The organism is Serratia sp. BNK-17, assembly GCF_048684935.1.
Classification (GTDB): domain Bacteria; phylum Pseudomonadota; class Gammaproteobacteria; order Enterobacterales; family Enterobacteriaceae; genus Serratia; species Serratia nematodiphila.
Window position 1 is genome coordinate 4,477,107 of sequence record NZ_JBLQTR010000001.1, and the last position, 111,586, is coordinate 4,588,692.

General features: G+C 60.6%; 113 protein-coding genes and 1 pseudogene (2 of these 114 only partly in view). 61 read left to right on the forward strand and 53 right to left on the reverse strand.

What is annotated here, in order from left to right:
- Positions 1-407: the 5' portion of a hypothetical protein gene (locus ACMGF7_RS21290; RefSeq protein ID WP_420286629.1), read on the reverse strand. 217 nt of this gene lie to the left of the window's left edge; the window shows 407 of its 624 coding nt (coding positions 1-407); its start codon is at positions 405-407; the stop codon falls past the left edge of the window.
- Between the two features lie 442 nt (positions 408-849).
- Here ACMGF7_RS21290 and ACMGF7_RS21295 point away from each other — a divergent pair, with 442 nt between their 5' ends.
- Positions 850-1,536, forward strand: a complete 687-nt coding sequence (locus ACMGF7_RS21295) for a MarC family NAAT transporter (protein ID WP_004931428.1) — start codon at positions 850-852, stop codon at positions 1,534-1,536.
- A gap of 37 nt (positions 1,537-1,573) precedes the next feature.
- Here the strand turns inward: ACMGF7_RS21295 and ACMGF7_RS21300 are convergent, their stop codons facing one another.
- The 6 genes from ACMGF7_RS21300 to ACMGF7_RS21325 all read right to left on the reverse strand — a co-directional run bounded on the left by ACMGF7_RS21300 (position 1,574) and on the right by ACMGF7_RS21325 (position 9,230).
- Positions 1,574-2,707: an ABC transporter substrate-binding protein gene (locus ACMGF7_RS21300; RefSeq protein ID WP_164095028.1), complete on the reverse strand. Its 1,134-nt coding sequence runs from the start codon at positions 2,705-2,707 to the stop codon at positions 1,574-1,576.
- A gap of 150 nt (positions 2,708-2,857) precedes the next feature.
- Entirely contained in the window at positions 2,858-4,141 is a 1,284-nt protein-coding gene (locus ACMGF7_RS21305) for a serine transporter (RefSeq protein ID WP_004931430.1), read from the reverse strand.
- A gap of 256 nt (positions 4,142-4,397) precedes the next feature.
- On the reverse strand, positions 4,398-5,735 hold the full coding sequence (locus tag ACMGF7_RS21310) for a c-type cytochrome (protein WP_004931431.1): 1,338 nt from the start codon (positions 5,733-5,735) through the stop codon (positions 4,398-4,400).
- A gap of 12 nt (positions 5,736-5,747) precedes the next feature.
- Positions 5,748-7,529: a GMC family oxidoreductase gene (locus ACMGF7_RS21315; RefSeq protein WP_004931432.1), complete on the reverse strand. Its 1,782-nt coding sequence runs from the start codon at positions 7,527-7,529 to the stop codon at positions 5,748-5,750.
- A 2-nt stretch (positions 7,530-7,531) separates the two neighbouring features.
- A complete protein-coding gene (locus ACMGF7_RS21320) occupies positions 7,532-8,257 on the reverse strand; it encodes a gluconate 2-dehydrogenase subunit 3 family protein (RefSeq protein WP_164095027.1) in 726 nt (241 codons plus the stop codon).
- A 307-nt stretch (positions 8,258-8,564) separates the two neighbouring features.
- Entirely contained in the window at positions 8,565-9,230 is a 666-nt protein-coding gene (locus ACMGF7_RS21325) for a transglycosylase SLT domain-containing protein (protein WP_004931439.1), read from the reverse strand.
- A 109-nt stretch (positions 9,231-9,339) separates the two neighbouring features.
- On the opposite strand from ACMGF7_RS21325, the gene ghoS reads away from it, so the two are divergent.
- The 6 genes from ghoS (at position 9,340) to ACMGF7_RS21355 (ending at position 14,422) form a co-directional block, all read left to right on the forward strand.
- Positions 9,340-9,639, forward strand: coding sequence for a type V toxin-antitoxin system endoribonuclease antitoxin GhoS (gene ghoS / locus ACMGF7_RS21330; RefSeq protein ID WP_015377688.1), 300 nt, complete (start codon positions 9,340-9,342; stop codon positions 9,637-9,639).
- 131 nt (positions 9,640-9,770) lie between these two features.
- Positions 9,771-10,715 carry a metal ABC transporter substrate-binding protein gene (locus ACMGF7_RS21335; protein ID WP_031300483.1) on the forward strand — a complete coding sequence of 315 codons (945 nt, stop codon included), beginning with the start codon at positions 9,771-9,773 and terminating at the stop codon, positions 10,713-10,715.
- Complete coding sequence (locus tag ACMGF7_RS21340; RefSeq protein WP_004931446.1) at positions 10,712-11,602, forward strand: manganese/iron ABC transporter ATP-binding protein; 891 nt, start codon at positions 10,712-10,714, stop codon at positions 11,600-11,602. Before ACMGF7_RS21335 ends, ACMGF7_RS21340 begins: the two co-directional genes overlap by 4 nt.
- On the forward strand, positions 11,602-12,462 hold the full coding sequence (gene yfeC / locus ACMGF7_RS21345; RefSeq protein WP_015377686.1) for an iron/manganese ABC transporter permease subunit YfeC: 861 nt from the start codon (positions 11,602-11,604) through the stop codon (positions 12,460-12,462). The genes ACMGF7_RS21340 and yfeC overlap by 1 nt, the downstream gene beginning before the upstream one ends.
- Positions 12,462-13,316: a metal ABC transporter permease gene (locus ACMGF7_RS21350; protein ID WP_015377685.1), complete on the forward strand. Its 855-nt coding sequence runs from the start codon at positions 12,462-12,464 to the stop codon at positions 13,314-13,316. Before yfeC ends, ACMGF7_RS21350 begins: the two co-directional genes overlap by 1 nt.
- A 236-nt stretch (positions 13,317-13,552) precedes the next feature.
- Positions 13,553-14,422, forward strand: a complete 870-nt coding sequence (locus tag ACMGF7_RS21355) for a fructosamine kinase family protein (protein ID WP_004931452.1) — start codon at positions 13,553-13,555, stop codon at positions 14,420-14,422.
- 35 nt (positions 14,423-14,457) lie between these two features.
- On the opposite strand, the gene ACMGF7_RS21360 is transcribed toward ACMGF7_RS21355, so the two are convergent.
- The gene (locus ACMGF7_RS21360) at positions 14,458-15,018 is read right to left on the reverse strand and encodes a YniB family protein (RefSeq protein ID WP_004931453.1); all 561 of its coding nucleotides are present in this window, start codon (positions 15,016-15,018) and stop codon (positions 14,458-14,460) included.
- A gap of 185 nt (positions 15,019-15,203) precedes the next feature.
- On the opposite strand from ACMGF7_RS21360, the gene ACMGF7_RS21365 reads away from it, so the two are divergent.
- The 4 genes from ACMGF7_RS21365 to ACMGF7_RS21380 all read left to right on the forward strand — a co-directional run bounded on the left by ACMGF7_RS21365 (position 15,204) and on the right by ACMGF7_RS21380 (position 19,745).
- Positions 15,204-16,484, forward strand: coding sequence for an HdeD family acid-resistance protein (locus ACMGF7_RS21365; RefSeq protein WP_164095025.1), 1,281 nt, complete (start codon positions 15,204-15,206; stop codon positions 16,482-16,484).
- Between the two features lie 64 nt (positions 16,485-16,548).
- Entirely contained in the window at positions 16,549-17,214 is a 666-nt protein-coding gene (hxpB, locus tag ACMGF7_RS21370; protein WP_004931455.1) for a hexitol phosphatase HxpB, read from the forward strand.
- A 409-nt stretch (positions 17,215-17,623) separates the two neighbouring features.
- A complete protein-coding gene (locus ACMGF7_RS21375) occupies positions 17,624-18,172 on the forward strand; it encodes a metal-dependent hydrolase (RefSeq protein ID WP_004931456.1) in 549 nt (182 codons plus the stop codon).
- Between the two features lie 181 nt (positions 18,173-18,353).
- Complete coding sequence (locus ACMGF7_RS21380) at positions 18,354-19,745, forward strand: L-cystine transporter (RefSeq protein WP_004931458.1); 1,392 nt, start codon at positions 18,354-18,356, stop codon at positions 19,743-19,745.
- Between the two features lie 63 nt (positions 19,746-19,808).
- Here the strand turns inward: ACMGF7_RS21380 and phnX are convergent, their stop codons facing one another.
- Positions 19,809-20,618 carry a phosphonoacetaldehyde hydrolase gene (phnX, locus tag ACMGF7_RS21385; RefSeq protein ID WP_082997710.1) on the reverse strand — a complete coding sequence of 270 codons (810 nt, stop codon included), beginning with the start codon at positions 20,616-20,618 and terminating at the stop codon, positions 19,809-19,811.
- A gap of 9 nt (positions 20,619-20,627) precedes the next feature.
- Entirely contained in the window at positions 20,628-21,731 is a 1,104-nt protein-coding gene (phnW, locus tag ACMGF7_RS21390; RefSeq protein ID WP_015377681.1) for a 2-aminoethylphosphonate--pyruvate transaminase, read from the reverse strand.
- A 152-nt stretch (positions 21,732-21,883) separates the two neighbouring features.
- On the opposite strand from phnW, the gene phnR reads away from it, so the two are divergent.
- The 5 genes from phnR (at position 21,884) to ACMGF7_RS21415 (ending at position 26,595) form a co-directional block, all read left to right on the forward strand.
- Entirely contained in the window at positions 21,884-22,603 is a 720-nt protein-coding gene (phnR, locus tag ACMGF7_RS21395) for a phosphonate utilization transcriptional regulator PhnR (RefSeq protein ID WP_033633223.1), read from the forward strand.
- Positions 22,604-22,780: 177 nt separating this feature from the next.
- Complete coding sequence (locus ACMGF7_RS21400; RefSeq protein WP_197799883.1) at positions 22,781-23,791, forward strand: 2-aminoethylphosphonate ABC transporter substrate-binding protein; 1,011 nt, start codon at positions 22,781-22,783, stop codon at positions 23,789-23,791.
- A gap of 2 nt (positions 23,792-23,793) precedes the next feature.
- Complete coding sequence (gene phnT / locus ACMGF7_RS21405; RefSeq protein WP_394854528.1) at positions 23,794-24,924, forward strand: 2-aminoethylphosphonate ABC transport system ATP-binding subunit PhnT; 1,131 nt, start codon at positions 23,794-23,796, stop codon at positions 24,922-24,924.
- Position 24,925: 1 nt separating this feature from the next.
- Positions 24,926-25,789, forward strand: coding sequence for a 2-aminoethylphosphonate ABC transporter permease subunit (gene phnU, locus ACMGF7_RS21410; protein ID WP_164095023.1), 864 nt, complete (start codon positions 24,926-24,928; stop codon positions 25,787-25,789).
- Between the two features lie 2 nt (positions 25,790-25,791).
- Positions 25,792-26,595 carry an ABC transporter permease gene (locus ACMGF7_RS21415; RefSeq protein WP_103686761.1) on the forward strand — a complete coding sequence of 268 codons (804 nt, stop codon included), beginning with the start codon at positions 25,792-25,794 and terminating at the stop codon, positions 26,593-26,595.
- Positions 26,596-26,640: 45 nt separating this feature from the next.
- Here ACMGF7_RS21415 and kdgR read toward each other — a convergent pair whose 3' ends face one another.
- Positions 26,641-27,432, reverse strand: a complete 792-nt coding sequence (kdgR, locus tag ACMGF7_RS21420) for a DNA-binding transcriptional regulator KdgR (protein WP_049239997.1) — start codon at positions 27,430-27,432, stop codon at positions 26,641-26,643.
- Positions 27,433-27,662: 230 nt separating this feature from the next.
- On the opposite strand from kdgR, the gene ACMGF7_RS21425 reads away from it, so the two are divergent.
- Positions 27,663-29,057 (forward strand): MFS transporter, encoded by a 1,395-nt coding sequence (locus tag ACMGF7_RS21425; RefSeq protein WP_420286632.1) that lies wholly within the window; start codon positions 27,663-27,665, stop codon positions 29,055-29,057.
- Positions 29,058-29,105: 48 nt separating this feature from the next.
- Here the strand turns inward: ACMGF7_RS21425 and ACMGF7_RS21430 are convergent, their stop codons facing one another.
- Positions 29,106-29,813: a hypothetical protein gene (locus tag ACMGF7_RS21430; protein ID WP_197754776.1), complete on the reverse strand. Its 708-nt coding sequence runs from the start codon at positions 29,811-29,813 to the stop codon at positions 29,106-29,108.
- 274 nt (positions 29,814-30,087) lie between these two features.
- Entirely contained in the window at positions 30,088-30,972 is an 885-nt protein-coding gene (gene htpX / locus ACMGF7_RS21435; protein ID WP_004931482.1) for a protease HtpX, read from the reverse strand.
- Between the two features lie 370 nt (positions 30,973-31,342).
- Here htpX and ACMGF7_RS21440 point away from each other — a divergent pair, with 370 nt between their 5' ends.
- From ACMGF7_RS21440 to ACMGF7_RS21465, 6 genes are read left to right on the forward strand one after another with little or no spacing between them, the layout of a single operon-like run.
- Entirely contained in the window at positions 31,343-32,434 is a 1,092-nt protein-coding gene (locus ACMGF7_RS21440; protein ID WP_049239999.1) for an ABC transporter substrate-binding protein, read from the forward strand.
- A gap of 2 nt (positions 32,435-32,436) precedes the next feature.
- Positions 32,437-33,477 (forward strand): FecCD family ABC transporter permease, encoded by a 1,041-nt coding sequence (locus tag ACMGF7_RS21445; protein WP_053091189.1) that lies wholly within the window; start codon positions 32,437-32,439, stop codon positions 33,475-33,477.
- Positions 33,474-34,259, forward strand: coding sequence for an ABC transporter ATP-binding protein (locus ACMGF7_RS21450; RefSeq protein ID WP_049240001.1), 786 nt, complete (start codon positions 33,474-33,476; stop codon positions 34,257-34,259). The genes ACMGF7_RS21445 and ACMGF7_RS21450 overlap by 4 nt, the downstream gene beginning before the upstream one ends.
- Entirely contained in the window at positions 34,247-35,044 is a 798-nt protein-coding gene (locus tag ACMGF7_RS21455; RefSeq protein ID WP_197763775.1) for a nicotianamine synthase family protein, read from the forward strand. The genes ACMGF7_RS21450 and ACMGF7_RS21455 overlap by 13 nt, the downstream gene beginning before the upstream one ends.
- Positions 35,037-36,344, forward strand: coding sequence for an opine metallophore biosynthesis dehydrogenase (locus ACMGF7_RS21460; protein WP_049240003.1), 1,308 nt, complete (start codon positions 35,037-35,039; stop codon positions 36,342-36,344). Before ACMGF7_RS21455 ends, ACMGF7_RS21460 begins: the two co-directional genes overlap by 8 nt.
- Positions 36,341-37,186: a DMT family transporter gene (locus ACMGF7_RS21465; protein ID WP_049240004.1), complete on the forward strand. Its 846-nt coding sequence runs from the start codon at positions 36,341-36,343 to the stop codon at positions 37,184-37,186. Before ACMGF7_RS21460 ends, ACMGF7_RS21465 begins: the two co-directional genes overlap by 4 nt.
- A gap of 67 nt (positions 37,187-37,253) precedes the next feature.
- Here the strand turns inward: ACMGF7_RS21465 and prc are convergent, their stop codons facing one another.
- The 3 genes from prc to ACMGF7_RS21480 form a co-directional block, all read right to left on the reverse strand.
- Complete coding sequence (gene prc, locus ACMGF7_RS21470; protein WP_015377670.1) at positions 37,254-39,302, reverse strand: carboxy terminal-processing peptidase; 2,049 nt, start codon at positions 39,300-39,302, stop codon at positions 37,254-37,256.
- 19 nt (positions 39,303-39,321) lie between these two features.
- Positions 39,322-40,032: an RNA chaperone ProQ gene (gene proQ / locus ACMGF7_RS21475; protein WP_325994276.1), complete on the reverse strand. Its 711-nt coding sequence runs from the start codon at positions 40,030-40,032 to the stop codon at positions 39,322-39,324.
- A 96-nt stretch (positions 40,033-40,128) separates the two neighbouring features.
- Complete coding sequence (locus ACMGF7_RS21480) at positions 40,129-40,626, reverse strand: GAF domain-containing protein (RefSeq protein ID WP_049240006.1); 498 nt, start codon at positions 40,624-40,626, stop codon at positions 40,129-40,131.
- 255 nt (positions 40,627-40,881) lie between these two features.
- Between ACMGF7_RS21480 and yebS the strand changes: the two genes are divergently transcribed.
- From yebS to ACMGF7_RS21530, 10 genes are all read left to right on the forward strand, one after another.
- Positions 40,882-42,129 (forward strand): membrane integrity lipid transport subunit YebS, encoded by a 1,248-nt coding sequence (gene yebS / locus ACMGF7_RS21485; RefSeq protein ID WP_031300492.1) that lies wholly within the window; start codon positions 40,882-40,884, stop codon positions 42,127-42,129.
- The gene (locus ACMGF7_RS21490; protein WP_015377667.1) at positions 42,098-44,728 is read left to right on the forward strand and encodes a PqiB family protein; all 2,631 of its coding nucleotides are present in this window, start codon (positions 42,098-42,100) and stop codon (positions 44,726-44,728) included. Before yebS ends, ACMGF7_RS21490 begins: the two co-directional genes overlap by 32 nt.
- A 102-nt stretch (positions 44,729-44,830) precedes the next feature.
- Entirely contained in the window at positions 44,831-46,267 is a 1,437-nt protein-coding gene (gene rsmF, locus ACMGF7_RS21495; protein ID WP_049240007.1) for a 16S rRNA (cytosine(1407)-C(5))-methyltransferase RsmF, read from the forward strand.
- A gap of 274 nt (positions 46,268-46,541) precedes the next feature.
- Positions 46,542-47,081, forward strand: coding sequence for a spore coat U domain-containing protein (locus ACMGF7_RS21500; RefSeq protein WP_015377665.1), 540 nt, complete (start codon positions 46,542-46,544; stop codon positions 47,079-47,081).
- 2 nt (positions 47,082-47,083) lie between these two features.
- Positions 47,084-47,587, forward strand: a complete 504-nt coding sequence (locus ACMGF7_RS21505; protein ID WP_033633239.1) for a spore coat U domain-containing protein — start codon at positions 47,084-47,086, stop codon at positions 47,585-47,587.
- Entirely contained in the window at positions 47,587-48,141 is a 555-nt protein-coding gene (locus ACMGF7_RS21510; protein WP_049240008.1) for a spore coat U domain-containing protein, read from the forward strand. Before ACMGF7_RS21505 ends, ACMGF7_RS21510 begins: the two co-directional genes overlap by 1 nt.
- A gap of 24 nt (positions 48,142-48,165) precedes the next feature.
- Positions 48,166-48,930, forward strand: a complete 765-nt coding sequence (locus ACMGF7_RS21515) for a molecular chaperone (RefSeq protein WP_031300493.1) — start codon at positions 48,166-48,168, stop codon at positions 48,928-48,930.
- A 67-nt stretch (positions 48,931-48,997) separates the two neighbouring features.
- Positions 48,998-51,418, forward strand: a complete 2,421-nt coding sequence (locus ACMGF7_RS21520) for a fimbria/pilus outer membrane usher protein (protein WP_420286774.1) — start codon at positions 48,998-49,000, stop codon at positions 51,416-51,418.
- 19 nt (positions 51,419-51,437) lie between these two features.
- Positions 51,438-52,370: a spore coat U domain-containing protein gene (locus ACMGF7_RS21525; RefSeq protein WP_197799871.1), complete on the forward strand. Its 933-nt coding sequence runs from the start codon at positions 51,438-51,440 to the stop codon at positions 52,368-52,370.
- 135 nt (positions 52,371-52,505) lie between these two features.
- A complete protein-coding gene (locus ACMGF7_RS21530) occupies positions 52,506-52,745 on the forward strand; it encodes a DUF1480 family protein (protein WP_004931517.1) in 240 nt (79 codons plus the stop codon).
- Positions 52,746-52,800: 55 nt separating this feature from the next.
- Here ACMGF7_RS21530 and ACMGF7_RS21535 read toward each other — a convergent pair whose 3' ends face one another.
- A complete protein-coding gene (locus tag ACMGF7_RS21535; protein WP_164095066.1) occupies positions 52,801-53,400 on the reverse strand; it encodes a C39 family peptidase in 600 nt (199 codons plus the stop codon).
- A 4-nt stretch (positions 53,401-53,404) separates the two neighbouring features.
- On the reverse strand, positions 53,405-53,797 hold the full coding sequence (locus tag ACMGF7_RS21540; protein ID WP_044031382.1) for an ASCH domain-containing protein: 393 nt from the start codon (positions 53,795-53,797) through the stop codon (positions 53,405-53,407).
- 339 nt (positions 53,798-54,136) lie between these two features.
- Here ACMGF7_RS21540 and yniD point away from each other — a divergent pair, with 339 nt between their 5' ends.
- Complete coding sequence (gene yniD / locus ACMGF7_RS21545) at positions 54,137-54,229, forward strand: small membrane protein YniD (RefSeq protein ID WP_021505513.1); 93 nt, start codon at positions 54,137-54,139, stop codon at positions 54,227-54,229.
- Positions 54,230-54,265: 36 nt separating this feature from the next.
- Here the strand turns inward: yniD and ACMGF7_RS21550 are convergent, their stop codons facing one another.
- Entirely contained in the window at positions 54,266-54,418 is a 153-nt protein-coding gene (locus tag ACMGF7_RS21550) for a hypothetical protein (RefSeq protein WP_004931524.1), read from the reverse strand.
- 157 nt (positions 54,419-54,575) lie between these two features.
- Here ACMGF7_RS21550 and ACMGF7_RS21555 point away from each other — a divergent pair, with 157 nt between their 5' ends.
- Positions 54,576-54,785, forward strand: coding sequence for a hypothetical protein (locus tag ACMGF7_RS21555; protein WP_004931526.1), 210 nt, complete (start codon positions 54,576-54,578; stop codon positions 54,783-54,785).
- 147 nt (positions 54,786-54,932) lie between these two features.
- On the opposite strand, the gene ACMGF7_RS21560 is transcribed toward ACMGF7_RS21555, so the two are convergent.
- Positions 54,933-56,351, reverse strand: a complete 1,419-nt coding sequence (locus ACMGF7_RS21560) for a serralysin family metalloprotease (RefSeq protein ID WP_197763776.1) — start codon at positions 56,349-56,351, stop codon at positions 54,933-54,935.
- Between the two features lie 333 nt (positions 56,352-56,684).
- Positions 56,685-58,028 (reverse strand): 2-hydroxycarboxylate transporter family protein, encoded by a 1,344-nt coding sequence (locus ACMGF7_RS21565; RefSeq protein WP_015377657.1) that lies wholly within the window; start codon positions 58,026-58,028, stop codon positions 56,685-56,687.
- 432 nt (positions 58,029-58,460) lie between these two features.
- Here ACMGF7_RS21565 and pckA point away from each other — a divergent pair, with 432 nt between their 5' ends.
- The gene (gene pckA / locus ACMGF7_RS21570) at positions 58,461-60,080 is read left to right on the forward strand and encodes a phosphoenolpyruvate carboxykinase (ATP) (RefSeq protein ID WP_082997701.1); all 1,620 of its coding nucleotides are present in this window, start codon (positions 58,461-58,463) and stop codon (positions 60,078-60,080) included.
- Between the two features lie 55 nt (positions 60,081-60,135).
- Here the strand turns inward: pckA and ACMGF7_RS21575 are convergent, their stop codons facing one another.
- From ACMGF7_RS21575 to ACMGF7_RS21585, 3 genes are all read right to left on the reverse strand, one after another.
- Positions 60,136-61,158 (reverse strand): alcohol dehydrogenase catalytic domain-containing protein, encoded by a 1,023-nt coding sequence (locus ACMGF7_RS21575; RefSeq protein WP_152903389.1) that lies wholly within the window; start codon positions 61,156-61,158, stop codon positions 60,136-60,138.
- Between the two features lie 167 nt (positions 61,159-61,325).
- On the reverse strand, positions 61,326-62,237 hold the full coding sequence (locus ACMGF7_RS21580) for a LysR family transcriptional regulator (RefSeq protein WP_004941330.1): 912 nt from the start codon (positions 62,235-62,237) through the stop codon (positions 61,326-61,328).
- 60 nt (positions 62,238-62,297) lie between these two features.
- Positions 62,298-62,963, reverse strand: a complete 666-nt coding sequence (locus ACMGF7_RS21585) for a TetR/AcrR family transcriptional regulator (protein ID WP_273874741.1) — start codon at positions 62,961-62,963, stop codon at positions 62,298-62,300.
- Between the two features lie 93 nt (positions 62,964-63,056).
- On the opposite strand from ACMGF7_RS21585, the gene ACMGF7_RS21590 reads away from it, so the two are divergent.
- The 3 genes from ACMGF7_RS21590 to ACMGF7_RS21600 all read left to right on the forward strand — a co-directional run bounded on the left by ACMGF7_RS21590 (position 63,057) and on the right by ACMGF7_RS21600 (position 65,620).
- On the forward strand, positions 63,057-63,755 hold the full coding sequence (locus tag ACMGF7_RS21590) for a DAPG hydrolase family protein (protein ID WP_273874740.1): 699 nt from the start codon (positions 63,057-63,059) through the stop codon (positions 63,753-63,755).
- Between the two features lie 83 nt (positions 63,756-63,838).
- Entirely contained in the window at positions 63,839-64,225 is a 387-nt protein-coding gene (locus ACMGF7_RS21595; protein WP_049239804.1) for a GFA family protein, read from the forward strand.
- A gap of 90 nt (positions 64,226-64,315) precedes the next feature.
- Positions 64,316-65,620: an MFS transporter gene (locus tag ACMGF7_RS21600; protein ID WP_049186031.1), complete on the forward strand. Its 1,305-nt coding sequence runs from the start codon at positions 64,316-64,318 to the stop codon at positions 65,618-65,620.
- Positions 65,621-65,648: 28 nt separating this feature from the next.
- Here the strand turns inward: ACMGF7_RS21600 and ACMGF7_RS21605 are convergent, their stop codons facing one another.
- Positions 65,649-66,860 carry an MFS transporter gene (locus ACMGF7_RS21605; RefSeq protein ID WP_049239803.1) on the reverse strand — a complete coding sequence of 404 codons (1,212 nt, stop codon included), beginning with the start codon at positions 66,858-66,860 and terminating at the stop codon, positions 65,649-65,651.
- Between the two features lie 107 nt (positions 66,861-66,967).
- Here ACMGF7_RS21605 and ACMGF7_RS21610 point away from each other — a divergent pair, with 107 nt between their 5' ends.
- The 3 genes from ACMGF7_RS21610 to ACMGF7_RS21620 all read left to right on the forward strand — a co-directional run bounded on the left by ACMGF7_RS21610 (position 66,968) and on the right by ACMGF7_RS21620 (position 70,769).
- Positions 66,968-67,909, forward strand: coding sequence for a LysR family transcriptional regulator (locus tag ACMGF7_RS21610; protein WP_033645932.1), 942 nt, complete (start codon positions 66,968-66,970; stop codon positions 67,907-67,909).
- Between the two features lie 161 nt (positions 67,910-68,070).
- The gene (locus tag ACMGF7_RS21615) at positions 68,071-69,330 is read left to right on the forward strand and encodes an MFS transporter (protein ID WP_049239802.1); all 1,260 of its coding nucleotides are present in this window, start codon (positions 68,071-68,073) and stop codon (positions 69,328-69,330) included.
- Positions 69,327-70,769, forward strand: a complete 1,443-nt coding sequence (locus ACMGF7_RS21620) for a glycoside hydrolase family 32 protein (RefSeq protein ID WP_049239801.1) — start codon at positions 69,327-69,329, stop codon at positions 70,767-70,769. The genes ACMGF7_RS21615 and ACMGF7_RS21620 overlap by 4 nt, the downstream gene beginning before the upstream one ends.
- 41 nt (positions 70,770-70,810) lie before the next feature.
- On the opposite strand, the gene ACMGF7_RS21625 is transcribed toward ACMGF7_RS21620, so the two are convergent.
- From ACMGF7_RS21625 to ACMGF7_RS21635, 3 genes are all read right to left on the reverse strand, one after another.
- A complete protein-coding gene (locus ACMGF7_RS21625; protein WP_049239800.1) occupies positions 70,811-71,812 on the reverse strand; it encodes a LacI family DNA-binding transcriptional regulator in 1,002 nt (333 codons plus the stop codon).
- Between the two features lie 69 nt (positions 71,813-71,881).
- A complete protein-coding gene (locus ACMGF7_RS21630) occupies positions 71,882-72,445 on the reverse strand; it encodes a HutD family protein (RefSeq protein ID WP_049239799.1) in 564 nt (187 codons plus the stop codon).
- Complete coding sequence (locus ACMGF7_RS21635) at positions 72,445-73,815, reverse strand: formimidoylglutamate deiminase (protein ID WP_004941307.1); 1,371 nt, start codon at positions 73,813-73,815, stop codon at positions 72,445-72,447. Before ACMGF7_RS21635 ends, ACMGF7_RS21630 begins: the two co-directional genes overlap by 1 nt.
- Before the next feature lie 180 nt (positions 73,816-73,995).
- On the opposite strand from ACMGF7_RS21635, the gene hutC reads away from it, so the two are divergent.
- The 4 genes from hutC (at position 73,996) to ACMGF7_RS21655 (ending at position 78,705) form a co-directional block, all read left to right on the forward strand.
- Positions 73,996-74,751 carry a histidine utilization repressor gene (hutC, locus tag ACMGF7_RS21640; protein WP_015377644.1) on the forward strand — a complete coding sequence of 252 codons (756 nt, stop codon included), beginning with the start codon at positions 73,996-73,998 and terminating at the stop codon, positions 74,749-74,751.
- Between the two features lie 157 nt (positions 74,752-74,908).
- Entirely contained in the window at positions 74,909-76,132 is a 1,224-nt protein-coding gene (hutI, locus tag ACMGF7_RS21645) for an imidazolonepropionase (protein ID WP_048323079.1), read from the forward strand.
- Positions 76,129-76,932: an N-formylglutamate deformylase gene (gene hutG, locus ACMGF7_RS21650; protein ID WP_004941302.1), complete on the forward strand. Its 804-nt coding sequence runs from the start codon at positions 76,129-76,131 to the stop codon at positions 76,930-76,932. The genes hutI and hutG overlap by 4 nt, the downstream gene beginning before the upstream one ends.
- A 237-nt stretch (positions 76,933-77,169) precedes the next feature.
- Positions 77,170-78,705: a serine hydrolase domain-containing protein gene (locus ACMGF7_RS21655; RefSeq protein ID WP_197763783.1), complete on the forward strand. Its 1,536-nt coding sequence runs from the start codon at positions 77,170-77,172 to the stop codon at positions 78,703-78,705.
- A 3-nt stretch (positions 78,706-78,708) separates the two neighbouring features.
- On the opposite strand, the gene ACMGF7_RS21660 is transcribed toward ACMGF7_RS21655, so the two are convergent.
- Positions 78,709-79,239 (reverse strand): chorismate mutase, encoded by a 531-nt coding sequence (locus tag ACMGF7_RS21660; RefSeq protein ID WP_197763784.1) that lies wholly within the window; start codon positions 79,237-79,239, stop codon positions 78,709-78,711.
- Positions 79,240-79,353: 114 nt separating this feature from the next.
- Positions 79,354-79,875, reverse strand: coding sequence for an anti-virulence regulator CigR family protein (locus ACMGF7_RS21665; RefSeq protein ID WP_420286640.1), 522 nt, complete (start codon positions 79,873-79,875; stop codon positions 79,354-79,356).
- Between the two features lie 442 nt (positions 79,876-80,317).
- Between ACMGF7_RS21665 and ACMGF7_RS21670 the strand changes: the two genes are divergently transcribed.
- On the forward strand, positions 80,318-80,497 hold the full coding sequence (locus ACMGF7_RS21670) for a hypothetical protein (protein WP_031300509.1): 180 nt from the start codon (positions 80,318-80,320) through the stop codon (positions 80,495-80,497).
- A gap of 55 nt (positions 80,498-80,552) precedes the next feature.
- Here the strand turns inward: ACMGF7_RS21670 and ACMGF7_RS21675 are convergent, their stop codons facing one another.
- From ACMGF7_RS21675 to ACMGF7_RS21695, 5 genes are all read right to left on the reverse strand, one after another.
- Positions 80,553-81,434 carry a nucleoside-specific channel-forming protein Tsx gene (locus ACMGF7_RS21675; RefSeq protein ID WP_004941293.1) on the reverse strand — a complete coding sequence of 294 codons (882 nt, stop codon included), beginning with the start codon at positions 81,432-81,434 and terminating at the stop codon, positions 80,553-80,555.
- A 362-nt stretch (positions 81,435-81,796) separates the two neighbouring features.
- Entirely contained in the window at positions 81,797-82,069 is a 273-nt protein-coding gene (locus tag ACMGF7_RS21680) for a hypothetical protein (RefSeq protein ID WP_004941292.1), read from the reverse strand.
- A gap of 73 nt (positions 82,070-82,142) precedes the next feature.
- A complete protein-coding gene (gene yddG, locus ACMGF7_RS21685) occupies positions 82,143-83,036 on the reverse strand; it encodes an aromatic amino acid DMT transporter YddG (protein WP_021505526.1) in 894 nt (297 codons plus the stop codon).
- A gap of 91 nt (positions 83,037-83,127) precedes the next feature.
- Positions 83,128-84,498: an APC family permease gene (locus ACMGF7_RS21690; protein ID WP_004941289.1), complete on the reverse strand. Its 1,371-nt coding sequence runs from the start codon at positions 84,496-84,498 to the stop codon at positions 83,128-83,130.
- A gap of 308 nt (positions 84,499-84,806) precedes the next feature.
- The gene (locus ACMGF7_RS21695; RefSeq protein WP_015377637.1) at positions 84,807-86,225 is read right to left on the reverse strand and encodes a glutamine synthetase family protein; all 1,419 of its coding nucleotides are present in this window, start codon (positions 86,223-86,225) and stop codon (positions 84,807-84,809) included.
- A gap of 219 nt (positions 86,226-86,444) precedes the next feature.
- Between ACMGF7_RS21695 and puuD the strand changes: the two genes are divergently transcribed.
- From puuD to ACMGF7_RS21715, 4 genes are read left to right on the forward strand one after another with little or no spacing between them, the layout of a single operon-like run.
- A complete protein-coding gene (gene puuD, locus ACMGF7_RS21700) occupies positions 86,445-87,206 on the forward strand; it encodes a gamma-glutamyl-gamma-aminobutyrate hydrolase (protein WP_004941285.1) in 762 nt (253 codons plus the stop codon).
- Positions 87,203-87,760: an HTH-type transcriptional regulator PuuR gene (gene puuR / locus ACMGF7_RS21705; RefSeq protein WP_033638246.1), complete on the forward strand. Its 558-nt coding sequence runs from the start codon at positions 87,203-87,205 to the stop codon at positions 87,758-87,760. The genes puuD and puuR overlap by 4 nt, the downstream gene beginning before the upstream one ends.
- A 15-nt stretch (positions 87,761-87,775) precedes the next feature.
- Complete coding sequence (gene puuC, locus ACMGF7_RS21710; RefSeq protein ID WP_420286643.1) at positions 87,776-89,272, forward strand: aldehyde dehydrogenase PuuC; 1,497 nt, start codon at positions 87,776-87,778, stop codon at positions 89,270-89,272.
- An 11-nt stretch (positions 89,273-89,283) separates the two neighbouring features.
- Positions 89,284-90,564, forward strand: a complete 1,281-nt coding sequence (locus ACMGF7_RS21715; RefSeq protein WP_004941279.1) for an NAD(P)/FAD-dependent oxidoreductase — start codon at positions 89,284-89,286, stop codon at positions 90,562-90,564.
- A 43-nt stretch (positions 90,565-90,607) separates the two neighbouring features.
- On the opposite strand, the gene ACMGF7_RS21720 is transcribed toward ACMGF7_RS21715, so the two are convergent.
- Both ACMGF7_RS21720 and ACMGF7_RS21725 read right to left on the reverse strand, forming a co-directional pair.
- Positions 90,608-91,363, reverse strand: a complete 756-nt coding sequence (locus tag ACMGF7_RS21720) for an SDR family NAD(P)-dependent oxidoreductase (protein WP_004941275.1) — start codon at positions 91,361-91,363, stop codon at positions 90,608-90,610.
- 314 nt (positions 91,364-91,677) lie between these two features.
- The gene (locus ACMGF7_RS21725; protein WP_033633267.1) at positions 91,678-92,106 is read right to left on the reverse strand and encodes a universal stress protein; all 429 of its coding nucleotides are present in this window, start codon (positions 92,104-92,106) and stop codon (positions 91,678-91,680) included.
- Between the two features lie 279 nt (positions 92,107-92,385).
- Here ACMGF7_RS21725 and ACMGF7_RS21730 point away from each other — a divergent pair, with 279 nt between their 5' ends.
- Complete coding sequence (locus ACMGF7_RS21730; RefSeq protein WP_420286645.1) at positions 92,386-93,003, forward strand: LysE family translocator; 618 nt, start codon at positions 92,386-92,388, stop codon at positions 93,001-93,003.
- Here ACMGF7_RS21730 and ACMGF7_RS21735 read toward each other — a convergent pair.
- The 3 genes from ACMGF7_RS21735 to ACMGF7_RS21745 all read right to left on the reverse strand — a co-directional run bounded on the left by ACMGF7_RS21735 (position 92,993) and on the right by ACMGF7_RS21745 (position 95,148).
- Positions 92,993-93,637, reverse strand: a complete 645-nt coding sequence (locus ACMGF7_RS21735) for a Qnr family pentapeptide repeat protein (protein ID WP_015377630.1) — start codon at positions 93,635-93,637, stop codon at positions 92,993-92,995. The genes ACMGF7_RS21730 and ACMGF7_RS21735 overlap by 11 nt on opposite strands.
- Positions 93,638-93,663: 26 nt before the next feature.
- Positions 93,664-94,785 (reverse strand): SMP-30/gluconolactonase/LRE family protein, encoded by a 1,122-nt coding sequence (locus ACMGF7_RS21740; protein ID WP_197798809.1) that lies wholly within the window; start codon positions 94,783-94,785, stop codon positions 93,664-93,666.
- A 153-nt stretch (positions 94,786-94,938) separates the two neighbouring features.
- A complete protein-coding gene (locus ACMGF7_RS21745) occupies positions 94,939-95,148 on the reverse strand; it encodes a hypothetical protein (protein WP_004941260.1) in 210 nt (69 codons plus the stop codon).
- A gap of 141 nt (positions 95,149-95,289) precedes the next feature.
- Between ACMGF7_RS21745 and ACMGF7_RS21750 the strand changes: the two genes are divergently transcribed.
- Positions 95,290-95,640 (forward strand): GFA family protein, encoded by a 351-nt coding sequence (locus ACMGF7_RS21750; RefSeq protein ID WP_197799851.1) that lies wholly within the window; start codon positions 95,290-95,292, stop codon positions 95,638-95,640.
- A 13-nt stretch (positions 95,641-95,653) separates the two neighbouring features.
- Here the strand turns inward: ACMGF7_RS21750 and ACMGF7_RS21755 are convergent, their stop codons facing one another.
- The 5 genes from ACMGF7_RS21755 to ACMGF7_RS21775 form a co-directional block, all read right to left on the reverse strand.
- Complete coding sequence (locus tag ACMGF7_RS21755; RefSeq protein WP_021505534.1) at positions 95,654-96,826, reverse strand: Gfo/Idh/MocA family protein; 1,173 nt, start codon at positions 96,824-96,826, stop codon at positions 95,654-95,656.
- Between the two features lie 14 nt (positions 96,827-96,840).
- Complete coding sequence (locus ACMGF7_RS21760) at positions 96,841-97,764, reverse strand: TIM barrel protein (RefSeq protein WP_197799849.1); 924 nt, start codon at positions 97,762-97,764, stop codon at positions 96,841-96,843.
- A 186-nt stretch (positions 97,765-97,950) separates the two neighbouring features.
- Positions 97,951-98,982, reverse strand: a complete 1,032-nt coding sequence (locus ACMGF7_RS21765; RefSeq protein ID WP_015377625.1) for a LacI family DNA-binding transcriptional regulator — start codon at positions 98,980-98,982, stop codon at positions 97,951-97,953.
- Positions 98,983-99,054: 72 nt separating this feature from the next.
- Complete coding sequence (locus ACMGF7_RS21770; protein WP_004941246.1) at positions 99,055-99,471, reverse strand: DUF2000 domain-containing protein; 417 nt, start codon at positions 99,469-99,471, stop codon at positions 99,055-99,057.
- A gap of 98 nt (positions 99,472-99,569) precedes the next feature.
- Positions 99,570-100,028 carry a hypothetical protein gene (locus tag ACMGF7_RS21775; RefSeq protein ID WP_015377624.1) on the reverse strand — a complete coding sequence of 153 codons (459 nt, stop codon included), beginning with the start codon at positions 100,026-100,028 and terminating at the stop codon, positions 99,570-99,572.
- 228 nt (positions 100,029-100,256) lie between these two features.
- Here ACMGF7_RS21775 and ACMGF7_RS21780 point away from each other — a divergent pair, with 228 nt between their 5' ends.
- Positions 100,257-101,465: a CynX/NimT family MFS transporter gene (locus ACMGF7_RS21780; RefSeq protein WP_049240213.1), complete on the forward strand. Its 1,209-nt coding sequence runs from the start codon at positions 100,257-100,259 to the stop codon at positions 101,463-101,465.
- Here the strand turns inward: ACMGF7_RS21780 and ACMGF7_RS21785 are convergent.
- Positions 101,440-102,342 (reverse strand): LysR family transcriptional regulator, encoded by a 903-nt coding sequence (locus ACMGF7_RS21785; protein ID WP_049240214.1) that lies wholly within the window; start codon positions 102,340-102,342, stop codon positions 101,440-101,442. The genes ACMGF7_RS21780 and ACMGF7_RS21785 overlap by 26 nt on opposite strands.
- A gap of 122 nt (positions 102,343-102,464) precedes the next feature.
- Between ACMGF7_RS21785 and ACMGF7_RS21790 the strand changes: the two genes are divergently transcribed.
- Positions 102,465-103,205 carry an SDR family NAD(P)-dependent oxidoreductase gene (locus ACMGF7_RS21790; RefSeq protein ID WP_015377621.1) on the forward strand — a complete coding sequence of 247 codons (741 nt, stop codon included), beginning with the start codon at positions 102,465-102,467 and terminating at the stop codon, positions 103,203-103,205.
- Between the two features lie 17 nt (positions 103,206-103,222).
- Positions 103,223-103,432 carry a tautomerase family protein gene (locus ACMGF7_RS21795; protein WP_049240215.1) on the forward strand — a complete coding sequence of 70 codons (210 nt, stop codon included), beginning with the start codon at positions 103,223-103,225 and terminating at the stop codon, positions 103,430-103,432.
- A gap of 85 nt (positions 103,433-103,517) precedes the next feature.
- On the opposite strand, the gene ACMGF7_RS21800 is transcribed toward ACMGF7_RS21795, so the two are convergent.
- A complete protein-coding gene (locus ACMGF7_RS21800) occupies positions 103,518-103,655 on the reverse strand; it encodes a hypothetical protein (RefSeq protein WP_004941229.1) in 138 nt (45 codons plus the stop codon).
- Positions 103,656-103,949: 294 nt separating this feature from the next.
- Here ACMGF7_RS21800 and ACMGF7_RS21805 point away from each other — a divergent pair, with 294 nt between their 5' ends.
- Both ACMGF7_RS21805 and ACMGF7_RS21810 read left to right on the forward strand, forming a co-directional pair.
- A complete protein-coding gene (locus ACMGF7_RS21805) occupies positions 103,950-105,065 on the forward strand; it encodes an AI-2E family transporter (protein ID WP_033640590.1) in 1,116 nt (371 codons plus the stop codon).
- A gap of 92 nt (positions 105,066-105,157) precedes the next feature.
- On the forward strand, positions 105,158-105,370 hold the full coding sequence (locus ACMGF7_RS21810) for a hypothetical protein (RefSeq protein ID WP_015377618.1): 213 nt from the start codon (positions 105,158-105,160) through the stop codon (positions 105,368-105,370).
- Here the strand turns inward: ACMGF7_RS21810 and ACMGF7_RS21815 are convergent.
- Entirely contained in the window at positions 105,367-105,786 is a 420-nt protein-coding gene (locus ACMGF7_RS21815; RefSeq protein WP_015377617.1) for a GNAT family N-acetyltransferase, read from the reverse strand. The two genes, ACMGF7_RS21810 and ACMGF7_RS21815, sit on opposite strands and share 4 nt — an antisense overlap.
- A 146-nt stretch (positions 105,787-105,932) precedes the next feature.
- On the opposite strand from ACMGF7_RS21815, the gene ACMGF7_RS21820 reads away from it, so the two are divergent.
- Positions 105,933-106,223, forward strand: coding sequence for a hypothetical protein (locus ACMGF7_RS21820; protein ID WP_015377616.1), 291 nt, complete (start codon positions 105,933-105,935; stop codon positions 106,221-106,223).
- Between the two features lie 221 nt (positions 106,224-106,444).
- On the opposite strand, the gene ACMGF7_RS21825 is transcribed toward ACMGF7_RS21820, so the two are convergent.
- Both ACMGF7_RS21825 and ACMGF7_RS21830 read right to left on the reverse strand, forming a co-directional pair.
- Positions 106,445-106,843: a hypothetical protein gene (locus tag ACMGF7_RS21825; RefSeq protein ID WP_152903399.1), complete on the reverse strand. Its 399-nt coding sequence runs from the start codon at positions 106,841-106,843 to the stop codon at positions 106,445-106,447.
- 116 nt (positions 106,844-106,959) lie between these two features.
- Positions 106,960-107,298 carry a hypothetical protein gene (locus ACMGF7_RS21830; protein WP_049208761.1) on the reverse strand — a complete coding sequence of 113 codons (339 nt, stop codon included), beginning with the start codon at positions 107,296-107,298 and terminating at the stop codon, positions 106,960-106,962.
- A gap of 342 nt (positions 107,299-107,640) precedes the next feature.
- On the opposite strand from ACMGF7_RS21830, the gene uspF reads away from it, so the two are divergent.
- Positions 107,641-108,096, forward strand: a complete 456-nt coding sequence (gene uspF, locus ACMGF7_RS21835; protein WP_004941216.1) for a universal stress protein UspF — start codon at positions 107,641-107,643, stop codon at positions 108,094-108,096.
- A gap of 84 nt (positions 108,097-108,180) precedes the next feature.
- Here the strand turns inward: uspF and ACMGF7_RS21840 are convergent.
- Together ACMGF7_RS21840 and eamB are read right to left on the reverse strand one after the other, a co-directional pair.
- A pseudogene (locus ACMGF7_RS21840) lies at positions 108,181-108,348 on the reverse strand (isocitrate/isopropylmalate family dehydrogenase); the annotation flags it as partial.
- 393 nt (positions 108,349-108,741) lie between these two features.
- The gene (eamB, locus tag ACMGF7_RS21845; RefSeq protein ID WP_395277722.1) at positions 108,742-109,329 is read right to left on the reverse strand and encodes a cysteine/O-acetylserine transporter; all 588 of its coding nucleotides are present in this window, start codon (positions 109,327-109,329) and stop codon (positions 108,742-108,744) included.
- 111 nt (positions 109,330-109,440) lie between these two features.
- Between eamB and ACMGF7_RS21850 the strand changes: the two genes are divergently transcribed.
- Positions 109,441-110,319, forward strand: a complete 879-nt coding sequence (locus ACMGF7_RS21850) for a LysR family transcriptional regulator (protein ID WP_420286651.1) — start codon at positions 109,441-109,443, stop codon at positions 110,317-110,319.
- A gap of 127 nt (positions 110,320-110,446) precedes the next feature.
- On the opposite strand, the gene umuC is transcribed toward ACMGF7_RS21850, so the two are convergent.
- A protein-coding gene (gene umuC, locus ACMGF7_RS21855) for a translesion error-prone DNA polymerase V subunit UmuC (RefSeq protein ID WP_265260056.1) crosses the window boundary here: on the reverse strand, positions 110,447-111,586 show its 3' portion. The gene runs 129 nt beyond the window's last position; the window shows 1,140 of its 1,269 coding nt (coding positions 130-1,269); its start codon lies off the right edge, out of view; the stop codon is at positions 110,447-110,449.

Sequence of the window (111,586 nt, forward strand, 5' to 3'; positions counted from 1 at the left end):
CCGGGATGCGTCGCGAAATAGGCCAGGCCGCGCACCGTCGCCGCAATGTGCCTGGCGGCATGGCACAGACAGACCAAGGCGACCGCCAGCGCGAACCACACCCAGGCGCCGTGCCACAACGCATCGAAGGCGAAGTCCATCTCGCGGATCAGCATGCAGAGAAAGAAGCCGCCGACCAGCATCCAGGCGGAGCGGCGTTCCGCCTGCCGCCAGGCCGCGGCGAAAAAACCGCCGGCGATGGCGAGCAGCAACAGTTCCTGCGCCGCTTCGGTCAGCGAGGTTTCATGCACGAAGTTATGCAACCAGTGCACATCGATAAACACCAGGCCGACCAATGCCGCCATGAAGGCGGCGGAAAGCGCGAATGCGCTGATTTTCCCCAGTAAAAGTTTCAACTCGTCTTGCATAATCAATCTCATTATCGTTTTAAAGCGCGCCTATGGTAGGCAGCTGAGCCTGCGGGGTGTAGCAATTGGTGCTGAACGTCGGCCTTTACCGGCCAATTGCGGCGAAAAAGGCCATAAAACACAAAAATTGTGCATTTTTTCTGAGCGCCGCTCGTTTTTCAGCCTGCGCTCATCATGGGTGCGCGGTATTAACGACGTTATAGGGGCTGATGCATTTTGGTGCGCGTTCGGCGCCGCGGGCGATTGCGGTCAACGACGCCCCGTTGGGATGTGAGGATGAACCTGAGCTCGCCGGCGAGTGCAACGGCAATGATGAAACGCCGGCCGACGGTTAATTAACGTTACGAGCTATCCCCATTGCCGCCAGGCACGCGGCAGGCTAGGCTGTTTAGCTCGTAGGCCGCCGCTTGGCGGCCTGAACGTTGCACAGGGAGTCTACTTTATGACGGGTATTTTGCAGTTATTCCAGGCCATCGGACTGGGTTTGGTGCTGCTGTTGCCGCTGGCCAACCCGCTGACCACGGTGGCATTGCTGCTCGGTTTGTCCGGTAATATGACGCGCGAAGAGCGCAATCAGCAGTCGCTGATGGCCTCGGTTTATGTGTTCTGCATCATGACGGTGGCGTTTTACGCCGGGCAGGTGGTGATGAACACTTTCGGTATTTCGATCCCCGGCCTGCGCATCGCCGGCGGCCTGATCGTCGCCTTCATCGGTTTCCGCATGCTGTTCCCGCAACAAAGCGCCGATGAGGCGCCGGAGGTGGAGAGCAAGTCGCACGAGCTGCGCCACAAGACATCGGCCAACATCGCCTTCGTGCCGTTGGCCATGCCGAGCACCGCCGGGCCGGGCACCATCGCGATGATCATCAGCTCGGCGTCGAGCGTCAAAGCGAACACGCTGGGTTTTGAACCCTGGGTGCTGGCCGTGGCGCCGGTCGCCATCTTCCTGACGGTCGCGGTGATCCTGTGGGGCTGCCTGCTCAGCTCCGGCGCCATCATGCGACTGGTGGGGAAAAGCGGCATCGAGGCGATCTCGCGCCTGATGGGCTTCCTGCTGGTGTGCATGGGGGTACAGTTCATTATCAACGGCGTGCTGGAGATCATCTCCACCTATACGCCGGCCGCCTGATCACACAAAACGGGCGCGATCGTCGCGCCCGTTGCCGTTATTTCCCCATCGGCGCCTGCGCGCCCAAAATGCCCTTGCCTTCCGGCACTTCGGTAAAGCGGCTGAGGATCTCGCTGTAGGTGTTGGCCGGATCCAGATCCGGGAACTGCGCCGGGTAGATAAACTTCGCCAGATACTCCAGCCCGACGATGTTGTACGGATGGTTGTAGAAATTATGGTAGATGCCGTAGAACCGCCCCTCTTTCACCGCCGACACCTGCGCGAAGCCCGGGCGCTGTTTCATGCGGTTGAAAGCCTCATCCACCTGTTGCTGCGTCACGCCATAGCCGAACGGCACCGCGGCGTTGGTCTTGCTGGCCCACTGTGAGCCGGAAACGATGTAGGCGTCCGGTTTCATGGCGATCACTTTTTCCAGCGCCACGTCGCCGGTCGCGCCCGGCAACAGCGCAGAGCCGATGTTGCGCGCGCCGACCGCCTCGACCAGCGCCCCCCAGCCGACGTGCGCATGGGTGAAGCAGCAGGACTCCAGCCCATTCAGGCCAGCCTTGGCTTCGAAAAACACCCGCGGTTTGGGCTCCACCGCCTGCGTTTTGGCCAGAATGGCCTGATAATGCTGCTGATAATAATCGGTATATTGCTTGGCTTCGCTTTCGCGGTTGAGGGTTTCCCCCAGCAGCGTCACGCTTTTCGGCGTGTTCTCCACCGGCTTGAGCATGGTATCGATGAACAGCACCGGCACGTTCAGCGCCTTCAGCTTATCCAGCACGCCGGTTTGGCTCAGCGAAGGCTTGGAGCGCAGCTGGGCGATCATCAGATCGGGCCGCTTGGCGATCACGCTCTCCAGGTTCACTTCACCCTTATCGCTGAATCCCATATCGATGATGTTTTTCGCCCCCGGCCATTTGCTCTGCAAGATATCCCAGGTCGCCGCATCGCTTTTCTTCAGCAGGTTATTCCAGGCCACCAGCCGGCCGAACGGATTGGCGCGATCGAGCAGCGCCAGCGTGAGAATGTCGCGCCCGTCCTGCACCACGATGCGTTTCGGCTCTTGCTGGAGGGTGATCGTCTGGCCGGACGTGTCGGTCAGCGTCAGCGGATAAGTGGTGGCCATCGCCGGAGAGGCGAGCAAGGCGGCGCAAACCAGCGCCGGCAAAATGATTCGACGGTGCACGAAAAACTCCTTAGTCATGAATACATTCAGAAAATACTAATGAGAATGGCTTGCATTATCAAAGATAACGCCCGGCATGTCGGCGATTAATTGCAAAGGGATGTGTAAAGGAAGGGTAAGAGGCGCGCCGGAAGCGGCGCGCCCAGGGGATCACATCAGGCCGTAGATCAGCGCCGACAGCGCAATCAGGCCCATCACCAGCACGAATACGTTGCTCGCCGCGCGGTACTGGCGCATGGCCGGCACCGCACGCACGGCGTACATCGGCAGAATGAACAGGATGGCGGCAATCAGCGGGCCGCTGATGGTTTCGATGATGTGCAGCGCGCTGGGGTTCCACACCGTCGCCGCCCAGGTGAGCAGGAACAGCGCCACCGCCGAGATGCGGTGCGTCATGCGCGAGCTGAGCGGCTTGCCGACCGCGCGCGTGACGCCGTCGATCAGGCTGGTCGCCCCTTCCGTCACCCCCAGCGAAGTGCCGAGATAGGATTTGGCCATCGCCAGCATCGCCATCACCGGGCCAAGGTAGGCGATCAGCGGGTTGGAGAACTTGTTGGCCAGCGTAGTCAGCACCGTGATGTTCTGCTCTTTCGCCTGCAGCATGTCTTCATGAGACAGGCTCAGCACGCAGCTGAACACGAAGAACAGCACGGTAACACAGATCAGCACATAGCTATAGCGCATGATGCGCGCGCAGCGGCGTTCCGCCTTGTCGCCGTACAGGCTCTTCTGGGTCGAGGCGAAGGAAGAGATGATCGGCGCATGGCTGAAGGAGAACACCATCACCGGCACCGCCAGCCACAGCGAATGCCACAACCCCGGCGTGTCGAAGCGGGTGGCGGCCAGGCCGTGCACGAAGTTGGCGGTATTCCAACTCGGCATCAGATAGAGCGAAATGCCCATCAGGAACACCAGCAGTGGGAACACCAGCATGCCCATCGCCGCCACGATGCTGTCTTTGCCGCGCAGCAGCACCAGATTGAGCACCACCACCACCGCCAGGCTCAGCCAGATGCGCGGCAGCGGGGCCACGTGGAACTGATGGATCAGGAAGCTGTCCAGCGCGTTGGTGATCGAAATGCTGTACACCAGCACGATCGGGAAGAACGCCATCAGATACAGCATCATGATGATTTTGCCGGCCAGCACGCCGAAGTGTTCCACCACCACATCGTGAATGTTGCCGTCGCGGCTGGAGCCGGAAAGCACGAAGCGGCTGAGCGCGCGGTGCGGCAAATAGGTCAGCGGGAAAGCGAATAGCGCCATCAACAGCAACACCAGCGGGCCGTTCAGGCCGGCGTTGATCGGCAAGAACAACGTACCGGCGCCCACCGCAGTCGCATAGAGACCGAACATCCAAACGGTGTCGGTTTTGTTCCATTTGGCAGGCTGAGCGGCCGTCAGCGTGCCTGAATCGGGAGAAATCGTACTCATGAGACAGTCTACCTTAATCTGCGGCGACAACGATTGCGCCTAACGGGATATCCTTCTCCGCGAGTTTTTTAATAATAATCAGTGAATTAAAGCGATATTTCATACTTACGCCTGATGAAAGGACGGCAAAGGATAATGAAAAATCCGCTGCGGGTCTATGTTTTATCGGCTGAACGGACGATTTGCGAACACAATCTGCTGAAAAAGCAGGCGACAGCAGAAAAACTAAGGGCCCCTTGCGGAGCCCTTAAACGGTTTACTTTTTCGCGTCCGGATGGTCCGGCACCTCGGCGCTGCCCATCTCCTTCTCATCGCGGATCATCGAGCGGTCTTTACGCACGTCGGCCACGTCGGAGGCGCTCACCGGTTTGGCGCTGTTGCCCCAGCTGGAGCGGATGAAGTTCACCACGTCCGCCACCTGCTGATCGTTCAAACGCCAACCAAACGGCGGCATGGTGATGTTGGACACCGCGCCCTGCACCGCCGGCGTGGTGTTGCCGGTCAGCACGATGTGGATCAGCGAAGTCGCGTCCTCGGTCTGCACCACCGGATTGCCCTTCAGCGACGGGAAGGCGCGCTTGTAGCCCACGCCGTCGGTGCGGTGGCAGGCCGCGCAGTTATCGACATACAGCGCCGCGCCGGGCTTGCTGTCGTCGCCGCGCCACAGATCCTTGGCCACGCTGTCTTCGACCGGCGCCGCCTGCTGCTTGCCGTCTTTCGGCGGCAGCGATTTCAGGTAGCGCGCGATGGCGGTCAGATCGTCGTCGCTCAGGTATTGCAGGCTGTGCTCCACCACGTCGCTCATGCCGCCGAACACGATCGCCTTGTCGTTACGGCCGGTTTTCAGGAACTCGGTCAGCTCGGCTTCGCTCCAGCTGCCCAGGCCATCCTTGCGGTCGCCGCGCAGGCTGGAAGCCACCCACCCGTCGATCGGCGCGTTGCTGCCGGACAGGTAGTCGTCGCTTTCGCTGTTGCTCAACGCTTTTTCCTGCATGGTGATGCTGCGCGGGGTATGGCAAGCGCCGCAGTGGCCCAGGCCTTCCACCAGGTAGCGTCCGCGTTCAATCACCGGATCGGCCTTGGCGTCGGCAACGAAGTCCGCCGGCGACGGCGCAAACATGCCGCGCCAGATGCTCAGCGGCCAGCGCATCGACAGCGGCCACGGGATGTCGGAGTCCTTGTTGGCCTGCTCCACCGGCTGCACGCCGTGCATGAAATAGGCATACATGGCGCGCATGTCGTCCTCTTTCACCAGCGCGAACGACGGGTACGGCATCGCCGGGTACAGGGTGCTGCCGTTTTTGGCTACGCCCTTACGCACCGCGTTGTCGAAATCCTCGAAGCTGTAATCGCCGATGCCGGTTTTCTTGTCCGGCGTAATGTTGGTCGAGTAGATGGTGCCGATCGGCGTCTCCATCGCCAGGCCGCCGGCGAAGGTTTTGCCGTTCTTGCCATCGGTATGACAGGCCACGCAGTCACCGGCTCGCGCCAGGTACTCGCCACGCTTGATCAGCTCGCTGCTGACGGTGGCGTCCTGCGCCCAAACGGAGAAACTCACTGCACTGAGAACCAGTGCCGGTACAAATGCTTTCATCGTTCGCCGTCCTTATGCCTGCACCAATGGGCCTGGGTTTTTCAGATACTGCTCGCGAATGGCGCGGGCAGACCAGTAAGCCAGCGCCGCCACGGTGCCGGTCGGGTTGTAGCCCAGCCCTTGCGGGAAGGCCGATGCGCCGATCGAGAACACGTTGTGCACGTCCCAGCTCTGCAGATAGCGGTTGACCGCGCTGGTCTTCGGATCTTCCCCCATCACCGCACCGCCGTTCATGTGGGTAGTCTGGTAGCTGGTGGTGTCGAAGTGGCTGTTGGCGTTTTTCGGGCTGCCGGCGATCAGTTTCGGGTTCATCGCCTTGGCGATCGGCGCCATCTTGTCGTACATGAACTGCGCCATCTTGATGTCGTTTTCCTGCCAGTCGAACGTCATGCGCAGCAGCGGCTGGCCAAAGACGTTCTTGTAGTTGGGATCGAGATCCAGATAGTTATTGCGGTACGACTGGTGCGCGCCGTGGGCGTCCATCGAGACGTGATGGGTGTAGGCATCCGCCACCGCCGCTTTCCACTTGCTGCCCCAGGCCGGGGTGCCCGGCGGGGTCGGCAGGCCGGAGATCGGCTTGGTGCCCGCCTGGTTGACCCAGAATGGCGAACCGCCGACGAAGCCTTCTTTGGCGTGATCGAAGTTGTCGGCGTTGAAGTCGTCCACGCCCACGCCGTTGCCGCCGGCGCCGATGAACGGGTTGGTGAACACGTCTTTATCGAAGAACGCCTTGATGGTGGTCATGTTCTGGTAGGCGAAGTTGCGCCCGACCACCCCTTCGCCAGTTACCGGATCGTAAGGCTTGCCGATGCCGGACAGCAGCATCAGGTGCACGTTGTGGAACTGGAACGCGCCCAGGATCACCAGATCGGCCGGCTGTTCAATCTCGCGGCCCTGCGCATCGACGTAGTTCACGCCGGTGGCGCGGGATTTGTCGTCGGTCAGGTTGACCTTTAGCACGTTGGCGTTGGTGCGCAGCTCGAAGCGTTTCTCCATGCGCAGCGCCGGCAAGATGTTGACGTTCGGCGAGGCCTTGGAATACATGTAGCAGGCGTAGCCGCTGCAGAAACCGCAGAAGTTGCACGGGCCCATCTGCGCGCCGTACGGGTTGGTGTAAGAATCCGAGGTGTTGGCGGACGGCAGGTTGTAAGGGTGGTAACCCACCTCCAGCGCCGCTTTCTCGAACAGCTGAGCGGAGTAGGTATTTTTCTGCGCCGGCAGCGGGAAGTCGTCGGAGCGATCCGGCGCAAAGCGGTTGCCGCCCTTCTGCGCTACTTTCTGCCCCTTGATGGTCCAGGCGGTGCCGGAGGTGCCGAACACTTTCTCCGCCTTGTCGAAGAACGGCTCTAGCTCGTCGTAAGTCACGCCGAAGTCCTGGATGGTCATGTCCTTCGGAATGAAGTTTTTGCCATAACGCTCTTCATAATGGCTGCGCATGCGCAGTTCGATCGGATCGACGCGGAAATGCACGCCCGACCAGTGCAGGCCGGCGCCGCCGACGCCGGTGCCCGGCAGGAACGCCGCCAGCTGGCGGTAAGGCACCGCGGTCTGGCTGCTGTTATGGCGAATGGTGACGGTGCTTTTCGACAGATCCTGGAACAGCTTGCGCCGAATGTTATAGGTCAGCTCGTCGATCACCTGCGGGTAAGAACCGTCCGGATAGGTGTCGCGCATCGGGCCGCGCTCCAGCGCCACCACGTTGAGGCCGGCCTCGGTCAGCTCTTTGGCCATGATCGCGCCCACCCAGCCGAAGCCGACGATCACCGCGTCTACTTTTTTCATTACCGTTGCCATGGTTAGCCCCTCTCCCCACGAATCGAGACCGGCGGGAAGGGATAACGCTCCCCTCGCTCAACCCAGTCCATAAAATCGGCGCGCGCGCCCGGAAAATTAATCAGCTTCCAGCCAACCATGTCTTTGTTGCCGCCATGGATCGGATCGCTGAAGAAACCTTCACGGGTGTTTTGCAGTAGATAGGAGAAGAACAGTTTCGACGGCAGTTGCCGGAACTCCGCCTCGCCGGACTCGAACTTTTGCAGCATGGCGTCCTGCTGCGCGCCATCCAGTTCGGCGAAAGGCTTGCCGGCGGTTTTTTTGCTGTAGGCGTCGGCGTCTGCGATGCCGAGGTTGTAGATTTGCTTGGGCACCAGCGGCAGCTGATAGCCCATCTCCTTCGGCACATCGGGGTTGAACGGCCCCTGCATGTACCAGATGGAGCCGGTGGCGTACGGGGTATTCATCTGGCGATCGATAAACTCCGGCACGCCGGCTTCCAGCGCGCCGGGGCCGCGATCGTCGGCCGGGATCAGGCGCGCGACGGCGGCCTTGATGAAGGCCCACTCTTCCGGGGTGAAAAAGGTCGGTTGGTAATCGTTCTGCGTTGAGGTGTTCGAGGCTGCGACCGCCGGTGTCGGTGCCGTCAGCGCGCCAACGCCGCTGCCACCAATTACCGCCGCAGGAATTAAGGTCATCGATTTCAACAAGAAATCGCGCCGCGAATTGTTGGTTTTATGATTCGACATGTCACATTCCATCCAAAGATAGTCACAACTATTTAACCGCAACCTTGCGATCGATACGGGTTTTTAAAATAATTTGTTACTTATTTGTATATTTATTGAAGGTCAGAATGCGTACAAAAGCAAAAATGTTACCGGTAACTTATTGAATGAACGTAAAGATTTATCTGCTAACGTAAATTTAACTTTTTGTGCGGTTTTTCCGATAAGCGGTGAGGAAATAACGAAAAATGAGAGGTGGGTCGCGCGCTGGAACGGTGCCGAAAACAAAATCGGCCGCGTTCAGCGGCCGATTCGACAAAAGAGAGGATTACTGCGACATCGCCTGATAGGCGGTGGTCACCTTCCACAAATAGCGCGGCGCCTGCGGTGCCGGGTGCTTTTTCTGGATGTGCTGATAAAACTCATCCGGGCTCATCTGATTGATGCGATTGACCGCCACGCGCTTGTCCGAAGAGAAGGTGCGCAACATGGCGCCCGCCCCATTCACGTACGAAACGATGGTGGCGTAACGCAAAGTCTGTGGGTTGTTGATCCCGGCTAGCTGCTGGCTTTGAAGAATATTGATATAGGCCGTTCCCAGATCAATATTGACCGCCGGATCCTTCAGCTCACGCGAGCTGGGTTGCCCGCTTCGTCCCTTCATGCGATAGGCGTCGCGGCCGGCGGTAGAAGCCTTAAGCTGCATCAATCCCACTGCGTTCGAGGTGCTGACCACGTTCGGGTTAAACCCGGACTCCACCTGAATAATCGCTTTAATCAGCGTTTCGTCAACGCCATAGTTGCTGGCCGCCTGACGAATGTAATCGTTATAAGCAACCGGGGTGCCCGTGCGGTTTACCGGTGCCTGCGGAGGGGGTTTTAACCAACCGCCGCGCGTTGTGCCACTGCCTGAAATATTGCTTGCCGTTTGCGGGTCTTTGGCGCACCCCGACAAAAGTAAAATTGCCGTAAGGCAACCTATTTTTGTTTTCACAGAATCCCTCACTCCTTTCAATGAGTTGCGTAGCATATACAACTTGTAAGGACACCTGCAGTAATTTTTTGGGCTAATCTCAAGCTATCCATATACCAAGAGGTGATTTATGAGTCAATCTGCAACAAGCTGCTTTGTGGTGACTTTTCGCTATCAGGAAGAGGGATTAACCGACCTGGCGAAGCTGACCGGGCAATTGACGCGCGAGGGTTTTGTCACGTCGGTGACAGACGAAAATGGCGTTCACCACGAACTCGGCAGCAACAGTTTTGCGTTCATAACCGTGCTGGATCAAGAGGATGTGCTGCGCCTGGCGCAGGGGTTCGGGCAGTTGGCATTGGGAAAACAGCCGGAGGTGGCGATATGCAGCTGTGAGGACTACCTTCAGCGGTTACATACTGATACATAAAATGCTATAACTCCCCGGACGGTATTATTTTTTCAGTTGGAGAAATACCCCGCCGGCGGTGGGCAAGTGGCGCTTGACTTCGCTTCAATTGATATTGATAATCATTTTCATTTGAACCAGGAGACGTCATCATGCCATTGATAAGTTGCGCTTTTCGTCGCAGTCGCCCTTCCCGCTCTGCCGCATTGTTACGCCCTTTCATGCTCGCCTGCCTGCTGCTCGGCGCCGCCTTGGTCAGCCAAAACGCGCTGGCGGAAAAAAAGCTGCGCGTGGTGACCACCTTCACCATCATTCAGGATATCGCCCAGAACGTGGCCGGTGACGCCGCCGTGGTGGAATCCATCACCAAGCCGGGCGCCGAGATCCACGACTATCAACCGACTCCGCGCGACATCGTCAAGGCACAGCACGCCGACCTGATCCTGTGGAACGGCATGAACCTGGAGCGCTGGTTCCAGCGTTTCTTCGAAAACATCAAACAGGTGCCGGCGGCGGTAGTCACCGAAGGCATTACCCCGCTGCCGATCCGCGAAGGGCCCTATAACGGCAACCCGAACCCGCATGCCTGGATGTCGCCAAGCAACGCGCTGGTGTATATCGAGAATATCCGCAAGGCGCTGGTGGAGCACGATCCGGCCAATGCGGAAACCTATAACCGCAACGCCAAGGCCTACGCAGAGAAAATCGGCGCGCTGGACGCCCCGCTGCGCGAACGCCTGGCGCGCATTCCGGCCGCACAGCGCTGGCTGGTGACCAGTGAAGGTGCCTTCAGCTACCTGGCGCAGGACTATCAGTTGAAAGAGGTTTATCTGTGGCCGATCAACGCCGATGAGCAAGGCTCGCCGCAGCAGGTGCGCCGGGTGATCGACGCCGTGCGCGCCCACCATATTCCGGTGGTGTTCAGCGAGAGCACCATTTCCGACAAGCCGGCCAGGCAGGTGGCGAAAGAAACCGGCGCCAAATACGGCGGCGTGCTGTACGTGGACTCGCTGTCCACCCGCGATGGCCCGGTGCCGACCTACATCGACCTGCTTAACACCACCGTGCAAACCATCGCCAAAGGATTCGATCAATGACCCATGAACCGTTTGTCCGCCCTGAATTGAACGTGGACGACGTCACCGTAACCTACAACAACGGGCACACCGCCATTCACAACGCCAGCTTCACCCTGAGCGGCGGTTCGATCTGCGCATTGGTCGGCGTCAACGGCAGCGGCAAATCGACGCTGTTCAAAAGCATCATGGGCCTGGTCAGGCCCACCGCCGGCCAGGTGTCGCTGAGCGACAAGCCGGTGGCGGACGCGCTGAAAAAGAACCTGATCGCCTACGTGCCGCAGACCGAAGACGTCGACTGGAACTTCCCGGTGCTGGTGGAAGACGTGGTGATGATGGGCCGCTACGGCAAGATGAACTTCCTGCGCATTCCGTCACGTGAGGACAGGTTGCGGGTCGACAAGGCGCTGGAGCGCGTCGGCCTGAGCGAGCTGCGCGGCCGGCAGATCGGCGAGCTGTCCGGCGGCCAGAAGAAGCGCGTATTTCTGGCGCGCGCGCTGGCGCAACAGGGCACGGTGCTGCTGCTGGATGAGCCTTTCACCGGCGTGGATGTGAAAACCGAGAATGCGATTATCGAGCTGCTGCGCGCGCTGCGCGACGAGGGCCATCTCATTTTGGTCTCCACCCACAACCTCGGCAGCGTGCCGGAATTTTGCGATCGGGTGATCCTCATCAACCGCACGGTGCTGGCCGCCGGCCCGACCGAGACCACCTTCACCCAGAGCAACCTGGAGCAGGCGTTCGGCGGCGTGCTGCGCCATATCAACCTTTCCGGCCCGGATCTGCACGACGACAACGATCCGCGCACCGTCACGGTGTTGACCGACGATGAACGCCCGGCGGTGTTCTACGGCCACACCAAAAGCGATCCGCCGGCCAACAGCCAGGCCAGGGAGAAACAATCCTGATGCTGGACCTTCTGCTGCAACCTTTCAGTTACAACTACATGGTGAAGGCCATCTGGGTCAGCGCCATCGTCGGCGCCGCCTGCGCGTTCCTGTCCGCCTACCTGATGCTGAAAGGGTGGTCGCTGATGGGCGATGCGCTGTCGCACTCGGTGGTGCCCGGCGTGGCCGGCGCCTACGCCCTCGGCCTGCCCTACGCCGCCGGCGCCTTCTTCACCGGCATGCTGGCGGCGCTGGCGATGACGCTGGTGCGCCACATCACCCGGCTGCGCGAAGACGCCATCATCGGCTTTATCTTCTCCACCTTCTTCGCCGTCGGCCTGCTGATCGTGTCGCTCAACCCCACCTCGGTCAACGTACAGTCGATCATCTTCGGCAATATCCTCGGCATCGCCGACGAAGACGTGCTGCAGGTGGAAATCATCATCGGCGTTTCGCTGCTGATCCTGTGCCTGGTGTGGAAAGATCTGCTGGCGGTGTTCTTCGACGAAAGCCACGCGGTGTCGATCGGCCTGTCGCCGCTGAAGCTGAAGATCCTGTTCTTCACCCTGCTCAGCGCCTGCACCGTCGCCGCGCTGCAAACCGTCGGCGCCATTCTGGTGATCGCCATGGTGATCACCCCGGGCGCTACCGCCTACCTGCTGACCGACCGCTTCAGCCGGCTGGTGATTATCGCCATCATCATCGGCGCATTGACCAGCGGCATCGGCGCCTACCTGAGTTTCTTCCTCGACGGCGCCACCGGCGGGGTGATCGTCACCCTGCAAACGCTGGTATTCCTGGCGGCGTTCTTCTTCGCGCCGAAACACGGCCTGCTGGCATCCCGGCGCCGCGTGGCACATTCGCAAACAGGAGGCCGCTGATGGACACCCTGTATCAACTGCTCAGCGAACCCTTCGCCTACCCGTTCATGCAGCGGGCGATCGTCGCCGCCATCGTTACCGGCGTGGTGTGCGCCGTGCTCTCCTGCTATCTGGTGCTCAAGGGCTGGTCGCTGATGGGTGACGCCATCTCGCACGCCGTCTTGCCCGGCATCGTAGTGGCGTTCGTGGTCGGCATCCCGCTGGCGATCGGCGCCTTCCTCTCCGGCATCTTCTGCGCGGTAGCCACCGGCTATCTGAAAGAGAACAGCCGGGTGAAAGAGGACACGGTGATGGGCATCGTCTTTTCCGGCATGTTCGCCTTCGGCCTGGTGCTGTTCTCGCGCATCGATACCGACCAGCACCTGAGCCACATTCTGTTCGGCAACATGCTGGGCATTACCGACGGCGAACTGAAGCAAACCTTGCTGATCGCCGGCATCACCCTGGCGGTGGTGCTGCTCAAGCGCAAAGACTTCATGCTGTACTGCTTCGATCCGCACCATGCGCGGGTGATTGGCCTGCCGGTCAAGCTGCTGCACTACGGATTGCTGTGCCTGCTGGCGATGACCATCGTCGCCTCGCTGCAGGCCGTGGGGGTGATCCTGGTGATCGCCATGCTGATCGCCCCCGGCATCATCGCCTTTATGCTGTGCCGCCGCTTCGACCGCATGCTGATGGTGGCGACGGTGGTGTCGGTGTTCTCCTGCGTGCTCGGCACCCTGATCAGCTTCCACATCGACGGCGCCACCGGCCCCTGCATCGTCATCGTACAGGCCGCGCTGTTCGTGATCGCCTTGTTGTACAGCAAGCTGCGTCCGTTACAGGGTAACCAAAACGCCCCCATTGGCAGTTAAACGCCTCTCTGATGCGGCGGTGCTCTCCGCCGCATCTTATCCTCCCCTCGCTTATCCGTTGTCATCAAGTTGCAATCGGTATTGCGCTTAAATTAATCAATAGGGTATATACTTTGAGCTGGCGAGGCGCTGAAAAAATCGCCGCCTTTGACGCCGGCTGTGCGCCGCGTCGTGTTTTCACCACGGGAAAGACGCTAACCTAATGAATTATCAGGCAGCACAGAGGGGGACATACCATGTGGCAAGCCGTTAGCCGTCTGTTAAGTGAACATCTTGGCAGCGCAGAGATACGCGAAAGGATTGAACTGCCCGGGGGCGACATTCACCCGGCGTGGCGCGTGAGTTACGGTGACAACGAGGTGTTCGTGAAATGCGACGCCCGTGAACAACTGCCGATATTCACCGCCGAGGCCGATCAGCTGGCGTTGCTGGCGCGCAGCAAAAGCGTGCGGGTGCCGGAAGTGTACGGCGTCGGCAGCGATCGCGATTACAGCTTCCTGCTGCTGGAGTATCAGCAGCTGAAACCCCTCGATGCTCACGGCGCCTACTGCCTGGGGCAACAACTGGCGCATTTGCACCAGTGGAGCGAGCAACCGCAGTTCGGTCTCGACTTCGACAGCGATCTGACCACCACCCCGCAACCCAACGCCTGGCAACGCCGCTGGTCGGAATTCTTCGCCGAGCAGCGCATCGGCTGGCAGCTGCAGCTGGCGGCGGAAAAAGGCATGACCTTCGGCGACATCGACGACATCGTCGATCGGGTGTATCTGCGCTTGCAGCACCACCAACCGCAGCCTTCCCTGCTGCACGGCAACCTGTGGCCGGGCAACTGCGCGATGACCGCCCACGGGCCGATACTGTTCGATCCGGCCAGCTACTGGGGCGACCGAGAGTGCGATTTGGCGATGCTGCCGCTGTATCCGGAGCTGCCGCCGCAGATCTACGACGGCTATCAGAGCGTGTGGCCGCTGGGGGCCGGATTTATCGAGCGCCAGCCGCTGTATCAGCTGTACTACCTGCTCAACCGCAGCAACCTGTTCGGCGGCCAGCATTTGGTGGCTGCGCAACGTGCGGTGGAGGCGCTGTTGCAGCCGGAAGCGTCATAACGTTCCGGGGCGCCGCTCGGCGCCCCGTTCATGGTTCAGGCCGCGCCGGCCAACTGCCCCAACAGGCGGATCACGAACCAGGCGATCACTGCAATCACGATCGGCAGGATGTACAGCGGAAAGTACTGCAGGAAAATGGTGTGGTGCGGCAGCGTGATGCGTTCCTCCAGTTGCTGACGCGTGTGCCCTTCGCTGCCCTTGGCCTGCTCCAGGATCATCTGATCTTCCAGTCCTTCGCGAATGAACTTGACCTGACGCGACATGCGCGCGCCGGAAGCCTGCAATGCCAGCCCGACGAAGATCAATATATAGATGATGATGAACATCAAATTGGCGCCGCTGAACAGGCTTTTATCCACGTCCGGCACCGGCGAGTTGTACCAGAAAAGGTTCAGGAACGGCGTATTGAAACGCACCATGTCCACCATCACGTGGACAAAATCCAGCATCACTGCGTTGATGCCCTTGGTTTTTTCACTGTGCTGATAGATAAAGCCCAGCACGGAAATCAGCGTCGACAGCAACGCCGGGATAAAAACCACCCATCCGAGAATGCGTTTCAAAATGGCGATACGCCCGGCCTGTTGATACGTCATGTGTTCCCCTTGTTAGCGACGTAACCGAATCGGCTAAGTCTACCTGCAGTTGGCGAAACTCGCCCACCGTTTTCTTCATTCCCGCTGTGCTACAAGCTTAGCCGAATTCGCCGAAATCAACTGCTTAACGACATCCGGGCACTATCATTGAAGAGATAACGTTATCCGTTTAGCCAGAGGCCGCCATGATTCGACTGATTATCTTATTGCTGGGCGCGCAGGCGCTGCACGGCCAGCGCCGCCTGCTGGTGCTGTTCGGTTGGCTGTGGATAGCCGCAGGGGCGCTGATGCTGTTCGACATACTGCAGGATGGCCGGTCCGTGCTGGCGCTGGATGCGCTGGCGGTCATCCTGGCGCTGGAGGGGCTGGTGGCGATATCCGCCGCGCTGGTGATCGGCTCTTCGGCCAGCAGGCCGGTGCTGCTGAAAGGATTGGGTTTTGTCTTTATGGCCTTTTTAACGTTGGACGTGCCCGCAGACGATAACATCGTCGCCACCGTGGTGTTTGGCAGCGCGCTGCTGCTTGACGGCGCCGTGCGCATCGCCTCCTCCACGGTGATTCAGCACAGTCGATGGAAAGGCGTGGCGCTGGCGGGCGGCGGCGAGATCCTGCTTTCGTTGATGATCTTTGTCGGCTGGCCGGCGCCGCACCGGATGACGGTGCCCTTTTGCCTCGGCGTGATGATGGTGCTTTCCGGCTGGGCTTTATTGCGTATCGCCCGCAGACTGACAAACTTCTCTCTGAATCAGCACCCCGCGCGGCAGCCATCCTCCCCGGCGGATGAGACTGCGCCGCTCACGGTGTATGTCTGGACACCGATTGGCGCGGCTAAAGATCCGCGCCGGCGTTACATCGTCGACCGATACATCGCGGCGGTCGACGGCGGCGGCAATATCTCCACCGGTCACGCCGCCCTGGCGCTCGCGCCGGATGTGTATATCAGCCACTACCCACTCAACGACATCAGCCATTCCGTTCAGGATTTCCGTCAGTTGCTGCACGCCGGCGAACAGAACAACGTCGACGGACGTTTCCTGCCCGACCTGGCGGGCGAGATCGCCGCCTGGTGCCCACCGGACAAGAAAATTCAATTCTACCGCTATAACCCGGCGGCGCTGCGCGCATTCTGGCTGCGTTATCGGCAGGACGCCACCTACAATCTGACCCGGCGCAACTGCTCCACCACTGTCATCGGCGCGCTCGACAGCGCGTTGGAAGGCGTGCTGGGCGATAAACATCTGTGGCGCCGTTTTCTGCTGCTGGTGCTGGATCCCAACCTGTGGATGCTGGCGGTACTGCGCAGCCGCGGTGAAAGCATGACCTGGACGCCGGGGTTGGTGCTGGACTATGCGCGCATGTTGCAACAGGTTTCCGAGCGTCAACACCAGCGATGGTGGCTAAAATTGCGCGAGGTGTGGAATATCCTGCGTTTTGGCAAAAGCCACACGCGCAGGCAAAGGTTTTAGTCTCGTCACCGGCGATGATAAAGTGTCGGGCACATTCACCCGCGCCGGCAGGAGTTAACCGCTAATGGCTTATTCGCAACGCATTGAAACCGCAATTTTTGATATGGACGGCTTGTTGATCGACTCGGAACCGCTGTGGCTGCAGGCCGAGCTGGATATCTTCGGCGCGCTGGGCTTGGATCTGTCCGACCGTCACAAGCTGCCGGACACGCTGGGGCTGCGCATCGATCTGGTGGTGAAAATGTGGTACCAGGCGATGCCGTGGCAAGGGGTTACGCTTGAAGAGGTGTCGGCGCGGATTATCGAGCGCGCCATCGAGCTGGTGCACGAGACGCGCCCGCTGCTGCCTGGCGTCCGGCAGGCGCTGGAGCTGTGCCGCAGCCAGGGGCTGAACATCGGTCTCGCCTCCGCCTCGCCGCTGCACATGCAACGGCAGGTGCTGAAGATGTTCGATCTTGAAGGCTACTTCGATCAATTGGTTTCCGCCGAATACCTGCCGTACAGCAAACCGCATCCGGAGGTCTACCTGATCGCCGCCGAACGCCTGGGCAGCGATCCGTTGCGCTGCATCACGCTGGAAGACTCCTTTAATGGCATGATCGCCACCAAGGCCGCGCGCATGCGTTCCATCGTGATCCCGGCCGCCGAATACCGCCACGACCCGCGCTGGGCGCTGGCGGATCACCAGTTGGAGACCCTCGAACAGCTCACCCCTGCCCACTTTGCCTGATTCTGCGGCGCCGGGCACCGGCGCCCTGCGGCATAAAAGGGATCCGCACCGCAAAATAAACGAAACACCGTTTCATTTTATTGAATTGGCGTGACGTTCTCATTATGCTGCATGGCAGGGAAAGCGACGGCCCGCAGCGCGTTGTCACTGCCACGCAGCGCGCTTCAAGGCCGCCGCTTCCTCCCGCCGCACGCAGTAAAACCGCGCTCGTTGCTTTCCGTTTCACTCCCCCCATTGCCCGCTTTTTGTTCTCGCCCGTCAAAATCGATGATTTGTTACCCACTGCCGTAACAAGCCGTTGTAAAACAGGGGAAAATAAACAATTGGTTACAGGGTAACTGCTTCCACTACTGGGAATTTTCCCATATACTGGATAAATTAACAGTTTACCAGCCGGAATCGCAACAGCATGACCGCGGAAGGACACCTTATATTCTCTGTCGCTTGCGCGATCTTCGCCAAGAAGGCGGAAGTGACGCCAGAGCTGGCTACCGGCGACTGGTGGCACATCATACCCGCCGCGCTGCTGACCTCGCTGCTGCCGGACATCGATCACCCCAAGTCGGTGCTGGGCCAGCGCCTGCGCTGGATTGCCCTGCCCATCGCCCGCGCCTTCGGCCACCGTGGTTTCACCCACAGCCTGCTGGCGATCGCCGGCGGCATGGCGCTGTTCCAACTGGACGTACCGCGCAGCTGGCCGATCCCGGCCGATGCGCTGCACGCCATGATCATCGGCTACTTCAGCCATCTGTTGGCCGACATGCTCACCCCCGCCGGCGTGCCGCTGTTGTGGCCATGCCGCTGGCGTTTTCGCCTGCCGCTGCTCAACTCGCAAAAAGGCAACCAGCTGGAGCGGGTGCTGTGTCTGTGCCTGGTGGCGTTTGCCATCTGCTGGCAAGGTGATTTCACCCTGCCGGTGCAATCCTATGTCGAGCAAATCAGAAATATCAGACTCTGATCACAAAAAACCGCCTAACTCATCACCTTGAAGTATATAAAACGAACAAAAACACACAAAAAGCTATATCAAATTCCATTTGGATATAAGTAGGCCACTCAGCAAACTGTTACGATATTTACATCGCGACATACGTGATGCGTAGTCGTTTTTATAAGAAAGATTATTGGAGACATTGGGGATGAATCTTCCGCTCGTGATTAACGTGCTGGTGTTTGTCGCGCTCCTTTTGCTGCTGGCGCAAACCCGCCACAAGCAATGGAGCCTGGCGAAAAAAGTGCTGGTCGGCCTGGTGGTCGGCGTGGTGTTCGGTCTGGGCCTGCAGCTGGTGTACGGCTCCGATAACCCGGTACTGAAAGAATCCATCAGCTGGTTCAACATCGTCGGCAACGGCTATGTGCAACTGCTGCAAATGATCGTCATGCCGCTGGTGTTCGCCTCGATCCTGAGCGCGGTGGCCAAGCTGCATAACGCCTCTTCGCTGGGCAAAATCAGCGTCCTCACTATCGGCACGCTGCTGTTCACTACGCTGATCTCGGCGCTGGTGGGCGTGCTGGTCACCAACCTGTTCGGCCTGACCGCCGAAGGCCTGGTGCAGGGCGCGCAGGAAAGCGCGCGCCTGACGGCGATCCAGACCAACTACGTGGGTAAACTGGCCGATCTGACGGTGCCGCAGATGGTGCTGTCGTTCATCCCGAAAAACCCGTTCGCCGATCTGACCGGCGCCAGCCCGACCTCGATCATCAGCGTGGTGATTTTCGCCACCTTCCTCGGCGTGGCGGCGCTGCAGCTGCTGAAAGACGACAAGCCGAAAGGCGAGCGCGTGCTGGTGGCTATCGACACCCTGCAGGCCTGGGTGATGAAGCTGGTGCGTCTGGTCATGAAGCTGACGCCTTACGGCGTGCTGGCGCTGATGACCAAAGTGGTCGCCGGTTCCAACATTCACGATATCGTCAAGCTCGGCAGCTTCGTGGTGGCCTCGTACATCGGCCTGGCCATCATGTTTGTGGTTCACGCTGTCCTGCTGGCCTTCACCGGCGTTAACCCGATGAAGTTCTTCCGCAAGGTGTGGCCGGTGATCACCTTCGCGTTCACCAGCCGCTCCAGCGCCGCCAGCATTCCGCTGAACGTGGAAGCGCAGACCCGTCGCCTGGGCGTGCCGGAATCCATCGCCAGCTTCTCGGCATCGTTCGGCGCCACCATCGGCCAGAACGGCTGTGCGGGCCTCTACCCGGCGATGCTGGCGGTGATGGTGGCGCCGACCGTCGGCATCAACCCGCTGGATCCGGTGTGGATCGCCACCCTGGTCGGCATCGTCACCATCAGCTCCGCCGGCGTGGCGGGCGTGGGCGGTGGCGCCACCTTCGCTGCGCTGATCGTGCTGCCGGCGATGGGCCTGCCGGTGACGCTGGTCGCGCTGCTGATCTCGGTCGAACCGCTGATCGACATGGGCCGTACCGCGCTGAACGTCAACGGTTCCATGGCGGCGGGCACCATCACCAGCCAGCTGATGAAGCAAACCGACAAAGCCGTGATGGACAGCGAAGACGAAGTCGAATTGGCGCATCGCTAACGCCGTCTCAGAACGAAAAAACCGGGGATAATCCCCGGTTTTTTTATGCCCCGCGTTCGGTCGTTACGGCCGCTCGCCGTTGGCCAACCGGCGGTTGATGTCGGCGATCGCTGCCGGCAATTGCGCCAGCGTGTCTATCACATAGTGCGCGCCCGCCGCGTACAGCTTATCGGCGGCCGCCGCGCGGCGGCGCTCTATCTCGCCTGCCGTCATCCGGCGATACTCCTGCCAGGTGGCGCCAAACTCGTTGCCGGACAGCGCCAGCCCGACGCTCCACATCCCGGCGTTCAGCCCTTCGGCAATGCCCGGCACCGCGTCATCCACCTTCACGCAATGCGCCACCGCATCGATGCCCAGCGCGATCGCGTTCTGCAACGCCATCCACGGCCCCGGTCGCCCGCCGGCTGCAAGATCGTCGGTGGCGACCCAGTAATCCGGCGCGTAGCCGCGCTGCGCGGCGGCGGGCACCAGCACTTCCATCACCGCGCGCGGATAGCCGGAGCAGGAACCGATTTTAATGCCCTGCTCGCGCAAAGCGGCAATCACCTGCGGCACGCCCTCGATGGGATCGGCGAAGTCGATCACTTTAGCGATTTGCAGCGGCATAAACGCCTGATACAGCGCGTCAATGTCCTGATGGCTCATCGAGCGTCCCAGCTTCTGCCGCCAGCGCGCGTCGACCGCCGGCAGCTTGCCCAGCGCCTCGATGTGCTGCCATTTGCCCAGCCCCATCGGAATGCGCGCCTCCGCCAGGCTGATGTCGATATCGAAGGTTTGCTTGAAGGCCTCGACGAAAATCTGCGTTGGCGCAAAGGAGCCGAAGTCCACCGTGGTGCCCGCCCAGTCGAGGATCACTGCGTTGATCTGTTTCATGGTCAATCCTTATTGATTCCAGTACATCGCCTGCCCGACGGCCGCCAGCAAACGTTCGATATCTTGCGGATAGATTTCACCGATGTTGCCGATACGGAAGCAGTCGCTCTGCGACACTTTACCGGGATAAATCACGAAGCCTTGTTGCTTGAGACGCTGATAAAACTCGGCGAAGCGGTATGTATCAGCCTTTGGCGAATAGAACGCGGTGATGATCGGCGAGTGCAGCGCATCGTCCAGCAGGGTCTCAAAACCCAGCTCGCGCATACCCGCCACCAGCCGCCGCTGATTGGCCTGATAGCGGTGGTGGCGCGCGGCAATGCCGCCCTCTTGTTCCAGCTCTTTCAGCGCCTGCGCGAAGGCCAGCACGGTGTGGGTCGGCGACGTAAAGCGCCATTTGCCGGCCTGATCCTCCATACAGCGCCACTGAGCATACAGATCCAGCGACAGCGAGCGCGAACGCCCGGCGCATTTCTCCAGTTCGCTGCGGCGGGCGATGACGAAAGCGAAGCCCGGCACGCCCTGAATGCATTTGTTGGCGGAGCTGATCAGAAAATCGATGCCCAGCGCGTCCACATCCAACGGGATGCCGCCAAAGCTGCTCATGGCGTCGACGATAAAGGTCTTGCCATTGCGCGCCGCCAGACCGGCGACCTTCTGCAGCGGATTGAGCATGCCGGTGGTGGTTTCACAGTGCACCATGGCGATATGGCTGATGCGCGCATCGCTTTTCAGCACCGCCTCCATCGCCGCCACGTCCGGTTCGTTCACCTCGCCGCAGTCAAAGGCGTGGTGGTCGATATCCATCAGCCGCGCCATTTCGATCATCCGCGCCCCGTAGGCGCCGTTGTTGACGATCAGCAGCTTGTCGTGCGGGCCGATGACCGTGCCCAGCACGCCCTCGACCGCAAAGCTGCCGCTGCCTTGCAGCAGCACCGAGGTATAACCGGCAGACGGTGTCGCCAGCGCCACCAACCGTTGACGAATGCGCTGCACCACGCCGAGGTTGTAATCTTCATCCCAGGTGCAGCTGTCATACAGCATCGCCTCTTTCACCGTTTTCGACGTGGTCAACGGGCCGGGGGTCAACAGCAGGTAGTTACGGTCGGACATGTTATTCACCTATTGGTCTATACCAGATTGCGCTGATTGTGGCGGCAAATTCCTTCCCAGGTCAAACGGCAAAGCGCGGTGAAACAAAAAATTCATCTGGCTATGTATAATAAGCGGGCCGGAATGCCAGGCCGATGCCATAGCGAGATGAAATGAAAGAACATCAGGGCGATATGCCCCACTATCTGCAGATCAAGGATCAGCTTCAGGCGCGCATCACCCGCGGCGCGCTGCAGGCCGGCGACAAGCTGCCTTCGGAGCGCGAGCTGTGCGCCATCTTCTCCACCACCCGCGTCACCATCCGCGAGAGCCTGGCGCAGTTGGAAGCCACCGGCGCCATCTACCGCGCCGATCGTCGCGGCTGGTTCGTCACGCCGGAGCGGCTGTGGCTGGATCCGACGCAAAACACCAATTTCCACCGCCTTTGTCAGGAGCAAGGGCGCACGCCGCGCACCGCGCTGCTGTCCGGCGAAAAAACCACGGTGCCGCTCGACGTCATGCAGCCGCTGGCGCTCGAACCGTTCGATCAGGTGTATCTGCTGCGCCGCGTGCGCTATGCCGACGGCCGCGCCATCTGCTATTGCGAGAACCACTGCCTGCCGCAGCGGGTGCCGGAACTGCTCAGGCACGATCTCAACGGCAGCCTGACCGAGGTTTATCAACAGCATTACGATTTGATTTACAGCAACATGCACCTGTCGTTCTACCCGACCGCCCTGCCTTACCGCGCCGCCAACGCGCTCGGCGCCATGGTCGGCTTGCCCGCGTTGCTGCTGCGTCGACTGAATTACGATCAGCACGGCCGCATCCTCGATTTCGATATTGAATACTGGCGCCACGACAGCCTGCGCATCGAAGTCGATACGCTCTAACCTCGATTATCACGGGGCCGGCGCCCGCCGCCCCGCCTTCCTCACCCACGCTCGATCCCCCTTTTAAGGCAAATATATTTTGCCGCTTTCATTTGTTTGTCATATTTGCCGATTAGCTTGGCCGCATATCTGGTGTATACCAGTTTCGCATTAACCCGCAACAGTGAGGCTGAAGCTATGAAATTTTCTCGTCTGGTCGTGATGACCGCCATCGCACTCGGCGCCGCGCCGGCCTGGGCCGCCGATGCGGTGGTGACCGTCTACTCCGCCGATGGTCTGCACGACGGCGATCACAGCTGGTATCAAACCCAGTTCGACGCCTTCACCCAGGCGACCGGCGTCAAGGTGCAGTACGTCGAAGGCGGCTCCGGCGCCATCGTGGAGCGCCTGTCGAAGGAGCGCAGCAACGCGCAGGCCGACGTGCTGGTGACGCTGCCGCCGTTCATCCAGCGCGCCGCCGCGGAAAAACTGCTGCAGGATTTCACCCCGCAGGATGCGGCGCAGATCGCCGACGCCCAGCCGCAGTTCGTGCCACTGGTGAACAACTACCTGAGCTTCATCTATAACGCCAAACTGCTGCCGCAGGCGCCTGCCAGCTATCAACAGCTGCTGGACGCGCAGTTCCGCAATAAGCTGCAGTACTCCACGCCGGGCCAGGCGGGTGACGGCACCGCAGTGATGCTGCAGGCGTTTCACAGCTTCGGCAGCAAAGATGCCGGTTTCGACTACCTCGGCAAGCTGCAAAGCAACAACGTCGGCCCTTCGGCCTCCACCGGCAAGCTGACCGCGCTGGTCAATAAGGGGGAGCTGCTGGTAGCCAACGGCGATCTGCAGATGAACCTGGCGCAGATGCGCAGCAACCCGAACGTGAAGGTGTTCTGGCCGGCCGGGCCGGACGGCAAACGCAGCACGCTGGTGCTGCCTTACTACATCGGCCTGGTGCAAGGCGCGCCGCAAAGCGCCAACGGCAAAAAGCTGATCGATTTCCTGCTGAGCAAAGAAGCCCAGAGCAGCGTCAGCGCCATTTCCTACGGCATGCCGGTGCGTAAGGATGTCACCCCGACCGACGATAACTTCAGGCAGTCGCAGGCCGCGCTGCAGGGTGTAGAGATCTGGGCGCCGGACTGGAACCAGGTGGTGAGCAGCCTGTCCGCCTATATCTCCCGCTGGCACAAGGTGACAGAATGACGCTGACCATGCCTTCTACCCTCACTTCCCGCGCCGAGGCGCGGGATAGCAGCCTCGACATCGCCGGGCCGTCGGGCATTCAGCTCGACCGCGTCAGCGTGTCGTATCGCGGCACCGAGGTGCTGAAACCCCTGACGCTCACCATCGCCCCCGGCGAAGTGCTGGCGCTGATCGGCCCCTCCGGCTCGGGTAAAACCACCGTGCTGCGGGCGATCGCCGGCTTCGTGCAGCCCTCCGCCGGGCGTATTGCCATCGGTGACGTCGATGTCACCGACGTGCCGCCCTATGAGCGCGGCCTGGGCATGGTGGTACAGAACTACGCGCTGTTTCCGCATATGCGCGTCGAGGACAATGTGGCGTTCGGCCTGCGCGCCCAGGGCAAGCCGCGCGGCCTGACCGCCGAGCGCGTCGAAGAGGCGTTGGCCATCGTCGGCATGTCCGCCTACGCCAAGCGCTATCCCAACCAGCTTTCCGGCGGCCAGCAACAGCGGGTGGCGATCGCTCGCGCCATCGCGGTGCGCCCCAAAGTATTGCTGCTGGATGAGCCGCTGTCGGCGCTGGACGCGCAAATCCGCCACAGCATGGTGGAAGAGATCGCCCGCCTGCACCGCGAGCTGCCGGATCTGACCATCCTGTACGTCACCCACGATCAGGGCGAAGCGCTGACGCTGGCGGACAAGATCGGCATCATGCGCGACGGCCATCTCATCGCCCACGGCGAAACCCGCGCGCTGTACCACCATCCGACGAACCGCTTCGCCGCCGAGTTCCTCGGCCGCGCCAACCTGCTGCCGGCTACCGCCCTGGAAACTACCGCGCAGCAAGGCATGACCACCGTCAGCTGCGCCGGCAAAGTGATCGGCTGTTTCACTTACGGCGCACAACGCGGCTTCGACAAGCTGCTGTGCATCCGGCCACAGCACATTGCGCTCGATGCCGATGCCCAGCGCAGCAACTGCATCATCGGCACGCTGCATGATATTCATTGGCAGGGAGAGTTGACGCACCTGCAGTTCGACGCGGAAGGCCATCCGCTGCGCGTGGTCACCACTCATCGCAGCCGGATGCCGCAGATCGGCGAGCGCGTGCCGCTCTATTTCGCCCCCGACGATGCGGTACTGATCGAGGACTGACATGACCGACTCTACGCTTATTCGTCCGTCCTTTCGGCTGCGTTTGCCGCGCCGCCTGTGGATCCTGTTGCCGCTGCTGGTGCTGGCGACACTGTTTTTCTACCCGTTGGCGCTGATCGTCAAACAGGCGTTTACCGACGACCAGGGGCTGTTCAGCGCCGCCGCGCTGCAACAGGTGTTCGAATCCCGCCGCTTTGTCGGTGCCCTGCTCAACACGCTGCAGATCGCGCTGCTGGCGACGCTGGGCTGCCTGGTGCTCGGCACGCTGCTGTCGCTGCTGCTGGTATTCACGCCGTTCCCCGGCAGCCGGCTGATCGCCCGAGTGATCGATACCTTTATCGCCATGCCGACCTTTCTGATCACGCTGGCCTTCACCTTTATCTACGGCTCCGCCGGCCTGCTGAACGGCACGCTGATGGCGACCTTCGGCTTCACCCTGCCGCCGGTCGACTTTCTTTACTCCATCTGGGGCGTGATCCTGGCGGAAATCACCGTGTTTACGCCGCTGGTGATGCGCCCGCTGATGGCGGCGCTGTCGCAGATCGACCGCAGCCAGCTTGAGGCCGCCAGCATCCTCGGCGCCCGGCCGGGGCGCGTGGTGCGCCAGGTGATTTTACCGGCCGCACTGCCGGCCTTGCTGGCCGGCGGCAGCCTGTGTCTGTTGTTGACCACCAATGAGTTCGGCATCGTGCTGTTTATCGGCGCCAAGGGCGTCACCACGCTGCCGATGATGGTCTACTCCAAGGCGATTCTGGAGGCGGATTACGCCGTCGCCTGCACCATCGCCGTGGTGAATATCGCGCTGTCGCTCGGGCTGTTCTCCCTTTACCGCTATGCCGCGGCACGCGCCGGGCTGAGGAACTGACGATGTTGATTTGGTCTCGCACCGGCCGCACCCTGACCTGCACGCTGACGGTCACGCTGTTCGCCCTGTTCTTCTGCCTGCCGCTGGCGGTGATCCTGATGTCCAGCCTCAGTGAACAGTGGAACGGCGTGCTGCCGAGCGGCTTCACCCTCAGCCACTTTCGCCAGGCCTTCAGCGGCGCCTCCTGGGACGCGCTGGTCGCCAGTCTGGCTATCGGCTTCAGCGCCAGCCTGTTCGCGCTGCTGTGCGGCACCTGGGCGGCGCTGGCGCTGCGCCACCATCAGGGGCGCGGCCAGCGGCTGCTGGGCACGCTGTTTTTCATTCCCAGCGCGGTGCCTTCGGTCTCTATCGGTTTGGGGATGCTGGTGGCGTTCAGCCAGGGGCCGCTGCAGATGAACGGCACCTTCCTGATCGTGCCCGCCGCCCACTTCGTGCTGATTTCCGCCTTTACCTTCGGCAACGTGATGGCCGGGCTGACCCGGCTGCCTGGCGACTACGAGAACGTCGCCGCCAGCCTGGGCGCTTCGCCGCTGTTCCGCCTGCGTCACGTCACCCTACCGATGATCGCCCCCTACATGATCTCCGCCTTCGCACTCAGCCTGTCGCTGTCGATGGGGGAGCTGGGCGCGACCATGATGATCTACCCGCCGAGCTGGGCGACGCTGCCGGTCACGATCTTCAGCCTGACCGATCGCGGCAGCATCGCCAACGGCGCGACGCTGACCATGATCCTGGTGGCGGCCACGCTGTTGCTGATGCTGGTGCTGGAGCGGATTTCTCAGCGGCTGACGCCCGGCGCGAAATAACAACAAGGCGCTGCCATGGCAGCGCCTCGCTCATCGAAATGACGGTCAGAACGGGTAGTCGTGATAGCCCTGCTGCTCGGAGATGCGCCGGGCGGCGACGTGCAGCAACGCCACATACTCCTCCCGCGCCGCGTCGGAAAAGCGCAGCGTCGGGAAAGAGATGCTCAGCCCGGCGATCGCCACCCCGAACCTGTCGAATACCGGCACCGCGATGCAGCGGATCCCCGCCTCCTGCTCTTCGACATCTTCGCCGAATCCCTGCTCACGCACCCGATCCAGCACCGGCAACAGTTCGGCGGCGCTGGTCAGGGTATGCTCGGTGCTGCGGGTAAAGTCAATCTGCGACAAAATCTGCGCCACCTCATCCCGCCCGCGCCAGGCCAGCAGCACTTTCCCGATGGCGGTGCTGTGCAGCGGGTTGCGGCGGCCGATGCGCGAATACATGCGCAGGTTGTACATCGCGTCGATCTTGTGGATATAGACAATGCCGTCCTCGTCCAGGGCGCCGAGGTGGATGGTTTCGCGGGTGCGGTTTGACAGTTCGCGCATCTGCACGTCGGCGCTGCGGATCAGATCGACGTTCTGCAACGATTTGGCGCCCAGTTCGAACAGCTTGAGCGTCAGCGCATACTTTTCCGTCTCGCCTTCCTGCGATACGTAGCCCAGCGCTTTCATGGTTTGCAGAAAACGGTAGACGGTGCTTTTGGACATCATCACTCGCTGGGAAAGTTCGGTAATGCCAATCTCGCGCTCATCGCCAAGCGCCTGCAAAATGCCGAACACTTTCATCACGGATGAGACGGCATCCGGTTGCTTGTCTGAATCTGCGTTAGCCATGGTGAATGCCCTACTTAACGGTTTTGTTTCAGGAAATTTAAACAAGGGTTTCAGTATAATCGGAACAGATCGCGGCGCGCAACGCGGCTGAACGCTAAGCGATTGAAGCCAAATGGATAACCCCGGCCTGCTCACCGCTATTTACAATTAAGCGGGCAACGGGCATGCAATCGCAGGTGATTATGATTAGCATGATAATACTCCCCTGAATAAATACCGCTGAGACCAACATGCGTCCTTGTTCCGACGGCCTCCCCGTCCCGCAACGCTATGGGGCGATCCTCGCCATCGCCCTCGGCATTACCGTATCGGTGCTCGACGGCGCGATAGCCAACGTGGCGCTGCCCACCATCGCGCGCGATCTTAACGCCAGCCCGGCCAGCTCCATTTGGGTGGTCAACGCCTATCAGTTGGCGATCACCGTCTCTCTGCTGTCGCTGGCCTCGCTCGGCGATCTGGTCGGCTATCGCCGCATCTATCAGGCCGGGTTGCTGGTGTTCAGCATCACCTCGCTGTTTTGCGCCCTGTCCGACTCGCTGCTCACGCTGACCATCGCCCGCGTATTGCAAGGCTTTGGCGCCGCCGCCATTATGAGCGTCAACACCGCGCTGATCCGCATCATCTACCCGCAGCGTTTTCTCGGCCGCGGCATGGGCATCAACTCGCTGATCGTCGCCTGCTCCTCAGCGGCCGGGCCGACGGTGGCGGCCGCTATCCTGTCGGTCGCATCCTGGCAGTGGCTGTTCGCCATCAACCTGCCGATCGGCATCGTCGCGCTGCTGCTGGGGATGAAATTCCTGCCGGCTAACGGCCAAAAAAGCGATAATCGCCGTTTCGATCCCACCAGCGCCGTGCTGAACGCGCTGACCTTCGGCCTGCTGATCACCGCCATCAGCGGCTTCGCCCAGGGCCAGAGCCTGACGCTGATCTTCAGCGAGATTGCCGCGCTGCTGGCGATTGGCGCGGTGTTCGTGCGCCGCCAGCTGCGCCAGGAATTTCCGTTGCTGCCGGTCGACCTGCTGCGTATCCCGATCTTCGCCCTGTCGATGGGCACCTCAATCTGTTCGTTCGCTGCGCAAATGCTGGCGATGGTGTCGTTGCCGTTCTTCCTGCAAAGCGCGTTGGGCCGCGACGAGGTGGCGACCGGGCTGCTGCTGACGCCGTGGCCGCTGGCGATCGTGGTGATGGCGCCGATCGCCGGTCGGCTGGTGGAGCGCGTGCACGCCGGCCTGCTGGGCTGTATCGGGCTGGCGGTGTTCGCGCTCGGGCTGTTCTCGCTGGCGCTGCTGCCGGCGGCGCCGTCGAATGTGGACATCATCTGGCGCATGGTGCTGTGTGGCGCCGGTTTCGGCCTGTTCCAGTCGCCCAACAACCACACCATCATTTCCGCCGCGCCGCGCAACCGCAGCGGCGGCGCCAGCGGCATGCTGGGCACCGCTCGCCTGCTGGGACAAACCTCGGGGGCCGCGCTGGTGGCGCTGATGTTCAACCTGTTCCCTGCCTCCGGCACCCACGCTTCGCTGATCCTGGCCGGGGTGTTCGCCACCCTGGCAGCGGCGGTCAGCGGCCTGCGCATCACCCAGTCGACGACGCAGACGGTGCAGCCCAGCCGCGAGGTGAAATAGCGGGCATAGAAAGAGCCGGGCCACATCGAGCGCGACGCAGGCCTGGCGTCAGTCGCCGCTCCTCAAAGGGCTGCGGCCTTGTCGTAGACACGCTAAATAGGCGTCGTCATCCGGATACCAGCCAACAATGCGTTGGCCGTCGTTATCCACCCCCTCGAAGCCCTTCAGTAAGCCAGGGGCGAACATGCGCTTGATCAGATCTTCGGCCTGAGCGCTGTCGATGCGGCAATCGCAGCGCGTGTTTCCGTCAACCTGAACGAAGTTCTGCAACGAAGCGAGACACCGCGCATCGAGATCGCCATGGACATGGATAAACTCCCCCGTCTCTACCAGGGTGAGCGCGGTCAGATCCCCCCCCACCACGAACGCACCGTCGTTTCCTGAGCTGCAATAGGCATGGCGTATGCGGACATCATCACGCACGACCAGTCCGCCCCAGCAAATCAGCGTATCCGCCTGCAGCCGCCCCAGCACGACAATGCCGCCGTCCTCGCGCTGCGGCGATACCGCCAGGCATCCTTCCACGATCATATCGCCGTCCACGATCAGGTAATCGTAATCGTGGCTGTCGTGCTCGTCGGGGAAAAATGCCGGGAGGTGAAGATCGCCTGAATGCCAGCGAATAGCTGGCCGTTCAGCATCGTCATCATGCCGGTTGAACAGTTCCGCAACCGCATCGGCGATACCGCCTGTCAATTCCGCCAGGCGCGCCGGTAGCTCATCACCGTTGAGCAAGGGAAGGTGGTTGATTTTCATAGGGCCTCAGGGACAAATGTCATTGCGCCAAAGCATATAACATGCGCTTCCAAAGCCAAACAGCCGGTCGTCACTCAGCCAGGATGCGGCTTACCCTCGTCTCGCTCCGCGGCGGTAAACGCACAGAGAGGCCGACAGGCGTTATTCGAAGGCGGGCTTTATGGACTTCGGGGAGCTCTTGCGCCACGTTAACCCCCGTCGACGCTGAAAAAGCGGTTCAGGCATGCCATAAAAAAACCCCGGCAAGCCGGGGTTTTTCATTTCATTCAGCCGATTACTTCAGGTACTGGCCGGTACGCAGCGCTTCGATACGCTTGTCGAGCGGCGGGTGCGACATGAACAGCTCGCTGAACGACTTGGATTTACCGTTGATGCAGAACGCCATCATGCTGCCGGCTTCCTGCGGTTCATAGCTGGTTTTCAGACGCTGCAAGGCGGCGATCATCTTCTCGCGGCCCACCAGTTTGGCGGAGCCGGCGTCGGCGTAGAACTCGCGGTGACGCGAGAACCACATGGTGATGATGCTCGCCAGGATGCCGAACACCAGTTCCAGCACCATCGACACGGCGAAGTAAATCATCGGGTTGCCGTTGCCTTCCCCTTCGCCATCACCGTCGCGGTTGCCGAGGAAACCGGCGGCGACCTGCGCGATCAGGCGTGAAATGAAGATCACGAAGGTGTTCACGATGCCCTGAATCAGGGTCATGGTCACCATATCGCCGTTGGCGACGTGGCTGATTTCGTGCGCGATGACCGCTTCCGCTTCGTCACGGCTCATGCTCTGCAGCAGGCCGGTGCTGACGGCGACCAGCGAGGCGTCGCGGCGCGCGCCGGTGGCGAAGGCGTTGATGTCCGGCGCATGGTAGATAGCGACCTGCGGCATGGCGATGCCCGCCTGCTGCGACTGACGGCGCACCGTTTCCAGCAGCCAGTTTTCGGTTTCGTTACGCGGCTGTTCAATCACTTCTCCGCCGACGGAGCGCAGCGCCATCCACTTGGACATCAGCAACGACACGAAAGCGCCGCCGAAGCCGAACAGACCGGCCATGATCATCAGGCCCTGAACGCTACTGGATTGGATTCCTGTCAGGCTGAGCACCAGCCCGAAAACCAACATCACCGCCAGGTTGGTGAGCAGGAACAGAGCTATACGCATCATAAAATGTTTACTTCCTCATAAATGTTAACAAAACGCTGTCCAAGATACCCTAGATCGTATGGGCATTCGTCACAGTTTCAAGAGTCGCGCGTCATTAACCTACTAAAAATACGAAACTTTACAAAAACGGCGCGCGACCGGGATTTGGCAAATTGTAAACGATTGTTGCGCAAGGCGGAGGGATTTCTCACAAAAAATTCTTCGCCCGCGCAGGATCGCGGCGGGCGATTTTATCCACACCCTTTCTGGGTCAATATCCGCTGGGTGCGATCCGACGTGCCCGCAGCCGATTCATCGACGACGAAAGTTTGAATCTTACGATTAATTGTTACATTATAACATCACAATTAATCGTAAAGGGATGTCAATCATGTTATCGCGTATCGCCTGGATGCTGGCGACGTGGCTGCTTTTCTGCCACCTCGCACAAGCTGAAATTCACCTCACCGACGTTGAAGGACGTCGCGTCACCCTGACCGCCCCCGCACAGCGCGCCTATATCGGCTTTTACTACGAAGATTTTCTGGCAGTGAACGGCCCGGAGAGCTATCAACAGGTCGTCGCCTTCTCCAAAAGCGACTGGGCCTTGCGCACCAGCCAATGGGCGCGCTATCAGGCCGCGCTGCCGCGGCTCGCTCAATTGGTCGATGTCGGTTCGCTCTATAACCAGAGCTTCGATTTTGAACGCCTGCTGACCACGCGGCCGGACCTGCTGATCCTGGCGAAGTGGCAGCTCGACGGCTTCGCCAACTACCTGCCGGTGCTGCAACGGCTCAACATTCCTTACATCGTCGTCGACTTCAACCAGGGCGTCGAGGTCAAGCTCGCCAGCATTCGGTTGATGGGCCAGGCAATGGGCCACGCCGAGCGAGCGGAACGGCTGGCCGACGAATATCGCCAGAGCCTCGAAGATACCCGGCGGCGCATCCGCCAGGCGCAGCTGCCGCCGCCGATCACCTATATTGAACTGGGAGACAAGGGCCCCGGCGAATACAGCAGCAGCTATGGCGCCTCGATCTGGGGGCCGCTGCTGCAGTTGGCCGGCGCCGACAATATCGCCGCCGGCGTCGTCGGCAGCCCCTCTCCGTTGCGCGCCGACTATGTCCTGACCAAACGGCCCGACGTCATTTTTCTCGCCGGAGGCGACTGGGAAAATATGCCGAACGCCGTGCCGATGGGCTACGGCACACAGGCCGCCCCCATACAGGCGCGCCTGACGCAGTATGCCCGGCGGGCGGGATGGCCGCAGCTGCCGGCTATAAAAAACCAACGGCTTTATGCGCTTTATCATGGCGGCGCGCGCACGATTTACGACTTTATTTTTGTCCAGTATCTGGCGAAAGCCCTCTATCCCACCGCATTTGCCGACGTAGACCCCGCGCGCAACCTGGCCCGGTTCTACCGCCAATATCTGCCGATTGAGGCGGACGGCGTCTTCTTGCAACGCTGGCAAGGAGAGTAGTCGTGGCCCGCACAGGACGTGATTTTTTGCAACGGCGCAGGCTGCGCCGCGGGCTATTGACGCTGGCGCTGCTCGGCGCGCTGTTGGCGGCGGCCGCCATCGATCTGACCGTCGGCGCCGCGCATCTTGGCCTCGCGGATATCGTGCGAATGCTCTGGCCCGGTCCTGCGCCAGGCAACGAGCTGCATCAGGTGGTTTTCTGGTCGATTCGCTTGCCGATGACACTCACCGCCCTGGTGGTCGGCGCCAGCCTGGCGCTGGCCGGCCTGCTGATGCAGACCGTGCTGGCCAACCCCCTCGCCAGCCCCTATACGCTAGGGATCTCGGCTGCGGCGGGGTTCGGCGCGGCGCTGTCGATCATCACCGGCTTCAGCCTGGGCGGCGCGCTGGCGCTGGGCACGCCGTTGCTGGCTTCGCTGATGGCGTTGCTCGCCTGCGTGCCTATCTATCTGCTGGGACAACGCCGGGGCATGACGCCGCAAATATTGGTGTTGAGCGGCATCGTCGTGCTGTTTTTCTTTCAGTCGCTGCAATCGCTGCTGCTGTTTCTGGCCGCGCCGGAGGCCATGCAGCAAATCGTCTTTTGGCTGTTCGGCAGCCTGCTCAAAGCGAATATGCACGGGGTGGCGATCACCGGCGCCGTGTTGCTCTGCGCGCTGATCGTCAGCCTGCGGCAGGCCTGGCGCCTTACGGCGCTGTCCGCCGGCGAAGAGCAGGCACAGGGGCTGGGCATCAACGTCAGCGCGCTGCGCAAGCTGGCCTTTCTACTGGCGACTTTGCTGACGGCCGCCTCGGTCTCTTTTGTCGGCACCATCGGGTTCGTCGGGCTGATCGCCCCCCATTTCGCCCGTTTTCTGGTCGGGGAGGATCAGCGTTACCTGATCTGCATTTCCGCCCTCTGCGGCAGCCTGCTGCTGCTGTGCGCGTCGATCGTCGCCAAGCTGGTGATGCCGAACGGCGTGGTGCCCATCGGCATCGTCATCGCCCTGATCGGCGTGCCGGTGCTGTTTTACTTCGTCACCCGACAGGTTAAACGCCCATGACTCAACTGACCCTCACCGGCGTCGACGTCTCGCTGCATCGCCGCCCGCTATTGGCCGACGTATCCCTGAGCTGGCCGGAGGCAAAACTCGGCGGCATCATCGGCCCCAACGGCGCCGGCAAGTCCACGCTGCTGAAAGCGATTAATCGCATGTTGCCGTACAGCGGCGAGATTGCCTACCGCGAGCGCCCGCTCGATCCGAAAACCAGCCGCATCGCCTATGTACCGCAGCTTAATCGCTGCGATTCGGCACTGACCGCTTTTGACATGGTGCTGTTGGGCAAGGTACGGCAGTTGGGATGGCGCGTCAGCGCCGCCCAGGCCGATGCGGTCGAACAGGCGCTGGCGGAATGCGGCATTTCCGCGCTCGCCGATCGCCCCTTCAACCGTCTCAGCGGCGGCCAGCGACAGTTGGTGATGCTGGCTCAGGCGTTCGTCTCTCAACCGCAGCTCATTTTACTCGACGAACCCACCAGCGCGCTGGATATCCATCACCAGCTGCGCGTGCTCAATCAGATCGCCGACTACGGCCGGCGTCATCGCTGCATCACGCTGCTGGTGATCCACGATCTGGGGCTGGCGCTGCGTTATTGCCACTCACTTACGCTGCTCGAGCACGGACGCGTCGTTTGCCACGGCGAGACTCATCAGATGATGGGACACCCAATGATGTCTCGCGTATTTGGCGTCGGTATCGAAAACGGCGTCAGCCCGCAGGGCTACCCCTATCTGCTGCCGACACAGCTGTTACACGCACACGGAGAATCCCCATGTACACCCTGACCAAGGCGGACATGCTGGCGCAACTCGCCGGTTTGCAACAGGAAATTCACCAGCTACACCGCTCCGCCCGGCAAGATCGGCGTAATTTTTCCCTGCTGGAACGCCGCTTCAGCCGCCTGCAAGCCTTTAACGACGAACCACAGCTGCAGGCCTACCGTCGAAAACTGGAAAACGACCGTTTGATAACGGCGCAGATCGCCCAACTGCGGGCAACAGCCAATGCCGCATTGTGCGACTACGAGAAGCATCGCGTCTCTGCACTCTGTCGGCAACCGGCACAGACTAACGCCTACCTGAACAGTTTCGATCGCGCCCTGCAGTTGGAGATCGCCGCCGCCGGCATCCAACCGGGCGAGCGGGTGTTGCTGGTGGGCAGCGGCGCCTTGCCCACCACGGCGCTGGCGCTGGTCGCCAGGCTTGCCGCCACCGTCATTTGCTACGATTGCGATCCGGCGGCCCAGCGGTTTGCCCGCCGCCTCACGCGCCATCTGGGGCTGGTGCGGCAGATGCCCTGCATCGACAAGCTGCACGGCCTGACCCGCAATGACGTCGATCACATCATCATCGCCTCTCTGGTAGCCGACAAGCAGGGCTTGCTGAGGGAGCTGCGGCCTTTGCTGCCGCAACGCGGCAAATTGCTGGTGCGCTATGGCAATGGCCTCAAGTCTCTCTTTAACTGCCCTTACCATCACCAGGCCGCCGGTTCGCCGTGGCGCATCAGCGGTAAACCGCTCGCCACCCCGCTGTACGATCTGTTGATTCTGGAGCCTCTCAGCCATGAATAATGCCTTTTCCACCCTGATTCTGGGCGCCGGCCCGGCGGCTATCCAATTGGCGGCGGATATCAAGGCCGCGGCCAATGCGCGCATCGGCCTGTACAACCGCCCCAGCGAGAAAGGACAACGCCTGCGGCATCATTTGGCTCACGCGCCCAGCCTGTCTCTGACGGGCGCCGGTAAGGCGCAGCGCACCCAAGGCGATACGCAAGTGACGATCGACAGCTACTGCGATGACCTGTCACTGGTCGGCGGTGACTGGCACCGACTGATCCTTGCCGTCCCCGCCGATCAATATCATGACGTGCTGCGGCAGGTGCCATGGGCGGCGTTGCCCCAGCTGCGCTCACTGATCCTGCTCTCTCCTTCCATCGGTTCCGGCCTGATGGTGCAAAGCCTGCTGCAGGACGCCGGGCAATCCCACGTCGGGATCATCAGCCTGTCGAGCTACTACGCCGATACCAAATACCAGGATGCCGCGCAGCCTTACCGCGCTTACACCAAGGCATTCAAGCAGCGGATTTATCTGGCCGGCCAAAGCCCATCGTCAGACCGCGCCGAACTCGATTGGCTTTGCGCGGTGCTGGCGCGTCACGGCATCGATGCCCAGCGCTGCGACAGCCTGCTGGCCGCCGAACGCTTCAGCATCACCAACTATGTTCATCCCCCGCTGGCGCTGGCCGATACCACGCTACAGGCGATCTTTCAGCCGCAGGCGCCGATACAGTACCTGTATAAGACCTACCCCGAAGGCCCTATCTGCCCCGAGACGATCGCCGACATGCTGGCGCTCTCGCAGGATTACCGGCAGTTGCTCAACCGGCTCGGCGTCGAGGCCATCAACCTGCTGCGCTTTTTGAATGACGACAATTACCCGGTGCCGCCTCGTATGGTAAGCCGCCGCTGGATTGACCAATTCCCGCAGCTCGCGCCGGCGGAGCAACGCTACGCGCTGTTTGCGCGCTATACCGCGCTGCTGGTCGATCCCTATTCCGAACCGGACGCGCAGGGCCGCTACTATGATTTTTCCGCCGTCAGGGTCGCCCGCGTCTTCCAGGATGCGCAGGGGTTATGGCGACTGCCGCGCGTGCCGCAAGAGGACGTGCGCAAACTGCGCGTTATGGTCTTGCTGGCGCAGCGGCTGGGCGTCGAGATGCCCGCCGCCCAGTGCCTGTTGGCGCGCTTTCAGCAGGCGCTGCACAGCTTCGTCACCCGGATCGGCACCGAGCATTGTCATCATTCGTTGCTGGACGATACCTGCCGCGAGCAGGCGGATATCACCTACCGGCAGTGGCGGAGGCAAGCATGAATCAGGGTGCGCTGCTGGCCATTTTCGCCTCGCTGATTTTCAGCGTCATGAACGCGCTGGTCAAAACCATCGCCGACGTCATTCCCACCGGAGAGATCGTGTTCTTTCGCAGCAGCATCGGCTGCGTGCTGGTTCTGCTGCTGATGTATCGCCACCGCGTCGCCTTCAGCCGTGAAGACCGGCCGCTGCTGGTATTGCGCGGCACCATGGGCGGACTGTATCTGATCTGTTATTTTTACAGCATCGCCCACCTCACGCTGGCCGATGCCAGCATGCTGGCCTACCTGTCGCCGTTTTTCTCCATTTTGCTCTCCTTGCTGGTGCTGCGTGAGCGGGTCAACGCCAATACCGCGTTTTGGCTGGCGATGGTCATCATCGGCGCGGTGCTGCTGGTGCGGCCGTGGCACTTCTCGGCCTATACCCTGGCGTCGCTGGTCGGCGTGATGAGCGCGGTGTTCGCCTCGATCGCCTATCTGTCGGTCAACAAACTCAGCAAACGCCACCACAACTACGAGATCGTGTTCTACTTCCTGTTCATCGCAACGCTGATCTCGCTGCCGCTGATGTGGCAGTCATTCGTCTGGCCCAACGCATACCAGTTTGCCATTCTGCTCGCCATAGCGCTGGTGTCGTTGCTGGGACAGGTCGTCTTAACCCAGGCCTTCTCTTCCGATAACCTGATCGTGGTCTCGGTGGTGCGCTATATCGGCATCGTGTTCAATATCGCCTGGGGCTGGCTGTTCTGGCACGAAGTCCCGCTGCTGCTGTCGCTGGTCGGCTGTATGTTGGTGGTGGTTTCCTGCATCCGGCTCGGGCTGCGCCACCGCAAGAAAACCGTCTGAACCGCGCATACCGCAGCCATAAAAAAACGCACCCGAGGGTGCGTTTTTCATTCTGCCAACCGCCGCCTTATTTGGCCGGCGTCGGTTGCTGAGCGGGCTGATCCTTTTCCAGATGAGCCAGGTCCAGCGCGATATGCACGGTTTCATCCAGGTACGGATCCGGTTCCTGGTAATCCTTCGGCAGATCGTCGAGCGATTTCAGCGGCTTCTTGCCCGCGCGCTCCAGACGCTCGTTGATGCGTTTCAGACGGGTCGCATCGTCATCGTGGTTCTCTTTCTCCCGCACCGCCAGATTGAGGGACACGATGTTGCGTTTATCCTTCAGCGCCTTGTAATGCGCGATATCCTGCGCGATGTACTGGAACTCCGGATTCTGCGCGATGCGCTGCTGGTGATCTTTCAGCAGTTCCGGCTCGAACGGCGCCATATCGCCGGTCTTGCTGTAGGTCGCCGCATTGATGCTGTCCCACGGCATGGCGTTGTCTTCAAACGCTTCGCCGGTTTCCGCCGGATCGACGCCGGTCGGCATCAGAATATCCGGCGTCACGCCCTTGCGCTGGGTGCTGCCGCCGTTGACGCGGTAGAACTTCTGAATGGTGTACTGCACCGAACCGAGCGCCGGCCACTCAGGGCGCAGCATCTGGTCGTAGATGCGGTTCAACGAACGGTACTGCTGCACGGTGCCTTTACCGAAGGTCGGTTCGCCGACGATCAGCGCGCGGCCGTAATCCTGCATCGCCGCCGCGAAGATCTCGGAGGCGGAGGCGCTGAAGCGATCGACCAGCACCACCAGCGGGCCTTTGTAGTAGGTCACGCCGTCGGTGTCGGCGTCTTCACGCACTTTGCCGTTGTTGTCGCGCACCTGCACCACCGGGCCGCTCGGAATGAACAGGCCGGACAGCGACACCGCTTCAGTCAGCGCGCCGCCGCCGTTGGTGCGCAGATCGATGATCACGCTCTTGACGTTCTGCTTGGCCATCTTCTGCAGCTGCACTTTCACGTCATCGGTCAGGCCGACGTAGAAGCCAGGGATGTCGAACACCGCCACCTTCTCTTTGCCGACGGTCTTGATGGTCATTTTCACCGCGCGGTCTTCCAGGCGGATGCGCTCGCGGGTCAAGGTGACCACGCGGGTTTTGGTGCCCTTGCCGGCCGGCAGGATCTCCAGGCGCACCTTGCTGCCCTTCGGCCCTTTGATCAGCGACACCACGTCGTCCAGACGCCAGCCGATCACGTCCACCATCGGTTTGCCGGCCTGGCCGACGCCGACGATGCGATCGCCTACGGTGATCGCCTTGCTCTTCGCCGCCGGGCCGCCCGGCACCATCGAGTTGATCAGGGTGTAGTCATCATCCATCTGCAGCACCGCGCCGATGCCTTCCAGCGACAGGCTCATCTCGGTGTTGAACTGCTCGGTATTGCGCGGAGACAGATAGTTGGTATGCGGATCGATTTCATGCGCAAAGGCATTCATCGCCAGCTGGAAGACGTCTTCGCTGTTGCTTTGCGTCAGGCGCTTGATGGCGAACTGATAGCGTTTGGTCAGCGTGTCGTGGATTTCTTTGTCGGTCTTGCCGGTCAACTTGAGGTTCAGCTCGTCATAGGTGACTTTCGCATCCCACAGGCTATCCAGCTCGGCCTTGTCTTTCGGCCACGGCGCTTTGCTGCGGTCGAGATCGATAGTGCCGTTGCCGGTGAAGTTCATCGGCTTGTCCAGCAACGACAACGCATAGGTATAACGCTCGAAACGGCGTTTCTGCGCCAGATTGAACAGCGCGTAGAAGGTGTCCAGCTTGCCGGTTTTCAGCTCTTCGCCAACCTGATTGCGTTTGCCGGCGAACTGCGCCACGTCGGCAGCCAGCAATACGTTATGGTTGTAGTCCAGCATGTTCAGGTAGCGATCGAAGATCTTGCCTGAAAACTCCGCGTCAAGGGCGAACTGGCGGTAATGAGAGCGAGTGAAGCGCGAGGTAACGCGCTCACTCACCGTAGCGTGCTGGGGTTCCTGTTGCAGTTGGGGCAGTTGGCCGATGCGGATGTTGGCTGTTTCCGCGCCGTAACTGACACCCGCCCACAGCAGCCCTGCAATCGCTGTTAATCTGACGAATTTGTTCATGCCTGGGTTGGCCTCCGTATCAGAACTGCAAGTGTTCTGCGCGCACAATCATCGCCAGACCGGAAGAGAGCTGCACACGTACGCCATCTTTAGCGATTTCGAGTACGGTAGCATCCATCGCGCTCTTGCCTGCTCTGACTTTGATTTCCTGGCCAATTTGCAGTGTAGAGATATCCGTGACTGGCGCATAACGCGGCTGGCTTTCCTCTTTGGCTGCACGAGGTTGGCGAGCGGGCTGTGGGCGAGTTTGTGGGCGCGGCTTGCGGTTTTCCGGCGCGGCTCCGCCTTCGCGACGCGCAGCGGGCTTTTTACCGGCTGGACGCGGACGGCGAGGAGCGGCATCGGCGGATTCACCGGCGGCTTCACGTTTTTTGGCGTTTTGTTCGGCACGCTGTGCCTGAACGCGCGCTTTGGCTTCTTCAAGCTGCTGGCGGGCATGATCGACATGCTGCTGTTCCAGTTCACCGCACGGATTGCCGTCCAGATCGACGCGCTGCGCGCCGACTTTAACGCCGTACAGGTAACGCCAGCTTGAGGTGTACAGGCGCAGGGCAGAACGCAATTGCGTTTTGCTGAGATTCTCTTCCCCCTGCACGCGCTCTACCAAATCCTGAAAAATACCGATTTTCAGCGGACGAGCTTCGCCTTCGGCGCTAAAGCAGAGCGGAAAACGCTCGGCAAGAAAAGCAATGACTTCTTTACTAGAGTTCAACTTAGGTTGATTTTCCATGAAATTTCCTGATTACAACGGTATTGCCAACAAGCCACAGGCATGAACAGGCGTCATTATAATGACGCCATCGGTAATTGCCACGTTAACCGTCGATCAACTTGCCGCCACAGTCACATATTTCGCACTGTCGCACTGCTCCAGTTGCTCACAAAGCCCCGCCACCACTGCTTTCAGGCCCGCTTCGTCCTGTTCGTCGAAGCGTTGATAAACCGTGCTATCGATATCCAAAACGCCGATCGCTCGGCCGCCAACCGCCAGCGGCAGCACGATTTCCGCGTTGCTGGCCGCATCGCAGGCGATATGGCCCGGGAACGCATGCACGTCGCCGACGCGCTGCACGCGATTTTCCGCCACCGCCGTGCCGCACACGCCCTTGCCCACCGGGATGCGCACGCAGGCGATCTTGCCCTGGAACGGCCCCAGCACCAGCTGAGCGCCATCCATCAGATAGAAACCGACCCAGTTCACGTCATCCAGACGCTCGTTGAGCAAGGCGCTGGCGTTGGACAGCGCCGCGATAAAGTTGGTCTCCCCGCCGAGCAACGCGCTCAGATCACGTTTTAATTCCGCGTAGAATTGTTCTTTTGTCATGTGATAACCATTGAAACAGTGAAGATGGCCAGAAGCCCAAAGCTTAGGCCCTATAAAATAAGCATTAAATGCGTATAGCCACAAGGTTAATCATCTGTTGCTTCACAAAACCCCGTCGCTCGGGGTATGTTTGCCGCTCAGAATCCCGGTTTACCTCGTTTTACCGTCCGGCGCCCGATCGCCGGTGACGCGGCCGGTTTATTTTTCAGCTACGCTGACAGTTCCGGCGGGCTCAAGGGCAGCTACTTGTCAAAAATGAAAATACACGCGATCACCGCCCCCCTTTCCAAAGCGCGCCACCAACGCTGCTGCGAGTGCGATCTGCTGTTCATGCTGCCGCCGCTCAGCGGCAATCAGGCCGCTTATTGCCCGCGCTGCAACGCCAAGGTGGTGCACGGCCGCGACTGGTCGATGACGCGTCTGACCGCCATGGCGATCACCATGCTGCTGCTGATGCCGTTCGCCTTCACCGAACCGCTGATCAGCATCCGCCTGCTCGGCACGCGCATCGACGCCAGTTTGCTGGAGGGCATCTGGCAGATGAGCCGCCAGGGCGATCCGCTCACCGCCAGCATGGTGGCGTTTTGCACCATCGGCGCCCCGCTGACGCTGGCGCTGTCGCTGCTGTACCTGCGCTTCGGCCACGCGCTCGGCATGAACCTGCGCCCGGTGCTGCTGATGCTGGAGCGGCTCAAAGAGTGGGTGATGCTGGACATTTATCTGATCGGCATGGCGGTGGCGGCGATCAAGGTGCAGGATTACGCCGACATCCAGGCGGGCAGCGCGCTGATCGCCTACCTGTCGCTCACGGTGCTCAGCATCCTGACGCTGATCCACGCTAACCTGGAGCAGCTGTGGGAGCGTTACTATCCGCAGGAACAGCCGGAAGGCCCGCCGGCGGCGCTGCATATTTGCCTGTCCTGCCACTATACCGGCTACCCTGACGCGCGCGGCCGCTGCCCGCGCTGCCATGTGCCGATGTGCCACCGCCAGCCCTACAGCCTGCAGAAAACCTGGGCGGCGCTGATCGCGGCGATGATCCTGCTGATACCGGCCAACCTGCTGCCGATTTCCATCATTTACGCCAACGGCGTGCGGATGGAAGACACCATCTTCTCCGGCGTGGTCTCACTGGCCACCTCCGGCAACGTGCCGATCGCCGCCATCGTGTTCATCGCCAGCGTGCTGGTGCCTTTTACCAAGGTGATTGTGCTGATCACGCTGTTGCTGAGCATCCACTTCAAAACTTCGCACAGCCTGAAGACGCGCATTCGTCTGCTGCGTCTGGTCACCTGGATCGGCCGCTGGTCGATGCTCGATCTGTTCGTTATCGCCTTGATGATGTCGCTGGTAAACCGCGACCAGCTGTTATCTTTTACTATGGGACCGGCCGCGTTTTACTTTGGCTCGGCGGTCATTTTGACTATTCTTGCCGTTGAGTGGCTCGATAGCCGATTGATTTGGGATGCACATGCAACAGGAAACGCCGACTACACCGACTGAAGCGCGAGTCAAGAACAAACGCCGCATTTCACCGTTCTGGTTACTGCCGTTCATCGCCCTGCTGATCGCCGGGTGGCTGGTCTATAACAATGTCCAGGAACGCGGCACCACCGTCACCATCGATTTCCAATCGGCGGCGGGCATCGTCGCCGGCCGCACGCCGGTGCGCTACCAGGGCGTTGAGGTCGGCACGGTGCAAAAAATCAGTCTGAGCAAAGATCTGCGCAGCATCGTGGTGGAGGCCAGTATCAAAAGCGATCTGGAAGACTCGCTGCGCGAAGGTACCCAGTTCTGGCTGGTGACGCCCAAGGCCTCGCTGGCCGGGGTATCCGGGCTCGATGCGCTGGTCGGCGGCAACTATATCGGCATGATGCCCGGCAGCGGCAAGGAGCAAACCCACTTCACCGCGCTCGATACCCAACCGAAGTACCGCCTGAACACCGGCGAGCTGATGATTCACCTGCACGCCGACGATCTCGGCTCGCTCAACAGCGGCTCGCTGGTCTATTACCGTAAAATCCCGGTCGGCAAGGTGTATGACTACACCATCAGCGAAGGCAACAAGGGCGTGACCATCGACGTGCTGATCGACCGCCGCTTCGCCAACCTGGTGAAGAGCAACAGCCGCTTCTGGAACGTTTCCGGCTTCAAGGGCGATTTCAGCCTGTCCGGTGCCACGGTGCAGATGGAGAGCCTGGCGGCGCTGGTCAACGGTGCCATTGCCTTCGATTCTCCGGCCGATGGCCAGCAGGCCAAGGGCGATCAGAGCTATACCCTGTATCCTGATCTGGCCCACAGCCAGCGCGGCGTCAATATCCTGCTGGATCTGCCGAGCGGCAACAGCCTGAGCGAAAACCGCACGCCGCTGATGTACCAGGGGCTGCAGGTCGGCACCCTGACCAAGCTGACGTTGCAACAGGACAGCAAAGTGGTCGGTGAACTGACCATCGATCCTTCGGTGGTCGATCTGATGCGCAGCGGCACCCGCATCGTGATGCGCAGCCCGCGCATCAGCCTCAACGACGCCAAGCTTAGCCAGTTGCTGACCGGCACCACGCTGGAGCTGGTACCGGGCGAAGGCGAGCCGCAGCAACGCTTCAACGTGCTGGACAGCAGCGAAACGCTGTTGCAACAGCCTGGCGTGCTGACCGTTACGCTGAATGCGCCGCAAAGCTACGGCATCGACGTCGGGCAGCCGCTGGTGGTGCACGGCGTGAAAGTCGGCCAAATCCTGAGCCGCACGCTGACCGCCGGCGGCGTGGTATTCACCGCCGCCATCGACGCGCAGTACCGCGGCCTGCTGCACAAAGACAGTAAATTCGTGGTCAACAGCCGCCTCGACGTCAAGCTGGGCATCGACGGCATGGAAGTGCTTGGCGCCAGCGCCCAGGAGTGGGTAGACGGCGGCGTGCGCATTATTCCCGGCAGCAAGGGGGAACCTGGCGGCCAATACCCGCTGTACGCCAACAGCGAAAAAGCCGAGGAAGGCATCGTCGGCAACGCCCCCGCTACCACCCTGACCCTCAGCGCCACCAGCCTGCCGGACGTGCAGGCCGGCTCGGTAGTGCTGTATCGCAAATTCCAGGTGGGCGAGATCGTCAATGTTCGGCCGAAGGCCAACGAGTTTGAGGTGGACGTCTACATCAGCCCGGAATACCGCAAGCTGCTGACGCGCGAAAGCATCTTCTGGGCCGAAGGCGGCGCCAAGGTGCAGCTCAACGGCAGCGGCCTGACGGTGCAGGCTTCGCCGCTCAACCGCGCGCTGAAAGGTGCCATCAGCTTCGATAATCTACAGGGCGTGACGCTGAACAAGGGTGCCAACCGCGTGCTGTACGCCAGCGAAACCGCCGCCCGCGCGGTGGGCAGCCAAATCACGCTGAAAACCTACGACGCCAGCAAGCTGTCGGCGGGTATGCCGCTGCGCTACCTCGGCATCGACGTCGGCCAGGTGGAGTCGCTGCAGCTTGCCCCGGAGCGCAACGAAGTGTTGGCCAAGGCGGTGCTGTATCCGGAATACGTGCAGACCTTCGCGCGTCTCGGCAGCCGCTTCTCGATCGTCTCGCCGGAGATCTCCGCCGCCGGCGTCAGCAATCTCGATACCCTGCTTCAACCTTATATCAACGTGGAGCCGGGGCGCGGCCGCGAGCTGCGCACCTTCGAGCTGCAGCAGGCCAGCATCACCGACTCGCGCTATCTCGACGGCCTGAGCGTGGTGCTCGACGCCGCCGAAACCGGCTCGCTGCAGATCGGCACGCCGGTGTTGTTCCGCGGCGTGGAGGTCGGCACCATCACTGGCTTCTACCTTGGCGCCATGTCAGACCGGGTGCATGTCGCGCTGCGCATCAGCAAGAAGTATCAGCATCTGGTGCGCAACAACAGCGTGTTCTGGCTGGCTTCGGGGTACAACCTGCAGTTCGGCCTGACCGGCGGCGTGATCAAGAGCGGCACCTTCCAGCAGTTCATCCGCGGCGGTATCGCCTTCGCCACGCCGCCGACCATTCCGCTGGCGCCGAAAGCGACGCCGAACAAACACTTCCTGCTGAATCCGGAAGAGCCGAAGGACTGGAAAACCTGGGGCACCGCCATTCCGCGCGATTAAATTTCGCATTTTCCTCAGGGCCCGGCATTGTCGGGCCCTGTTTTTTTCCGCTTTGTGATAAACTCTCGCCCTTGTCTTTATTGCACCCTGAGAGTTCGCCCCGTGGCCAAATCCACCGCCGTTTTTCTGCCCCCCGCTTTCCTTGACGCCACCCGCGCCATCATGCCCGCCGAGCTGGCGATGGACGATTTTATCGCCGCCTGCCAGCGCCCGCTGCGCCGCAGCCTGCGCGTCAACACGCTGAAAATCAGCGTCGCCGACTTCCTGGCGCTGGTGCAGGATTACGACTGGCGGCTGGAGCCCATCCCCTGGTGCGCGGAAGGGTTCTGGATCGAGCGCGACGATGAAGAGCTGCGCCTGGGCAGCGCCGCCGAACACCTGAGCGGCCTGTTCTACATTCAGGAGGCCAGTTCAATGCTGCCGGTCAGCGCGCTGTTCGCGGGCGGCGCAGTGCCGAATCGGGTGCTGGACGTGGCGGCGGCGCCTGGCTCCAAAACCACCCAAATCGCCGCGTTGATGGGCAATCAGGGCGGCATCGTCGCCAACGAATACTCCGCCAGCCGGGTAAAAGTGCTGCACGCCAATATCAGCCGCTGCGGCGTGAAGAACGCCGCGCTGACCCACTTCGACGGCCGGGTGTTCGGCGCCGCGCTGCCGGAGAGCTTCGACGCCATTCTGCTCGATGCCCCCTGCTCCGGCGAAGGCGTGGTGCGCAAAGATCCGGATGCCATGAGCAACTGGTCGCCACAGAGCGTGGCCGAGATCGCCGCCACCCAACGCGAACTGATCGACAGCGCGTTTCATGCGTTGGCGCCGGGCGGCGTGATGGTTTACTCCACCTGCACCCTCAATGCGCAGGAAAACCAGCAGGTGGTGCGCTGGCTGCTGGACACCTACGGCGATGCGGTCAGCGTCGAGCCGCTGGGTGCGCTGTTCCCCGGCGCCGACAAGGCGCTGACCGCCGAAGGCTTCCTGCACGTCTTCCCGCAGATTTACGACAGCGAAGGCTTTTTCGTCGCCCGCCTGCGCAAACAGCGCGCCGTGGCGCCGTTGGCGAAGCCGACCTATAAAGTCGGTAAGTTTCCGTTCAGCCCGCTGTCCGGCAAAGAGGCGGCGCTGGTCGCCCAAGCCGCCGCCGCATCCGGCTTGACCTGGGGCGATGACAGCCGGCTGTGGGAGCGCGACAAGGAGCTCTGGCTGTTCCCGGCCGAGCTGGAACCGCTGTTCGGTAAAGTGCGCTTCTCACGTATCGGCCTCAAGCTGGCGGAACGTTTCCCGAAAGGTTTCCGCTGGCAGCACGAAGCGGCGATCGCCCTCGCGGGCGCCGGCGGCAAACAACATTTCGAGCTGGACGCCGCGCTGGCCCAGGAGTGGTATCACGGCCGCGATCTCTATCCGCAGCAGCCACCGGCGGGCGACGAGTGCATCGTCACCTATCAGCGGCAACCTCTGGGCATCGCCAAACGCATTGGCAGCCGTATCAAGAATAACCTGCCGCGCGAGCTGGTGCGGGATGGCGCACTGGATTTCCACCTCTAAACAATACCGCGCCGGGGAATGAAACTCCCCGGCGATAAAATAACGCTAATAATATTCCTATCGCCGTTCGTTATTATTCTAATTATTTCACTTTATCGGTATACCTCGCCTGCGAGCCCCGCCAGCCGGGGAATGAGAATAAAAAGTTTCTCGTTTTCATCAAGACAATTCCCGATTCTTATTCTATTAATTAAAGTGCAGCTAAATGAATACGTTCAACCCACCTCTGGGTGGCGTCTTTGCGGGCTTTCTCTCATACGGCAAGGAATATAAGATGAAAAAAACTCTGATGGCATTGACCTCGGTAGCAACCCTGCTGTGCGCCAACGGCGCGGCTAACGCAGCAGGCACCATTCAAGGCACGTTAGGCGTAACGCTGACCATCGGCGCCGGTTGCGTCGTGGGAGGCGGCAACAGCAGCGGTTCCGTCAACGACTTCGGCTCCATCAGCTTCGGCACTTACTCTTCACTGGCCAACATCATCGACGCCAGCGCCACCGGCGCAGGGGGGGCCGGTACGCTGTCATTGACCTGCACCACCGGCACAGACTACACGGTGGCGCTGGACAACGGGCTCCACGTCACTTCAGGCACCCAACGCCGCATGGCCAGCACGGCAGGCGCATTCATCAGTTATAACCTGTACCAGGATGCCGCACGCACCACCGCCTGGGGCAGCGGCGCCAACGCGCGGACCGGCACCGGCACCGGCGCCGCCGTTCCGCTGATCGTCTATGGCCGCGTACCGGCGGCCGGATCTACCCCGGCGGCGGACACCTATAACGACACCGTCACGATGACGGTCACCTGGTAACGGTGCGGCGCGCGCTTTGCTGCTGCGGATTATGGGCGTGCAGCCTGTTGGCGCAGGCCGACAGTAAAACCGCGACCCTCGGCGTCAGCGCGACCTTGCTCAGCGCCTGTGAGGCCGGCAGCAGCTCAGGTGGCAACGTCAGCTTCGGCACGCTGAATTTCGGCACGCTGTATTTTCTCAGCACCGCAACCAGCGTCGCCGGGCAGCAAAACGCCGGCGCCATTCGGGTGAAATGCACCAACGGCACCAGCTACAGCGTTCTGCTTGGCGGCGGGCAAAGCGGCAATACCGCTGCCCGCTACCTGCAAAGCGCGGCAGGCCAACGGGTGAATTACAACCTGTACACCAACGCCGCCCACAGCACCATTTGGGATAATCTGACGGGCGTGTCACAAACCGCCAACGGTACGGACAACTGGCTGCCGGTCTATGGCATGATCCCGGCGCAGTCCACACCCCCGACAGGCAGCTACACCGATACGGTACAGGTCACGATCAATTGGTAATGACGATGCGCGCTTCCATTTGCGGTTTGCTGTTCTGCCTGCCGCTTTTCCCGGCCCAAAGCGATACCGGCGTCAACGATTTGACCAAAAGCCAGCCGTTCACCGTCAATGCAACCGTGGTAAAAGGCTGCGTATTGGGCAGCGGCGTCAGTGACGTGACCACCTTCGGCACCCTGAACTTCGGCCAGTTGTCCTCGCTGAGCAACGCAGTCAGCATCGTCTCCAGCAGCGGTGCCGGTTCGGTGCTGTTTCGCTGCAACCCGGGGCTGAGCGTTACGCTGGCCCTCGGCGTCGGCAATCACGTGACCGGATCCATCGCCGGCGGCAGAAAATTACAAAATGCCGTCACGTCGGAAACGCTGCTGTATCAACTTTATCAAGACAGCAACTACGCCACCCTTTGGGGAGATGGCGCCAACGGCGGCGCGGCGCAGACCGTCGCCGCCACTGGCAGCACGCAAGAAATCAAAGTTTACGCCCGTCTGTTTTCGACCAGTACCCTGCCCACCAGTGGCGTTTACAGCGATACGGTCTTGTTGACGGTCACTTATTAAGTTTTTTGCAATAAGGATTGAGTTATGCGCATACCCTTCCGACTGCCGTTAACGGCAGCCTTGCTCCTGGCAAGCCAACAGCACGCCCTGGCCGCGGCTTCCATTCTCATTTGGCCGATCGATCCGGTGATTGAAGATCAACAGCAGGCCACCGCGCTGTGGCTGGAAAATCGCGACAGCAAACCGGTCTATATGCAAATTCGCGTGCTGGGTTGGCAGCAAACCGCCGGCAAAGACGATTACAGCAACCAAAGCGACGTGATCGCCAGCCCGCCGGTAGCGTCGATCGCGCCAGGCAAACGCCAACTGATACGCCTGATCAAACAGTCGGCACCGGCGGCGGGACAGGAGCGCGCCTACCGCATTTTGGTCGATGAAGTGCCGGTGAAAGAACCCGCGTCGAGCGCCGCTCCCGGCGGCGCGGAGATGGGGCTGAAATTCCAGATGCGCTACTCGGTGCCGCTGTTCGTCAGCGGCAAAGGCATTTGGACCAAACAGGACAGCGAAAAACCGCGCGATTACGCGACCGCCAGCCAACCCCAGCTCAGCTATCGTCTACAGCAGCAAAGCAGCGAACGCTGGCTGGAGGTGCGAAACCAAGGCGCAGTGCATGCCCGTATCTCGAAAGTGACGCTGCAAGGCCGCAGCCTGAATCCCGGCCTGATGGGATACGTGCTGCCCGGTTCACAGATGCGTTTCGCCTTGCCGCCCGCAGGCGCTTTCAGCAGCGGCAAGCTGATGGCCACGGTCAATGACAACAAACAGCCCGTAGCCATTCCGTCTTATTGAGACCCAGGTGCAGCAGACAGGGAGGCTATCGACGCGGCGCTTCAGCCTTAAGCCGCTGGCGTTTGCCATGCTGAGCATGGCGGCCGGCGGCTGGCTGCCGTTTGCGCTCGGCGACGATCTGCCACCGCCGCCCAGCGCCGTCAGCATGCCGGACACCACGCTGTATCTGGAGCCGGTCGTCAACGGGCGCCAAACCGGCAACGTCGTGCCGGTCAACTACCGCGGCGGCCATTACTACATGACACCCCAACAACTGCTCGACGCCGGGCTGCCGGTAGCGGATAAACAGGCGAAAGAAATCGCCGTCGATCGGCTGGAGAAGGTGGATGTCAGCTACAGCGGCGAGAGCCAGCAGTTGCTGATCAACGTGCCCAACGACTGGTTGCCACAGCAAACCATCGGCGCCCGTTCACCGTTGCAGCGCTTGCCGGCGCAAAGCAGCCTCGGTTTGCTGTTCAACTACGACATCTACGCCAGCCAAAGCAACGGCAATGGCCGGCCAGGCTACCTGTCAGCGTGGAGCGAACAGCGCCTGTTCGACGGGTTCGGCGTCATCGCCAACACCGGCATCTACCGCAGCGGGTTTAACGGCGGGCCAAACGACGATGGCGGCCGCTATATTCGGTACGACAGCTACTGGCGTTTCAACGATGATCAACGGATGCTGAGTGTGATCGCCGGTGACCTTACCACCGGCTCGCTCCCCTGGAGCAGCGCCGTGCGCATCGGCGGCTTGCAATTGGCGCGCAATTTCGCGGTGCGCCCGGATCTTATCACCTACCCGTTGCCGCAGTTTTCCGGCCAGGCGGCATTGCCCAGCAGCGTCGATTTATACATCAACAGCTATAAAAACAGCACCACCAACATTAATCCCGGCCCGTTTACCCTCAACAGCGTGCCCTACATTAACGGCGCGGGTCAGGCCACCGTCGTCACCACCGACGCCCTCGGCCGCCAGGTCAGCACCACGGTACCGTTCTACGTGGCCAGCAACCTGCTGCAGACCGGCATGAGCGATTTCAGCATTTCCACCGGCTTGCTGCGACGCAACTACGGGTTGAATTCTGCCGATTACGGGCAATGGGTAGGCAGCGCCAGTTTACGTTACGGCGTCACTGATTGGTTAACCCTGGAAGGGCGCGCCGAAGGCGCAGCCGAGTTGGCGGTCGGCGGCGGCGGCGCCGACATTCGCGTCGGACAATGGGGGGTTCTCAACGCGTCCTACAGCGTCAGCCAGGCCGGCGACGACGCGTTTAACGGCGGCCGGCCGATACCATCCCCCGCCTATTATGACCCGCTGACCGGCAGGCCGTTGCAGCAGCCAGATCCTCAGCCCGTCTATCGCTACACCGGCAACCACGGCGATCAAAGCAGCTTTGGCTACACCTACAGCAACCCACGTTTCAGCCTCAACGCGCAACGCATCCTGCGCAGCGCCGATTTTGGCGACATTTCCGTGTATAAAAGCGACTACCGTCTGAGCCGTCGCACCGATCAGTTGACCGGCAGCGTCAGCCTGGGCCGCCTAGGCAGCCTCGGCGCCGGTTATTTTGACGTTCGCGACGCCATCGCTCAACGGACCCGCCTGGTGAACCTGTCCTACAGTGTGTCGCTTTGGCGCAACAGCAGCCTGTACGCCTCCCTCAACCGGGAAATCGGCAGCAGCGGTTACAGCGCCCAACTGCAGCTCTCCATTCCGTTTGACAGCTGGGGCACGGCCAGCCTCAGCGCCGCGCGCGACAACAACAACCGCTGGAGCGAACGCGTCAGCTACAGCCGCGCCGCGCCGACCGATGGCGGTTTCGGCTGGAATCTGGCCTACGCCAATAACCCGAGCGGCGGCGATTACCGCCAGGCGGATCTGACCTGGCGAACCCGCAGACTCGAAGCCCGAGCGGGCGTATACGGCACCCGCGATGAAACCAACCACTGGGGCGAAATCAGCGGTTCGCTGGTGGCGATGAACGGCGGCGTATACGCCACCAACACCATCAACGATGCCTTTGCGCTGGTGTCCACGCAAGGATACGCCGACATTCCTGTGAGCTATGAGAACCAGCCGATCGGCAAGACCGATGCCCAGGGCTATTTACTGGTGCCGACCGTCACCTCTTACTACCATGCAAAATTCCAGATTGATCCGCTTAGCCTGCCCGCCGACGTCGCGCTGCCGACGGTGGAAAAAACCGTCGCCATTCGCGATCACAGCGGTTTTCTGGTTGAGTTCCCCATCCAACCCATCTCCGCCGCCGACGTCGAACTGGTTGACGAGCAAGGCAAACCGCTGGCCAACGGCAGCCAGGTGGCGGTGGTTGGCGGCAATCAGCAAAGCTATGTCGGTTGGGATGGCATGACCTATATCGACCCGGTGCAACAACACAATCGCCTGAGCGTGATCCCGGCCGACGGCGGCCCGCCGTGTCAGGCGGAATTCAGTCTGGCGAAGCCTCAGGGCATCCAGCGCGTCGGCCCGGTTGTCTGCCGCTAATTAACGACGGAGAGTCACTATGTTTCGGGGATTGAAAGCCTTATTGCTAACCCTCTCGCTGCTGCTCTGTCAGCGCGCATTCGCCGACTGCGCCACCACCAACGGCACCGTCACCTTACCGGGGAGCAGCTCTTTCGTGGTCTACAACGGGCAGATTAGCGCCCAGGGCACTGCCGGCCTCAACTGCACCGGGCTCGGGCTCAGTTTGCTGTCGCAAAACACCGTCACGGTCAAAATCGCCTCCACCACCAACAATATGGCGGTTGCCAACACCGACGGTTCAGGCGATAAAATCGCTTACCTGATCTACCCCGACGCCAACTACCAATATCCTTACAGCATCGGCCAAACCATCGACTACAGCTCGCTCAACCTGCTGTCGCTGATCCTGATTTCCTCCAACGTCAACTTTCCGCTGTATATCAAAACCACCGCCGGCGCCAACGTGCGCGCAGGAACCTATACCGACAGCATCAACCTGATCTGGAATTACCATATTTGCGGTCTGGGCGTGCTCGGCCTGTGCGTTTGGTGGGACGGCGTCGATAAACCCAGCACGGTCAACGTCAGCGTCACCATCACCAAAGATTGCCTGATCGGCACCGCGCCCAACGTCAATTTCGGCAGCATGGCGTTGGTCGGGCAGTTCAATCCTGTCAATCAGAGCATCACCCTGACCTGCACCAAAACCGAGGGATACAACACCTATTTCACCAACGGCAATAACCCGGTCACCGGTTGGCGGCGCATGAAAAGCGGCACCAGCAATTTCATGCAGTACCAGATTTACTTGCCTAATACGACGACCGTTTGGGATAGCACCAACAAACAGAGCGGCGCCGGCACCGGGCTGGCGCAAAGCATCCCGTATAAGGCGGCGGTCAATGCGGCGCAGACGGAAGTGGCGGTTGGCAGCTATCAAGACACGCTCAGTTTTGTGGTGGAGTACTAGGCGTTGTGTTTTGCCGGCGTGGAAATTGTTTCCAAAATGTAATTTTTATGTGGCATTTTTTGCTCATTTGGCTATGCTCTTACCGATGACCAAACTGGTCTAACCTCCTACCACACCATTGAGCAAGGAGTTCCCATGAGCAAAACCGTCGTAAAAATTGGCAGCTTCGAGGTCGATGACGCGCATCTTCACGCCGGCGCCGACCGTGCCGGCACCCTGAGCATTCCCTGCAAGTCCGATCCGGATCTGTGCATGCAGCTGGACGGCTGGGATGAACACACCAGCATCCCGGCGATCCTCGACGGCAAACAGTCGCTGCTGTACAAGCAACACTACGATCGGCAGGCGGACGCCTGGGTGATGCGGCTGGCATGATAGTGCATCAAAACGGCTGACAACGCGCTGTTTTCATCGGAAACAGCGCGTTTTTTTATGCGATGGCGATGCCGCGGCCGGCAAAGAAAGGGGCGAAGCGGCTGAGCGGCAGGCATACCCGCTCGCGCGTCGCCGGGCTGTCGCCCGAAGGGTTGTGGAAGGTCACGCTTTGCGCATCGGCGGCGGTGATCAGCACCAGATGCCCGCCCCTGTGCGGCGGCGTGCTCTCCGGCCGGCGAATGGCGGGATGCACCGAAGCGATAAAGTAGCGGCATTCGCTAAGCAGCGCCGGTACGTCGGCAGCTTCCAGCCCCACCTTCACCTCCGCTTGCAGTGCGAACTGCTCGCGCACATACTCGACGAACGGCGCGTAAATCAGGCCCTTTATCCGTTCACCCTCGCGCACATAGGTGCCGTAGGGCAGGCTGCGGCGCGCCAGTTCCAACAGCGGCGGCGTTTCGCCGTCGCGATGGCCCAGCACCATTTTCAGGCAGGCCATGCCGCACACGTGGTTGGCCCACTCGATGTACTCTGCCCGATCGCGGGCGCCGCTGCGCGCCCAATTCTCGTCTTGCGCCAGCGTCGCGCGGCCGGCGATCAGATCGGCGGCCATCTCCGGGCTCGCCCACTGGCACTCGTAGGGAACGGCGCGCATCAGTTTAGAACTTGTCGACAACTTTGAAATTCATCAGCACCAGCGTCATGTCCGGCGAGAACAGATCGTACGCTTCGAAGAAGCGCTGCAGCTCTTTGCGCCAATGCGCCAGCGAGCGATCGCCCTCGCCTTCGGCAAAGGCGTGCGCTTCATCGACCTGATCGTAAGTTTTCATTTCCACCGCGGTCAGCTCGACCGCGCAGACCGGCTCCCCCTTGCCGTCCACCACCAGGAACAGATCGCCGGCCTGCGGGATCCCCTCGCCGTCCAGGTTGGAACAGGTGGCCGTTTTGGTGCCATTGAGGATCAATTGCACCACTTCATCGGCCTGCTGCTCGGTATCGCCGAATGCCCAACGCTCAAGGTGTTCGTATTTCTGTGGAATTGCCGTCGCCATGATTATACCTTTTGGAAAAATGCCTCAATGCAGACAGGATAGTACAACGTATTGCCGGCCGTCTGCATCCGTCGCAGGCGCGACTGCGCGTTCCGCCACCGCCACCTTTACGCGTTTTTACCGTTCTTCGCTGTGCCTGTCGCGCTGCGGGGCGCATACTGTGAACATTATTCACCCAATGGCGTCCGCCAGGCGGTAACATGCGGCAAAATGACATCGATGCTGACGATACGTTCAGCGACTTACTCAACGGCGTCGCGTTAGTGACGCTTTTCCTCATCCTCCTCGCCGGCGGGTGGTATTTCAGCTAAAAGGGAGGGCAGCGTGGCAACAAAACGCATGGGCAACAAGCTCGGTAAAATGGTGGTGGTGCTGCTGCTGATCTGCCTGGCGCTGCTGCTGTTGCGTTGGGCGGCGATCGCCTTCGGTTGATCCCGCGAAATGACGCCGGCAACGCCGGCGCCCTGTTCACCGCCGCCGTGGCGCGGTCGGCTCCAGCAACTCCCGCAAATAGGCCAAACGCGCCTCCCCCTGAAGCAACCAGCGGCGACACAGCCAATGCTGCGTTTCACCCGTGCGGCTTAGGCGGTAGTACTCCGCCAAGGTTTCGACCCAGTTCATGATGTTTTCTCCTGCTTTTCGACACCGCAAGTATTGAGCGTAAAAACCAGAAGAAATACTGATGGCTTGTTTTTTATGCTTCCTGTTTTAGGCGGCGGCTAGCGAAGCCGCAGCTCAGCTGCTACATTGGGCAAAAATCAACCAACCGAGGTAAGCCATGACGTTCTCGGAACAGGAGATTAAACCCGTATGGGATGAGGTCGCACGCCTGATCGGCGACGGCGTGATGCAGCTGCGTCATCGCGGCGAAGCGCTGTCGGTGGAAACGCTGGAAAAACATCTGGCGCGGCAGCTGGCGGACAGCAACGATATCGAACGGCGCATCCTGCTCGGCGCCGCCATCAACATGCTGAAAGGCGGAAAATGAATCGCCAACCGAAGAAGGTTGGCGATCCGACAGAAGCCCGAGGTATGCAAGCCCGGCCTTCTGCGCGCTACTATGTCACGCTAATATGACGTAATTAATAGGAATTGTCGGGTTTTTGCCCAAAGTGCCCTATTTTTGTTGCCTGCATCAGGCCAGCACGAAATCACCCGCATCCAGCGGCTGTCCCACCACTTTCACCAGGAAATCGCTGCCGTCAAAGGCGCCGCCCAGGTTGATCGCCACGTCACTGACGTGATTTTGCGCATCGTAGCTCAGCGTCACCTCGCCCGCCTTGCCGCTGAACTGATCGACGAAGCGGATGCCGTCGGCGCTGCCGGTGTTGAACAGCGTCAGATCGATCTTGTCCTCGCCACGCACGAAGTCGCGGATCCAATCCGGCGCCGCCGCCGTTGACTCTTCCGCCGCGAAATAGACGAAGGTGTCCTTGCCGGCGCCTCCCCACAGCTGATCCGCCCCCTTACCGCCGTACAGCACGTCATCGCCCGCGCCGCCCTTGAGCACGTTATCGGCGGCGTTGCCCACCAGCACATCGTTACCCGACCCGCCGATGGCGTTTTCAATCGTTACGCCTGCAGCGATAGACACGTTGCCTTTCAGGCCGCCGACGTCCGAGAACGCCTTTTCATTCAGGTTGATGCGCTGATTCTGGCCAAAGCCGGAGAAATCGAAGGTGTCGTTGCCGCCGGCGTCCCAGGCGGTGAAGATTATTTTGTCCTGCGCGCCGGTGGCGGTGAGGAAGTCGCGATCGGTGTTGGAATTGAAACCGTAAACCGTATCGCCGGTGCGGGTGGTCATGTTGGCGCCGTAGAAATGCTGGATCGCCGTGATGTCATTGAGCAACGGCCCGGAAGAGTACGCGCCTTTAAAGTCCTGCCCGGTGTTGCTTTCGCTGAAATAGCTCATCAGGCTGTGCGCGCGGCTGTCCTCAAAGTAGGTCGCGTCTTTAGCGTAGGTGATGCTGACGCCCGGTGCGGCGTTATAGTCGCCCGGGTGCTGCAGCCCCAACGCATGGCCGATTTCATGGGTGAAGGTCTGGCGACCGTACTCGTTCTCATGGATCTGGTTGTTGACGAAGGTGTGGTTCTTGGCGTTATACCAGGTCTGCCCGGCGACCGAAGGCGAGGTGTCCGGGTTATACGCGAAGGCATAGGAGCCGCGCGAGCTGTAGTCGAACAGGCCGAATTTGATGTTGGCGGCGGCGGAGTTGCTGGTTTCGGTGAAGGTGATGTTAGCCACGTCTGACCATGACTGCAGCGACAGTTTAGCCTGCTCGCGCTGTTCGGCGTTAAAGCTGCTGAAGCCGCTGATGCCCATGCTCGACATGTTGCCCGGCGCCTTTTCCCAGAAGCTGTAGGTCAGAGAGACCGGCGTGTCGGTCACGCCCTTGTCGTGCCAACTGCGATCGCCGCGCACCAGCTCCAGGCCGGCGTTTTCGAACGTTTTCGACGGATGAAGCACGGTAATGGTGTCGTCTTCATCGGGTTTATAAGCGCCCAGCAGGGCTAATACGCCTTCGGCCTTAACGGAAGCATTGCTTGATGACATAACCTTATCTCCATATTCGTCAATTCAATCGGGGGGATGCCCCAACTGGCGGATTGCCTGAACGGCAGCGGCCCGGTGTTGAATCAATACGGGGATATCGGTAATGCGATGGCGCCTTCCCTCGGCACTCTGAATGAGAACGATAATCCCTTAAGAGAAAAGAATAGACACATTTTCACCGATTACAGAATTTTCTTAGATAAAGTACGGCTATGCATTTGCGCCACACGAATGATTTTCAAGGCAATAATCAGCACTATCACGATAAGCGAAAAAAAATGCATAAAAAAACCGGGGCAATCCAACCCCGGTTATCCATAAGATACTCTGGACTCAGACTAACCAACCAAGCAGCAGCGTCGCGCCGATGACCGTGGAAGCGCCGCCGATGCGCGTGGCGATTTGGGCGAACGGCATCAGCCCCATGCGGTTCGACGCCGACAGGATCGCCACGTCACCGGTGCCGCCCAGGCCACTGTGACAACAGGTGACAATCGCCGCTTCCACCGGAAACATCTTCAGGTAAGGCGCAATCAGGAAACTGACCAGCCCCATCGACAGCACTACCGAGCCGCAGACCACCACATAACCGACCGAGAACACCGCCACCACGCTTTCCAGCGGCACGTACAGCATGCCCAGACCGATCATCAGCGGCCACACCAGCGCGGTGGAGACGAACTTGTAGAAACTGTGCGCGCCGGTTTCCATCGAAGCCGGGATCACCCGGCAGTACTTGCACAGCACCGCGAACAGGATCATCAGCACCGGGCCGGGAATATGCACGATGTGTTCGAACAGGCCGCCGACGATAAAGAAGGCGCAGATCACCAGCAGCCCGCCGCCCATCAGTTGAAAATCGACGTTGCCGCCTTGCTCCTTGATGGCGAACATCGCGTTCTCCTGCGCCGAACGGATCAGCATGCCGTCGCCGCTCAGCGCCTTGCGCTGCATACCGATGCGCGCCAGCACCCCGGCGGTCACGATGGCGAAGATGTTGCCCAGCACCGCCGCCGGCGCCAGCTGCGCGACATAGACGTCCGGCGTCGAGCCCAGGATCGCCGAATAGGCCAGCGACAGCGGTAAAATCCCCTCGCCGATGCCGCCGCCGATGATCGGCACGATGATAAAGAAGAAGGTGTGATAGAAGGTAAAGCCGAACAGCTTGCCCACCAGCAGCCCAGTGATCACCGCCGTGATCGTGCCCACCACCAGCGGCACGAACATGCGAATCATCCCCTGGATCAGGATCACCCGGTTCATGCCGAGAATGCTGCCGACCACCAGACTGGCGATGACGAAATAGAGCAGGTTGGCGTCTTTCATCAGCAGATGGACGGTGCCCATGACGTTAGGCTGGAAGACATTGAAATAGACCAGCACCGACGGCACCATCAAACACAGAATGGCCGGCCCGCCGATATCGCGCAGCACGGGAATACTTTTTCCCAACTGCGCCAGCGCGAAGCCCAGCGTCATTATCACCGCCAGGCCGCCGATCATATTCTTCGGCAGGAAGTTGGCGTAGGCGGAAATCGCTACGATCGCGCAAATCGTGATAAACAAGGCGATCGGTACCGCGCCGATATCCATTTGACGAAGTTGATTAATTAACCCTGAGGATTCGGACGATGCCGTATTTTTATCACAGGCCAGTTCTGCATTTATCTGTTTCATTATTCACCCTGCTGACAAGCGTACAGTACGGTTAGATTCACCTGGCGCAAAAACTCTGCCATAGCCAAGCAAAAACAAATGATTACGAAAAATCCTATTGTGGATTTCGCTTTTTCTAATAAGAAATAAAACAGTAGACAGCCCTGACAATATGATAAAAAATAAAAATGCAAAACTAAATTACGCCGGCGAAATTCAATATTGTGACCCTCCGCCAAGGTTGGTTTTAATTAATTATCGTCAGCATTTTGTAATTAAAGTAAGCAGGCTTAAATTCGCTGCTATGCTATAGGAGGGCGAAAAAGCCCCCTGTTTTATTAATAAAGAACCGGAAACGCATTAGCTGAATCCGGTCAGCTTGATCCGAATCTCAATCCTGCGCGCGGCACCGCACGGGAAAGAGGCATAATATGACTCATAAGGAAGTAGAATATGTCTTCACGCGCTGTTACCCCACAAACCCTCGCTCGCTACGGCATCCATCAGGCCGCCGACATCGTCTATAACCCCAGTTATGAATTGCTGTTCGCCGAAGAGACCCGCGCCGACCTGCCGCCGCTGGAGCGCGGCACCCTCACCCAACTGGGCGCGGTCAACGTCGCGACCGGTGAATTTACCGGCCGTTCGCCGAAGGACAAATACATCGTGCGCGACGACACCACGCGCGATACCGTCTGGTGGTCGGACAACGGCACCGGCAAGAACGACAACCAGCCGCTCTCGCCGGAAGTCTGGCAGCATCTAAAGACGCTGGTGGGCAATCAGCTCTCCGGCAAGCGTCTGTTCGTGGTGGACGCGTTCTGCGGCGCCAACGCCGACACGCGTCTGAAAGTGCGCTTCATCACCGAGGTGGCCTGGCAGGCGCACTTCGTGAAAAACATGTTTATCCGCCCGAGCGACGAAGAGCTGGCTGACTTCGAGCCGGACTTCGTGGTGATGAACGGCGCCAAATGCACCAATCCGGACTGGCAGCAGCAAGGGCTGCACTCAGAAAACTTCGTCGCTTTCAACCTGACCGAGCGCATGCAGCTGATCGGCGGCACCTGGTATGGCGGCGAAATGAAGAAAGGCCTGTTCTCGATCATGAACTATCTGCTGCCGCTGCAGGGCATCGCGTCGATGCACTGCTCGGCCAACGTCGGCGAGCAAGGTGACGTGGCGGTATTCTTCGGCCTGTCCGGCACCGGCAAAACCACCCTCTCCACCGATCCTAAGCGTCAGCTGATCGGCGATGACGAGCACGGCTGGGATGACGACGGCGTGTTCAACTTCGAAGGCGGCTGCTACGCCAAAACCATCAAGCTGTCGCCGCAGGCGGAGCCGGAAATCTATCAGGCGATCCGCCGCGATGCGCTGCTCGAAAACGTCACCGTGCTGGCCGACGGCAGCATCGACTTCGACGACGCCAGCAAAACCGAGAACACCCGCGTCTCTTACCCGATTTATCACATCGAGAACATCGTCAAGCCGGTGTCCAAAGCCGGCCACGCGCGCAAAATCATCTTCCTGACCGCCGACGCCTTCGGCGTGCTGCCGCCGGTATCGCGCCTGACGCCGGAGCAGACCCAATACCACTTCCTGTCCGGCTTCACCGCCAAGCTGGCCGGCACCGAACGCGGCATCACCGCGCCGACGCCGACCTTCTCCGCCTGCTTCGGCGCCGCGTTCCTGACGCTGCACCCGACGCAGTACGCCGAAGTGCTGGTGAAACGCATGGAGGCCGCCGGCGCCCAGGCTTACCTGGTGAACACCGGCTGGAACGGCAGCGGCAAGCGTATCTCGATCAAAGATACGCGCGGCATCATCGACGCCATCTTGAATGGCGACATTGAGCAGGCCGAGACCTTCACGCTGCCGATCTTCGGGCTGAACGTGCCGACCGCACTGCCGGGCGTCGATCCGTCGATCCTCGATCCGCGCAAAACCTACGCCGACGAATCGCTGTGGCAGGAGAAGGCGCAGGATCTGGCGCAGCGCTTTATCGACAACTTCGCCAAATATACCGTCACCCCGGCGGGCGAAAAGTTGGTGAAGGCCGGGCCGAAGCTGTAAAAAGTCGGGGCGCCGCAGCGCCCCTGCACTCAAGGGCCGATCCGTCGGCCCTTTCTCACATCGCCGACGGCACGAAAACCCCACGAAAACGCATGTTGCCGGAGGCAAGCCGCTCATAAGCTTCCCTGGCTTGATCGAGCGTGAAAGTCTCGACAATCGGTTTCACTTTGCCTTTCGCCGCCAGGTTCAGCACCTCACTCAGGTAGCGCTGCCCACCGTGGGTCGATCCGATCACCCGCTGACGCATCATATGGAACGGCACACCTTCGGAAGAGATCGCGAACGGTTTACTGAAGTCCAGCCCGCACAGCACCACGCGGCCATCGACCCGCAAGCCGCTCATCGCCTCCTGCGCGGAGTCGAAGTCATTGGTGGTCACCAGCAGAATGTCCGCGCCGCCGTTCTCCCGCAGCGCCTGGCCGGAGGCGACGATGCGATCGGCGCCCAGTTGCTTCGCCAGCGCGTGCTTGTCCGGCGAGTGGGTGATGGCAACGGTATCGAAACCGCAGGCTTTCGACAGTTGCAACGCGACGTGCCCCAGCCCGCCAATGCCTAACACCGCCACCGTCTCATGCGGCAGCGGCGCCGCGTCGCGCAGGCCGCTCCAGGTGGTATACCCCGCACACATCATCGGCGCGGCGTCGATGTAAGACAGCCCGTCCGGCAGCAACACCGTGCCTTCAGCGGCGATGGCGATATACTCGGCGTGGCCGCCCTGGGCGGCAAAACCGGTGGTGCGCGGCGCCGGGCAGTTCATCGCCGTTTGCCCGGTTAGCGGCCGATTCTCACGGCAGTACGGGCAGCGGCCGCAGGCCGATTGCACCCAGGTGGTGCCGACGCGATCGCCAATCTGCCGCGTATGCACGCCGGCCCCTACCTCAACCACTTCCCCCACCACTTCATGGCCGGGCGTTTGCGGGTAGATATCGCCGCCATATCCTTGCGTCGCCCATACGTCGGTATAACACATGCCCGAGGCGTGCACTTTGACCAGAACCTGGCCCGGCTCTGTGCGGGGCATCGGCACCTGTCTGATTTCCCAGGGCCGGTTGGCGCCGGTCATAACTACCGCTTTCATCTTCTTATCCATCATCAACTCCTCGCAGCAGGGTGGCACCCGGCGGTTGCCCGGCGTCTCCTCATGAGCGTAAGGCAGGCTCCACGCCGCAACAATGCAGGCGAACCTCACTGTGGAGATGAAGGCGGCTCACTAATTGGCGTAGCCAAAAGCAGAACGCGAACGCATCAGGACTGCGCCGCGCGCAGATACTCGATCAACGCCTTCAGCGCGCCCGACACGTGGCGATGGCCGGAGTAATAGAGGCACAGCCCCGGATAAGCCGGACACCACGCGTCCAGCGCGCGCTCAAGGCGCCCGTCGTGCAGCGCTTCCAGCGCCAAATGTTCAGGAACGAAAGCGATGCCGATACCGTCGATGGCGGCGTCCACCATCAGAGGCTGATCGGTCAGCGTCAGCGAGCCGGTAACGCCGATCGACTCGCTCACGCCATCACGTTCGAATTCCCAGCGGTAAATCGTGCCGCTGTCGAAGCGAAAGCGGATGCAGTTATGACGCAGCAAATCCTGCGGCGTCGCCGGGCGCCCATGGACGGCGAAATAGCCGGGCGCGGCGATGGCGGCGAAACGCACGGGCGGGCTGACGCGCATCGCGATCATGTCCTGCGGTACGGCTTCCGCCAGCCGAATGCCGGCATCAAACCCCTCGGCGACGATATCGCTCAACTTGCCGTCGCAGACGATATCCAGGTGGATATGGGGGTACTCGCGCAGGAAATCAGCCAGCAACGGACGCAATACCAGCCTGACTGCCCCTTCGCTGGCGTTGATGCGCACGGTGCCGCTCGGCGTGGCGCGCCATTCATCCACTTCGTGCAGCGCCTGCGAAATAGACGACAGCGCCGGGCGCAGCTGCGCCGCCAAACGCTCACCCGCTTCGGTCGGCGCCACGCTGCGCGTGGTGCGGTTGAACAGCCTCACCCCAAGCCGCTGTTCCAGGTTTTTTATCGAGTGGCTGACCGCCGACGGCGTCACCTCCAGCTCCACCGCCGCCGCGTGAAAGCTGCGATGGGTGGCGACGGCCAGAAAAACGGTCAAGGCGAACAGATCGCCCTGTTTGAACGGGTAAGCAGCATTCATGGGGGCATCGCAAAATAGTGACATAAATTGAACAATTAACATGCCACAGATGAATGCGGCTCACAATGCGGCGCAATCCGCGTTTTCGCCGCGCAGCAACCCCGGCATCACCAGCGCCACCGCCGCCGCGATGCGTTCGTCGATCGCGCTGCCCGGCGGCAGCAGCCCCAACGTCATCTGGCGCAGCGGTTCGGCGATGGTCATCGCCAGCAGCAGATCGCTGGTTTGCGCCCAGTCGCGCGCAAGCAACCAGCCGTATTGCTGCTGGCGCCGCAGCCAATCCGCCACCGTCGCTCGCCCGCGCTGAATGCCGTTGCGCTGGTAGCTGTCCAGCAGCGCCTCACGCCCCGGGAAATCGCTTTGCAGCAGCCGAAACATCCCCACCGCTTCGGCACTCAATACCTGCTGCGCCACCGCCTTCAGCCCTTTTTCCAACAGCGGCGCCACCGCCTCACCCCCCCCGGCATCCTGGGCGAAGGCCGGCTGAAACGCCTCGGTCCAGCCGCTCACCGCCTGCGCCACCAGTTCGTCGCGATTGGCGGCAAAGCGATACAGGGTTTTTTTAGCTACCCCGGCGCGTTTCGCCACCGCATCCACCGTTGCCGCGGCGTATCCGCCGTCGAGCAGCAGCGCCAGCGTCGCCTGCGTCAGCGCGGCGCGCAGCGCCGTTTCCGGCGTGGCAGGCCGGCCGCGAGCGCGCAGCGGTTCTTCATTCAGGTTCGCCATAATTGTTCCTCACAAGCGTTGACAGACTCAGCATAACGGCATAGCTTTATTTTGGAAACGAATATCGTTTCCAAAATAAAACAGGAACCCATTATGACACATCCTTCCCTGCTGGCGCCCTGGGGCGTCAACGATATCAACGAGTTGCTCAGGCCCGAGCCGCTGCGGCTGGAAATGGGGCTGAGCCGCAGCGCCGACGGCCTGCTCACCGTAGCGGTTCGAACCGATCTGCGCGGTTGTAAAGGGCGCATGCTGGACTGGTGGTTCACCTTCTTCGAGAACACCCAGCACATCAACTGGTGGCACCCGCACGATCACGTCGAACATCGCGGCTGGGATCGCCACTGGAAAAAAGGGGAAAGCTACGTCGGCGCCAGCATCGAAGCGGTCGAATGGCTGGCGGAGCTGCCGCCGGTTGCGGCGCGCCTCAAGTTTCACGCCGCCGAGGACTTCTTCGCGCCGCAGCCGCTGCGCCAGGCGCGCGACGCGCAGGCAATCTCCGCCGCCGTTTGCGCGCGCGTCGGCTTCGGCGATCAGGTGGCGTTGGATGACAACGGCGATCCCTGTGACGGCGAGATGCTGCATCTGGTACGTGATACGCCCTATGGATGCGTGCTGCGCAGCCGCTTCCTGCTGGGTAAAGCCTGCGCCAACGCCCACGACGAACTGGCGGACGACATCGGGTTTAACCTGATGCGCCACTGCTACAACGAGTTCAGCTATCTGGCGCAGTTCCTGCCGTCGCTGTACTACGCCGAAAATGGCCGTGAGCCGGCGCCGTTGCTCTGGTAATCGCCCTGTGGAGGCCTGTTATTTTTTCGCGATATGGCTATAGTGATTTTCATCGTTTCCCCCGCGCTGATGACGGAGAAATCATGCAAAATCCACGCTATAGCGGCGGCTGCCTGTGCGGGCATATTCGCTTTCAGGCACACGGCCTGCCAGGCAACCCGCACAGCTGTTCCTGCGATTTTTGCCGCCGCCACTCCGGCGCGCCAACGCTGTGTTGGGTCGAATTCCCGCGTCAGGCCGTCGAGTGGAACGGCCCTGGCGGCATGCCCGCGCTGTACCGCTCCTCCCTCTACTCCAGCCGCGCCTTTTGCCCGCGCTGCGGCAGCACGCTGGGAGCGGTAGACGACGAACCGACGGTGGCGCTGGCCACCGGCAGCTTCGACCACGCCGATCTGCCGGAGCTGAGCCCGGTATCGCACGCTTTCGCCGATGTGTGCCCCGGATGGTGGCGCATCGAGGGCATGCGCTGAGCGCCTCACAGTTCCCGCTGAAATCAATTGATTGTTTTGTCGTATAAATTTAGAACAGATGAACAATAATTCAAAAGTATGGGAACGGGGATGAATCAACAGACTCTCGACGCGCGCCGCTCGCGTCAGGCGTTGCTGGCCGGCTCGGTCGGCAACTTTATCGAATGGTATGAGTTCGGCGTATACGGGTTCCTGGCCACCGTTATCGCCGCCAATTTTTTCACCCTGCAGGGTGAAAATGAAATCACCAGCCTGATCCTCACCTACGCCGCCTTTGCGCTGGCGTTTTTCTGCCGACCGATCGGCGCGGTGATCTTCGGCCGCATCGGCGATCGCATCGGCCGCCGGCCGACGCTGATTGCGGTTCTGCTGCTGATGACGCTGGCCACCGCGCTGATCGGCGTCATGCCGACCTACGCTTCGATCGGCGTCGCCGCCCCGCTGCTGCTGACGCTGCTGCGCATGTTTCAGGGGTTGTTCGCCGGCGGCGAATTCGGCGGCGCGGTATCGCTGATGACCGAGTTTGCTCCCAAGGGCAAGCGCGGGCTGTTCGGCGCCTGGCAATCGCTGACCGTCGCGCTCGGCCTGCTGGCCGGCGCCGGACTGGTGGCGCTGCTGGCCGCGCTGCTCAGCGCACAGCAGCTGCATGACTGGGGCTGGCGTATTCCCTTCCTGCTGGCGCTGCCGATGGGCGCCGTGGCGCTGTGGCTGCGGCTCAAGCTCGAGGAAACGCCCACGTTCACCCAGGCGCAGCAACGTGCGGAACACGCCGCCCCACCGCCGGAAGCGAAGCTGGGCGGCGTGGTGAAAACCATTCTGATCGGCATCGGCCGCATGATGGGTTGGTCGGCCGCCGGTTATACCTTCCTGGTGGTGATGCCTTCCTATTTGCAAACCTCGCTGCACGCCACCTTCCAACAGGCGCTGGTGGCGACGGTGCTGGCCAACGTCGGTTTCGCCCTGACCATTCTGCCGGCGGGCATCATCAGCGACAGGCTGGGACGAAAAACGGTGATGCTGACGGCGGTGGCGGCGGTGATCCTGTTCACCTTTCCGCTGCTGCACCTGTTGCAGGATGCGCAGAGTTCACTGTGGGTCAAAGGGCTGGCGGTGCTGATCGCCGGCGCCGTAGTCGGCCTACTGGCCGGTCCCGGCCCGGCGATGCTGGCGGAGATGTTCCCGACCCGGGTGCGTTATACCGGTTTGGGGCTGGCTTACTCACTTTCCAATGCGGTGTTTTCCGGCTCGGCCGGGTTGATTATCACCGGCCTCATCAAACAGACCGGCAATATCGATATTCCCGCCTACTACGTGGTCGCCACGTCGGTGGTCAGCCTGTTTGCGCTGATGACGCTGCGCCGTGACGATCACCTGCGTTCGCTGAACGAACGTTAATCTCGCTACAGGGGGCGACACCGCCCCCTCAGCGCGCCGCGGCGCGGCGTTCGGCGCTGAAGCCGCGCTTTGCACTGCCCCAGGCAATGCTCCACCCCACCAGCAACAGGACAAAAGCCATCCACGGTATGGCGTTAGCGCCGACGTTTGCCAGCAGAATTCCGCCCAACGCGCCGCTGACGGCAAAAGCCAGATTAAAGAAAGTGACCAGCAGCGACTGGGCGAGATCGGCATGCTCACCCGCTGCATCCGCCAGTGATGTCTGCAACAGCGTTGGCGCACCGCCGAAACTCAATCCCCATGCCGCCATGCCAACGTAAACCGCCCCGGCGGGCAAACCGTTCACGCCAAACGCCAGCGCCACCAACGCGAAGGCCGCCAGGCTGAACAGCACCAGCGCACGCAGCCAGCGATCCACCCATAAGCCGGTCAGCGCAATGCCCGCAACGGCGGCGATGCCGAACGCCAACAGCGCCAAATCCACCCTGGCCGCCAGGCCGCGCGCGGCAAGATAGGGCGCAAGATAGGTATACAGCGTGTAATGAGCCAGGATCCAACACGCCAATACGGCAAGGATCGGCCGCACGCCGGGAAGACAGAAAACCTCGCGCAAACGCGCATTGCCTGGCGTTCGGCGACCGTAAAATTCGGGCAGCGTCAGCCGGATCCACACTAGCAGCAACGCGCTCAAGCTCGCCAGCACGGCAAAAATCCAGCGCCAATCCAACAGTTCGCCAAGCCAGGCGCTCATCGGTACGCCCAAGGCCAACGCCAGCGGGATCCCCAGCATGGCGATCGCCATCGCCCGTCCTTGCAGTGAGACGATGGCCAGGCGGCGCGCGTAACCCGCGAGCAGACTCCACGTCACCCCGGTAGCGATGCCGACCAAAAAGCGCGCCCCCAGCGTCACGCCAAAACAGGGTGACAACGCCGTCACCGCGTTGCAGATCAAAAAGATGCCGATCGCCAACAGCAGCAGTCGGCGACGCGGCCACCCGCCCAGCGCCAACGTCAGCGGGATCGCCGCCGCCCCGGCGCCCAGCGCGCACAACGTCACCATTTGCCCCGCCCACGCCTCGCTGATGCTCATGCCTCGGGCTATCTGCGGCAGCATGCCGGCCGGCACAGTCTCATTAGCGGTCGCGATGAAGCTGCTCATCGTCAGCGCCAGCAATGCTTTCAGCGGCGGCAGCGCGCCATGCGCATTATCGCTATCGGTGGAAACAGAGTGAACATTCATTACCAACAACTCCCATGGTCAATTGCAGAGTCATCAGCGTCTCACCTTGCATACGGATTGATAATTGGCCTACCATTTGAATTATTTTCAAATCCAGATTGATAAAAATGGCAACGGACAGACTGGGCGACATGCGTTTATTTGCCGAAGCGGCGGCATCGGGCAGCCTTTCTGCCGCCGGCCGCAAACTTGGCCTTTCCCCCGCCGCCGCCAGCGCGCGGTTGTTCAAGCTGGAAGCGGCGCTGCACAGTAAACTCTTCGATCGCACCACTCGCCGCCTGCGTCTCACTGAAGAAGGGCGCATTTATCTGCAACACTGCACCCTCGCGTTGCAGGCGATTGCCGACGGCGAGGCGGCTCTGCAGGCCAGCCAAAGCGGCGTGTGCGGTAAACTTCGCCTCTCGGCCTCCGCCGATTTCGGGCGCAACCTTCTCAATCAGTGGATTGAAGAATTTTGCGCCGAACACCCCCGGCTGCAGATCGCGCTGACACTGTCGGACTCCCTATCCAACCTGCTGCAGGACGATCTGGATATCGCCATTCGTTTCGGCGCGCCGCGCGAAGAAACGCTCATCGCGCGGCGCCTGGCCGCCAGCCGACGCGTGCTGTGCGCCTCTCCGGCGTATCTGGCGCAATATGGCGAGCCGCGCACGCCGGCCGATCTCACCGGCCATCGTTTTATCGTACTGGTGACCGCAGCCGGCCCGCTGAATACGTTCCATTTCTCCCTGGACGGCCAGGCCTGGAGCCACACGGTGCCGCTGGAGAGCGCCTGGGAGACCAATGACGGCGCACTGGCGCGCCAGTGGGCTTTAGCGGGGCACGGCATCGCGCGTAAAACCATCTGGGATGCGGCGGACGATATCCGCAGCGGGCGTCTGAAAGTCATTCTTCCCGACTTCACCCCGCATGAAGCCGGGATCTACGCCGTGTTTCGCCGCTCGCCCTATCAGCCGCCGCGCGTGCGCCTGCTGTTGGATTTCTTGATCGCCCGCTTTGCGGCCGCCAGCCAATCACCGCCGTTTCATGTCCCCCCGCAGGATGAGTAACCACGCTCGTTAATCCGCGTCTCTGCGTGAGAAACATCACAAATCAATAATGTTAACGTTAACTTTTGTGATTAACATCGCATGTGTGATATCGGACAGCTTCATCCCTTCGCGAGTTAACGTTAACAATAAAGCTGATTTCACTCACCGGGACCTTATCCATGAACCGCGAAACGAAAAAATATTACATGCTGCTCAGCGGCCTGCTGTTCTTCTTTTTCTTCACCTGGTCTTCCAGCTTTTCACTGATCTCACTCTGGCTGAATCAGAAGATCGGCCTGAAAGGCGCCGAGACCGGCCTGATCTTCTCCGCTATCTCGCTGGTGGCGCTGTGCGCACAGCCGCTGTACGGTTTTATTCAGGACAAACTTGGGCTGCGCAAGCACCTGCTGCAGTTTCTCGGCGTGATGCTGCTGCTGACCGGCCCGTTCTTTATCTACGTTTACGCCCCGCTGCTGGCGAGCAGCCTGCCTCTGGGTGCGTTGGTCGGCGGGTTGTTCATCGGCGCCACCTTCTTCGCCGGCATCGGCGCGCTGGAATCTTATACCGAGCGCGTCAGCCGCATCAGCGGTTTCGAATTCGGCCGCGCCCGCATGTGGGGCTCGCTCGGCTGGGCCAGCGCCACCTTTCTGGCCGGTTTTATCTTCAATATCGATCCGAACATCAATTTCTGGCTGGCCTCCGCCGCCGCCGTGGTATTCCTGGTGCTGCTCAGCCAGGTGCGCGAGCTGAAGCCGAACGCCATGGCCGGCCTGGCGTTTGGCAAACCGGAGAACCTGCGGCTGCAGGACGCGCTGGCGCTGCTGCGCATGCCGGGATTCTGGGCGTTGGTGGTGTTTGTGCTCGGCATCAGCGTATACAACGTTTTCGATCAGCAATTTTCGGTCTACTTCGCCTCACAGTTCGCGTCACGCGAACAGGGCAACGAGATGTACGGTTTTCTCAACTCGCTGCAGGTCTTCCTCGAAGCCGGCGGTATGTTTCTGGCTCCGCTGTTGGTGAACCGCATCGGCGCCAAGCAGGGGCTGTTGCTGGCGGGCAGCGTGATGGCGCTGCGCATGTTCGGCTCCGGCTTGGTCAGCGGCGCCTTGATGATCTCCGCCATGAAACTGCTGCACGCCGTAGAGCTGCCGATCCTGCTGATCGCTATCTTCAAATACATCGCCAGCCGCTTCGACAGCCGCCTCTCCTCCACGCTGTACCTGGTGGGGTTTCAGTTCACCACCCAGGTGATGGCCAGCTTCCTGTCGCCGCTGGCGGGCTACGGTTATGACCGCATCGGCTTTGCCGACACCTATCTGCTGATGGGCTGCGCGGTCGCCGCCACGACGCTTGTTTCCTGTTTCCTGCTGCGCGGCGAACGTTCCGCCACGGCAGCGCCCTTTCCATCCGCCATTAAATCAAGTGAGTCTGTCCAATGAACACTGCCTTAGCTCAAGCCGACCATGCGGTCGAGGCCCTGCGCGCAGAGCGCCGAGATGATTACTACCCGCAGTTCCATCTCGCGCCGCCCGCCGGCTGGATCAACGATCCCAACGGTCTGATATGTATTGACGGCGTCTATCATGCCTTCTTCCAGCATCACCCCTACAGCGAACACTGGGGGCCCATGCACTGGGGGCACGCGACCAGCCGCGATCTGATCCGCTGGCAGCACCAGCCCATCGCCCTGGCACCCGATGCGCCCTATGACCAAGATGGTTGCTTTTCCGGCTGCGCCGTGGATAACAACGGCGTGCTGACGCTGATTTATACCGGCCACGTGTGGCTGGGCGAGCCCGGCGACGACAGCCAGGTGCGGGAAGTGCAATGTCTGGCCACCAGCGAAGATGGCATACGCTTCGTCAAGCACGGGCCGGTGCTGGCCCCGCCGGACGGCGTTCAGCATTTCCGCGATCCGAAAGTCTGGCGCGAGAACGGCGAATGGTGGCTGGTGGTCGGCGCTAAAGAAAACGGCCTGGGCCAGGTACGCCTGTACCGTTCTGCAGACCTGCGCGCCTGGCGCTTCGATCGGGTGCTGGCCGGCGCGCAAACGGCGCATCAAGGGTATATGTGGGAATGCCCGGATTTCTTCCCGCTGGGGGAACAACACCTGCTGCTGTTCTCGCCGCAGGGCCTGGCGGCACAGGGCTACCGCTACCGCAATCGCTTCCAGAGCGGCTATCTGCTCGGCCACTGGCGACCTGACAGCGACTTCAGGGTGACCCAACCCTTCTGCGAGCTGGATGCCGGCCACGATTTCTATGCGCCGCAGACCTTCACCGCCGCCGACGGCCGTCGGCTGCTGTTTGCCTGGATGGATATGTGGGAATCACCGATGCCCAGCAAAGCGCACCGTTGGGCCGGCGCCCTCACCCTGCCGCGTGAGCTGACGCTGGCCGCCGACGGCAGCGTTCGCATGAACCCGGCGCGTGAACTGGCGGCGCTGCGCCGAGAATCGCACTCGTTTTTGGCGCAGACGCTGACCAATCAGCATTTGCCGCTGGCGAACGATGTGCAGGAACTCACTCTGACATTGCGACCGGCCGACAACGACGCCGAGCGTTACGGGCTGGCCATTGGGAGTGCGGCGCGGCTGTTCGTCGATAATCAGGCGCACCGACTGGTACTGGAACGTTTTCATGAAAACCCCGCCCTGAACACCTGCCGCAGCGTGCCGCTGCCGGAGGGTGACATCCTGTCGCTGCGGATCTTTATCGACCGTTCATCGCTGGAGATTTTCATTAATCAGGGATTGGCCTGCCTGACCAGCCGCATTTATCCGACGGAGGGGGATCGCCGCCTCAGCCTGTTTGCCGAGGGCGGACGGGCAGAGTTCGAGCCCATCACAGGATGGCGGCTGGCTAGCATCTGGGGGTAGTGGGAATGAGCACCGGGCGCGCAGCGACGCACCCGGTGCGGTTACAGCGAACCACGCTCCAACAGCGGGCAAGGCACTTTCACCGTATCACGCTGTTCCCGCTGCTCGATCACATGCAGCGCCGCAAGGCGGCCCAGCTCGTAGTGCGGCAATTGCACCGTCGTCAACGCCGGCAGGAACAGCTCGCCGATGCCAACCATGTTGTCGTAGCCCAGCACCGCCACCTGTTGCGGTATCCGCCATCCTTGCGCCAGCAATACCTGATAAACCAGAAAGGCTATCCGATCGTTCCCGCATACCACGACATCGCAATCGCGCCGGCCGGCAGAGAAATGCCGCGCCAGCAGCGCGACGCAGTCGCGATAGCCTTGATCGCCGCCGCTCAGATCGAGATGATACTGCCGCAGCTGTTCAACATCGCGCCCTGCATCGCGCCAGGCGCGCTCCAGACCGCGGCGGCGCAGCCCCGCCGCCAGCGTATCCGCCGGTAAATGTATGCACAGCGGCGAACGATAGCCTTTGGCGATCAGCGTGCGCATCGCGTCATACTGGCCTTGCTCGTCATCAGGAATGTAGCTGGCGATCGCATGCGCCGGGCTGACGCAGTTGGCCAGCACCAGCCTTTTGTCCAGCAGTTTGGCCGGCACATCCACCTGACGCAGCCCCATGGTGGTGAAGATCACGCCGTCCGGGCGATGCGCCAGCAGCAGATCGACGGTCTGTTCGGCGTTGTCGTCGGCAAACAGATTGACGACGAAGCTGTTCCAGCCGTGCTCGCGCGCGGTTTTTTCAATCGACAGGATCATGTCCACCGAGAACGGCGTCGTGGCGGTGTCCAGCGCCAGCACGCCGAGCGTCTGTACGCGATTTCCGTCACCACGAATACGCCGCGCCGACAGATCCGGCACATAGTCCAATTGGTCGATAGCCTGTTTGACACGCCGATAGGTTTCCGGCCGCAGCTTGCCGGGCTCATTGATGGCGCGGGACACCGTCATCAACGAGACTCCGGCAAGTTTTGCGACGTCTTTCAGCGAAGCCATGCGCCCTTCTTTATGATTAATGAGGAAAAGTGAATAATCCCATAACCAGGCGCAGGACTCTACTCCGCGTTAGCAGGCTGTGATGTCCGCCCACAGAATAGCGCCGTCGGCCGTCAGCGGCTTCACCTCGCCGCTCACCGCCTGCGCCGCCCACCAGACGCCTTCGCGCGCCCGCAGCTCGCCGCCCCCCGGCAGCGACCAGACCCCGCTCAGCACATACAGCACGCCCGCCCGGTTGGGTAGCAGGATGACGGGCGCCGTGCTGCGCCGCACCTCGGCCGCCTGCCGGCCGCGGCGCGTCATGATGTTGAAATCCTGACTGGCGCCGCCCAGCAGCGTCGCTTCCAGCGCCACGTCGCCGGAAAACGCGAACGGCTCCCCGACGCGCGCCAACTGATGGTCGATATGCCCAGCGCTGAACAGCCGCACGCCGTCGCCTTCCAGCAGGGTGATCGAACGATCGATGCCCGCAAAAGCGGAAAACGGCCCGTTCTGCGCGATGGTGGCGATGCTGGCGCGCCAGTCAAAATCCTGCGCACCCGGCGGCCAGCTGACGATTTCGCGGGTTTCCCCACCGCCGTTGCGCCACGGGCTGACCGGCAGCGCGGCAAAGTTAAAACGGGTCAGGCCCATTACGCCTCCTGCTGAAAGGTTTTCAGCACCTGCAGGAACTCGGCGCTGCTCTGCTGCTGCAGCGCGTGCCGTCCCTGCTCGATCACCTGCCGGCCGCCGACGAATACGTCGCGAATTTGCTCTTTGCCGCCGGCGAACAGCCAGCGGTTAAGGATCGAGGCGTCCGGCGCCGCCGCCAGATACGGATCGTCGCCGTCCAGCACCAGCCAGTCGGCGCGATAGCCGCTCTGCAGCCGACCGATCGGCGCGCCGCATGCCTGCGCGCCGCCCTGCAGCGCCTGCGAGTACAGCACATCGCCCACCGCCGACTGTTCCGGCGTCGTCAGGCGATTGCGACGCTGATCGCGCAGCCGCTGGCCGTATTCAAACCAGCGCAGCTCTTCCACCACGTTGAGCGAAACGTGGCTGTCGGAACCGATGCCCCAGCGCCCCTGCTGCTGCAGGTACGCGTCGCCGGGGAAAATACCGTCGCCGAGGTTGGCTTCGGTGGTCAGACACAGGCCGGCCACCGCGCGGCTGCGCGCCAGCGCTTCCAGCTCGTCGCGATCCAGATGGGTGGCGTGCACCAGACACCAGCGCTGATCCACCGGCAGATGGTCATACAGCCAGGCCACCGGGCGCTGCCCGCTCCACGCCAGGCAATCGTTCACCTCTTTTTGCTGCTCGGCGATATGAATATGCACCGGCAAGGTGCGATCCGACGCGGCCAAAATCTGCTGCATCTGCCCCAGCTCCACCGCACGCAGCGAGTGGAAGCACAGCCCCTGATTCTGCAACGGGCGATCCGCCAGCTGGCGGGCAATCACCTGCTGCTGATGCAGATAGCTTTCGGTGTCCTGGATAAAACGTTTCTGCCCCGGCTGGGCCGGCTGCGCGCCGAAACCGGCGTAGCTGTACAGCACCGGCAGCATCGTCATGCCGATGCCGGCCTGATGCGCCGCCTCGCTGAGCCGGCCGGTCATCTCACCGCGATCGGCGTAAGGCTTGCCGTCGGCGTCGTGATGCAGGTAGTGGAATTCGGCCACCTGGGTGTATCCGCCCTTGAGCATTTCGATATACAGTTGACGGGCGACCACCTCCACCTGCTCCGGCGTCAGGCGCTGCACCAGGCGGTACATCAGATCGCGCCAGGTCCAGAAACTGTCCTGCGGGTTGCCCGCCACTTCCGCCAGCCCCGCCATCGCGCGCTGGAAAGCGTGGGAGTGCAGGTTCGGCATGCCCGGCACCGCGTCGCCGTGCAGCCGGGTGCAGCCTTGCGGTTCAGCGTCGGCGGTAACTTGAGTCAGATAACCTTGCGCATCGACGTCCAGCCGGACGTTATGCGCCCAGCCCTCAGGGAGCAAAGCGCGTGGGGCAAAATAAGCAGGCATGGCAGTATTCCACGGTTGATGTAACGGTGAATGAGGCGCGGCGATGGCGCGCATTCAGGAATTTTTGGCGGCCGCCGGCAAGTTTCTGGCGCGACGGCCACTAGTTGTATATACATATACATACGCCGACATCAACAGTAAACTGGTGTTATTATTTTTTTATTTGACGAGGTTAACGTCGTGGCTGAACAACAGACCGTGTTACAACTGGCGGCTGCAATGAGCGATGCCCCCGCCCCGATCTACCAACGGGTCAAACAGGCGATCGTGAATCAAATCCGTGCGGGGCATTGGCAACCGCACCAGCGCGTGCCCTCCGAAAGTGAACTGGTGGCGGAACTGGGCGTCAGCCGCATGACCATCAACCGCGCGCTGCGCGAGCTGACCAGCGAAGGTTTTTTGATCCGCATGCAGGGCGTCGGCACCTTCGTCGCCGAAGCCAAGGCGCATACCGCACTGCTGGAAGTGCACAACATCGCCGATGAGATCGCCGCGCGCGGTCATCGCCACAGCAGTAAAATCCTCGAGCTGAAGGCCCGCCCGGCCAGCGAGGAAGAAGCGACGGCGCTGGGCATTCAGCCCGGCCAACGGCTGTTCTACTCCCAGATCGTGCATTACGAAAACGACGTGCCGGTGCAGGTGGAAGACCGCTGCGTCAACCCGCTGGTGGCGCCGGATTACCTGAAGCAGGATTTCGACCGCGTCACCCCTTACACCTACCTGACGCAGGCCGCGCCGCTGACCGCCGGCGAACACATCGTCGAAGCGGTGATCCCCACCCGGCGGGAGCGCGAGCTGCTGCAGCTGGAGGATCACGAACCCGGCCTGCTGATCCATCGCCGCACCTGGTCCGGCAAAACCGTGGTGACCTCGGCGCGGTTGCTGTACCCCGGCAGCCGCTATCAGCTGTTCGGCCGCTTCACCAGCGAAGTCTGAACCCCGGCGGGCGCGCCCTGCGCCCGCATCTCCGCTGTCGATCACATCCTGATAACAAAATCTCGCCCGCCTCTTGTGACATCCCGGTGAATGCGTTAGGTTGTTTTTAATTGTATATACAACCATGTGGGAGCTGCGGCTCCGGCGGAGGAAAGCAATGACGTCTGAGATCCACTGTGACAGCCTGTGGCACGGCGCCGATATCGTCACCATGCGCGACGGCAAATATCACACCCTGACCGACGGCGCGATCGCCGTACGCGACGGCAAGATTGTCTGGATTGGCGAACATGCGGCGCTGCCGCCCGATCTTATCGCGGACGAAACGGTGAAGTTCGACGGCGGCATCATCACCCCCGGCTTTGTTGACTGCCACACGCACCTGGTGTTCGGCGGCAACCGCAGCGGCGAGTTCGAACAGCGGCTGAACGGCGTGAGCTACGCCGACATCGCCGCGCAAGGTGGCGGCATCATCTCCACCGTGAAAGCCACCCGCGAGGCCGACGAAGCGTTGCTGCTGGAGCAGGCGCTGTTCCGCCTGCGGCCGCTGCTGGCGGAAGGCGTCACCTGCGTGGAGATCAAATCCGGCTATGGCCTCAGCCCGGAGAGCGAACTGAAAATGCTGCGGGTGGCGCGCAAGTTGGGCGAGCTGCTGCCGGTCGAGGTGAAAACCACCTGTCTGGCGGCCCATGCGCTGCCGCCGGAATACGCCAACCGCGCCGACGACTACATCAATCTGGTCTGCGACACCATCATCCCGCAGGCGGCGGCCGCCGGTCTGGCGGATGCGGTCGACGCCTTCTGCGAGCATCTGGCGTTCTCACCGGCGCAGGTGGAGCGCGTCTTCGCCGCCGCCGAAGCCGCCGGTCTGCCGGTCAAACTGCACGCCGAACAGCTCTCCGCCCTCGGCGGCAGCACGCTGGCGGCGCGCCATCACGCGCTCTCCGCCGACCATCTCGAATACGCTACCGAGCAAGACGCCCGCGCCATGGGCGACGCCGGCACCGTGGCGGTGCTGCTGCCGGGCGCTTACTACCTGCTGCGTGAAACCCAATGCCCGCCGGTAGCGCTGTTCCGCAAACACCACGTGGCGATGGCGATCGCCAGCGACGCCAACCCCGGCACGTCGCCGGCACTGTCGCTGCGCCTGATGATCAACATGGCCTGCACGCTGTTCCGCCTGACGCCGGAAGAAGCGCTCGCGGGCGTCACCACCCACGCCGCCAAAGCGCTGGGGCTGCAACACAGCCACGGCACGCTGGAAACCGGCAAGGTGGCGGACTTCGTTCACTGGCCGCTGTCGCGGCCGGCGGAACTGGCTTATTGGTTGGGCGGCCAGCTGCCCTGTACGGTGATTTTCCGAGGAGAAGTACGTCAATGACCATTCGCGATCCTTTTAGCTTCCAGACCGGCAGCCTGCCGCTGCTGATCAGCATCCCGCACGCCGGCACACAACTGACGCCGGCGGTCGAAGCCGGGCTGACCGACGACGCTCGCCCGCTGCCCGATACCGACTGGCACATTCCGCAGCTGTACGACTTCGCCCGGGCGATGGGCGCCAGCGTACTGGTCGGCAACTATTCGCGCTTCGTCATCGATTTGAACCGCCCGGCGGACGACAAGCCGCTGTACACCACCGCCACCACCGGCCTGTATCCCGACGTGCTGTTCGACGGCCGCCCAAGCTTCCTGCCGGGCAAAGCGCCGACGGACGAAGAACGCGCCCTCTACCTGCAGCAAATTTGGCAACCTTATCATCAGCAGCTGCAGAACGAACTGGCGCGCCTCAAAGCGCGCCACGGCTATGCGCTGCTGTTCGACGCGCACTCGATCGCCTCGGTGATCCCGCGGCTGTTCGACGGCCAGCTGCCGGATCTCAATCTCGGCACCAACGGCGGTGAAAGCTGCGCCCAGGCGCTGAGCGATCGGCTGGTCGCCTGCTGCGAGCAGCAACAGCAGTACACCCACGTGCTGAATGGCCGCTTCAAGGGCGGTTATATCACCCGCGCCTATGGTCAACCGCAGCAGCAACAGCATGCGATCCAGCTCGAACTGGCGCAGGTCAACTACATGTCCGAACAGTATCCTTTTGCGTTCGAGCCCCAGCGCGCCGCCTCGCTGCAGCGCCTGCTCAAGCAGATGATTGAAAGCCTGTTGGACGGTGCCGCCAGACTGAATTGATCCCCCTTTACAGGCGCCGCCGGGCGCCTGTTTTTCTCCTGCCTCTAACCGCAACGCCAGCAGCAATCTGCGCGCTATATCAAAGTTTCGCGTGATTCCCCGCTAGCTGGTCCAAACAGCGCACAAAACGGCGGCCGACGAAAAACGCACTGCGCCACAATCAGCCCAAAAGCCCGCGCTCAGCGCCGGGCGGCGTGTGGCCGAGCAGGCCCATTTCGAATACTCTCTGGAGGCCCTATGTCTGTAACACCGTTAAACTGGCGCGCTGCCGGCGCTTTGGCCGAACAACTGCTGGCCGGCTGGCAACGGCATGGCGAACCCGGCGGCGCCATCACCCTGTTTGACGCCCAACAACGCCGCGCCACCGCCTGCGCCGGCCTGGCCGATCTGGCGCAGAACACCCCCTTCACCGCCGACAGCGTGGTGCGTTATGCCTCAGTGACCAAGCATATCTTCGCCGCGCTGGCGCTGAACGCCACCGAGCGCGCCATTCGGCTGGAGCAACGCCTGGGTGAACTGCTCCCCGCCCTACAGCCCGCGTTGGCGGACGTTACCGTCGGCCAGGCGCTGGACATGACCGGCGGCCTGCCCGACGTGCGCGAGACGCTCGGCCTGCTGGGCATCTCGCTGCACGCCGTCAGCGAGGCGCAGCCGGTGATGCAGTTTGTCGAGGGTCTGGAGAAATTGAACTACGAAGCCGGCAGCGAGATCGCCTACAGCAATACCGGCTATCGGCTGCTGGAGGCCGCGCTGCGCAGCAAAGGGTATGATTTCGACCAACTGGTGCAACAGCACATCGCCCGGCCGCTGCAGGTGCAGATGCGGGCGCCGGAAAGCTGGTTCGACGTGGTGCCGGGGTTGGTGCCGGGTTACTGGCGTGCGCCGCAGGGCTGGCAACACGCCAGCGCCGGCCTGCACCTTTCCGCCTCCGGCAGCCTGACCGGCAGCCTCAACGCCCTCACCCGCTGGTTGCAGACGCTGCTGGCCGACGAGGGCCCCGGCCAGGGCGTGCTGGCGCAACTCGGCGCACCGCGCCGCCTTAATCAGGGCCAACTCAGCGCCTATGGCCTGGGTCTGGCGCAAACCCCGCTGGGCCGCCGCCGCTTGCTCGGCCACGGCGGTTCCCACGCCGGTTACAAAACCTATTTCCTGCTGGCGCCCGACCGTCAGGCCGGCGTCGCGCTGGTGGCCAACCGCGAAGACTGCGACAGCTTCGGCATGGCCCTGCAGGTGATGGCGACGCTGCTGGGCGAACCGTTGCCGCAGCGCAGCGCGGCGATCCCCGATGGCCTCTATGCCACCCTGGCCGAGCCGCACTGGCTGGAGGTCAAAGACGGCAATCTGGCCTATCTGGGCAGCGGTGAGCCGCTGTATCAGGGCGAGGATGGGTACGCGGTGTCGCTGTCCGCCCATATGCCGATCAAATTGAAATGGACCGGTGAAGCGATCGAGGGCGAAGTCGGGCATGTGGCGCGCCGTTTCCTGCCGGTCACGGCCAACGGCGACTGCCTGAAGCATGTGCAGGGGCTGTGGTATCACCCGCACTATCGCACCGCCTTTGAAATTCGCGGCAATCGGGTGCATATCGGCGTCGGCCCGGCGGCGCAGACCGGCACGCTCAGCCCGCTCGGCCAGGGCCGCATGCTGGTGGAGTGCCAGGACGGCCCGTGGTTAAAACGCTTTTGCCTCTATTTCCGCGGTTACAACGTGGATCTCATCGCCAACCGCAGCCGGATGCTGACCTTCCGCCGCAGCACCGTCGGCCGCGACTGACGCTCAGCGTGCGCTGCCGGTTTTGACCGCCAGCAGCGCATCCGCCAGCCGCCGTTTGTCGGCGTCGCTGAGATTCACCTGATCCACCGACGCCATAAACGCCGCCCGATCCGCCTCGCCGAGCGGGCCGGCACGCAGCCGCTCCGCCAACCGTTGCAATATCTGGCTGCTCAGTTGCGCGATCTGCGGGCGCACCTGCGCCAACGGGCGCGGCTCCCAGCCGGATCCCGGGTTCGCCAACCAGTCGGCGCGATAGCGGTACTGAATCGCCTTGGCGGCGTCCATCTGCGCGGCGATAAAAGGCCGTACCGACGCCGGCTCCAGCCCCAAACGCCCCGCCTCCGCCTGCGCGCGGGCCAACACCTTCGCCTCCTGCGCCAGATCTTCGATCGGCAAATGCTGCTGCGCCTTGTAACCGGCCACGTCTTTCATCAACGACAGCCGTTGGTTCACCAGCTCGCCGATGGCGGCGCCGCCGCCCGCCAACGCCGGAAAACTGGTCAGGCAACACGCTATCAATAACGCCCTGAACATGGCGCCTCCCTTATGATGCAGTGAAAACGTAAGGCCCAAAGTTCACCACGTCCGCCCCGCGCTGGCAAATAAAAAGGCCCCGCCGCAGCGAGGCCCGATAACGCTCGACAAACGTTAGTCGAAAACGCCATTGATCACGGAGGCCACAATCGCGGTGCTGAGTGCGACCAGCACCAGATCGTCGCCGGCGATACGCCACTCATAACCCGGGTACTGCGGCAACTCACGCAGCATCGAGTAAGGCACCACTTTTTTGGCGATGCCCGGCGGCAGCGGTTTACCGCGCGCCAGATTTTTGGCGATGCCCGGTGGCAGCGAGCTGTAGCCGGTCAGGCCATAGTTGTGCGCCAGCGAACGGGCGCGGTCGCGCGAGAGGCTGACTGATACCAGATTATCGTCGTTCCTATAGCCGCCTTTATCTTTATTGCCTTTGTTGCCGTGATTGCCGTTGTTACCGTTGTTACCGTTGTTACCGTTGTTGCCATGGTTACCGTTATTGCCGTGATTGCCGCTGTTGCCATGGCCGTTTCCGTTGCCGTTACCATTGCCGCCTTTGTCGGCCAAGGCCGGGGCGGATGACAACCCCAGCGATGCAATCAGCGCCAACACCGTGAGAGTCGTACGACGTTTGTTCATGTTGTGTATTCCTGCATGGGTGACTCTGTTGACTATAGCTGGCCTTTTCCAGACAAAGTATAAGGAAAACTCCGAGATGACAGTGCGGTTTTACGGCATTCGCGCCACTCTCTTGTTTTAACGCAAAATGCCTCGAAAATGCCGATGCTTGTCTCAGATTTTTCTTGAAGAAAAATAAGCCTTGCGCTAGCGTGGGAAGGTAACAAAAAAGAGTTAGCGTGCTCTTTTTCGTCGCACCTCAAATCTTATTCTTATCATCCATAATGATAATAGCGAACATTTCCCGCCTCTCCGTGCGGGATTCTTTTTCCCGCCGCTGTCGCCCCAATCTGGTGCTTTATGTTGAGATTTCGTTGCCGATAATTTACATTCGCTGTCTGAGAAACCTCAACCTCCCGCGGTGGCCAGGCTGGCAACGGGTGGGCGTTCAGGAGCAAAAGACGTGCAAATGACCCTCATGGAATACATCACTCGGCACTTTAACGGCGATCTTCATCAGTACGCGCAGTCGGAAGGCGTCAGCCGTGAACAAATCATTAGTTGGATAAATAATGAATGTCACGTGATCAAAGGCAGACTGTTTATGCCGGTGAAGCATCTCCCGGTTGAACAAGCCCAGTGATGACGAAAAAAAAACCCCGCCAGGCGGGGTTTTCTGTTTCTGATAGCACGGAAAATCAGAAGTTATAGCCGACCACGAGGTAATAACCCCAACCGGTAGACTTGATCGGGCCCTGCGGGGTGCCGATATCCGCGCCATCCTGCCACTGACCGCCGTTATGGAAATAACGCGCCACGAAAGAATAGTGCCAGTGATCGTAGTTCAGCGCCAAAATATGGCTGGAGGCGATAGAGTTGCTGGTGCGCACCTGTTTGCCGGTGCCGTCAACCCAATGGCTGTCCTTGCCCAGATCGGAGCCGAAGTCGAAGTTGGTGAAGCCGATGTAGCTCAGGTTGCCGCCCCACACCTGGGTCAGCGGCACGAAGTATTTCACCTTGAAGCGGTAACCGTCCCAGCTGTTCTCGTTGGCGGCCTGGTAGTTTTCCCACTGGTATTTGGCATAGATGTTCATCGACAGGCTCATCGGCAGACCGGTGTCGATATCGGTGCCCAGACCCATGTACCAGGTGTTTTGACGGCCGTCGGCGTTGTGGCCCAGATCATAGATGTAGTTGTTGGCGAAGTACCACTCTTTGAACGGACCGAAGCTCAGATCGGTGCCGGTCAGTTTGTCGATGGAGAAACGTGGTTCAATCTCCATAAACAGTGGGGAGCCTTTGTCCCAGATGCCGCGATCCGGGGTATTGCCTACGCCGAAGAATTTCGGCACGTCAACGTAACCGTAGAAATCGAACCAGTCTTTCTTGGCGAAGGCTTCGTATTCGAGATACACGTCGTTATTCAGCTGCGGCCCGAAGCGGGTGTGGTAGCTGCCCACCACGTTGACGCTCTGGTGCCACCAGTCGGAGACATATTGACTGTCTTTGCTATCAGCCATTGATGATGCACTGTAAGACGCTGCGAGCAGTACACCTGCTGCGAGAGCTATTTTTTTCATTTTATTACCACATGCTTAAAGGGCCATTTCCTGCCCGTTTAGAAAAGATGACAATGAGTCTGCCGACACCTGGCGTTGTCTTCACACAGAAACTCGGATGACGCGCGCATTATAGAAACCACTGACTGTAAGAATCTGTGATCCAGTTACGCATTTCGCGAATAGGTAATCGATTGCGTTCACATTTGTCAAATTATGTTTCATGCAAATTCACATTCGCTGTGATTTTTGTCATGCACCGCGTTTTTTAGCGCAGTTTTTGAGCCAAATGACATCAGGGCGTGATCACGCCCTGGAAAAGAAAAAGCCGACGCGCCAGCGTCGGCCTTCATCAGAATCAGGAGAAAGTGCGGAGCATGAAATCAGTTCACCGCCGGCACCGCTTTGGCGATGTTTTCCTGGCGGAACGCCACCTCTTCGCCGTTTTTCACCTCCCAACTGGCGACCGGAATATCGGTCTTGGGCGCCGCCGCGACGACCGAGCCGTAAATCAACTTGTCGTCGCGACGCAAAATATAAACGTCGAGCTGATATTCATGTCGCAAATTCGCCGTGGTCAGGCGAACGGTATCGCCGCGCTCATAGTGATGCACGTCGATTTCAGGCTGTTGAATAAATTGAATGTCGCTTCTCATCGTCGTCGTTCCTTCAGGCAACATGGCTAGTTAAATTCTAGTTCAACATTGCGACGACAGCGGATAATTTCCGTTAATTTCCGCGAGTTGCCCGCCAACAGATCAGCGAACCGAGAGTGACCATCGCCACGCCCTGCCAGAAATTGACGGTCAGCGAGGTGTGCAACACCAACGCGGCGAACACCGCCGACAGCACCGGGGTAAAATAGGAGACGGTGGCCAGCAGCGTCATGTTGCCGTGCAAGATGCCGACGTTCCAGGCGGCATACCCCGCCCCCATCGCCACCCCGGCGCACAGCAGCGTTACGGTCACGCCGAGGCTGAACTGCATGCCGCTTTCCGCGCTGAAGGCATACTTCAGCCACAGCGCCAGCGCGGTCAGCACGATGAACAGCACCACGCCGTTGCTGCCCTGGGCGATCTTCTTGGTCAGGTTGCAATACAGCGCCCAGATCACCGCACCGCTGAAGGCCAGCGCGTAGCTGAGCGGGTTGCTGCGCACGTTGGCCAGCATCTGCGCCGGCGACCAGCCGCCCTCGCCGCTCATGATCCAACCGATGCCGAACAGCGACAGCAGCAGCCCCGGCAGCAGCCACCATTTCGCTCTTTGGCCGTTAAGCACCAACGCCATCAGCACGGTGAAACAGGGCCACAGGTAGTTGATCATGCCCACTTCTATCGCCTGCAGGCGGGTGTTGGCGTAGCCGAGCGACAGCGACAGGCAGATCTCGTAACTGACGAACAGCAGGCTGCCGACGATGAGATAAGGCCGCGGAAAGCTGCGCCATTTCGGCACGCCGAGCGCCACCAGCAAAAACACCGCGCTGACGCTGTAGATCATCGCCGCGCCGCCGATCGGCCCCAGCCCTTCGCTGACGCTGCGGATCAGGCCGACGACGCTGCTCCACAGCACGATGGCCAACAAACCGAGCAACGTGGCGCGGGTACGCAAGGGCAAAGCGGGCATAAGGCAGGTCCAATAGGTTATTTTTTATCAGTTTTTTCACTCTACTGCCGCACGCGCCAAAAAGAAAGGCGGGAAACTCCCGCCTGTGAATTTATTGCTGCGGTTGCCGCTCCAACTGCGGCGGCGGCTGACGAAAACGTCTGGTCAGCCAGGCCAAATAGCCGAAACCCAGCGTCGCCCAGATAAGCCCCATGGTCAGCGAGCTCTTCTCCAGGTTCAGCCACAGCACCCCCACCGTCAACGCCCCCACCAGCGGCAGGAACAGGAAGTTGAAGCGATCCTTCCAGCTTTTGTTGCGCCCTTCGCGAATAAAGAAGTGGCTGATCACCGACAGGTTAACGAAGGTAAAGGCCACCAGCGCGCCAAAGTTGATCAGCGCCGTAGCGGTCACCAGATCGAACGACAGCGCCGACAACGCCACCAGCCCGACCATCAGTACGTTCAGCGCCGGCGTGCGCCATTTGGGGTGGATATAGCCGAAGAATTTCTCCGGGAACACGTTGTCACGCCCCATCACATACAGCAGGCGCGACACGCTGGCGTGCGACGCCAGGCCGGAAGCCAACGTGTTGATAAAGGTCACGCACAGGAAGATCGACTGGAACAGCTTGCCGCCGACGTACAGCGCGATCTCCGGCAGCGCGGCGTCGGGTTGGTGAAAGCGTTGAATGGTCGGGAAAAACAGCTGGATAAAGAACGAAACGCTAATAAAGATCACCCCGCCGTACAGCGCAGTCAGGAAGATGGCGCGCGGAATAACCTTGGCGGCGTCGGGCGTCTCCTCGCACAGCGTGGTGACCGCGTCAAAACCGAGGAACGAGAAGCACAGGATAGTCGCGCCGGTAATGATCGGCAGCAGGTGGGCATTCTCGCTGAGGAACGGCCGCAGGCTCCACACCGTGCCCATCCCCTCGCCGTTGTGCAGGCCGCGCACCACCAGGTAGATAAATACCAGAATGATCGCCACCTGCGCCAGCACGAACAGGGTATTGAAGTTGGCCACCAGATTGACGCTTTTCAGGTTGATGGCGGTGATCAGGATGACGAAGCCCACCACCCACACCCAGGGCGGCACTTCCGGGAACAACGCGGTCAGGTAAATCTTCGCCAGCAGCGTATTGATCATCGGCAGGAACAGATAATCCAGCAGCGACGACCACCCCACCAGAAAACCGACGTGCGGGTTGATCGCCTTCTGCGCATAGGTGTAGGCGGAACCGGCGGTGGGAAACTGGCGCACCAGTTTGCCGTAGCTGATGGCGGTGAACAACACGCCGGCCAGCGCCAGCAAATAGGAGGTCGGCACATGGCCGTCGGTGAGGCCGGAGACAATGCCGAAGGTGTCGAACACTGTCATCGGGGTCAGATAGGCCAGGCCCATCATCACCACTTGCCACAGCTTGAGGGATTTGCGCAGCTGCGGTTTGCCCGCCGGGCCGCTGTCGATGGCTTTAATCGTCATGGCAGTTCCCCTTTTGGTCCTCTGCTGTCAACCGTGCAACGTCATTCAGAGAGGCCGCGGGGAAACTGCTGTTCAGGCGGCGGGAAAAACGATTTGGGGTCACTGTCGGGCGGCCGGCGACCGGCCCGTAGGCACTGCGGCACAGGCAAACGCCTGCGCATGGGGATGACTGAGTCATGATTATTTCCTCGTCGGCGTCCTGTACGCCGTGATAGAAGAAATTCTGTACCGCAGCGCGCAGCCTCACCGGCCACAGGAGAGCCGATGAAATGCGCCGGACGCGCGCGGTAGTCGTTAGGTGAGCGGGATCAGGCGTTTTTCAGCATCCACTCGATTTCGGTTTCGGTGATCAGACGCTCGAACTGCACCAGCTCGTCGGTTTTGCAGGCCAGGTAGACATGGCTGAAGCGTTCGCCCAGCAATGCATTGAGCACCGGCTGATGTTCAAACTCGTACAGCGCGTCGCTCTGGCGGATTGGGAACGGCAGCCCGTCCTGCTCCAGCCCGTTGCCGGTCACCGGCTCAGGCAGCGGCAATGCGGTTTCCAGGCCGTAGACGATGCCGGCCAGAATGGTCGCCATCACCAGATAAGGGTTGGCGTCGGCGCCCGCCACGCGATACTCCACGCGGTGGTTGTCGCGATCGCCGCAGGGAATGCGCAGCGCCACGGTGCGGTTGTTATGCCCCCAGGAAGCCTGGGTCGGCACATACATGCCGGGCTGGAAACGGCGATAGGCGTTGACGTTCGGCGCCAGCAGCGCCATCGAGGACGGCATCAGGGCGATCATGCCCGCCAACGCCTGTTTCAGCAGCGCCGAATCTTCGCCGTCGTCGTCGGCGAACACATTGTCGCCTTGCGCATTCAGCATGCTGATGTGCACGTGCATGCCGCTGCCGGCGTGCTCTTCATACGGTTTGGCCATAAAGGTGGCTTGCATGTTGTGGTTCTCGGCCACCATGCGCACCAACCGTTTCAGCGCCAGCGCATGGTCGCAGGCCTGCAGCACATCATCGGTATGGTGCAGGTTGACTTCGAACTGCCCCGGCGACGCCTCCGCCACCGCGCCGTCCGCCGGAATGCCCTGCAAACGGGCCAGCTCGTCGATTTCGCTCAGCACATCGGCGAAATGGTTCAGGTTATCGACGGAGTACACCTGGCTTTGGGTGTTGCGCTCCTGGGTTCCCGGCGCGCAAGGCGGCTGCAGATAGCCCTCCGCATCACGTTGACGATCGATGAGATAGAACTCCAACTCTACCGCTACCACGGGGGAAAGCCCGCGCTGACGCAAACGCTGCCACACTCGGTTCAGCACATTGCGCGGTTCAACGTCAAAGGGAGTGCCATCTTCATCCAGCATGGTGAGCAGCACCTGCGCGATATATTGCGGGTCCGCCGCCGACGGCGTCAGCGTGCCCGGCACCGGCACGCACACGTGATCCGGCTCGCCCAACTCCTGCCCCAGCCCGGCCTCTTCTACGACGTTGCCGAGAATATCCATCGCAAATACCGACGCAGGGAAATAACAGCCCTTCTCCAGTTTGTTCAGGCCGCCGACCGGGATGCGTTTGCCGCGGAAGCTGCCGTTCAGATCGGTCAGCAGTACGTCGACATGTTGGGTTAACGGATAACGTTCCAGGTACTTCTTCACTTCGCGCTGGAACGCGCTACTTCGTCTCTCTTCACTGTGCTGAACAAAGTTTTCCACTTCTACGATGTTGGTCTGCATGGTTCACCCGCCGTTTGTGTTTTGCTGTCGTCGATGTTTATTGACCGTGTTGTTCAATATAATGCCCACAAATGAAACGTAGATGAAACAAATTTGTTTTGCAAGTGTTACTTTTGGTTTGAATATTGCCCGATCGACTGCTAGATTTATAGAATATTGAACGAAATCGGCGGTGGAGAAGCTTATCGTTCATAATTTCGAACGTACCAAGGGGATAACATGGACAATATATTTAACAGACCAGTCATCGGCGTCGTCATGTGCAGGTATAGGTTAAACGGGCACCTCACACAGACCTTGCAAGAAAAGTACCTGAATGCCGTTATCACCGCCGGCGGCTTGCCGATCGCCCTGCCGCACGCGCTGGCGGAGCCGGAAATGCTGGCGGAACTGTTGCCGCGCCTCGACGGCATTTTGCTGCCGGGCAGCCCCAGTAATGTGCAGCCGCACCTTTATGGTGAAAACGGCGATGAGCCTGACGCCGATCCTGGCCGAGACGCGTTGAGCCTGGCGCTGCTCCGCCAGGCGTTCGACAGGCGCATTCCCCTTTTCGCCATTTGCCGCGGCATGCAGGAGATGGTGGTCGCCACCCAAGGCACCCTGCATCGCCGCCTGTACGAACTGCCCGAGCTGCTGGAGCATCGTGAAGATCACGACCTGCCGCTGGAACAGCAATACGCCCCCGCCCATGAAGTCATCGTTCAGGAAGGGGGGCTGCTTTCGCAACTGATACCGGATTGCAACAGATTCTGGGTGAACTCGCTGCACGGCCAGGGCGCCAAAACCCTGGGCGCGAGCGTTCGCATCGAGGCGCACGCCGCCGACGGACTGGTGGAGGCGATCAGCGTGCGCGATCAGCCCTTCGCGCTCGGCGTGCAGTGGCACCCGGAGTGGAACAGCGACGAGTACGCCCTGTCGCGCCTGTTGTTTGATGGTTTCATTACCGCCTGTCGGAACTATCAAAAGGAAAAACGCCCATGAGCGACGTCAGCTTGGCACCGGGAAAACGTCTGTCGCAGATCCGTCAACAATTGGGGTTGTCGCAGCGCCGGGTCGCCGAACTGTCTGGGTTAACCCACAGCGCCATCAGTACTATCGAGCAAGATAAGGTCAGCCCGGCCATCAGCACGCTGCAAAAGCTGCTGACGGTATACGGTCTGTCGCTGTCGGCGTTTTTCGCCGAGCCGGAAAAACCGGCAGAACCGCAGATCGTGATAGGCAGTGACGATCTGATCGAAATCGGCAGCCAGGGCGTTTCGATGAAGCTGATCCACAACGGCGATCCGAACCGCACGCTGGCAATGATGATCGAGACCTACGAACCGGGCACCACCACCGGCGAGCGCATCAAACACCAAGGGGAAGAGATCGGCACGCTGCTGGAGGGCGAAGTGGTGCTGCAGGTCAACGGCCAGAGCTATCACCTGCTGGCCGGGCAGAGCTACGCCATCAATACCGGCATTCCCCACAGCTTCAGCAACACGTCGGCGCGCATTTGCCGGATTATCAGCGCCCATACGCCGACGACATTCTGATCAACGGAGCCAGGCATGAACTTTCACCATTTGCAGTATTGGCAACAACGGGCGCAGGCCCTGAAGATTGAGCACCAGCTGTTTATCGACGGCCGCTACCAGCCGGCCGCCGCGGGGAAGCGTTTCGCCGTGGAAGATCCCGCCGGCCGCCGTGAGCTGGCGCAGGTCGCGCGCGGTGAAGCCGCCGACATCGATCGGGCGGTCAGCGCGGCGCGCGCCGCCTTTGAACGCGGCGACTGGGCGCAGGCCGCGCCGGCGCAACGCAAAGCCACGCTGCTGCGCTTCGCCGATCTGATGGAGCAGCATCACGAAGAGCTGGCGCTGCTGGAAACGCTGGACACCGGCAAACCGATTCGCCACAGCCTGCGCGACGACGTGCCGGGCGCTATCCGCTGCATCCGCTGGTACGCCGAAGCGATCGATAAGGTGTACGGCGAAATCGCCCCCACCGGCCGCGATGCGCTGGCGCTGATCGAGCGCGAACCGATCGGCGTGGTCGGCGCCATCGTGCCCTGGAACTTCCCGCTGCTGCTGGCCTGCTGGAAACTCGGCCCGGCGCTGGCCGCCGGCAACAGCGTGGTGCTCAAACCCTCCGAAAAATCGCCGCTGAGCGCCATCCTGCTCGGCAAACTGGCGCAACAGGCCGGGTTGCCGGACGGCGTGCTGAACGTGGTGCCCGGCTATGGCCACGACGCCGGCAAGGCGCTGGCGCTGCACCGCGACGTCGATGCCCTCACCTTTACCGGCTCCACCCTGGTGGCGAAACAGCTGATGATTTACGCCGGCGAATCGAACATGAAGCGCGTCTGGCTGGAGGCCGGCGGCAAGAGCGCCAACATCGTCTTTGCCGACTGCCCGGATCTGGATCAGGCCGCCCGCAGCGCCGCCGCCGGCATCTTCTATAATCAGGGGCAGGTGTGCATCGCCGGCACTCGCCTGCTGGTCGAAGCGAGCATTGAGCAAGCGTTCCTGCAGGCGCTGCGCAAACATGCGGCGGCCTTCATCCCCGGCGACCCGCTCGATCCCGCCACGGTGATGGGCACGCTGATCGACAGCGGCCACTGCGAGAAAGTGGCCGGCTATATCGAGCGGGGGCTGAGCCAGGGCGCCGCACTGTTCCTCGACGGGCGCGACCATCCACAGGGCGACCACGCCGGCTATCTGGGGCCGACCATCCTCACCCAGGTGGACAATGTCATGAGCGTGGCGCGCGATGAAATCTTCGGCCCGGTGTTGGCGGTGACCGCCTTCGACGACGAGCAACAGGCGCTGCAGCTGGCCAACGACAGCGACTACGGCCTCGGCGCCGCGGTCTGGACCCGCGATCTGGCGCGCGCGCACCGCATGGCGCGCAAGCTGAAAGCCGGCACGGTGTTCGTCAACAACTACAACGACGGTGACATGACCGTGCCGTTCGGCGGCTATAAGCAGAGCGGCAACGGCCGCGACAAATCGCTGCACGCGCTGGACAAATTCACCGAATTGAAAACCACCTGGATCTCGCTGGAATAAGGGCTTCTCTCATGACTGAACACGTAAAAAGCTACTATGCGGCCACGGCCAACGCTCATCAGCCCTATCCGCAATTGAATGAATCTCTCGAGTGCGACGTCTGCGTGATCGGCGGCGGCTATACCGGCCTCTCCTCCGCGCTGTTCCTGGTGGAAGCCGGTTACGACGTGGTGGTGTTGGAAGCGGCGCGCATCGGTTTCGGCGCCAGCGGCCGCAACGGCGGCCAATTGGTCAACTCTTACAGCCGCGACATCGATGTGATCGAGGAGCGCTACGGCGCGGAAAGCGCCCGCCTGCTCGGCAGCATGATGTTTGAAGGCGCGGAGATCATTCGCAGCCGCATCAGCCGCTACGCCATCGACTGCGACTACCGCCCCGGCGGCATCTTCGCCGCGCTGAACAACAAGCAGTTCCATGCGCTGATCGAGCAAAAACGCAACTGGGAGCGCTACGGCAATACCCAGCTCGAGCTGCTCGACGCAGACCGGGTGCGCCAGGAGGTCGCCAGCGATCGCTATGTCGGCGCGCTGCTCGATCACAGCGGCGGCCACATCCATCCGCTCAATCTGGCGCTGGGCGAGGCCGAGGCGATTCGCCTGCAGGGCGGGCGCATCTTCGAGCAATCGGCGGTGACGAACATCCGCCACGGCGAACCGGCGCTCATCAGCACCGCCAACGGCCAGGTGAAGGCGCGCTTCGTCATCGTCGCCGGCAACGCCTACCTGGGCGACAAGCTGGAGCCGCGGCTGGCCAAACGCAGCATGCCGTGCGGCACTCAGGTGGTGACCACCGAACCGTTGGCGCCGGAGATCGCGCAGGCGCTGATCCCGCAGAATTACTGCGTGGAAGACTGTAACTACCTGCTGGATTACTACCGCATCACCGCCGATCATCGCCTGCTGTACGGCGGCGGCGTGGTGTACGGCGCGCGCGATCCGGACGACATCGACAACCTGATCCGGCCAAAGCTGCTGAAGACCTTCCCGCAGCTGAAAGGGGTGCGTATCGACTATCGTTGGACCGGCAACTTCCTGCTGACGCTGTCGCGCATGCCGCAGTTCGGCCGGCTGGAGAATAACGTGTACTACATGCAGGGCTACAGCGGCCACGGCGTGACCTGCACCCATCTGGCGGGCAAGCTGATCGCCGAGCTGATGCGCGGCGACGCCGAACGCTTCGACGCCTTCGCCAAACTGCCGCACCTGCCGTTCTTCGGCGGGCGCAATCTGCAGATCCCGTTCACCGCCATCGGCGCGGCCTACTACACGCTGCGCGACCGCATCGGCGTCTAAAACAGCAGGCCCGGTCATGATGGCCGGGCCTGTGCGTTAACGCTTAGACGATCTTCGGTTGGCCGTCCGAGGCGGTCGCCCCGCCATCGACCGGAATGTTGGCGCCATTGATAAAGCTGGCGTCGTCGCTGGCCAGAAACGCCATCACCGCCGCCACTTCTTCCGGCTCCGCCGCGCGCCCCAGCGCGATGCGCTCATTGAACTTGTCGCGGATCTCCTGCGGCCAGCCGTTGGTCATGTTGGTTTTGACCAGGCTCGGGCAGACCGAGTTGATGCGCACGCCGTCACCGCCGTGATCGAGCGCCATGGCGCGCGTCAGGTTGACCACCGCGCCTTTCGCCGCGCAGTAATAGGCCGCGCCCCAGTCACCGCCCAGGCCGGACACCGACGCGGTATTGACGATGCAGCCCTTGGTCTTCAGCAGGTGCGGCAAGGCGAATTTGGAGCAGAACACCACGCCGTCGATATCGACCCCGGCGATGCGACGCCAGTCGTCGACGCTGGTTTCCAGCACGCTGCCCGCCACGTGTACGCCGGCGTTGTTCAGCAGGACGTCGATGCGGCCCAGTTTTTCCACCACCTCGTTCATCATTTTTTCAACCGCGACGTGATCGGAAACGTCGATATGCACCGCCATCGCCCGGCCCTTCGGCAGCGAAGCGGCGACCTTGTCCACCGCATCCTTGGCCCAGTCGGCCAGCACCACGATCGCGCCCTCGGCGGAGAAACGCCGCGCCGCCGCTTCCCCCATGCCATTGCCCGCACCGGTGATAACCACGACTTTATTGTCAAAACGCATGAGACCTCCTCCATGTAAACGCATTTATATAAGTCATACAAATCTCATTGCTCCGAGGATAAGACTCAGGCTCCCTGAGAGCCAGTCAAAACGTGCGGTTTATTAACCAAAAGGAGGTATACGAATCATTTCAATGCGCTGAGTTAATCTTTATCGGATTTTGGCCAACATATTGATGGAGAAAATAAAATTCCAGGCAGTCACTATTTTCCTGGCAGATTATCAGCAAGCGGGATTATTGCGGATAGACGGTTATGGCCGCTCAGAGATAAGCGATGCGAATGAAAAAAGCAGCCGCCCGTCGGCGGCCGCGACTATTTTTTCTCGATGGGAACAACCAGCAGATCGACGTTCAACTCATTGATCGCCTGACGCGCCGAAGAAACCAGCCGGCTCCAGACATCGTGGTGATGGCCGAAGATCACCAGATCGAACCCTTTTTCCTTCGCCACCCGATTCAGCTCCTCCGTCAACGCGCCACGGCTGACGATCACCTCTTCCACCGGATAGGAAGACTGCCCTTTGATCGCATTGAGCATATTCTTCACCCGCTCCGAAAAGGTGCGATCGGTGTAGTTGTAATCGCCCACGCCCAGATCAACATAATAGCCGGCGCGGTGGATGTCGATATAGATCAGGGAAAGTTTGGCATTGAGCGCGGCGGCCAGTCTGGCGCCCTTGCCCAGCAGGAACTCGGCGTCTTCGCTGAGATCCGTGGCGACAACGATATGCCGGTAAGCCATGATGGCGGCCCTCCTCGTCAGATCCGTAAACAGGATGGCGCTCCTTGCCGCATGTTTCTTATGCATCTTAAGTTTAGCCCAGCGCCGGGCCGCTCGCCTGCCCCCTCGGCAAACGGTCGACGAGCGCCATCGCCTCGGTGCCCCAGGCATTCACCGGAATGTGCCGCATGCGTAACTCTTCCCGGCCGTCATCGGAGCGGCGGCGCGATCGGTCGGGTGGATTCTGTGCGGGATTCGTTATAAAACTAACGGTACTCTTGTTGTAACAGGCAATCTTCCATGATCGATATGTCCGCCGTACTCGCCGTTTTCACCGTGTATATTGTCGGCGTGGTGATCCCCGGCCCCAATTTCGTCGCTGTCGCTCACAAAGCCGTTTCAGCACGCCGGACAGAGGCGTTTGCCTTGGTGGCCGGCATCGTGCTGGTCAATCTGTTCTGGGCGAGCAGCGCCCTTCTTGGCATCGGCGTGGTTTTCGCCCTGTTCCCCTGGTTGGCTATGGCGATTAAAGTCGCCGGCGCTGGCTATTTAATGTGGTTCGGCTATCGGCTTATCGCCCAGGCGGCGCCCTCTTCCGGCACCCCAGCGGCCACCGGAAAAAGCGGTTTTCGCGCCGCCTTTCTACAGGGTATCGCCACCAACATCGCCAACCCCAAATCCATTGCGTTTTACGCCGCCGTCTTCTCATCAGCGGCGCCCGCCCATGTTTCTACACCGACTTTTCTCGCCATGCTGCTGGAAGTCGCGGTGATAGCCAGCTTGTGGTACGGGCTGGTGGCGCTGGTATTGTCGCACGCGCCTGTCGCCGTCGCCTACCGCCGCAGCAAGGCTTGGATCGATCGCGCCTGCGGCACCTTGATCATCGCACTGGGACTGCGGCAGTTACTCAGCCGATGATCGCGATCCCCAGCCGCTCCAGCAGTTGAGCGGCCTGGTGACTGTCCATTTTAACGCCCTGCAGATCGGTGGTGCGTAAATCCAACTCACCCAGTTCCGCGTTGCTCAGATCGCACTGGGTGACATCGGCGGCGCGCCAGTCGAAACCGGAGAATTCGCCGCCGGACAGATCGGAACCGCTGAAACTGGCGCCGAGCACCTGCGCCCCGTGCCAGCGGTTTTCCCACAGCTCGCATTTCTCCAGCACCACCTTGGCGAAGTTGGCATAGCTCAGGTTGCTTTTGGTGATATAGGCGCTGCAAAACCAGGTGCGGCTGGTGATCATGTTCATAAAGCTGGCGCCGCGAAAATCGGCGCCCTGCGCGCGACATTCGCGGATCTCCACCCCCAGCGCGCTGGCATGGCGGAAGTCGGCCATCGACAAATCGCAGCTTCTGAAGCTGGCGTCTTTCAGGATCGCGCGGCTGAAATTGCCGCCCTGTCGGCTGTCGCGATCGTAAAACTGGCAGCCGATAAACTCGGTACCGGTCAGATCGGCGCCCGAAAAATCGCACAGCATAAAACTGCCGTTTTCAATTTTTTCGCCGGTAAAGCGGTTACGGTCAATCTTTTCACCCTTCAACATCAGACTCATCGCAGCGCACCTGTTTATTTATACAGTCAGTGCGCATTTAATCCTATTCCGGCCGGGTTGGCAACCGTCGCCGATCGGCGGCCATCCGCTGCGGCCGGTTCGAACGCTACCTTGACGATACTGAACGTCTTGGTACTTTCCGCCTGAGCGACGTCAGCAAACAGCCGGGGGTAACGGGAGTTGACGACCCACACCTCGCCATCGCGCAGCGCGGCGCCGGTCGGCCCATCCAATCCCGGCGGCGCGGCGACCGCAGCGATACGCGCACTGGCCCAGCCGTCGGTCGAGGAGAGCAGCGTCACGTCACCGGACATGCTCCCCTTTTCACCCGGAAAAGACTGTACGATCACCAATTCATGGGCGTTTTTGAGCCGCAGCCCGTCCGGCCCTTTCAGCCGCTGCGGCAGCCTGATTTCACTTATCGCAAGCGTGGTATCCAGCGTCACCTTCCACAGCAGCCCGCGGGTGTAGTCCGCCGCAATCAGGAAGCCGTCCGGGTGATACACGACGCCATTGAGATAGGGCCGCGTGCCCTGCGCAGCGGCGGGTGCGTCGGCCGGCATCAAGCGCGCTGAGCGCACCAGAATCGATACCTGGTGCGTTGCCCGATCGATCTTGTAAATCTGCGGCTGGAAGCTGTCGGTGACGTAGATATTGCCCTGTGCGTCGAGCGTCAGATCGTTGGCCAGCGTCGGCCCATGGCTTAGCGATGAAAGGTCGTACGTCTGCTGCAGCACGCCGGTATCGAGATTGAACTCCAGCACCTGCGCCACGCGATTGCGCGTGCCGGCGGCAGAGTTGCGGGACACGCCCACGTCTTCGTTGCACACCAGCACCCGGTTGCGCTCGGCGTCCACCAGCATGCCGGAGGTGGTGATAAGCCCCGTGCCGGTGGAAAACCGCCGATAGCGGCCATCCGGGTAGACCAGGCCAAGCTGCCCACCGCGCAGGGAGGAGATAAGGAACGCACCGGCGCGTGCATTCCAGGCAATGCCCTCAGGGTAGGCGCCGGCGGGGTCCGGTGAAAATTCGATGCGTTGCGTGGCCTGCGCCTGCATAACGCCGCAGAGCAACAGCGCAGCGCCGGCCAACTGGGTGACGCGTCGGCAGCGCGGCAATAAGAAAGAAAAGAAGCTGAAGCGGAACATGAGCATGACCCTGATGAGGACTCGGATCGTTAGAGTAGGATCGCGCCGTTCACGGCACCAGCCGGGAAAAAGGCAATGCGCCACTAAAAAAATCGCAGTAATCGGCGCAAAAAAAAACCGCCCGAGACGGGCGGTTGACGTGACGGCGAACCGTTACTTCAGGGCTTCCTGAATGGCGTCGGCCATCGGGCCGATGTGCTTCTCCGCCGCCTTCAGCTGGAAGTCCACGCCGTTGCCGTCGTTGGTATCCGACAGCGTGGCCTTGATCAGTTCCAGCGCCGCCTGCACTGCCACCAGCCGTTTGTGCTGTTCGTCCGTGACCGGTTCGGCGCCCATATTGGCCGGATAGTAATGTTCTAACATCGCGATCTCCTTTTGATGACGTTAAACCTTAACCTACCAGAAAACCGCGCATTTATTAAGGAAACCCCGCCCGGTGCGGCCGAATGGCGATAAATTGCACTATACTGGGCAAACCCGCCCTCCTGCCACAGGATCACCGCCATGTCATTCCAGGGAAGCTGCCACTGCGGCACCGTCACCTTCTCCGTAGACGCCGAACTGCCGACCGAAGCCCTCAGCTGCAACTGCTCGATCTGCCGCCGCAAGGGGCTGTTGCTGTCGTTCTTTCCCATCAGCGCGTTCACGCTCAGCAGCGGCCAAGACCGGCTCAGCACCTACACCTTCAATCAGCACAAGATCCGCCATCAGTTCTGCCGAGTCTGCGGAGCCCAGCCCTTTGCCTACGGCACCGCGCCGGACGGCGCCGCGATGTGTGCCGTCAATCTGCGCTGCGTGCCTGACGTCGCGCTCGATGCGTTACAGATCCACAGCTACGACGGGGCCAGCGTCTGAGCGAATCGCGCGCTCAGTCGAAGGCGACCCAGCCGGCGTCGGTTTCGGCGGATTGCACGCAGCGCGCCACCCACTTCACGCCCAGCGCGCCGGCCTGCACGTCCGGGTACCAGAAGTCGGCCAGGAAGGCCGCGTCGCGCCGATCGGTGGCGTCCATCGCCAGCGCGAAGCGGCGGTAGAGATTCGACCAGGCTTCAAACAGCCCCTCCGCATGGCCGCCGCCGATGCGATCGTCCGCCAGCGCCGACGCGGCGAGATACGGCATGCCGCGCTCCAGGATCCGCACCGGTTCGCCCTGCACTTCGAAGCGCAGCTGATTGGGTTGTTCATCCCACCACTCCAGGCTGGCCTTTTCACCGACAATGCGCACCTTTTGGCCGTGCATCGAACCGCAGTTGACCGCCGAAGCCCACACGGAGCCGATGGCGCCGTTGTGATACTCCATCAGCACATAGGCGTTGTCCTCCAACGGCGCGCGCGACGGCACAAAGCTTTGTCGGCTGCAGAGCAGCCGCCGGATCTTCAGCTGCGGCGCCATGGTTTCCGCCAGGAACAGCGTGTGGGTCGCCAGATCGCCCAGCACATAGCTGGGGCCGACAAAGCGCGGATCGACCCGCCAGCGAGTGCTGGGATTATCCTGCTCCACCGGCGCGGCGTGGAAGCCGTGAGCGAACTGCATATTCACCAGCCGAATTTCCCCCAGCCGGCCATCGGCAATCATCTGCCGCGCCTGCAAAATCATCTGGTGCCCGGCATAGCCGTAGGTCACGCCGATGACTTTGCGCTGCCGCTCGCACAGCGCCGCCAGCGCCTGTGCCTCTTCGTCGCTGAAACACAGCGGCTTCTCGCACACCACGTGCAATCCCGCCTCCAGCGCCGCCCGGCAAATGGCGTAATGGGTGTTGTTCGGCGTGGCGATCGAGACCGCTTCGATGCCGTCCGCCCGCGCGGCTTCGGCGCGGAACATCTCGGCATAATCCGCATAACAGCGCTCCGCCGCCACGCCCAGACTCCGGCCAAAATCACGCCCGCGTTCGGCGTCAATGTCGAACGCGCCGGCCAACAGAGTAAACGCGCCGTCGCGCAAGGCCGCCGAACGGTGGATGTAACCAATCTGGCTGGTGCCGCCGCCGCCGACCATGCCCCAGCGCAACGATCTCGCCAAAGGTTTGCTGCCGTTGATCATCGTGTTTCTCCTGGTTAAAAGCCGAGGCCGCGCAAGTAGCGCAAGCTGGCGGTGACGTCCTGCAGGCTGCCCTGCACATTGCGCGGATCGCGCTCCTGCTCGATAGTGATCCAGCCCCGGTAACCGCGCTCGGCCAACAGCGCGCGCAGCTGCGGATAATCGATCGCCCCGCTGCCCAACGGGCACATGACGCCCTCAGCGCAGGCGGTGAAAAAATCGACGCCGCGCGCCAGCACCTCGCGGAACACCTGCGGATCGACGTCTTTGAAGTGCAGATAATCAAGACGTTCAAAGTGCTTGCTCAGCCAGGCAGCCGGGTCCAGCCCGGCGTAATACAGATGGCCGGTATCCAGGCACAATCCGGCGGTGTGATGCGGAATGTCCGCCGCCAACCGGTCGATTTCGTCGGCGAACTCGATACAGCCGCCGGCGTGCGGATGCACCACCGGCCGCACACCGTATTCCCGCCAGGCCAGTTCGCTGATGCGCGTAATGTGCCCGATCATCCTCTGCCACTCCGCCTGCGACAAACGCGGCGCTAAATCTGAACGCCCGGCGAACCTGGCGCGTTGCGGATTGCCGAAATCGATAATCACCAGGAACGGCGGCGCGGCGCGATCGCCCTCGGTCGGCTCCGCCCTGGGCGCCCGCGAGAGGTTGCGGCATATCCGATGCGTCAGATCCAGCAGGCGCTCAATGTTGGCCTCGCTGACCAGATCGTCAAAAATCGTGCCGGCCACCAGCGAAAGGCGATGCTGCTCCAGCGCGGCGCACAGCGCCTCGTTCTGCGTCGGCAGATAGCCCCACGGCCCCAGCTCGATGCTGCGGTAGCCGGCCGCCGACGCTTCTTGCAGAACCGTGGCGTAGGGCGGCAAATGGGGGTTGTTCGGATCATCCACGCCCCAACTGCAGGGCGCATTGGCGATAGGCAAAGTCATGGCGACGGCTCCTTTTTTGCAGGGAATGCCGGCAGTATCAAACAAAAATTCCAAAACTATCAATAATGAAAATTTTATTTTTTGATAGAGATCGCGCTATTTTTGATAAATTATTTGATAGTTTTTTATCAAATTAAGGCAGCACCTGGTTGCGCGCTGCTCTCGGCAACCACCACTCAGCGGCCGTCAGAGGTTTTCTTTGGTGATCACATCGAAGCGATTAATGATGTGGCGTAATCCCGGTTGTTCATCGGCGGCGAGCAACGTCTCGACGATCGTGGCGGCCAATTCGGGAATGCGGTGGCACAGCAGCAGATCCACCGTGCCGTCGAGCAGCGCCATTTCACCGCCCTGCACCGGGCCGTGGCACACCAGCGTGATGTCGCGCTGCCGGCCGCTCTCTCGCAACGCCTGAATAATGCCCTCCACACCGCCGCTCGGCGCGTACAGCGCCGCCAGCTCCGGGTGGCTCGCCAGCAGTTCACGCGTGACCCGGCGCGCCGTTTCCGCGTCCTCATGGCTGCGCACCGGTTCCAGCACGCGCTGGCCGCTCATCTGCTCACGCAGATAAGAGCGGAAACCGATCTCGCAGGCCTCCTGACACGTAAAACGGTTGTCGCCGATGATCACGCCGACGTCGCCCTGCCGCCGGCACAGACGGTCCACCGCCCAACCGGCGGTGCGGCCCGCTTTTTGATTATCCAGACCGATGTAGCCGGCGCGGCTGGGCACCGATAAATCCGACAGCAGCGCGAAGACGTTGATGCCCGCCTGGGCGGCTTCTTCTACGGCATAGTGGATCAGGGGGTGATCCAGCGCCAGCACGCCGATCGCTTCCACCTGGCGGCTCAATTGGCTAATGGCGGCGGCGGTGTCGCCGATGGCATTGAGAGAGTGAAAGATAAACTGCGGCGGCTGACCCGGCTCATGATACGGCGCCGCTTGCGCCATCAGTTCATCAGCCAGTTGCGCATAGAAAGAGTGTTCGCGCCGCAGCAGGATGAACCCCATTCTCAGGCGGCGTTCCGGCCTGCCCAGCACCGCCGACAGGCAGTGGGACTTCTCCAACGCGAACCCCAACTTTTTCGCCGCCTCAATCACCCGGCGCTGGGTGACGGGCCGCACCGACGCGCGTTGGTTGATCACCCGATCGACGGTGGCGATGCCGACCCGCGCCTCTCTGGCGATGGCCGCCATGGTGGTTTTCTTGCCGCTCATGTTCATCTCCATCAACGATTTGATGGGAAAATATCATAGCCGTTGCCGCCCCTGATGTGATGCCGTTCGCGATTAACGGTAGACGGAGAACTTCTTGGTCAGCGGCTTAAGCTGCTCGGTGTCACCGTAGAGCGCCACCGCCACGAAATCCAGCTGCTCGTAAGGGGTATTGGCGGTGTCGGCGATCTGCTGCTCGGCGGAGTGCGACAGCATTGTGGTGGTGAAGAAGTTGGACAGCACGCCCTCCTCCTTGCATTTGAGGATCAGGTTGCTGAGCTGGCTGCTGTTTTTAGCCTGCAGGATCACGATCGGGTAGTGGCTCATATTGGCACTGACGCCGTCGAGGCTGCTCGGATAGTGGTGAAACTCGCGCTGCTCGATCAGATCGGTGATGCCCGCCGTCAGATGGCAGGAGGCGTTAAACAGCGTGGCCGGTTCGTGATTGCGGTTGAGGATGATATAAAACTTTTTCTCGTTGTCGCTGTACATACTCTTCTCCTTGAATAGACAGCCAGTTTTACCCAACCGGCGCACGGTTTCAAGGCGCGATAAGGGGCCGCGTCCGGCCCCGTGATAGCACTGCCGGCTCAGACCGCGCCTTCGCCAGGCCCCAGCGGCTGGGCCACCTGATGCAGCACGGTGATGTTCTGCAAAATAGTGCCGCCGTCGATCGGTTTCATCTGGCCGTCGCGATCTTTATAGTGCGTCGGCTTGGCGCCGTGGAAGAACAGCCCGGCGTTGACCTGCACGCCCAGATAGCCCGCGCTGGCCGGCAGGCGCTGCACGTCGGTCCAGGGGTTAGAAACCGGCACATACTGGAAGCCTGCGCTGGTCTTGGCATACAGCGGGCGCAACAGCGTGACAAAGGCCATCATCGGCGACAGCGCCTCTGTAAAGATCTGCACCGGCCGATCGACCGTCATCAAGAAACCCTGCGGCTGCTCCTCAACCGTGTCGAGGCTCAGGCTGCTGCTGATATCATCGCCCCGGCCGCCATAGCTCCATTCAATGGCCGGCGCCCGACTCTCGTTCATCATCTCTGACATACACTGCTCCTTATAAAGTGAATTCAACACGCCTGCTGCGTGCCGGAACAGTAAACCGCTGCAGGGGGGCGAGCGTCCACGCCGGGCGGCACGCTGGCGCACCAAACAACGAGGCGCGCAAATTAAAGCTCGAAATGAATAATTTCCCCACGTGACAGCGCAGCATTTGAACGACTTCTGTCGTAGCGCAGACGCATAGTGAGGGCGTTACCGCCACTGGAGAGTGTTATGACTGCGATTAAACCGGACGCCATCGACCGCATTTCCCCCGCCGCCACGCCCTGGCTGGCCGTCATCAACGTGCTGTTCGCCGGCATCGCCGCGGCGCTGCACGTGGGCAAGGCCACCATCGCGCTGCCGGCGCTGCAGGCCGAGTTCGGCCGCTCCCTGGAGGCGCTCAGCTGGGTCATTTCGGCCTTTCCCTTCGTCGGAGTGTTCGGCGGCATCGCCGCCGGGCTGCTGGTGCGCCGCTGGGGCGACCGGCGCCTGCTGGCGCTCGGGCTGCTGATCATCAGCGCCGCCAGCTTCGCCGGCGCCACGCTGCACGACTTCAGCGGGCTGATCGTCAGCCGCTTTGTCGAAGGCCTCGGCTTCGTGATCGTGGTGGTTGCCTCGCCGGCGGTGCTGAACCGCATCGTCGCCCCGGCGCAGCGCAACCTGGTGTTCGGCATCTGGAGCACCTTCATGCCGGCGGGCATCGCCATTTCACTGTTTTTCGGCCCGCATCTGGCCGACTGGCAGCAGAGCTGGCAGGCCGGTGCGGCGTTGACGCTGCTGGCCGCCCTGCTGCTGCCGCTGACCACGTCCCGCCGCGTCGCCAAGGCGCACGTTCCGCCGTTGCCGCTGCGACAAGCGCTGGGCGCGATGCTGCGGGCGCGCCAGCCGCTGTTGCTGGCGCTGATGTTCACCGCTTACAACCTGCAGTTTTTCTCGGTAATGACCTTTTTGCCGATCTTTCTGATGCAGCGCATCGGCCTGTCGCTGGCGGCCGCCGGCGGCATCAGCGCGGCGGCGGTGGCGGCCAACATCATCGGCAACCTCGCCGCCGGCGTGCTGCTGTCGCGCGGGCTGCCCGCCAGAACGCTGCTCGCCGCCACCAGCCTGTTGATCGGGGTCTTCGGCGTCGGCATTTTCCTGCCGATGACGCCCAACGGCCTGCTGATCCCGCTGTGTTTCCTGTTCTGCGCCATCGCCGGCATACTGCCCGCCACCATTCTGGCCGCCACGCCGGCGGCGACGCCGGAACCGACGCTGCTGCCGCTGAGCCTCGGGCTGGTGATGCAGGGAAACTACCTCGGCCAGGTGATCGGCCCGGTCGCGCTGAGCGCCATCGTGGCCGCAGCCGGCTGGGCGGCCCCGGCGTGGCTGGTGCTGGCGGCGGCAGTGTCTGGAGCGGTATTGGCGCTGGCGGCTACGCTTGCGTCAGGAAATCGATGAATTTCCGCACCTTCAGCGGGACAAAGCGCGCATAGGGGTAAAGTAGGATGAAGGGACGCGAGGCGCCGGCGTAATCTTTCAATACCTCGACCAGCGCCCCGCTGCTCAACTCTTGTTCGACGGTAAAGCGATACACCTGCATCAGTCCGGCGCCGCTTTTCACCAGCGTCAGCGTGGCGAGGTAATCTTCCTGGCAAAGCCAGCGCCCGGCAGTTTCCACTTTGCTGTTTTCGCCCTGAACCTTAAACGTCCAGGCGGTTTTTCTGCCGGTGCTGGGCAACGCATACTGAATGCAATCGTGCCGGGCCAGATCCGCCGGCGTGAGCGGCGCAGGGTGGCGTTGCAAATAGCCCGGCGTCGCCACCACGATCAGTTCAGCCTCCTCCAGACGCCGCGCCGCCAGGCCGGAGTCGTTCAGCTCGCTGCCGCGAATGGCGACGTCGAATTTATCTTCGGAGAAATCGATATTCTGATTGCTGACGTGCAGATTCAGCTTGAGATCGGGATAGCGTTGCGCAAACTCGGGCAAACGCGGCAACAGCCTAAAATGCGCGTACAGCGTCGGCGCGCTGATGCTGAGCGTGCCTACCGGTTTGTCCCGTTCGCCGGAAATGCTCGCCTCGGCCTCCATCAGCTGGCTCAGCGCCCGGCGACATTCCAGGTAATAACGCTGGCCGGCATCCGTGACGCGCATCTGGCGTGTGGTGCGGATAAACAGCTTCGCCTGCAATCGCGTCTCCAGACGCGCGACCGAGCGGCTGACCGCCGCAGGGGTTATCCCGGCGGCATTGGCCGCTGCGGTGAAGCTGCCGGTTTCTACCGTCAGGCAAAACAGCTCGATGCTGCCCACCTGAACGTCGTCAAAATGGCGTTGCATGTCTCTCCCTGCCAATTCATTACATAAGGTATAAATTAAAGTTCTTTCCTCCTCATTTTTCAATCATCAGGTATGGATTACCGTTCACGTACGATCAATCCCTATCCTGTCGAGGAGAGAAAATGAGCAAAGTAAAAACGGTCATCGTCACGGGCGCATCGAGCGGCTTGGGCTTCGCCATCGCGCAAGCCTACCTGGCGCGCGGCTATCAGGTTGTCGCAAACGCCCGTTCGCTTGAACGGCTGCAGGCGGCGGCGGACAAACTCGGCCGCCCGGCCAATCTGCTGCTGGCGCCGGGAGACATTGCGCTGCCGGAAACCGCCGAGCGGTTGTTCAGCCTGGCGATACAGGCTTTTGGTCAGGTAGATATTCTCATCAATAACGCCGGCATATTTATCGCCAAGCCGATCGCCGACTATACGCCGGAGGAGGTCGACGCGATGGTGGCAACCAATCTGAAAGGCTTCTTCTACCCGGCGCAGGCCGCCGCCCGGCATATGCAGCAACGCGGCGCCGGCCACATCGTCGCCATCACCGCGTCGATCGCCATGCAGCCCAACAGCAAAGTGCCCGCTTTGCTGCCGGTGCTGATTAAAGGCGGCCTTAACCACGCCGTGCGCGAGCTGGCATTGGAGTTAGCGCCGCACAACGTGATGGTCAACGCCGTGGCGCCCGGCATCATCGCCACGCCGATGCATCAAAATGATGAACAGAGCCTGGCGCAGATGCGGCAACTGGCGCCAACCGGCCGCGTCGGCCAGCCGCAGGACATCGTCGATGCGGTGCTGTATCTGACCGACGCCAATTTCGTTACCGGCGCGGCGCTCGCGGTTGACGGCGGCGCCACCGCCGGCGTCTGGTGAAACCGGGGAGAAACGCCATGCCATACGTCAACATTAAAGTGACCGACGAAGGGGTCAGCGCCGCGCAAAAGCGCATGCTGATCGAGGGAACCACTATGCTGCTGGAACGGGTGCTGAATAAGCCACGCCACACCACTTTCGTGGTGATTGACGAGGTAGCCACCGACAACTGGGGCGTCGGCGGAGAGAGCGTCACCGCCCTGCGCGCCAAAGAACGAGGCGAATGACGGGCGATTTATTCTGGGGATCCAGTGTCGTAGGGTACAGCTGCTAGTTATCGTTATCGGGTCTGCGTGGTGAGATCAATCACGCTCAGCGCGAAGGATAAGGCCAGTGATGGTCCAGACCCGATAATGACAAGGCGCCGGTCGCGGCAAGATAAACCAGCACGCCGGCGAAAGCGATCAGCAGCACCTTTTCGATAACGGCAAGTCGTTTGTGTTCAGTCATTTGCATACTCCTTCGTGGTATCGGGCGAACGGCCGCCCTCCTAAAAACTAGGAAAGCCTGGCGCAGGCGGCAAGCGCGGCTCACAAAATGAAACACAATCGATAAATTTTGTTAATTATTTAGCCCTCTTTATTTTCTCACGCCGCCGCCTGTTCACCGTGCGGCGCCCGCCTTGCCCTTAATAACCCTATGGAATACGCCACTAAAAATCCCCTACCGGTTAAGCAAAGGTGATGATAGTGTTGTTTTCATTCAGTTCATCTATGCTGAAAATTCATCTTTTGAGGGACGACTATGATGTCTAAAGGCATTTCCAAGGGATTCTTTATTCTGATCCTGTTCATCGTTACCGCCGCTTTTCTCGACGTGCTGGGGCCTTATTACTCCTCGGTGCTGTGGGCGGTTATTCTGGCGGTGATTTTCCATCCGGTGAAAAAGAAGTTGAAGCAGTACGTCGGCGAACGCAACGGCGTGGTGTCGCTGCTGACGGTGGCGCTGATTTGCCTGATCGTGTTCACGCCGTTGGCGATCATCGCCTCGTCGCTGGCGATGGAATTCAACGTGATCTACACCAAGCTGCAGACCAACAACAGCCAATTGCCGACCATGCTGGCGGACTTTATGCGCCACCTGCCCGGCTGGGCGCAGCGCTTCCTGGCGGAGCATAACCTCAACAGCGCCGCCGAGATCCAAAAGCAGCTTTCCGAGGTGGCGCTCAAGGGCGGGCAATATCTGGCGGGCAGCGTGTTCCTGATCGGCAAGGGCACCTTCAACTTCGTCGTCGGCTTCGGCGTGATGCTCTATCTGCTGTTCTTCCTGCTGAAAGACGGCCCCTATCTGGTGAACCTGGCGCTCGAAGCGCTGCCGCTCTCCCAGCACGTGAAACACCACCTGTTCGTCAAGTTCGCCGCCGTCTCCCGCGCCACCGTCAAGGGCACGGTGGTGGTCGCCGTGGTGCAAGGCGCGCTCGGCGGGCTGGCGTTTTACTTTACCGGCATCGACGGCAGCCTGCTGTGGGGCGCGCTGATGGCATTCCTGTCGATCATCCCGGCCGTGGGCTCCGCCATCATCTGGGTGCCGGCGGTGATCTACTTCTTCGCCACCGGCATGCTGTGGAAAGCCATTTTCCTGGTAGTGTTCTTCGTGGTGGTGATCGGCCTGGTGGACAACATCCTGCGCCCGCTTCTGGTGGGCAAAGACACCAAAATGCCGGACTACCTGATCCTGATCTCCACCCTGGGCGGCATGGAGATCTACGGCATCAACGGCTTCGTCATCGGCCCCTTGATCGCCGCGCTGTTCATCGCCTGCTGGAACATCCTGTCCGGCCGCGACAGCGAGGAGAACATCGAAGAGATCGACGAAGAATTTATCGAGGAAGGCAAAAACCATCCCGACGCGGTGGAGTAAACCTCCCGCAGCGAATCACGCAGGGGCCCGTTTGGGCCCCTTTTTTGTCTGTGGTATCCTTGCCAGGCTCACAAGGAAGAACGGGTTTCGTTATGCTTATTTTCTACGCCACGCTGGCCATCGCCTTCACCCTGCTGTGCCTGCTGGCCTTTATCTTTTGTGCTTACCAGCTTTCGAAGCACGGCGACGTCAAATTTTTGGCCTCGCTTTCGGTGCTGATCTTCGCGCTGCTGGCCTTCTATGCCGCTTATGGCTACGTCAGCACCTGGCTGCAACAGCAGGCGGTCGATGTCCGACTGTATTAGCGCAGCGGGATAAAAAAGACCTGCTCCGGATCGCCGTCATCGAGATTGTCAATCTGGCCGCTGGCGACAAATCCGGCGTTCAGCAGCAGCCGCTGCATCGGCAGGTTGGAACGATTGGTGGAAGTGAACAGCTTCGGGTGTCGGCAATGGGACTTCAATGCCGTAATCAACGCCTGCCCGACGCCCCGGCGGCGATAGCGCTCGCCGACCATCAGCATCTCGATAAAACCGCAGCCGAAGAAGTGATAGTGCAGTACGCCATAGCCCATCACCACGTCCTGTTCCTCGGCAAGATAGCAATCCCCCTGCCCGCACCAGGCCCGGATCTGCGCCGCGCGCTGCGGTTCGTGTTCGGCGACGCTGTCGAGGGCGATCAGGGCTGCGACATCGGTTTCAGTGGCAAGACGAACAAACATGTTTATCCCTTCATTCTGATGGGGGGCGGCGACACCGCTTCAACGAAACGGCAACCGAAGCGGGATAATTTTTACATCCCCGCCGAATTTTGTAATCCTATTATAGAGTTACTAAAACACACGCCAAGGAAGGAAAGCTTTTCCCGATGAGCATACCGCAAATACCCGCCGCCCTGCTGTTTACCCTGCTGCTGGCGGGCTGCCAGTTCCACAAAACCGTGTTCCCGCCGCCGTATATCGGCACCCCGCAAGAGATCAGCACCTACGAAGTGAAAGGGCTGACGTTTGTCACCACCGTCACCTTCAGCGGCCTGTTCGCCGAAGATCTGGTGCGCGAATACGCACAGAAACATCACTATCGCTACTATGTGGTCACGATGCGCAGCAACGGTTTTAAAGACCGAAGCGAGCGCGTGAGCGCGATGATGTATCGGTAAGAGTACCGGCCTACAGCAGCAGGGCGTGCTGAAAACGAAGAGTCCCGGCACAAATTGGAATACGTGAGACCTCAGACAGACAGCAATGACACGGCGACAGTATTAGAAACCAGACCGAGACGATACATCGAGGTGAAGTACCCCAACGCAAAAGCCACTCCTCAAGAGTGGCTGCAGGGTGAATAGGTTCAGTCAATTTATGCCCATCACCTGGTTAGCCATCAGGCCTGTTTGGTGAGTCGGGTATAGTTTGCCTGCACTGTCGGCCCCCAAACACCGTCACGCTGCCGGACTTCACCCCCCACAATATCCTGGAACCCAACGCACTCGCCATGGACGCAAACAGCGGCGCTCAGAAGCTGACGCTCATTAACGCCATGGACTTGTAGATAGACGTCCGTCGGAAGCGGCTTTCCATTGGCGTCAATGGGGATTGCCAACATGCTTGCGCTATAGTTGCCAAACATCTCGTCGTCATTGAACTTGTAAAGCTCCACGTAGTTCTTCCAGACTTCAACGCCGTCGACTTTATAATGACATTGCAGTTCCGCTAAAGAGGCCCCCGCGTTGTCCTGCATCGCAATGGTGTCAAAGCTAAACTCAATCACTTGCTCGCTCATGGTATTACCCCTTTCAAATATCCATTTGGTCATCGGGCAACGACTCAATACTTGCCGATAACAATTCACTACTGACCGCTATCATTCAGCCGGCCAGTTTGACTATTTCGTTAGCATTACTCAGCGCCGATCAAAACAGTGATGCATTTTGGCGTTTGGCCACCATCATTTGTTTCACCGACCCCTTGAATAGAAACAGATTCATTAGCCTGAATGTATCCATTCCAGCTATTAGTTCCTGTATCTCCCATTGATGGGGCACCGGGAATAACAATGCCGGCAGCAGCGGCTTCCGCCACATTTACGCCATTAAAAATCACCTTGTGTTTAGCACGTGACTTCCCACCTTTAGCTACGGCTAAAAGCAATGGAACCGCAATGCGACGGCGGTAGGGAACCGGCGGAATGTTGAAAACATAGCCATTGTCCAAGAAGTGCGTTTCTGTAGCGTACATATTTAACCCCTTGTAATTTTTGATGTTATCGCATTCATCTCAGCGACACATAAACTCTACAGCAGAGTTGAAAATCGAGAAAACGATAGGGGTTGTAGCATGTCTGACACTACATCGCAGGCATAAGAAAGGTTAAAAACGAGGATCCCAAGACCCGTTCTCACTCCGCCACCAAATATACTGACTGTAACTGCTTCTCCCCCTAGCCACGCCTGCGATTTCCGCATACCTTACCTTTTGGCGACCAATTTCTTTGGTTCTGCCATACCGATCGCCGTTTTCCCTGCCTCGGGCAGCTATAATCCAAAAAGTGGAGTTTTTTGAAAACGATAAGGAGGGAGTATGTATAAAACTATCCTGGTTCCAGTCGATATTACCGAGCCGGAATTAACACAGCAGGTCATCCCGCATGTCAACGCGCTCGCCAGGCTCGAAGACTCCCACGTCCATTTCCTGGCGGTGATCCCGTCGCGCGCCACCTATGCCGCTTTCGGCTTTGCCGCCACGGCGGCGATAGAAACCAAAGACGAAATCATTGCGGTAGCAACCGAGGGGCTGGCAAAAGCGGCCAAAGAATTCAGCGTGCCTGAAGATAGAGTGACCACGCACGTTGCCGTCGGCGATCCCAAAGATCAGATCCTGGAGCTCGCCGATGCGCTCAACGCGGAGATTATCGTGATGGGTTCCAACCGCCCTTCTGCGATCACTTATCTCCTCGGCTCCAATGCCACCGCCGTCGTCCGCCACGCCAATTGCCCGGTGCTGGTGGTGCGTGAATCGGCTAACGCCACTCAGTGAACCTGTCCGACACCTCACACATATTTGAACCGTAAAAAAACGGGAGCCCTAAGGCTCCCGTTCTCATTTAACGCTTCAACACCATTACATGTGTTTTACGATAGCGTCGCCAAACTCTGAACATTTCAGCAGTTTAGCACCTTCCATCAGGCGTTCGAAGTCATAGGTCACGGTCTTGGCGGCGATGGCGCCTTCCATGCCTTTAACGATCAGGTCAGCCGCTTCGAACCAGCCCATGTGGCGCAACATTAGATTGCAGTCTTTATCATAACCAATTGAATATAATAATAAAAACCACATTTCATTTATGTGATTGTATCATTTTAGGCAATTCGTAAGTCTATGATTATAACTAATGTTTATCTGGTTTTGATAACGCCTTTGACTACGCTCACCGTCATGTGGGCAACGGTACACCCGCGGCCAGAGCGGCTATCGAGGAAATGCCGCGGGAAGCATGGGAAAATGCAGATGAATAATTTCAACCATGCCTCAATCAAGTGTACTAGCCCCAACTTGAATCTGACACAGCTAATCTCCAGAGCCAATCTGACAGTCCGCTCGGTGCCAAGAGAGGACATTGCCCGCACGAATATATCCATTAATGAGGGCAATTTTGCAGTAGTTTTGCTTCATTCAGACTTGTCAGAAGAACATCCTGACAGCGCAATAAACCAGTAAAAGCGCCAGAATGCGATTAACTAACCGGCCATGTTTGTGAAACAGTGACTGGAACATATGACCAGCCAGAGCCCAGACCAGATTCCCTAAGCAACCTATGATGGCAAGTAGGATACTAACGGCAGTAACCCATAAAACATTCTGCGTATACGGCAAAACAAATGCAGACAGGGCGGTAATGCCATAAAGAATAATTTTAACGTTGGCAAACTGAAGCCAGAAACTCACCCAAAAACTGAGTGGTTGAGTTGCGTTCTCAGAGCTGTCTGATGAACTGTTAGCAATGCGCCATGCGAGCCAAAGGATATACGCAGCACCAGCCCACACCAGCCAGCGGGTTGCTGACGGCAGTATGCTGATCAAACTAAAGGTAAAGGCGCCGCAGACCAGCATAAGCGCCAAAAAACCTGCACTCATTCCTGCCAATGTACGAAGGCTATTCCGAAAACCATATTGATTCACTGAGCTAAGCGCCAGGATGTTATTCGGTCCGGGTGTTAACGCGGTAATCAATGTATATGTCAAAAAACCACTAATGATTGTTGGTGTCACTTGTCTTCTCCTTGTTACCGGAGCATAGTAGCCAGGCAAAAACATTCAAAAAAGCGAATGTTTTTAAAGTCACAGTTTCAATATTTAGATGTTTACGTTTGAGGAAGCTTTATGGATCTGCGTCGATTCATTACGTTTAAAACGATTGTTGAAGAGGGATCTTTCGCTCAAGCCGCACGTAAGCTATGCTGCACTCAGTCAACCGTGACCTTTCAGATTCAACAGCTTGAACAGGAACTCTCTTACCCAGTCTTTGAAAAAGTGGGCAGGCGGATGGCGCTCACACCGGCTGGAAAATTACTCTTACCGCAAGTACGCGAGCTGACGCGCGTACTGGAAGGAATACGCCAGATTTCCACCAGTGAAGAGATCGTTGCTGGTGACTTGCGAGTGATGGTTGGAGAGACATTACTGGCATACAAAATGCCCGAGGTTTTAAGACTGTTCAGGTTAAAAGCGCCGAAGGTACGCTTGTCACTGCAATCTGTTAATTGCTATGTGATCAGAGATTCGCTGCTTAACGATAATACCGATCTGGGCGTGTTTTACCGTGTGGGACATGATGAAGCATTACAGATGGAGTATTTCGGACAACAGGAATTAGTACTTGTTGCATCCCCGCAATTCCCTGATTTCGATTTTACCCAGATTGAACAGCATATTCCGGTAAGCTTCATTATCAATGAGCCTCAGTGTGTTTTCAGGCAGATTTTCGAATCCACCCTTCGTGAAAGAAAGATCACATTAGACAACACGATTGAACTGTGGAGTATTGAGAGCATAAAAAAATGCGTAGCCGGAAATCTTGGCATTTCATTTTTGCCGCGATTTAGCGTGTTGCGCGAACTCGAATCCGGTGAACTGAAAGAGCTTCCTTTCTCAACTCCCTCATTGTCAATTACTGCTCTTTGCGCTCACCATGCTGGCAGAACATTAAGCCCGGCGATGAAAATTTTCATTGACTGTATGCAGGAATGTCTGGGTCGTTAGGTTCACTTATCATCTTTGTAGACGTGTTCTGATGCTCGTCAGCAAAAATACGTCCTCAAAGGCGGAGCAATTGCGAACTTCCGCTCCTCGCTCAAAGCTGACTGCCAGATGAAATTTTGTCTCTGGTTTAGTACACCCGAGCGCGTGGAAGGTCACTTAGCCGTGTCGTGTATGCCGGTGAAAGTAGCTCACGCTTCATTGACCACGACTGGTGTGCCCCTTGCCCAGCGAACCATAGCTGGGCCCTGCCCGAGTTATTGATCCGATCAAGTACACCCATCAGTTGCTCGCTGTTATGCCGTGGTTTGTTCTCATCGAACAACACCAACTGAGCCACGCCCTGACTGTAAAAATCCTGCAGCATCACGCCGCCTTTTTGATACCGATGACCGGGTTGCCAAATCGCATCAAGGCAACGCATAGCCGCGGCGATAATGTCGCGAGTATCCTGTGTGGGTACGCTCAGTTTTATGCTTGCGGTGTTGCCGTAGTATTCCTCATTGATGGCAAATGGGCTGGTTTTGAGCCACGCGCTGACATGCCGGCAATACTGATGCTCCTCCCTCAGCTTCTCCGCTGCACGCGTCGCGTACATGCAAATAGCCTGATGCATCTGGTCATACTCGGTGATCCGGTCACCGAAGCTACGGCTGCAGATGATTTGTTGTTTTGTCGGCGCAAACTCCTCCAGCTCGAGACAAGGCTGACCACGTAGCTCACGCACCGTTCGCTCAATGACAACGCTGAAATGCTTGCGGATCATCGCAGTGCTTGCATCGGCCAGCTGTAGTGCCGTTTCAATCCCCATCATGTTGAGCTTTTTCGATATCCGGCGTCCGATACCCCAGACCTCATCGACAGACACGAAGCTCATCAATTTGCGCTGGCGCCCTTCATTGGATAGATCCACTACTCCACCGGTCTTGTTCCACTTCTTCGCCGCGAAGTTTGCCAGCTTGGCTAACGTCTTGGTTTGGGCAATGCCAACACCTACAGTTAGCCCTGTGTTGCGCAGTACCTTGGCCCTCACCTGACGACCGAAAGTATCCAGATCAATGCAGTTACGAACGCCAGTCAGATCAAGGAAACTTTCGTCAATTGAATACACTTCCACGCGAGGTGCCATCTCTTCTAAAACAGCCATCACACGCTGAGACATGTCTGCGTATAACTCATAGTTGCTGCTGAACGCGATGCCCCCAGCTCGCTCAAATTCCCGCTTAATTTTGAAATAGGGTTCTCCCATCTTTAACCCTAACGCCTTCGC

Bases quoted from the DNA above. Each gene is read 5' to 3' on its own strand.
- ACMGF7_RS21295 (WP_004931428.1), top strand. From the start codon at position 850: ATGACGGGTATTTTGCAGTTATTCCAGGCCATCGGACTGGGTTTGGTG.
- ACMGF7_RS21305 (WP_004931430.1), bottom strand. From the start codon at position 4,141: ATGAGTACGATTTCTCCCGATTCAGGCACGCTGACGGCCGCTCAGCCT.
- ACMGF7_RS21310 (WP_004931431.1), bottom strand. From the start codon at position 5,735: ATGAAAGCATTTGTACCGGCACTGGTTCTCAGTGCAGTGAGTTTCTCC.
- ACMGF7_RS21315 (WP_004931432.1), bottom strand. From the start codon at position 7,529: ATGGCAACGGTAATGAAAAAAGTAGACGCGGTGATCGTCGGCTTCGGC.
- ACMGF7_RS21320 (WP_164095027.1), bottom strand. From the start codon at position 8,257: ATGTCGAATCATAAAACCAACAATTCGCGGCGCGATTTCTTGTTGAAA.
- ghoS (WP_015377688.1), top strand. From the start codon at position 9,340: ATGAGTCAATCTGCAACAAGCTGCTTTGTGGTGACTTTTCGCTATCAG.
- ACMGF7_RS21335 (WP_031300483.1), top strand. From the start codon at position 9,771: ATGCCATTGATAAGTTGCGCTTTTCGTCGCAGTCGCCCTTCCCGCTCT.
- ACMGF7_RS21340 (WP_004931446.1), top strand. From the start codon at position 10,712: ATGACCCATGAACCGTTTGTCCGCCCTGAATTGAACGTGGACGACGTC.
- yfeC (WP_015377686.1), top strand. From the start codon at position 11,602: ATGCTGGACCTTCTGCTGCAACCTTTCAGTTACAACTACATGGTGAAG.
- ACMGF7_RS21350 (WP_015377685.1), top strand. From the start codon at position 12,462: ATGGACACCCTGTATCAACTGCTCAGCGAACCCTTCGCCTACCCGTTC.
- ACMGF7_RS21355 (WP_004931452.1), top strand. From the start codon at position 13,553: ATGTGGCAAGCCGTTAGCCGTCTGTTAAGTGAACATCTTGGCAGCGCA.
- ACMGF7_RS21360 (WP_004931453.1), bottom strand. From the start codon at position 15,018: ATGACGTATCAACAGGCCGGGCGTATCGCCATTTTGAAACGCATTCTC.
- ACMGF7_RS21365 (WP_164095025.1), top strand. From the start codon at position 15,204: ATGATTCGACTGATTATCTTATTGCTGGGCGCGCAGGCGCTGCACGGC.
- hxpB (WP_004931455.1), top strand. From the start codon at position 16,549: ATGGCTTATTCGCAACGCATTGAAACCGCAATTTTTGATATGGACGGC.
- ACMGF7_RS21375 (WP_004931456.1), top strand. From the start codon at position 17,624: ATGACCGCGGAAGGACACCTTATATTCTCTGTCGCTTGCGCGATCTTC.
- ACMGF7_RS21380 (WP_004931458.1), top strand. From the start codon at position 18,354: ATGAATCTTCCGCTCGTGATTAACGTGCTGGTGTTTGTCGCGCTCCTT.
- phnX (WP_082997710.1), bottom strand. From the start codon at position 20,618: ATGAAACAGATCAACGCAGTGATCCTCGACTGGGCGGGCACCACGGTG.
- phnW (WP_015377681.1), bottom strand. From the start codon at position 21,731: ATGTCCGACCGTAACTACCTGCTGTTGACCCCCGGCCCGTTGACCACG.
- phnR (WP_033633223.1), top strand. From the start codon at position 21,884: ATGAAAGAACATCAGGGCGATATGCCCCACTATCTGCAGATCAAGGAT.
- ACMGF7_RS21400 (WP_197799883.1), top strand. From the start codon at position 22,781: ATGAAATTTTCTCGTCTGGTCGTGATGACCGCCATCGCACTCGGCGCC.
- phnU (WP_164095023.1), top strand. From the start codon at position 24,926: ATGACCGACTCTACGCTTATTCGTCCGTCCTTTCGGCTGCGTTTGCCG.
- ACMGF7_RS21415 (WP_103686761.1), top strand. From the start codon at position 25,792: ATGTTGATTTGGTCTCGCACCGGCCGCACCCTGACCTGCACGCTGACG.
- kdgR (WP_049239997.1), bottom strand. From the start codon at position 27,432: ATGGCTAACGCAGATTCAGACAAGCAACCGGATGCCGTCTCATCCGTG.
- ACMGF7_RS21425 (WP_420286632.1), top strand. From the start codon at position 27,663: ATGCGTCCTTGTTCCGACGGCCTCCCCGTCCCGCAACGCTATGGGGCG.
- ACMGF7_RS21430 (WP_197754776.1), bottom strand. From the start codon at position 29,813: ATGAAAATCAACCACCTTCCCTTGCTCAACGGTGATGAGCTACCGGCG.
- htpX (WP_004931482.1), bottom strand. From the start codon at position 30,972: ATGATGCGTATAGCTCTGTTCCTGCTCACCAACCTGGCGGTGATGTTG.
- ACMGF7_RS21440 (WP_049239999.1), top strand. From the start codon at position 31,343: ATGTTATCGCGTATCGCCTGGATGCTGGCGACGTGGCTGCTTTTCTGC.
- ACMGF7_RS21450 (WP_049240001.1), top strand. From the start codon at position 33,474: ATGACTCAACTGACCCTCACCGGCGTCGACGTCTCGCTGCATCGCCGC.
- ACMGF7_RS21455 (WP_197763775.1), top strand. From the start codon at position 34,247: ATGTACACCCTGACCAAGGCGGACATGCTGGCGCAACTCGCCGGTTTG.
- ACMGF7_RS21460 (WP_049240003.1), top strand. From the start codon at position 35,037: ATGAATAATGCCTTTTCCACCCTGATTCTGGGCGCCGGCCCGGCGGCT.
- ACMGF7_RS21465 (WP_049240004.1), top strand. From the start codon at position 36,341: ATGAATCAGGGTGCGCTGCTGGCCATTTTCGCCTCGCTGATTTTCAGC.
- prc (WP_015377670.1), bottom strand. From the start codon at position 39,302: ATGAACAAATTCGTCAGATTAACAGCGATTGCAGGGCTGCTGTGGGCG.
- proQ (WP_325994276.1), bottom strand. From the start codon at position 40,032: ATGGAAAATCAACCTAAGTTGAACTCTAGTAAAGAAGTCATTGCTTTT.
- ACMGF7_RS21480 (WP_049240006.1), bottom strand. From the start codon at position 40,626: ATGACAAAAGAACAATTCTACGCGGAATTAAAACGTGATCTGAGCGCG.
- yebS (WP_031300492.1), top strand. From the start codon at position 40,882: ATGAAAATACACGCGATCACCGCCCCCCTTTCCAAAGCGCGCCACCAA.
- ACMGF7_RS21490 (WP_015377667.1), top strand. From the start codon at position 42,098: ATGCAACAGGAAACGCCGACTACACCGACTGAAGCGCGAGTCAAGAAC.
- ACMGF7_RS21500 (WP_015377665.1), top strand. From the start codon at position 46,542: ATGAAAAAAACTCTGATGGCATTGACCTCGGTAGCAACCCTGCTGTGC.
- ACMGF7_RS21510 (WP_049240008.1), top strand. From the start codon at position 47,587: ATGACGATGCGCGCTTCCATTTGCGGTTTGCTGTTCTGCCTGCCGCTT.
- ACMGF7_RS21515 (WP_031300493.1), top strand. From the start codon at position 48,166: ATGCGCATACCCTTCCGACTGCCGTTAACGGCAGCCTTGCTCCTGGCA.
- ACMGF7_RS21520 (WP_420286774.1), top strand. From the start codon at position 48,998: ATGCTGAGCATGGCGGCCGGCGGCTGGCTGCCGTTTGCGCTCGGCGAC.
- ACMGF7_RS21525 (WP_197799871.1), top strand. From the start codon at position 51,438: ATGTTTCGGGGATTGAAAGCCTTATTGCTAACCCTCTCGCTGCTGCTC.
- ACMGF7_RS21530 (WP_004931517.1), top strand. From the start codon at position 52,506: ATGAGCAAAACCGTCGTAAAAATTGGCAGCTTCGAGGTCGATGACGCG.
- ACMGF7_RS21535 (WP_164095066.1), bottom strand. From the start codon at position 53,400: ATGCGCGCCGTTCCCTACGAGTGCCAGTGGGCGAGCCCGGAGATGGCC.
- ACMGF7_RS21540 (WP_044031382.1), bottom strand. From the start codon at position 53,797: ATGGCGACGGCAATTCCACAGAAATACGAACACCTTGAGCGTTGGGCA.
- yniD (WP_021505513.1), top strand. From the start codon at position 54,137: ATGGGCAACAAGCTCGGTAAAATGGTGGTGGTGCTGCTGCTGATCTGC.
- ACMGF7_RS21550 (WP_004931524.1), bottom strand. From the start codon at position 54,418: ATGAACTGGGTCGAAACCTTGGCGGAGTACTACCGCCTAAGCCGCACG.
- ACMGF7_RS21555 (WP_004931526.1), top strand. From the start codon at position 54,576: ATGACGTTCTCGGAACAGGAGATTAAACCCGTATGGGATGAGGTCGCA.
- ACMGF7_RS21560 (WP_197763776.1), bottom strand. From the start codon at position 56,351: ATGTCATCAAGCAATGCTTCCGTTAAGGCCGAAGGCGTATTAGCCCTG.
- ACMGF7_RS21565 (WP_015377657.1), bottom strand. From the start codon at position 58,028: ATGAAACAGATAAATGCAGAACTGGCCTGTGATAAAAATACGGCATCG.
- pckA (WP_082997701.1), top strand. From the start codon at position 58,461: ATGTCTTCACGCGCTGTTACCCCACAAACCCTCGCTCGCTACGGCATC.
- ACMGF7_RS21575 (WP_152903389.1), bottom strand. From the start codon at position 61,158: ATGAAAGCGGTAGTTATGACCGGCGCCAACCGGCCCTGGGAAATCAGA.
- ACMGF7_RS21580 (WP_004941330.1), bottom strand. From the start codon at position 62,237: ATGAATGCTGCTTACCCGTTCAAACAGGGCGATCTGTTCGCCTTGACC.
- ACMGF7_RS21585 (WP_273874741.1), bottom strand. From the start codon at position 62,963: ATGGCGAACCTGAATGAAGAACCGCTGCGCGCTCGCGGCCGGCCTGCC.
- ACMGF7_RS21590 (WP_273874740.1), top strand. From the start codon at position 63,057: ATGACACATCCTTCCCTGCTGGCGCCCTGGGGCGTCAACGATATCAAC.
- ACMGF7_RS21595 (WP_049239804.1), top strand. From the start codon at position 63,839: ATGCAAAATCCACGCTATAGCGGCGGCTGCCTGTGCGGGCATATTCGC.
- ACMGF7_RS21600 (WP_049186031.1), top strand. From the start codon at position 64,316: ATGAATCAACAGACTCTCGACGCGCGCCGCTCGCGTCAGGCGTTGCTG.
- ACMGF7_RS21605 (WP_049239803.1), bottom strand. From the start codon at position 66,860: ATGAATGTTCACTCTGTTTCCACCGATAGCGATAATGCGCATGGCGCG.
- ACMGF7_RS21610 (WP_033645932.1), top strand. From the start codon at position 66,968: ATGGCAACGGACAGACTGGGCGACATGCGTTTATTTGCCGAAGCGGCG.
- ACMGF7_RS21615 (WP_049239802.1), top strand. From the start codon at position 68,071: ATGAACCGCGAAACGAAAAAATATTACATGCTGCTCAGCGGCCTGCTG.
- ACMGF7_RS21620 (WP_049239801.1), top strand. From the start codon at position 69,327: ATGAACACTGCCTTAGCTCAAGCCGACCATGCGGTCGAGGCCCTGCGC.
- ACMGF7_RS21625 (WP_049239800.1), bottom strand. From the start codon at position 71,812: ATGGCTTCGCTGAAAGACGTCGCAAAACTTGCCGGAGTCTCGTTGATG.
- ACMGF7_RS21630 (WP_049239799.1), bottom strand. From the start codon at position 72,445: ATGGGCCTGACCCGTTTTAACTTTGCCGCGCTGCCGGTCAGCCCGTGG.
- ACMGF7_RS21635 (WP_004941307.1), bottom strand. From the start codon at position 73,815: ATGCCTGCTTATTTTGCCCCACGCGCTTTGCTCCCTGAGGGCTGGGCG.
- hutI (WP_048323079.1), top strand. From the start codon at position 74,909: ATGACGTCTGAGATCCACTGTGACAGCCTGTGGCACGGCGCCGATATC.
- hutG (WP_004941302.1), top strand. From the start codon at position 76,129: ATGACCATTCGCGATCCTTTTAGCTTCCAGACCGGCAGCCTGCCGCTG.
- ACMGF7_RS21655 (WP_197763783.1), top strand. From the start codon at position 77,170: ATGTCTGTAACACCGTTAAACTGGCGCGCTGCCGGCGCTTTGGCCGAA.
- ACMGF7_RS21660 (WP_197763784.1), bottom strand. From the start codon at position 79,239: ATGTTCAGGGCGTTATTGATAGCGTGTTGCCTGACCAGTTTTCCGGCG.
- ACMGF7_RS21665 (WP_420286640.1), bottom strand. From the start codon at position 79,875: ATGAACAAACGTCGTACGACTCTCACGGTGTTGGCGCTGATTGCATCG.
- ACMGF7_RS21675 (WP_004941293.1), bottom strand. From the start codon at position 81,434: ATGAAAAAAATAGCTCTCGCAGCAGGTGTACTGCTCGCAGCGTCTTAC.
- ACMGF7_RS21680 (WP_004941292.1), bottom strand. From the start codon at position 82,069: ATGAGAAGCGACATTCAATTTATTCAACAGCCTGAAATCGACGTGCAT.
- yddG (WP_021505526.1), bottom strand. From the start codon at position 83,036: ATGCCCGCTTTGCCCTTGCGTACCCGCGCCACGTTGCTCGGTTTGTTG.
- ACMGF7_RS21690 (WP_004941289.1), bottom strand. From the start codon at position 84,498: ATGACGATTAAAGCCATCGACAGCGGCCCGGCGGGCAAACCGCAGCTG.
- ACMGF7_RS21695 (WP_015377637.1), bottom strand. From the start codon at position 86,225: ATGCAGACCAACATCGTAGAAGTGGAAAACTTTGTTCAGCACAGTGAA.
- puuD (WP_004941285.1), top strand. From the start codon at position 86,445: ATGGACAATATATTTAACAGACCAGTCATCGGCGTCGTCATGTGCAGG.
- puuR (WP_033638246.1), top strand. From the start codon at position 87,203: ATGAGCGACGTCAGCTTGGCACCGGGAAAACGTCTGTCGCAGATCCGT.
- puuC (WP_420286643.1), top strand. From the start codon at position 87,776: ATGAACTTTCACCATTTGCAGTATTGGCAACAACGGGCGCAGGCCCTG.
- ACMGF7_RS21715 (WP_004941279.1), top strand. From the start codon at position 89,284: ATGACTGAACACGTAAAAAGCTACTATGCGGCCACGGCCAACGCTCAT.
- ACMGF7_RS21720 (WP_004941275.1), bottom strand. From the start codon at position 91,363: ATGCGTTTTGACAATAAAGTCGTGGTTATCACCGGTGCGGGCAATGGC.
- ACMGF7_RS21725 (WP_033633267.1), bottom strand. From the start codon at position 92,106: ATGGCTTACCGGCATATCGTTGTCGCCACGGATCTCAGCGAAGACGCC.
- ACMGF7_RS21730 (WP_420286645.1), top strand. From the start codon at position 92,386: ATGATCGATATGTCCGCCGTACTCGCCGTTTTCACCGTGTATATTGTC.
- ACMGF7_RS21735 (WP_015377630.1), bottom strand. From the start codon at position 93,637: ATGAGTCTGATGTTGAAGGGTGAAAAGATTGACCGTAACCGCTTTACC.
- ACMGF7_RS21740 (WP_197798809.1), bottom strand. From the start codon at position 94,785: ATGTTCCGCTTCAGCTTCTTTTCTTTCTTATTGCCGCGCTGCCGACGC.
- ACMGF7_RS21745 (WP_004941260.1), bottom strand. From the start codon at position 95,148: ATGTTAGAACATTACTATCCGGCCAATATGGGCGCCGAACCGGTCACG.
- ACMGF7_RS21750 (WP_197799851.1), top strand. From the start codon at position 95,290: ATGTCATTCCAGGGAAGCTGCCACTGCGGCACCGTCACCTTCTCCGTA.
- ACMGF7_RS21755 (WP_021505534.1), bottom strand. From the start codon at position 96,826: ATGATCAACGGCAGCAAACCTTTGGCGAGATCGTTGCGCTGGGGCATG.
- ACMGF7_RS21760 (WP_197799849.1), bottom strand. From the start codon at position 97,764: ATGACTTTGCCTATCGCCAATGCGCCCTGCAGTTGGGGCGTGGATGAT.
- ACMGF7_RS21765 (WP_015377625.1), bottom strand. From the start codon at position 98,982: ATGAGCGGCAAGAAAACCACCATGGCGGCCATCGCCAGAGAGGCGCGG.
- ACMGF7_RS21770 (WP_004941246.1), bottom strand. From the start codon at position 99,471: ATGTACAGCGACAACGAGAAAAAGTTTTATATCATCCTCAACCGCAAT.
- ACMGF7_RS21775 (WP_015377624.1), bottom strand. From the start codon at position 100,028: ATGTCAGAGATGATGAACGAGAGTCGGGCGCCGGCCATTGAATGGAGC.
- ACMGF7_RS21780 (WP_049240213.1), top strand. From the start codon at position 100,257: ATGACTGCGATTAAACCGGACGCCATCGACCGCATTTCCCCCGCCGCC.
- ACMGF7_RS21785 (WP_049240214.1), bottom strand. From the start codon at position 102,342: ATGCAACGCCATTTTGACGACGTTCAGGTGGGCAGCATCGAGCTGTTT.
- ACMGF7_RS21790 (WP_015377621.1), top strand. From the start codon at position 102,465: ATGAGCAAAGTAAAAACGGTCATCGTCACGGGCGCATCGAGCGGCTTG.
- ACMGF7_RS21795 (WP_049240215.1), top strand. From the start codon at position 103,223: ATGCCATACGTCAACATTAAAGTGACCGACGAAGGGGTCAGCGCCGCG.
- ACMGF7_RS21800 (WP_004941229.1), bottom strand. From the start codon at position 103,655: ATGACTGAACACAAACGACTTGCCGTTATCGAAAAGGTGCTGCTGATC.
- ACMGF7_RS21805 (WP_033640590.1), top strand. From the start codon at position 103,950: ATGATGTCTAAAGGCATTTCCAAGGGATTCTTTATTCTGATCCTGTTC.
- ACMGF7_RS21810 (WP_015377618.1), top strand. From the start codon at position 105,158: ATGCTTATTTTCTACGCCACGCTGGCCATCGCCTTCACCCTGCTGTGC.
- ACMGF7_RS21815 (WP_015377617.1), bottom strand. From the start codon at position 105,786: ATGTTTGTTCGTCTTGCCACTGAAACCGATGTCGCAGCCCTGATCGCC.
- ACMGF7_RS21820 (WP_015377616.1), top strand. From the start codon at position 105,933: ATGAGCATACCGCAAATACCCGCCGCCCTGCTGTTTACCCTGCTGCTG.
- ACMGF7_RS21825 (WP_152903399.1), bottom strand. From the start codon at position 106,843: ATGAGCGAGCAAGTGATTGAGTTTAGCTTTGACACCATTGCGATGCAG.
- ACMGF7_RS21830 (WP_049208761.1), bottom strand. From the start codon at position 107,298: ATGTACGCTACAGAAACGCACTTCTTGGACAATGGCTATGTTTTCAAC.
- uspF (WP_004941216.1), top strand. From the start codon at position 107,641: ATGTATAAAACTATCCTGGTTCCAGTCGATATTACCGAGCCGGAATTA.
- ACMGF7_RS21850 (WP_420286651.1), top strand. From the start codon at position 109,441: ATGGATCTGCGTCGATTCATTACGTTTAAAACGATTGTTGAAGAGGGA.